Source organism: Pseudomonas sp. v388 (assembly GCF_003935425.1).
In the GTDB taxonomy this organism is placed as follows: domain Bacteria; phylum Pseudomonadota; class Gammaproteobacteria; order Pseudomonadales; family Pseudomonadaceae; genus Aquipseudomonas.
The window spans coordinates 173,014-287,663 of the sequence record NZ_RHQN01000007.1 but is presented as its reverse complement, the minus strand read 5'-3'; the positions used below and the strand labels follow the sequence as shown (position 1 = coordinate 287,663).

Annotated in this window: 105 protein-coding genes (2 of these 105 only partly in view); 71 read left to right on the top strand and 34 right to left on the bottom strand. The window is 60.3% G+C overall.

Annotated features, from left to right (window positions below):
* Together clsB and EGJ27_RS18125 are read right to left on the bottom strand one after the other, a co-directional pair.
* On the bottom strand, positions 1-166 hold the 5' end (the start) of the coding sequence (gene clsB, locus EGJ27_RS18130; protein ID WP_125832114.1) for a cardiolipin synthase ClsB. It extends 1,100 nt beyond the left edge of the window; the window shows 166 of its 1,266 coding nt (coding positions 1-166); its start codon is at positions 164-166; its stop codon lies off the left edge, out of view.
* Positions 163-948 carry an endonuclease/exonuclease/phosphatase family protein gene (locus tag EGJ27_RS18125; RefSeq protein ID WP_177523054.1) on the bottom strand — a complete coding sequence of 262 codons (786 nt, stop codon included), beginning with the start codon at positions 946-948 and terminating at the stop codon, positions 163-165. The genes clsB and EGJ27_RS18125 overlap by 4 nt, the downstream gene beginning before the upstream one ends.
* 173 nt (positions 949-1,121) lie before the next feature.
* Between EGJ27_RS18125 and EGJ27_RS18120 the strand changes: the two genes are divergently transcribed.
* From EGJ27_RS18120 to EGJ27_RS18110, 3 genes are all read left to right on the top strand, one after another.
* On the top strand, positions 1,122-1,556 hold the full coding sequence (locus EGJ27_RS18120; protein WP_125832113.1) for a hypothetical protein: 435 nt from the start codon (positions 1,122-1,124) through the stop codon (positions 1,554-1,556).
* Positions 1,557-1,609: 53 nt separating this feature from the next.
* Positions 1,610-2,113 (top strand): DUF4142 domain-containing protein, encoded by a 504-nt coding sequence (locus tag EGJ27_RS18115; protein WP_125832112.1) that lies wholly within the window; start codon positions 1,610-1,612, stop codon positions 2,111-2,113.
* Between the two features lie 141 nt (positions 2,114-2,254).
* Positions 2,255-2,794 carry a cytochrome b gene (locus EGJ27_RS18110; protein ID WP_125832111.1) on the top strand — a complete coding sequence of 180 codons (540 nt, stop codon included), beginning with the start codon at positions 2,255-2,257 and terminating at the stop codon, positions 2,792-2,794.
* 27 nt (positions 2,795-2,821) lie between these two features.
* Here the strand turns inward: EGJ27_RS18110 and nagZ are convergent, their stop codons facing one another.
* Positions 2,822-3,820, bottom strand: a complete 999-nt coding sequence (gene nagZ / locus EGJ27_RS18105) for a beta-N-acetylhexosaminidase (protein ID WP_177523057.1) — start codon at positions 3,818-3,820, stop codon at positions 2,822-2,824.
* A gap of 101 nt (positions 3,821-3,921) precedes the next feature.
* Complete coding sequence (locus tag EGJ27_RS18100; protein ID WP_125832109.1) at positions 3,922-4,638, bottom strand: TetR/AcrR family transcriptional regulator; 717 nt, start codon at positions 4,636-4,638, stop codon at positions 3,922-3,924.
* A gap of 249 nt (positions 4,639-4,887) precedes the next feature.
* Here EGJ27_RS18100 and lexA point away from each other — a divergent pair, with 249 nt between their 5' ends.
* Both lexA and sulA read left to right on the top strand, forming a co-directional pair.
* Positions 4,888-5,496: a transcriptional repressor LexA gene (lexA, locus tag EGJ27_RS18095; RefSeq protein ID WP_125832108.1), complete on the top strand. Its 609-nt coding sequence runs from the start codon at positions 4,888-4,890 to the stop codon at positions 5,494-5,496.
* Between the two features lie 10 nt (positions 5,497-5,506).
* Positions 5,507-5,977, top strand: coding sequence for an SOS-induced cell division inhibitor SulA (sulA, locus tag EGJ27_RS18090; RefSeq protein ID WP_125832107.1), 471 nt, complete (start codon positions 5,507-5,509; stop codon positions 5,975-5,977).
* 29 nt (positions 5,978-6,006) lie between these two features.
* On the opposite strand, the gene EGJ27_RS18085 is transcribed toward sulA, so the two are convergent.
* The 7 genes from EGJ27_RS18085 to EGJ27_RS18055 all read right to left on the bottom strand — a co-directional run bounded on the left by EGJ27_RS18085 (position 6,007) and on the right by EGJ27_RS18055 (position 14,480).
* Positions 6,007-6,246 carry a hypothetical protein gene (locus EGJ27_RS18085; protein ID WP_125832106.1) on the bottom strand — a complete coding sequence of 80 codons (240 nt, stop codon included), beginning with the start codon at positions 6,244-6,246 and terminating at the stop codon, positions 6,007-6,009.
* Positions 6,247-6,351: 105 nt separating this feature from the next.
* Positions 6,352-6,873 (bottom strand): DUF6586 family protein, encoded by a 522-nt coding sequence (locus EGJ27_RS18080; RefSeq protein ID WP_125832105.1) that lies wholly within the window; start codon positions 6,871-6,873, stop codon positions 6,352-6,354.
* A 95-nt stretch (positions 6,874-6,968) separates the two neighbouring features.
* Positions 6,969-9,581, bottom strand: a complete 2,613-nt coding sequence (gene topA, locus EGJ27_RS18075) for a type I DNA topoisomerase (RefSeq protein ID WP_125832104.1) — start codon at positions 9,579-9,581, stop codon at positions 6,969-6,971.
* Positions 9,582-9,694: 113 nt separating this feature from the next.
* The gene (locus EGJ27_RS18070; RefSeq protein ID WP_125832103.1) at positions 9,695-9,931 is read right to left on the bottom strand and encodes a DUF1653 domain-containing protein; all 237 of its coding nucleotides are present in this window, start codon (positions 9,929-9,931) and stop codon (positions 9,695-9,697) included.
* A gap of 106 nt (positions 9,932-10,037) precedes the next feature.
* Positions 10,038-11,213 (bottom strand): acetyl-CoA C-acyltransferase FadA, encoded by a 1,176-nt coding sequence (gene fadA, locus EGJ27_RS18065; RefSeq protein WP_125832102.1) that lies wholly within the window; start codon positions 11,211-11,213, stop codon positions 10,038-10,040.
* A gap of 22 nt (positions 11,214-11,235) precedes the next feature.
* Positions 11,236-13,383, bottom strand: coding sequence for a fatty acid oxidation complex subunit alpha FadB (gene fadB / locus EGJ27_RS18060; protein WP_125832101.1), 2,148 nt, complete (start codon positions 13,381-13,383; stop codon positions 11,236-11,238).
* A 659-nt stretch (positions 13,384-14,042) separates the two neighbouring features.
* Positions 14,043-14,480, bottom strand: a complete 438-nt coding sequence (locus EGJ27_RS18055; protein WP_125832100.1) for a hypothetical protein — start codon at positions 14,478-14,480, stop codon at positions 14,043-14,045.
* A 128-nt stretch (positions 14,481-14,608) separates the two neighbouring features.
* Between EGJ27_RS18055 and EGJ27_RS18050 the strand changes: the two genes are divergently transcribed.
* Complete coding sequence (locus EGJ27_RS18050) at positions 14,609-15,049, top strand: universal stress protein (RefSeq protein WP_125832099.1); 441 nt, start codon at positions 14,609-14,611, stop codon at positions 15,047-15,049.
* 75 nt (positions 15,050-15,124) lie between these two features.
* Here EGJ27_RS18050 and EGJ27_RS18045 read toward each other — a convergent pair whose 3' ends face one another.
* Positions 15,125-17,035, bottom strand: a complete 1,911-nt coding sequence (locus tag EGJ27_RS18045) for an ATP-binding cassette domain-containing protein (protein WP_125832098.1) — start codon at positions 17,033-17,035, stop codon at positions 15,125-15,127.
* A 205-nt stretch (positions 17,036-17,240) separates the two neighbouring features.
* Here EGJ27_RS18045 and EGJ27_RS18040 point away from each other — a divergent pair, with 205 nt between their 5' ends.
* Positions 17,241-19,169: a transglycosylase SLT domain-containing protein gene (locus EGJ27_RS18040; protein WP_125832097.1), complete on the top strand. Its 1,929-nt coding sequence runs from the start codon at positions 17,241-17,243 to the stop codon at positions 19,167-19,169.
* A 136-nt stretch (positions 19,170-19,305) separates the two neighbouring features.
* On the opposite strand, the gene EGJ27_RS18035 is transcribed toward EGJ27_RS18040, so the two are convergent.
* Positions 19,306-20,115, bottom strand: a complete 810-nt coding sequence (locus tag EGJ27_RS18035) for an MOSC domain-containing protein (protein WP_125832096.1) — start codon at positions 20,113-20,115, stop codon at positions 19,306-19,308.
* 86 nt (positions 20,116-20,201) lie between these two features.
* Complete coding sequence (locus EGJ27_RS18030) at positions 20,202-21,131, bottom strand: chemotaxis protein CheV (protein ID WP_125832095.1); 930 nt, start codon at positions 21,129-21,131, stop codon at positions 20,202-20,204.
* Between the two features lie 560 nt (positions 21,132-21,691).
* Here EGJ27_RS18030 and EGJ27_RS18025 point away from each other — a divergent pair.
* The 3 genes from EGJ27_RS18025 (at position 21,692) to EGJ27_RS18015 (ending at position 24,004) form a co-directional block, all read left to right on the top strand.
* On the top strand, positions 21,692-22,114 hold the full coding sequence (locus tag EGJ27_RS18025) for a hypothetical protein (RefSeq protein WP_125832094.1): 423 nt from the start codon (positions 21,692-21,694) through the stop codon (positions 22,112-22,114).
* A 340-nt stretch (positions 22,115-22,454) separates the two neighbouring features.
* On the top strand, positions 22,455-23,348 hold the full coding sequence (locus EGJ27_RS18020) for a sensor histidine kinase (protein WP_125832093.1): 894 nt from the start codon (positions 22,455-22,457) through the stop codon (positions 23,346-23,348).
* Positions 23,345-24,004: a response regulator transcription factor gene (locus tag EGJ27_RS18015; protein WP_125832092.1), complete on the top strand. Its 660-nt coding sequence runs from the start codon at positions 23,345-23,347 to the stop codon at positions 24,002-24,004. Before EGJ27_RS18020 ends, EGJ27_RS18015 begins: the two co-directional genes overlap by 4 nt.
* Here EGJ27_RS18015 and yegS read toward each other — a convergent pair.
* Positions 23,988-24,905: a lipid kinase YegS gene (gene yegS, locus EGJ27_RS18010; protein ID WP_125832091.1), complete on the bottom strand. Its 918-nt coding sequence runs from the start codon at positions 24,903-24,905 to the stop codon at positions 23,988-23,990. The two genes, EGJ27_RS18015 and yegS, sit on opposite strands and share 17 nt — an antisense overlap.
* A gap of 540 nt (positions 24,906-25,445) precedes the next feature.
* Here yegS and EGJ27_RS18005 point away from each other — a divergent pair.
* From EGJ27_RS18005 to EGJ27_RS17955, 11 genes are all read left to right on the top strand, one after another.
* Positions 25,446-26,882 (top strand): undecaprenyl-phosphate glucose phosphotransferase, encoded by a 1,437-nt coding sequence (locus EGJ27_RS18005; RefSeq protein WP_125832090.1) that lies wholly within the window; start codon positions 25,446-25,448, stop codon positions 26,880-26,882.
* The gene (locus tag EGJ27_RS18000) at positions 26,882-28,336 is read left to right on the top strand and encodes a mannose-1-phosphate guanylyltransferase/mannose-6-phosphate isomerase (RefSeq protein WP_125832089.1); all 1,455 of its coding nucleotides are present in this window, start codon (positions 26,882-26,884) and stop codon (positions 28,334-28,336) included. The genes EGJ27_RS18005 and EGJ27_RS18000 overlap by 1 nt, the downstream gene beginning before the upstream one ends.
* A 150-nt stretch (positions 28,337-28,486) precedes the next feature.
* Positions 28,487-29,266, top strand: coding sequence for a polysaccharide biosynthesis/export family protein (locus tag EGJ27_RS17995; RefSeq protein WP_125832088.1), 780 nt, complete (start codon positions 28,487-28,489; stop codon positions 29,264-29,266).
* 17 nt (positions 29,267-29,283) lie between these two features.
* On the top strand, positions 29,284-31,275 hold the full coding sequence (locus tag EGJ27_RS17990) for a lipopolysaccharide biosynthesis protein (protein WP_125832087.1): 1,992 nt from the start codon (positions 29,284-29,286) through the stop codon (positions 31,273-31,275).
* Complete coding sequence (locus EGJ27_RS17985) at positions 31,275-32,453, top strand: glycosyltransferase (RefSeq protein WP_125832086.1); 1,179 nt, start codon at positions 31,275-31,277, stop codon at positions 32,451-32,453. The genes EGJ27_RS17990 and EGJ27_RS17985 overlap by 1 nt, the downstream gene beginning before the upstream one ends.
* Positions 32,453-33,766, top strand: a complete 1,314-nt coding sequence (locus EGJ27_RS17980) for a cellulase family glycosylhydrolase (protein ID WP_125832085.1) — start codon at positions 32,453-32,455, stop codon at positions 33,764-33,766. Before EGJ27_RS17985 ends, EGJ27_RS17980 begins: the two co-directional genes overlap by 1 nt.
* Before the next feature lie 3 nt (positions 33,767-33,769).
* Positions 33,770-34,987 (top strand): glycosyltransferase family 4 protein, encoded by a 1,218-nt coding sequence (locus tag EGJ27_RS17975; protein WP_125832084.1) that lies wholly within the window; start codon positions 33,770-33,772, stop codon positions 34,985-34,987.
* On the top strand, positions 34,978-36,078 hold the full coding sequence (locus EGJ27_RS17970; RefSeq protein ID WP_125832083.1) for a glycosyltransferase family 1 protein: 1,101 nt from the start codon (positions 34,978-34,980) through the stop codon (positions 36,076-36,078). Before EGJ27_RS17975 ends, EGJ27_RS17970 begins: the two co-directional genes overlap by 10 nt.
* A complete protein-coding gene (locus EGJ27_RS17965; protein ID WP_125832082.1) occupies positions 36,078-37,493 on the top strand; it encodes an O-antigen ligase in 1,416 nt (471 codons plus the stop codon). Before EGJ27_RS17970 ends, EGJ27_RS17965 begins: the two co-directional genes overlap by 1 nt.
* The gene (locus EGJ27_RS17960) at positions 37,490-38,311 is read left to right on the top strand and encodes an acyltransferase (protein WP_125832081.1); all 822 of its coding nucleotides are present in this window, start codon (positions 37,490-37,492) and stop codon (positions 38,309-38,311) included. Before EGJ27_RS17965 ends, EGJ27_RS17960 begins: the two co-directional genes overlap by 4 nt.
* 15 nt (positions 38,312-38,326) lie before the next feature.
* The gene (locus EGJ27_RS17955; protein WP_125832080.1) at positions 38,327-39,748 is read left to right on the top strand and encodes a lipid II flippase MurJ; all 1,422 of its coding nucleotides are present in this window, start codon (positions 38,327-38,329) and stop codon (positions 39,746-39,748) included.
* A gap of 54 nt (positions 39,749-39,802) precedes the next feature.
* Here EGJ27_RS17955 and EGJ27_RS17950 read toward each other — a convergent pair whose 3' ends face one another.
* Together EGJ27_RS17950 and EGJ27_RS17945 are read right to left on the bottom strand one after the other, a co-directional pair.
* Positions 39,803-40,744 carry a LysR family transcriptional regulator gene (locus EGJ27_RS17950; RefSeq protein WP_125832079.1) on the bottom strand — a complete coding sequence of 314 codons (942 nt, stop codon included), beginning with the start codon at positions 40,742-40,744 and terminating at the stop codon, positions 39,803-39,805.
* Between the two features lie 57 nt (positions 40,745-40,801).
* Positions 40,802-41,467, bottom strand: coding sequence for an ATPase (locus tag EGJ27_RS17945; RefSeq protein ID WP_125832078.1), 666 nt, complete (start codon positions 41,465-41,467; stop codon positions 40,802-40,804).
* Positions 41,468-41,904: 437 nt separating this feature from the next.
* Between EGJ27_RS17945 and EGJ27_RS17940 the strand changes: the two genes are divergently transcribed.
* Together EGJ27_RS17940 and EGJ27_RS17935 are read left to right on the top strand one after the other, a co-directional pair.
* A complete protein-coding gene (locus EGJ27_RS17940; protein ID WP_125832077.1) occupies positions 41,905-43,122 on the top strand; it encodes an aldose 1-epimerase family protein in 1,218 nt (405 codons plus the stop codon).
* 160 nt (positions 43,123-43,282) lie between these two features.
* Entirely contained in the window at positions 43,283-43,423 is a 141-nt protein-coding gene (locus EGJ27_RS17935) for a hypothetical protein (protein ID WP_125832076.1), read from the top strand.
* Positions 43,424-43,519: 96 nt separating this feature from the next.
* Here the strand turns inward: EGJ27_RS17935 and EGJ27_RS17930 are convergent, their stop codons facing one another.
* Complete coding sequence (locus EGJ27_RS17930) at positions 43,520-44,611, bottom strand: MBL fold metallo-hydrolase (protein WP_125832075.1); 1,092 nt, start codon at positions 44,609-44,611, stop codon at positions 43,520-43,522.
* Positions 44,612-44,814: 203 nt separating this feature from the next.
* Here EGJ27_RS17930 and EGJ27_RS17925 point away from each other — a divergent pair, with 203 nt between their 5' ends.
* The gene (locus EGJ27_RS17925; protein WP_125832074.1) at positions 44,815-45,444 is read left to right on the top strand and encodes a TetR/AcrR family transcriptional regulator; all 630 of its coding nucleotides are present in this window, start codon (positions 44,815-44,817) and stop codon (positions 45,442-45,444) included.
* On the opposite strand, the gene fahA is transcribed toward EGJ27_RS17925, so the two are convergent.
* Positions 45,445-46,761, bottom strand: coding sequence for a fumarylacetoacetase (fahA, locus tag EGJ27_RS17920; protein WP_125832073.1), 1,317 nt, complete (start codon positions 46,759-46,761; stop codon positions 45,445-45,447).
* A complete protein-coding gene (gene hmgA, locus EGJ27_RS17915) occupies positions 46,758-48,062 on the bottom strand; it encodes a homogentisate 1,2-dioxygenase (protein WP_125832072.1) in 1,305 nt (434 codons plus the stop codon). The genes fahA and hmgA overlap by 4 nt, the downstream gene beginning before the upstream one ends.
* A gap of 123 nt (positions 48,063-48,185) precedes the next feature.
* Between hmgA and EGJ27_RS17910 the strand changes: the two genes are divergently transcribed.
* On the top strand, positions 48,186-48,977 hold the full coding sequence (locus EGJ27_RS17910; protein WP_125832071.1) for an IclR family transcriptional regulator: 792 nt from the start codon (positions 48,186-48,188) through the stop codon (positions 48,975-48,977).
* A 21-nt stretch (positions 48,978-48,998) separates the two neighbouring features.
* On the opposite strand, the gene EGJ27_RS17905 is transcribed toward EGJ27_RS17910, so the two are convergent.
* Complete coding sequence (locus EGJ27_RS17905) at positions 48,999-49,934, bottom strand: LD-carboxypeptidase (protein WP_125832070.1); 936 nt, start codon at positions 49,932-49,934, stop codon at positions 48,999-49,001.
* 200 nt (positions 49,935-50,134) lie between these two features.
* On the opposite strand from EGJ27_RS17905, the gene EGJ27_RS17900 reads away from it, so the two are divergent.
* On the top strand, positions 50,135-51,139 hold the full coding sequence (locus tag EGJ27_RS17900) for an NADP-dependent oxidoreductase (RefSeq protein WP_125832069.1): 1,005 nt from the start codon (positions 50,135-50,137) through the stop codon (positions 51,137-51,139).
* A gap of 152 nt (positions 51,140-51,291) precedes the next feature.
* Here EGJ27_RS17900 and pyrF read toward each other — a convergent pair whose 3' ends face one another.
* On the bottom strand, positions 51,292-51,990 hold the full coding sequence (pyrF, locus tag EGJ27_RS17895; protein ID WP_177523056.1) for an orotidine-5'-phosphate decarboxylase: 699 nt from the start codon (positions 51,988-51,990) through the stop codon (positions 51,292-51,294).
* A gap of 289 nt (positions 51,991-52,279) precedes the next feature.
* On the opposite strand from pyrF, the gene eat reads away from it, so the two are divergent.
* Both eat and EGJ27_RS17885 read left to right on the top strand, forming a co-directional pair.
* Complete coding sequence (gene eat / locus EGJ27_RS17890; protein WP_125832067.1) at positions 52,280-53,644, top strand: ethanolamine permease; 1,365 nt, start codon at positions 52,280-52,282, stop codon at positions 53,642-53,644.
* A 92-nt stretch (positions 53,645-53,736) separates the two neighbouring features.
* Positions 53,737-53,904 carry a DUF2897 family protein gene (locus EGJ27_RS17885; RefSeq protein WP_125832066.1) on the top strand — a complete coding sequence of 56 codons (168 nt, stop codon included), beginning with the start codon at positions 53,737-53,739 and terminating at the stop codon, positions 53,902-53,904.
* 60 nt (positions 53,905-53,964) lie between these two features.
* On the opposite strand, the gene EGJ27_RS17880 is transcribed toward EGJ27_RS17885, so the two are convergent.
* Positions 53,965-54,780, bottom strand: coding sequence for an ABC transporter substrate-binding protein (locus tag EGJ27_RS17880; protein WP_125832065.1), 816 nt, complete (start codon positions 54,778-54,780; stop codon positions 53,965-53,967).
* 256 nt (positions 54,781-55,036) lie between these two features.
* Between EGJ27_RS17880 and EGJ27_RS17875 the strand changes: the two genes are divergently transcribed.
* Together EGJ27_RS17875 and EGJ27_RS17870 are read left to right on the top strand one after the other, a co-directional pair.
* Positions 55,037-55,579 (top strand): exonuclease domain-containing protein, encoded by a 543-nt coding sequence (locus EGJ27_RS17875; RefSeq protein ID WP_125832064.1) that lies wholly within the window; start codon positions 55,037-55,039, stop codon positions 55,577-55,579.
* Between the two features lie 91 nt (positions 55,580-55,670).
* Complete coding sequence (locus tag EGJ27_RS17870; protein WP_125832063.1) at positions 55,671-55,952, top strand: pyrimidine/purine nucleoside phosphorylase; 282 nt, start codon at positions 55,671-55,673, stop codon at positions 55,950-55,952.
* 57 nt (positions 55,953-56,009) lie between these two features.
* Here the strand turns inward: EGJ27_RS17870 and EGJ27_RS17865 are convergent, their stop codons facing one another.
* A complete protein-coding gene (locus EGJ27_RS17865) occupies positions 56,010-57,788 on the bottom strand; it encodes an ABC transporter transmembrane domain-containing protein (protein ID WP_125832062.1) in 1,779 nt (592 codons plus the stop codon).
* A 268-nt stretch (positions 57,789-58,056) separates the two neighbouring features.
* Between EGJ27_RS17865 and EGJ27_RS24915 the strand changes: the two genes are divergently transcribed.
* Positions 58,057-58,233, top strand: coding sequence for a PA1571 family protein (locus tag EGJ27_RS24915; RefSeq protein WP_177523053.1), 177 nt, complete (start codon positions 58,057-58,059; stop codon positions 58,231-58,233).
* 76 nt (positions 58,234-58,309) lie between these two features.
* Here EGJ27_RS24915 and pdxB read toward each other — a convergent pair whose 3' ends face one another.
* The 3 genes from pdxB to rlmM all read right to left on the bottom strand — a co-directional run bounded on the left by pdxB (position 58,310) and on the right by rlmM (position 60,947).
* The gene (gene pdxB / locus EGJ27_RS17860; protein ID WP_125832061.1) at positions 58,310-59,452 is read right to left on the bottom strand and encodes a 4-phosphoerythronate dehydrogenase PdxB; all 1,143 of its coding nucleotides are present in this window, start codon (positions 59,450-59,452) and stop codon (positions 58,310-58,312) included.
* 60 nt (positions 59,453-59,512) lie between these two features.
* Positions 59,513-59,767, bottom strand: coding sequence for a sulfurtransferase TusA (tusA, locus tag EGJ27_RS17855; RefSeq protein ID WP_125832060.1), 255 nt, complete (start codon positions 59,765-59,767; stop codon positions 59,513-59,515).
* A gap of 103 nt (positions 59,768-59,870) precedes the next feature.
* A complete protein-coding gene (rlmM, locus tag EGJ27_RS17850) occupies positions 59,871-60,947 on the bottom strand; it encodes a 23S rRNA (cytidine(2498)-2'-O)-methyltransferase RlmM (protein WP_125832059.1) in 1,077 nt (358 codons plus the stop codon).
* Positions 60,948-61,278: 331 nt separating this feature from the next.
* On the opposite strand from rlmM, the gene acnA reads away from it, so the two are divergent.
* From acnA to EGJ27_RS17825, 5 genes are all read left to right on the top strand, one after another.
* Positions 61,279-64,023, top strand: a complete 2,745-nt coding sequence (gene acnA / locus EGJ27_RS17845; protein WP_125832058.1) for an aconitate hydratase AcnA — start codon at positions 61,279-61,281, stop codon at positions 64,021-64,023.
* A 70-nt stretch (positions 64,024-64,093) separates the two neighbouring features.
* Entirely contained in the window at positions 64,094-64,885 is a 792-nt protein-coding gene (locus tag EGJ27_RS17840) for a CPBP family intramembrane glutamic endopeptidase (RefSeq protein WP_125832057.1), read from the top strand.
* A gap of 110 nt (positions 64,886-64,995) precedes the next feature.
* A complete protein-coding gene (locus tag EGJ27_RS17835; protein WP_125832056.1) occupies positions 64,996-66,561 on the top strand; it encodes a PAS domain-containing methyl-accepting chemotaxis protein in 1,566 nt (521 codons plus the stop codon).
* Between the two features lie 271 nt (positions 66,562-66,832).
* Entirely contained in the window at positions 66,833-67,507 is a 675-nt protein-coding gene (locus EGJ27_RS17830; RefSeq protein ID WP_125832055.1) for a hypothetical protein, read from the top strand.
* 417 nt (positions 67,508-67,924) lie between these two features.
* Positions 67,925-68,470, top strand: coding sequence for a hypothetical protein (locus EGJ27_RS17825; RefSeq protein ID WP_256672871.1), 546 nt, complete (start codon positions 67,925-67,927; stop codon positions 68,468-68,470).
* Between the two features lie 58 nt (positions 68,471-68,528).
* Here the strand turns inward: EGJ27_RS17825 and EGJ27_RS17820 are convergent, their stop codons facing one another.
* The gene (locus EGJ27_RS17820; protein WP_371920865.1) at positions 68,529-70,211 is read right to left on the bottom strand and encodes an autotransporter outer membrane beta-barrel domain-containing protein; all 1,683 of its coding nucleotides are present in this window, start codon (positions 70,209-70,211) and stop codon (positions 68,529-68,531) included.
* A gap of 1,003 nt (positions 70,212-71,214) precedes the next feature.
* Here EGJ27_RS17820 and EGJ27_RS17815 point away from each other — a divergent pair.
* From EGJ27_RS17815 to EGJ27_RS17805, 3 genes are all read left to right on the top strand, one after another.
* Complete coding sequence (locus EGJ27_RS17815; RefSeq protein WP_218568059.1) at positions 71,215-73,080, top strand: hypothetical protein; 1,866 nt, start codon at positions 71,215-71,217, stop codon at positions 73,078-73,080.
* Positions 73,081-73,154: 74 nt separating this feature from the next.
* Positions 73,155-75,083: an Ig-like domain-containing protein gene (locus tag EGJ27_RS17810; RefSeq protein WP_125832054.1), complete on the top strand. Its 1,929-nt coding sequence runs from the start codon at positions 73,155-73,157 to the stop codon at positions 75,081-75,083.
* Between the two features lie 111 nt (positions 75,084-75,194).
* Positions 75,195-75,653: a hypothetical protein gene (locus EGJ27_RS17805; RefSeq protein ID WP_125832053.1), complete on the top strand. Its 459-nt coding sequence runs from the start codon at positions 75,195-75,197 to the stop codon at positions 75,651-75,653.
* Here EGJ27_RS17805 and EGJ27_RS17800 read toward each other — a convergent pair whose 3' ends face one another.
* Positions 75,654-76,343: an alpha/beta family hydrolase gene (locus tag EGJ27_RS17800; RefSeq protein ID WP_125832052.1), complete on the bottom strand. Its 690-nt coding sequence runs from the start codon at positions 76,341-76,343 to the stop codon at positions 75,654-75,656.
* Positions 76,344-76,434: 91 nt separating this feature from the next.
* On the opposite strand from EGJ27_RS17800, the gene ccoN (EGJ27_RS17795) reads away from it, so the two are divergent.
* The 28 genes from ccoN (EGJ27_RS17795) to hemN all read left to right on the top strand — a co-directional run bounded on the left by ccoN (EGJ27_RS17795) (position 76,435) and on the right by hemN (position 106,967).
* Positions 76,435-77,856, top strand: a complete 1,422-nt coding sequence (gene ccoN / locus EGJ27_RS17795; RefSeq protein ID WP_125832051.1) for a cytochrome-c oxidase, cbb3-type subunit I — start codon at positions 76,435-76,437, stop codon at positions 77,854-77,856.
* Positions 77,857-77,866: 10 nt separating this feature from the next.
* Complete coding sequence (gene ccoO / locus EGJ27_RS17790; protein WP_125832050.1) at positions 77,867-78,475, top strand: cytochrome-c oxidase, cbb3-type subunit II; 609 nt, start codon at positions 77,867-77,869, stop codon at positions 78,473-78,475.
* 4 nt (positions 78,476-78,479) lie between these two features.
* The gene (locus EGJ27_RS17785; protein ID WP_125832049.1) at positions 78,480-78,695 is read left to right on the top strand and encodes a CcoQ/FixQ family Cbb3-type cytochrome c oxidase assembly chaperone; all 216 of its coding nucleotides are present in this window, start codon (positions 78,480-78,482) and stop codon (positions 78,693-78,695) included.
* Entirely contained in the window at positions 78,692-79,642 is a 951-nt protein-coding gene (ccoP, locus tag EGJ27_RS17780; protein ID WP_125832048.1) for a cytochrome-c oxidase, cbb3-type subunit III, read from the top strand. Before EGJ27_RS17785 ends, ccoP (EGJ27_RS17780) begins: the two co-directional genes overlap by 4 nt.
* A gap of 432 nt (positions 79,643-80,074) precedes the next feature.
* Entirely contained in the window at positions 80,075-81,517 is a 1,443-nt protein-coding gene (ccoN, locus tag EGJ27_RS17775; protein WP_125832047.1) for a cytochrome-c oxidase, cbb3-type subunit I, read from the top strand.
* Positions 81,517-82,125, top strand: coding sequence for a cytochrome-c oxidase, cbb3-type subunit II (gene ccoO / locus EGJ27_RS17770; RefSeq protein WP_125832046.1), 609 nt, complete (start codon positions 81,517-81,519; stop codon positions 82,123-82,125). Before ccoN (EGJ27_RS17775) ends, ccoO (EGJ27_RS17770) begins: the two co-directional genes overlap by 1 nt.
* Positions 82,126-82,130: 5 nt before the next feature.
* Positions 82,131-82,322 carry a cbb3-type cytochrome c oxidase subunit 3 gene (locus EGJ27_RS17765; RefSeq protein ID WP_125832045.1) on the top strand — a complete coding sequence of 64 codons (192 nt, stop codon included), beginning with the start codon at positions 82,131-82,133 and terminating at the stop codon, positions 82,320-82,322.
* Entirely contained in the window at positions 82,319-83,296 is a 978-nt protein-coding gene (gene ccoP / locus EGJ27_RS17760) for a cytochrome-c oxidase, cbb3-type subunit III (protein ID WP_125832044.1), read from the top strand. Before EGJ27_RS17765 ends, ccoP (EGJ27_RS17760) begins: the two co-directional genes overlap by 4 nt.
* A gap of 269 nt (positions 83,297-83,565) precedes the next feature.
* Positions 83,566-83,817 carry a type II toxin-antitoxin system Phd/YefM family antitoxin gene (locus tag EGJ27_RS17755; RefSeq protein ID WP_125832043.1) on the top strand — a complete coding sequence of 84 codons (252 nt, stop codon included), beginning with the start codon at positions 83,566-83,568 and terminating at the stop codon, positions 83,815-83,817.
* Positions 83,817-84,299, top strand: coding sequence for a type II toxin-antitoxin system VapC family toxin (locus EGJ27_RS17750; RefSeq protein ID WP_125832042.1), 483 nt, complete (start codon positions 83,817-83,819; stop codon positions 84,297-84,299). The genes EGJ27_RS17755 and EGJ27_RS17750 overlap by 1 nt, the downstream gene beginning before the upstream one ends.
* 160 nt (positions 84,300-84,459) lie before the next feature.
* Positions 84,460-85,875: a cytochrome c oxidase accessory protein CcoG gene (ccoG, locus tag EGJ27_RS17745; RefSeq protein WP_125832041.1), complete on the top strand. Its 1,416-nt coding sequence runs from the start codon at positions 84,460-84,462 to the stop codon at positions 85,873-85,875.
* A gap of 10 nt (positions 85,876-85,885) precedes the next feature.
* Entirely contained in the window at positions 85,886-86,425 is a 540-nt protein-coding gene (locus EGJ27_RS17740; RefSeq protein WP_125832040.1) for a FixH family protein, read from the top strand.
* 37 nt (positions 86,426-86,462) lie between these two features.
* Positions 86,463-88,934, top strand: coding sequence for a heavy metal translocating P-type ATPase (locus EGJ27_RS17735; RefSeq protein WP_125832039.1), 2,472 nt, complete (start codon positions 86,463-86,465; stop codon positions 88,932-88,934).
* Entirely contained in the window at positions 88,913-89,125 is a 213-nt protein-coding gene (gene ccoS / locus EGJ27_RS17730; protein ID WP_125832038.1) for a cbb3-type cytochrome oxidase assembly protein CcoS, read from the top strand. Before EGJ27_RS17735 ends, ccoS begins: the two co-directional genes overlap by 22 nt.
* Before the next feature lie 20 nt (positions 89,126-89,145).
* The gene (locus tag EGJ27_RS17725) at positions 89,146-89,829 is read left to right on the top strand and encodes a sulfite exporter TauE/SafE family protein (protein ID WP_125832037.1); all 684 of its coding nucleotides are present in this window, start codon (positions 89,146-89,148) and stop codon (positions 89,827-89,829) included.
* Between the two features lie 303 nt (positions 89,830-90,132).
* Positions 90,133-92,853 carry a type VI secretion system Vgr family protein gene (gene tssI, locus EGJ27_RS17720; protein WP_125832036.1) on the top strand — a complete coding sequence of 907 codons (2,721 nt, stop codon included), beginning with the start codon at positions 90,133-90,135 and terminating at the stop codon, positions 92,851-92,853.
* A gap of 8 nt (positions 92,854-92,861) precedes the next feature.
* Entirely contained in the window at positions 92,862-97,505 is a 4,644-nt protein-coding gene (locus tag EGJ27_RS17715; RefSeq protein ID WP_158619362.1) for an RHS repeat-associated core domain-containing protein, read from the top strand.
* Complete coding sequence (locus EGJ27_RS17710; RefSeq protein ID WP_125832034.1) at positions 97,502-97,909, top strand: hypothetical protein; 408 nt, start codon at positions 97,502-97,504, stop codon at positions 97,907-97,909. Before EGJ27_RS17715 ends, EGJ27_RS17710 begins: the two co-directional genes overlap by 4 nt.
* 1,039 nt (positions 97,910-98,948) lie before the next feature.
* Positions 98,949-99,296, top strand: a complete 348-nt coding sequence (locus EGJ27_RS17700; protein WP_125832033.1) for a hypothetical protein — start codon at positions 98,949-98,951, stop codon at positions 99,294-99,296.
* A 79-nt stretch (positions 99,297-99,375) separates the two neighbouring features.
* The gene (locus EGJ27_RS17695) at positions 99,376-99,999 is read left to right on the top strand and encodes a hypothetical protein (protein WP_125832032.1); all 624 of its coding nucleotides are present in this window, start codon (positions 99,376-99,378) and stop codon (positions 99,997-99,999) included.
* 321 nt (positions 100,000-100,320) lie between these two features.
* On the top strand, positions 100,321-100,944 hold the full coding sequence (locus EGJ27_RS17690) for a hypothetical protein (RefSeq protein ID WP_125832031.1): 624 nt from the start codon (positions 100,321-100,323) through the stop codon (positions 100,942-100,944).
* A 458-nt stretch (positions 100,945-101,402) separates the two neighbouring features.
* A complete protein-coding gene (locus EGJ27_RS17680) occupies positions 101,403-101,648 on the top strand; it encodes a hypothetical protein (protein ID WP_125832030.1) in 246 nt (81 codons plus the stop codon).
* 710 nt (positions 101,649-102,358) lie between these two features.
* Positions 102,359-102,817, top strand: coding sequence for a hypothetical protein (locus tag EGJ27_RS17670; protein WP_125832029.1), 459 nt, complete (start codon positions 102,359-102,361; stop codon positions 102,815-102,817).
* 309 nt (positions 102,818-103,126) lie between these two features.
* On the top strand, positions 103,127-103,489 hold the full coding sequence (locus EGJ27_RS25345; RefSeq protein WP_125832028.1) for an Imm15 family immunity protein: 363 nt from the start codon (positions 103,127-103,129) through the stop codon (positions 103,487-103,489).
* Between the two features lie 277 nt (positions 103,490-103,766).
* Entirely contained in the window at positions 103,767-104,180 is a 414-nt protein-coding gene (locus EGJ27_RS17660) for a hypothetical protein (RefSeq protein WP_125832027.1), read from the top strand.
* Between the two features lie 471 nt (positions 104,181-104,651).
* Positions 104,652-105,053: a hypothetical protein gene (locus EGJ27_RS17655; protein WP_125832026.1), complete on the top strand. Its 402-nt coding sequence runs from the start codon at positions 104,652-104,654 to the stop codon at positions 105,051-105,053.
* A gap of 150 nt (positions 105,054-105,203) precedes the next feature.
* The gene (locus EGJ27_RS17650) at positions 105,204-105,467 is read left to right on the top strand and encodes a PAAR domain-containing protein (RefSeq protein WP_125832025.1); all 264 of its coding nucleotides are present in this window, start codon (positions 105,204-105,206) and stop codon (positions 105,465-105,467) included.
* A 117-nt stretch (positions 105,468-105,584) separates the two neighbouring features.
* Complete coding sequence (gene hemN, locus EGJ27_RS17645) at positions 105,585-106,967, top strand: oxygen-independent coproporphyrinogen III oxidase (RefSeq protein ID WP_125832024.1); 1,383 nt, start codon at positions 105,585-105,587, stop codon at positions 106,965-106,967.
* 11 nt (positions 106,968-106,978) lie between these two features.
* Here the strand turns inward: hemN and EGJ27_RS17640 are convergent, their stop codons facing one another.
* On the bottom strand, positions 106,979-107,446 hold the full coding sequence (locus tag EGJ27_RS17640) for a chemotaxis protein (RefSeq protein WP_125832023.1): 468 nt from the start codon (positions 107,444-107,446) through the stop codon (positions 106,979-106,981).
* Between the two features lie 152 nt (positions 107,447-107,598).
* Between EGJ27_RS17640 and fnr the strand changes: the two genes are divergently transcribed.
* Positions 107,599-108,333: a fumarate/nitrate reduction transcriptional regulator Fnr gene (fnr, locus tag EGJ27_RS17635; RefSeq protein ID WP_125832022.1), complete on the top strand. Its 735-nt coding sequence runs from the start codon at positions 107,599-107,601 to the stop codon at positions 108,331-108,333.
* Between the two features lie 63 nt (positions 108,334-108,396).
* Positions 108,397-108,945 carry an adenine phosphoribosyltransferase gene (locus EGJ27_RS17630; RefSeq protein ID WP_125832021.1) on the top strand — a complete coding sequence of 183 codons (549 nt, stop codon included), beginning with the start codon at positions 108,397-108,399 and terminating at the stop codon, positions 108,943-108,945.
* 42 nt (positions 108,946-108,987) lie between these two features.
* Here the strand turns inward: EGJ27_RS17630 and recR are convergent, their stop codons facing one another.
* The 4 genes from recR to dnaX form a co-directional block, all read right to left on the bottom strand.
* Positions 108,988-109,590, bottom strand: a complete 603-nt coding sequence (gene recR / locus EGJ27_RS17625) for a recombination mediator RecR (RefSeq protein WP_125832020.1) — start codon at positions 109,588-109,590, stop codon at positions 108,988-108,990.
* 171 nt (positions 109,591-109,761) lie between these two features.
* Complete coding sequence (locus tag EGJ27_RS17620) at positions 109,762-110,796, bottom strand: NADP-dependent oxidoreductase (RefSeq protein WP_125832019.1); 1,035 nt, start codon at positions 110,794-110,796, stop codon at positions 109,762-109,764.
* A gap of 226 nt (positions 110,797-111,022) precedes the next feature.
* Entirely contained in the window at positions 111,023-111,349 is a 327-nt protein-coding gene (locus EGJ27_RS17615) for a YbaB/EbfC family nucleoid-associated protein (protein ID WP_125832018.1), read from the bottom strand.
* 61 nt (positions 111,350-111,410) lie between these two features.
* Positions 111,411-113,552, bottom strand: coding sequence for a DNA polymerase III subunit gamma/tau (gene dnaX / locus EGJ27_RS17610; RefSeq protein WP_125832017.1), 2,142 nt, complete (start codon positions 113,550-113,552; stop codon positions 111,411-111,413).
* Positions 113,553-113,709: 157 nt separating this feature from the next.
* On the opposite strand from dnaX, the gene EGJ27_RS17605 reads away from it, so the two are divergent.
* Together EGJ27_RS17605 and EGJ27_RS17600 are read left to right on the top strand one after the other, a co-directional pair.
* Positions 113,710-114,483, top strand: coding sequence for an ABC transporter substrate-binding protein (locus EGJ27_RS17605; RefSeq protein ID WP_125832016.1), 774 nt, complete (start codon positions 113,710-113,712; stop codon positions 114,481-114,483).
* Between the two features lie 150 nt (positions 114,484-114,633).
* Positions 114,634-114,650, top strand: partial view of an N-acetylmuramoyl-L-alanine amidase gene (locus EGJ27_RS17600; protein ID WP_125832015.1) — the beginning only. Its footprint extends 487 nt past the window's final position; only the first 17 of its 504 coding nucleotides appear in the window; the start codon lies at positions 114,634-114,636; its stop codon lies off the right edge, out of view.

Here is a 114,650-nt window from a genome sequence, read left to right as displayed (position 1 = left end):
CGACGCCGATGCGGTCCTCGAAAATGATGAACGTCTCGACCAGCACCTGCTTGCGTGCGGCGCGAATGCACTCGAATACGCGGGTATAGAAATCCTCGCCGTTGATCAGCAATTCGACGGAGTTGCCGTCGATCCATTTGCCCTGCCTGACTGTCTCCTGAGTCATAAGGTCACCTCCACCGCCAGCGGTGCATGATCGGAAAGATGGGACCACGGACGATTGGACAGCACTTTCGGCCGATGGGTTGTGGCATTGCGCACATAGATGCGGTCGAGCCGCAGCAACGGCCAGCGCGCCGGAAAGCTCTTGGCCGGCGCGCCGAAACGCTGCACGAAGACTTCGTGCAGGCCGGTACCCTGCAGCAGCGCATCGGCCCGCAGGCGCCAGTCGTTGAAGTCGCCGGCCACAATGACCGGTGCGCCCTCCGGCAGGCGGGCCATCAGCTCGGCCAGCAACTTGAGCTGGGCCCGGCGGTGGCTCTCCATCAGGCCCAGATGGACACAGACGGCATGCACTTCACCGAAGTGCGGCACGTCGAGCACGCAGTGCAACAAGCCGCGCTCCTCGGTGCCATGGATGGAAATGTCCAGGTTCTCGTGACGCAGGATCGGGTACTTGGACAGCAACGCGTTGCCATGGTCGCCTTCCGGATACACCGCATTGCGTCCATAAGCGAAATCGCTCCACATGCTGTCGGCCAGGAATTCGTACTGGGAAATCGTCGGCCAGTCCTTCACCCGAGCGGCATGGCTCTGGTGCTCGCCGTGCACTTCCTGGAGGAACACAACGTCGGCCGATACGCTGCGCACCGCTTCGCGCAGCTCTGGCAGAATGAAGCGCCGATTGAAGATGCCAAAGCCCATATGCATATTCATGGTCAGCACATTCATCGAAATGCTCGCCGATACCGGTTTGATATCGCCGACAGGCGTGTTGGCACTGGTCAAGTCTCGCTCCTCGATCATGGTTCACGTCATATGAAGCCTGCCGCGCGCACAGGTTCCATGCGCTGCCCACGCCAGACGCGTCCGGCCACCCGCACCGCCGTTCGTCATGTGCGCCGGAACTTCGCCCCGGCCGCCCGATTCCGACTAATCAAGAGCCGTGAGAGATAACCACCATGAGCCTCAAGTTCTGCATCCCCGTGGCCAGCTGCCTGGTCTGCGGCCTGGCGTTCGGCGAAGCCTGCGAGGTAACCACACGGCCGGCCAGCCCTGAGGTACCCGTGGTGCAGACGCATATCTGTTACGAATACAAGGGGATGCCGACAGGCGCCATCGACTGGTCGTGCAGCAATGAGGACAAGAGCACCGCACCCACCGAAAAACGCAAGGTGCAGAGCTGCCCTTCGGGCGCCATGGCGTCGTGCAGCGCCACCCTGACTCCAGAAACGCTCGCCAATGAGCGCTCCGCCAGTCGTGAACCTGGAGCCAACACCGTGCAGGTCCCGGACGACGCACAGCGCATCACCTGGTATTACCAGGTGCAGGAACAAGCCCAGGCGCGAATCGACTGCGAACAGGCAGGCGGGCGGTTCAGCTACCCGTTGAAATGACCCTGACACCCCACGGCACACTCATTCAACCGACCTGATGGAGATTGCGAACCATGAAACAGTTCACCCGCGTACTGCGCTCCAGCGCACTGGCATTGGTCGTCGGCATGGCGGCCGGCCAAGCCTTTGCGGCATCCCCCAGGGCATTCGTCGAAGACGCTTCTGCCAGCGGCCTGGCAGAGATCCAGAATGGCGAGCTTGCCGTACAAAAAAGCCAATCGGCTGACGTGAAGAAGTTCGCCCAGATGATGATCGACGACCACCGGGCCGCCAATCAGGAACTGATGGAACTGGCCGACAAGCTCAAACTTCCGCCTTCCGATGATGCGGCCATCACCGATCGGGTCAAGAAACTGATTCTCGAATATCGAGAGGGATCGTTCGACAAGGCGTATGCCAATAACCAGGTTGACGCCCATGAAGAAGCCGTCGAACTGTTCCGCGAACAAAGCGAGAACAACGACGTGCCGGATTTACAGGACTACGCAAGGAAAACCCTGCCCAAGCTCGAAGCCCATCTTGAGCAAGCCAAGCTGCTGCAGGCCGCTCACCCCTAACATAATCAGACGGGTGCATCAGCTGACGCTGATACCGACAGTCGGGCATGAGCTTTGCTTAAAGCCAGTCATGGCGGGTATCGCGTCAGTAAACCGATACTCGCGCCGCTACTCCGCCCGCCGGCGACAAGGAGCATGACTGTGGATGCACCGGTTTCACTTCGCTACACGGCCAAGGCCCGCTGGTTCCACTGGGCGATGGCGCTGCTGGTCGTTCTTGCATACACGTTGATTCTCAGCCGTACCCAATTCAGCCGCGGCTCGGAATACCGGCTACTGGTGGTACAGAGTCACTTTTGGGTAGGCATCCTGATCCTGCTGATGGCGTTCTTTCGTGTCGCCGAGCGGCGACGTCATCCACCGCCGGATATCCTGCCGCCGCTGGAAGGCGCACTGCGCCTGGCCGCTACACTCTCCCACTACGCCCTGTATGCGTTTCTGTTCGTTCAGCCGGTGCTTGGCGTGCTTACCGTGATGGTGGAGAAAGGCGCACTGCCTATTCCCCTGACCACACTGCAGATCCCCTGGCCCTTGCCGACATCAGGCCGCACTGCGGAATACTTCGAGGATCTGCACAAGCTGCTGGCTTCGATCTTTTATTACGTCATCGGCCTGCATGTAGTGGCCGCGCTCTGGCATCACCTGGTGCGCAAGGACAACACGCTCAAGCGCATGCTGTGAGCCAATACCCGCTGGCCAACGTCCACGTCAGCCGATCAGTTGCGCGCTGCGCAGTGCCGCCAGTGCCGCCAGCCAGCGCGGTTGCTGGCGGTACTCGACGCAGGCGTGAGCCTGGCCGCGCATGCGGGCGATGCGCGCCGACGGCTTGACCTTCAGGCGTTGCGCGGCGCCAAGCGCCAGTTCGGCGGCACCCCGGTCGTTGCACACCAGGCCCATATCGCAACCTGCCGACAGTGCCGCCTCGATGCGGCTGGCGGCGTCGCCCACCACATGGGCGCCGGCCATGGACAGGTCATCGCTGAAGATAACGCCATCGAATTGCAACTCGGTGCGCAGGATGTCCTGCAACCAGCGACGCGAGAAGCCGGCCGGCTGGGGATCAACCTTGGGATAGATAACGTGGGCCGGCATGACCGCTGCCAGCTGGGCGCTCAGGCGCGCGAACGGCACCAGATCATGGGCGCGGATCTCATCAAGGCTGCGCTCATCGGTGGGAATCGCCACGTGCGAATCCGCCTCGGCCCAACCGTGCCCCGGAAAGTGTTTGCCGGTGGCAGCCATTCCCGCCATGTTCATCCCGCGAATGAATGCACCCGCCAATTGCGCGGCCCGCTCCGGATCGCCTTCGAAGGCGCGGGTGCCAACCACGGCGCTGCGTTCATGATCCAGATCCAGCACCGGCGCAAAGCTCAGGTCAAGCCCGACCGCCAGTACTTCGGTTGCCATCAGCCAGCCGCAATGCTCGGCCAGCAGCTCGGCATTCGGGCAGGCGGCAATTGCACGCATCGCCGGCAACCGGACGAAACCCTGGCGCAGACGCTGCACGCGACCACCTTCCTGATCCACCGCCAACAGCAGGTCCGGGCGAATGGCGCGAATCGAAGCGCTCAGCTCCCGCACCTGGCGAGGATGTTCGATATTACGAGCAAAAATGATCAGGCCGCCCACTTCGGGCTGGCGCAGAAATTGACGGTCTTCGGCGGTCAGCCAGGTACCGGCGACATCGACCATCAGTGAGCCTTGCAGGCCAGAACTCATAAAATCACCCTTGCACCAGTGCCGTAATCAAATGCGCGCATGGTGCTTGATCGTGACGCCGGGTGCAATCGCCTGCTCGGCGCCAGGCGTCAGGCCTTGACGGCCTGGGGTGCGACGGCGCTGGCTTTGCTGCGCGGCTTGAGCTGCGCGGCGATCATGGCCGTGTCGGTGACGCCGGTCTCGGCGCGCATCCCGGCGGCCAGGAACGGCACCATCAGGCGCATGACCTGCTCGATGGAGGTATGAACGCCGAAATCATTCTCGGCAATGGCACGCAGCGCCTTGATGCCGGACATGCTGAACGCGGCGGCACCTAGCATGAAGTGCACGCGCCAGAACAGCTCTATGGGCGGAATGTTCGGAGCGGCCTCGTTGACCAGGGTCATGTAGCGGCGGAACACTTTGCCGTACATGTCTTCCAGGTAACGCCGCAAGTGGCCCTGACTCTGGCTGAACGCCAGACCCAGCAGGCGCATGAAGATCGACAGGTCGTTGCCGCTGCGCGGCTGCACCACCAACGCCTGTTCGACGAGGATTTCCAGCAGTTCTTCAAGAGTCGGCTTGTGATCCGGCTTGCCCTGGCGGCGCTCAAGCTCGCGATCGAGGCTGGCGCAGAAAGGTCCGAGGAACCGCGAGAACACGGCCTGGATGAGCGCCTTCTTGGAGCCGAAGTGATAGTTCACGGCAGCCAGGTTCACCGACGCCTTGCTGGTGATCAGCCGCAGCGAAGTTTCGGCAAAGCCCTTCTCGGCGAACAACTGCTCGGCGGCATCAAGAATGCGTTCAACGGTTTCCGACTGTGCCATGGCTCTCTGCCTAACAAACGAACGTTTGAAACATACGTATCAGGCGGGATGGTTGTCAAGCTTACCTGTTCATTTTATGGCCGCACGGTCACTGTTTCACCTGCTGAACGATGGAATGCAACGTCAGCTCGTCATGCCGTTCGACTCCTCCCAGTCGACCGACGGGCAGTGAAAATGAAATGGACGATTGCCAATGCGCTTCCACTGTATATAATCCCAGTCACTGTATAAAAAGACAGAGCGCTCATCATGATCAAACTGACGCCACGCCAGGCTGAAATCCTGGGCTTCATCAAACGTTGCCTTGAAGACAACGGCTACCCGCCCACCCGTGCGGAAATCGCTCAGGAGCTGGGTTTCAAGTCGCCCAACGCCGCCGAGGAGCACCTCAAGGCACTGGCCCGCAAAGGCGCCATCGAGATGACTCCCGGTGCGTCGCGAGGTATACGCATTCCCGGCTTCGAAGCCAAGCCCGATGACAGCAGCCTGCCGATCATCGGCCGCGTCGCCGCCGGTGCGCCGATCCTGGCCCAGCAGCATATCGAAGAATCCTGCAACATCAACCCGAGCTTCTTTCATCCCAATGCCGACTACCTGCTGCGCGTGCACGGCATGAGCATGAAGGACATCGGCATTCTCGATGGCGACCTGCTCGCGGTGCACACCACCCGCGAAGCCCGCAACGGCCAGATCGTGGTGGCCCGGATCGGCGACGAAGTCACGGTCAAGCGCTTCAAGCGTGAAGGCAGCAAGGTCTGGCTGCTGGCGGAAAACCCTGACTTCGCCCCCATTGAAGTCGACCTGAAGGATCAGGAACTGGTGATCGAAGGTTTGAGCGTCGGCGTGATACGCCGCTGAGGAGACGTTTATGCAGTTCCATCAAGCATCGCAAGCGCAACTTCCCTTGTTCGAGGCGTTTTTGGCCCAGCCAATCGCCCCGATACTTCCCGAGGTCGTCGATACGCCCTGGAGCACCCAGCCGGATGTGTTCAGTGAGTTGTCATTACGCGGTGCGGCCGGGAACTGCCTGAGCCTGCTGGCGCCAGTCCTGCGGGAATTGAGCGAAGAAGCCAACGAACGCTGGCTGACGCTGATTGCCCCACCCGCCAGCCTTACACAAGCGTGGTTACGGGACGCCGGCCTGAACCGTGAGCGAATTCTCCTGTTGCAGCCACGCGGCACGCAAAGCGCGCTGGAGCTGACACGGGAAGCACTCAGGTTGGGACGCAGTCATACGGTGGTCAGCTGGATCAACCCGCTCGCTTCGGCGGCGCGTCAACAGTTGGTCAGTGCGGCAAGAATCGGTGATGCACAAAGCCTGAATATCCGGCTGGGCTAACAGCCCGCCGGGCGATCACTCCGGCAGCATCAGTGCAGGACGCGCGGCCCGGACTCGTCGTCCTTGTCGATTTCGCCATCCGCCAGTCGCCCGGCCATCTGCACGCCCACGCTCAACATGGCCTTGGCCACTTCGACATGCTGGCCCTGCATGAAGGCCTTGGCGTCATCGGAGAAATCAAGCGTCACCAGCGACCCTTCATCATCCGCGCGACGCAGCTCGATACGGCCATCGGGTAATTCGACAATTTCAAGAAAAGACGTAGGCATCAGGACAAGTACTCCGCGAAAGGCGAGCATTGTACCAGCCTGTACACAAGTTGATCATGGCTTTTAAGCCTATGAACGCTACGTTTAATGTCTTTCAGACGAACTCTAGCACTCACTCAGACCCTCACGAAAACGGATAGCCAGCGTCTTCAGCTGCTGACGCCAGTCTTCCAGTTGCTCACGGGTCAGTTCGGCCTCCGGCTCGGCGTCCAGGTTGACCGCCACGATCATCGGCTGGGTGACGTCACCCTTGGGCTTGAGCGGCGCACGCGGCGGCTCGAACAGAGCGTTGTATGCGGCCAGCAATTGTGCCAGCCAGGTTTCCCGGTGCTGCGCCAGCTCGACAAGCTCTCCAAGTTCCGGAATCGCCAACGCGTCGAGCACTTGCTGATTGAGCAATAACTCGGCACGCGGCGCTCCAGCCTGCGGCAAGCGATAGTACCCGGCAATTTCGTGACACAGTCCCAGCAGCGCGCCATACAGATGGAACAGTGCCGACTCCCGCTCGGCCTGTAACAGCGCCTGGGCATTCATCGCCTGCCCCTTTTCCGCCCGGCCCAGGGCTTCGAGCGCCAGTCCCGCGAAATAGATCTTCTGATTGGTACGGGTATAGAGCTCATGAGCCATGAGAAGTCCCTCCAAGGCGAACGGATACAACGAGCATAGAAGCTGGGAACCGCCACGCAACCGTGGCGTCCGGCACGCATGCCGGACGCCCGCGGTCAGCGCTTGTCTTCGACCTTCCAGGTGCCGCCGTCGTAGAACGCCTTCCAGCCGGTCGGCTTGCCTTCCACTTCGGTCTGTACGTACTGCTCCTTGGTCTTGCGGCTGTAGCGAATGACTGCCGGCCGACCGTCCGGATCCCTTGCAGGCGCTTCACAGAGGAAGTGGTACTTAGGATCGATCTCGGCCTTGTGCGGCAGGATCTCGATAACCAGCGGGGCACGGGTTTCGCGGTTTTTCGGGAACTGGCTGGCGGCCAGGAACAGACCCGACGCGCCATCGCGCAGGATATAGGTGTCGTCGACCTTGTCGCACTTGAGCTCCGGCATTTTCACCGGGTCCATTTTCGGCGGCGCCGCGTCGCCGCTCTTGAGCAGCTTGCGGGTGTTCTTGCATTCAGGGTTGGTACAGCCGAAGAACTTGCCGAAGCGGCCGGTCTTGAGCTGCATCTCGCTGCCGCACTTGTCGCACTCCAGGCTCGGACCTTCATAGCCCTTGATGCGATAGGTGCCCTCTTCGATTTCGTAGCCAGTGCAATCCGGGTTGTTGCCACAGATGTGCAGCTTGTGCTTTTCGTCCAGCAGGTAGGCATCCATCGCCGTGCTGCAGATCGGGCAACGATGCTTGCCGCGCAGAACCCGCGACTCGGACTCACCTTCGTCATCGTCAGCGATTTCGTCGCCGGGCGTGAGGTTGATAGTGGCCTTGCAGCGCTCTTTCGGCGGCAGGCTGTAGCCCGAGCAACCCAGGAACACGCCGGTGGAAGCCGTGCGGATCTGCATCGGACGGCCGCAGGTCTTGCACGGAATATCGGTCATGACCGGCTGGTTGGCACGCATGCCGCTGTCGGGCGCCGAGGCTACCTCCAGCTTTTTGCTGAAATCGCCGTAGAACTCGTCCAGCACGTTCTTCCAGTCACGCTGGCCCTGAGCCACATCATCGAGGTTCTCTTCCATTCCGGCGGTGAAGCCGTAGTCCATCAGGTTGGAGAAGCTCTCGGACAGACGTCCGGTGACGATATCGCCCATCTTTTCCGAGTAGAAACGGCGGTTATGCAACGCCACGTAGCCACGGTCTTGAATGGTCGAGATGATTGCCGCATACGTCGACGGACGGCCGATCCCGCGTTTTTCCATTTCCTTGACCAGGCTGGCTTCGGAGTAGCGGGCCGGTGGCTTGGTGAAGTGCTGGCTCGGGTCGAGCTTGACCAGCTTCAGGTTTTCGCCCTGGACCATGTCCGGCAGCACGCCGTCATCACCCGGCTTGGTCATTTGCGGCAGGACGCGGGTGTAACCATCGAATTTCAGAATGCGGCCCTTGGCGCGCAGTTCGAAACTGCCGGCAGCAACGCTGACCGTGGTCGAGAGATATTGCGCCGGCGGCATCTGGCAGGCCACGAACTGGCGCCAGATCAACTCGTACAGACGCTCTGCATCACGTTCCATGCCCGACAGCTTGGCCGGATCGGTGTTGACGTCGGACGGACGAATCGCTTCGTGGGCCTCCTGCGCGCCTTCCTTGCTGCTGTAGACGATCGGCGCTTCCGGCAGGTACTTCTTGCCGAACTGGGACTCGATGTAGTCCCGCGCCATGCTCACCGCGTCGGCGGACAGGTTGGTGGAGTCGGTACGCATGTAAGTGATGTAGCCCGCCTCATACAGTCGCTGGGCCATCATCATGGTCTTCTTCACCCCGAAGCCCAGACGATTGCTCGCGGCCTGTTGCAGAGTGGAGGTAATGAACGGCGCCGACGGCTTGCTGCTGGTGGGCTTGTCTTCACGCTTGACGATGCTGTAGCTGGACGCCTTGAGCTTTTCCAGGGCAGCCATGGCCTGCGCTTCATTGAGCGGCTTGAACGCCTCGCCGTTTTCACGGGCCACTTCGAAGCGCACGTTGGCGCCCTTGGCGGTGCCCAGGTCGGCGTGGATTTCCCAGTATTCTTCAGGGTTGAAGGCACGGATCTCACGCTCGCGCTCGACCACCAGCTTCACCGCAACCGACTGCACACGGCCGGCGGACAAACCACGCGCAACCTTCTGCCACAGCAACGGCGAAACCATGTAGCCCACGACGCGGTCAAGGAAGCGGCGCGCCTGCTGGGCGTTGACCCGCGCGATGTCCAGCTCGCCCGGCTTGGAGAAGGCTTCCTGGATGGCTTTCTTGGTGATCTCGTTGAACACCACGCGCTTGTAGCGGCTGTCATCGCCACCGATGGCTTCGCGCAGGTGCCAGGCAATGGCTTCCCCTTCGCGGTCCAAGTCCGTCGCGAGATAGATGGTGTCGGCATCCTTGGCGAGCTTGCGCAGCTCTTCGATCACCTTCTCCTTGCCGGGAAGGATTTCGTACTTGGCTTTCCAGCCGTGTTCCGGATCGACCCCCATGCGCGACACGAGCTGACGCTGCGCCTTTTCTTTCGGCGTCAGCACCGGACCTTCACCGGCAGCGGCCTTGCCACGCTTGGCGGCAGGCTCTTTGGCAGCGCTTGCCGAACCGCTGGTGGGCAGGTCTCGGATATGGCCGATACTCGACTTCACCACGTACTGGTTGCCCAAATACTTGTTGATGGTCTTGGCCTTAGCCGGGGATTCCACGATGACCAGCGATTTGCCCATGGATCAGAAAATTCCTGAATACTAGATGAAAGACAGAGTGGAGCATGTAAAGGCCACGCTATATATAGTGGCTACAAGGTGAGGTCAAGCACAGGCTGTTGTGCCATCCCTACTTACGGACGCGAAAACAGGCTGGCCTCGGCCTGGACCAAAGCAAAGCGCGGGACCTGTTCGCCGTCAACCTCGACGGACTCCAGGAACATGCTCAACGGACGGACCCACATGCCGAATTCACCGTAAAGCGCCTGATAGAACACGACTTCTTCCTCGGTTTCGGAATGCCGGGCGACACTGAACACCCGGTATTGCGGGCCTTTGTAGTGACGGTAGACGCCTGGTTGCAATTGCATGGGGGACAACCTCAAGACACAATTTCAAAACAAATGGTAAAAATTACCGTTTTCCCAAAATACAAAAGCCGGGGCTTCAAGCCCCGGCCTGCATCACCACGACGTGTCAGATCCGTTCGAAAACGGTGGCAATGCCCTGACCCAGCCCGATGCACATGGTGGAAACCCCGAGAGTCCCGCCATTTTGCTTCATGACGTTGAGCAAGGTACCCGAGATCCGCGCTCCGGAACACCCGAATGGATGACCCAGGGCGATCGCGCCGCCATGCAGGTTAACCTTCTCGTTCATCTTGTCGAGTACTTTCAGATCCTTGAGCACCGGCAGCGCCTGTGCAGCGAAGGCTTCATTGAGCTCGAAGAAGTCGATATCGCTGATCGCAAGACCGGCACGCTTGAGTGCTTTCTGGGTCGCCGGAACCGGGCCGTAACCCATGATCGCCGGGTCCACGCCGGCCACCGCCATCGAGCGGATCACCGCCAGTGGCTGGATGCCGAGGTCCTGGGCGCGCTGTGCAGACATCACGATCATGCACGACGCACCGTCGGTGATCTGCGATGAGGTGCCCGCGGTCACGGTACCACCTTTTGGATTGAAGGCAGGCTTGAGTGCAGCCAGGCTTTCAAGGGTGGTATCCGGACGAATGGTCTCGTCGAAGTCGAAGACTTTCAGGAAACCGTCCTCGTCATAGCCCTGCATCGGGATGATCTCGTCCTTGAACTTGCCTTCCAGGGTCGCCTTGTGGGCGAGCTGATGGGAGCGCAGGCCGAACGCGTCCTGCTGCTCGCGGGTGATGCCGTGCATCTTGCCCAGCATTTCGGCGGTCAGGCCCATCATGCCCGAAGCCTTGGCCGCATACAGCGACATGTGCGGATTCGGATCCACTCCATGCATCATGCCCACATGCCCCATGTGCTCGACGCCGCCGATGACGAACACATCGCCGTTGCCGGTCATGATCGCCTGGGCGGCGGTGTGCAAGGCACTCATCGACGAGCCGCACAGGCGACTGACGGTCTGGGCGGCCGAGGTGTGCGGGATCTGGGTCAGCAGCGACGCCATGCGAGCGATGTTCCAGCCCTGCTCCAGGGTCTGGTTGACGCAGCCCCAGATCACGTCTTCGACTTCCGCCGGGTCAACCTTGGGGTTGCGCTCCAGCAGCTTGCTGATCAGGTGCGCCGACATGTCTTCGGCGCGGGTGTTGCGGTGCATGCCGCCCTTGGAGCGGCCCATCGGGGTCCGACCGAAGTCGACGATCACGACGTCTCTTGGATTCAAGCTCATACGTTCATTCCTCAGAAGGCGCTTAACCGAAGAAGCTCTGGCCGTTTTCAGCCATCTGGCGCAGCTTCGCGGTCGGTTGGTACAAGGCACCCAGCTCGGCATATTGGTCAGCGAGGGCAACGAATTCGGCAACGCCGATGGAATCGATGTAACGCAGCGCACCGCCACGGAACGGAGGGAATCCGATGCCGTAGATCAGGCCCATGTCGGCTTCGGCGGCGGTTTCGACGATCCCGTCCTCCAGGCAACGCACGGTTTCAAGGCACAGCGGGATCATCATCCAGTTGATGATGTCTTCGTCGGTGACTTCACGCTGCTCGTAGACCACCGGCTTGAGCACGTCCAATACCGCCGGGTCGTTGACCTTCTTCGGCTTGCCCTTCTTGTCCAGCTCGTAGGCGTAGAAGCCCTTGCCGTTCTTCTGACCCAGGCGCTTGGCTTCGTAGAGCACGTCGATGGCCGAACGCCGGTCATCCTTCATGCGGTCCGGGAAACCTTCGGCCATCACGTCACGGCCATGGTGGCCGGTATCGATACCCACGACGTCCATCAGGTACGCCGGGCCCATCGGCCAACCGAAACGTTCCATGACCTTGTCGATGCGCACGAAGTCCACGCCGGCGCTGACCAGTCGGGCGAACCCGCCGAAATACGGGAACAGCACGCGGTTGACCAGGAAGCCCGGGCAGTCGTTGACCACGATCGGGTTCTTGCCCATCTTTTTGGCGTAGGCCACGGTGGTCGCCACCGCCGCTTCGCTGGACTTCTCGCCGCGAATCACTTCCACCAGGGGCATCATGTGCACCGGGTTGAAGAAGTGCATGCCGACGAAGTTTTCCGGGCGCTTGAGGGCCTGGGCCAGCAGGCTGATGGAAATGGTCGAGGTGTTGGAGGCCAGGATGGTGCTCTCACCGACCTGCGCTTCCACTTCGGCCAGTACCGACTGCTTGATCTTGGGGTTCTCGACCACCGCTTCAACCACCAGGTCGACGTGACCGAAGTCGCCGTAGGACAAGGTCGGACGAATCGCGTTAAGCGCCTCGGCCATCTTCGCAGGTGTCAGGCGACCTTTCTCGACGCGATTGCCCAGCAACTTGGACGCTTCGTTGAGGCCCAACTGAATGGCTTCCTCGCGGATATCCTTCATCAGGATCGGCGTGCCCTTGACTGCCGACTGGTAGGCAATGCCACCACCCATGATCCCGGCGCCCAGTACAGCGGCCTGTTTCACGTCTGCAGCCACTTCGTCATAGCCCTTGGCTTTGCGCTTGAGCTCCTGATCGTTGAGGAACAAGCCGATCAGGCTCTGGGCAGCAGAGGTCTTGGCCATTTTCACGAAACCGGCGGCTTCGATTTCCAGCGCTTTGTCACGGCCGAAGTTGGCGGCTTTCTGGATGGTCTTGATGGCTTCGACCGGCGCCGGATAGTTCGGCCCGGCCTGACCGGCGACGAAACCCTTGGCGGTTTCGAAGGCCATCATCTGTTCGATGGGGTTGAGCTTGAGCTTGTCCAGCTTGGGCTGGCGCTTGGCCTTGTAGTCGAATTCGCCGGAGATGGCGCGCTTGACCAGGTCCAGCGCAGCGGCAGCGAGCTTTTCAGGAACGACCACCGCGTCGACCGCACCAACCTTGAGGGCGTCTTCGGCACTGTTTTCCTTGCCCGAGGCGATCCACTCGATCGCATTGTCGGCGCCGATCAGGCGCGGCAGGCGCACGGTGCCACCGAAACCGGGATACAGACCCAGTTTCACTTCCGGCAGACCGATCTTCGCCGTGCTGGCCATGACGCGGTAATCCGCTGCCAGGCACATCTCCAGGCCGCCACCGAGTGCGATGCCGTTGATGGCCACGACGGTTGGAACGCCGAGGTCTTCGAAATCGCTGAAAATCCGGTTGGCTTCCAGGTTGCCGGCCGTCAGTTCGGCTTCCGGCAGCTTGAAATTATCGACGAACTCAGTGATGTCGGCGCCGACAATGAAGGCTTCTTTGCCGCTGGTGACAATCACGCCCTTGACCGACGCATCGGCTTTGAGGGTGTCCACAGCCTGGCGCAATTCGTTGAGAGTGAGGCGATTGAACTTGTTGACGGACTCACCCTTGAGGTCGAAATTCAATTCGACGATGCCACTTTCAAGAGTCTTAACCGTGATGGCTTTACCTTCGTAAATCATCAACTGATCTCCACAGTATGGAAGCTGAACAATACTCACCCGGCTTAACGTCCGGTGAGACTACGACGTCGCCGTCGATGAACACGCCAAATCACCAGCACACCCGCCGACGTGGTAGCCAGGATTCTGTCAGAGCCGTCTGACGACCAAACACTTGATTCATACGGCCGTTTGATTTGGTCTGCACACCATCCGGCAAAATCGGATGATTGTCAATTCGCGCAAAGATCAATAAACACGGTCGATCATGGTTATGACCAGACAAATCGAACAGCTGCGGGTGCGGCTGATTCGTCTTCATTCAAGCGGGTGATAATGCAAAGCCTGAGGAAAACTCTGCACGGCCGTGGCAGCGTCGGGCCCGTGGGAGCAAGCTCAACGCAGCCCTACAGACAGCATTCCGCCACAGCCTCAGAGACAGGTTTTGCACCGCTGCGGTTCATGATGGAAATAAGTAAGGGAAAAACGCGACAAAACGGAGCAGAACCGCTAGAGTCAGCGCACTGCGCTCGACAATGCCTGCCCCGGCACGCATGGCCGCCGATTCGGCGTTGCACCGTCCAGCGACAATCGTTATCGGCCTGCCTGGCCAACCCCGGCCCGATGTTGTTATCGGGCTTTTTAATGCCTGCGATTTGCTGCAGGTCCAGCTAATGGCCTCAAGCCAGCGCCTTGAGCAATCCATTAATACGCTGCAACACTTCTGCTTCCCCCTTTTCCCCCCAGTACAGGGCAATCATCTGCGCGTCGGCTTCGACCTTGAAGACATCCGTCGGCAAGGTGGCGAACTGTGCCAGCAACGCCGCGTCCTCACACGGCTCACGCCAGCGGTTCAGCCAAAGCCCAGGTTCACTTTGCCAGTAGGCCCAACACGTGGGCTCGCTGCCGCGACGAGGGCGATGATATTGCGCGCAGGGGCTCGGCGGCTGCCTGGACAGCCAGTGCGGCCAGTCCTGAGGCGCCAGTTGCATGGCCAGCCCCATGCGTCGGGCTTCCATGCGCAAGGCCATTCTGCCGCTCGAACCTCGCGAGGGTCGAAGCCAGACCAAAGGGCTCAACATCACACAAATGATTGACAGAACTATCCAGACCGTCATATTTCTTGCCCCCACTCGCTCTCTGGAAAACAACAATCAATAAAACAAGGGCTTGCATCAGGCTTTGCCCAGATGCACGCGAAAGAGCCATACTCATTCCCATCGCAATCCTCCTGGAGGACATCCTCATGTCGTATCAACACATTCTGGTAGCCATAGACCTCACCGAAGAGTGCGACCCGGTCATCCGCCGCGCCCGTGAGTTGGCGCAAGCCAGCGACGCGACGCTGTCGATGGTGCATATCGTCGAACCGATGGCCATGGCCTTCGGCGGTGACGTCCCCATGGATCTGTCGCAGCTGCAACAACAGCAGTTCGACCAGGCCAAGGAGAAGCTGGAGAAACTGAAAATCAAGTACCCGGACATCAAGGCCGGCGAGAGCCACCTGGTTTACGGCCAGCCGCGCCAGGAAATCCACCAGTTGGCCAAGAACCAGCACTGCGACCTGATCGTGGTCGGCAGCCATGGTCGCCACGGCCTGGCCCTGCTGCTGGGCTCGACCGCCAACGACGTGCTGCACGGCGCGCCATGCGATGTACTGGCGGTACGCCTGAAAAAGCCTGAGTGACCTGAGCAGTCAACAGCGAAAAGCCCGGGCTTCCACCTATCTGGAAGCCCGGGCTTTTTTTGCCGCGCCTGAACCTTACTCGTCCAGCTCGGCCCAGCGCTCAAGCAAGCCATCCAGCTCGCCCTGCAGGCTTTCGACCTGCGCCAGCACGGCAGTGGTCTGCTCGGCAGGACGCTGATAGAAGCCCGGCTCGGCCATTTCCGCAGTCAGGGCCGCCATTTGCGACTCGACGGCGTCGATCTGCCCGGGAAGCGCTTCCAGCTCACGTTGCAGCTTGTAGCTGAGCTTCTTCTTGGCAACCGGCATTTCCTGAGCCGCAACCGGCGCCGCCTCAACCACCGCACTGGCCAGCTCGGCCTTGCCCGACTTGGTGTCGGTGACACCCAGCAGGCGCGGCGAGCCGCCCTGACGCAACCAGTCCTGGTAACCGCCGACGTATTCGCGGACCTTGCCTTCGCCTTCGAAGACCAAGGTGCTGGTCACCACGTTATCGAGGAATGCCCGGTCGTGGCTGACCATCAGCACGGTGCCCTTGAAGGTCAACAGCACTTCTTCCAGCAGCTCCAGCGTTTCCACGTCCAGATCGTTGGTTGGTTCGTCCAGGACCAGCAGGTTGGCCGGTTTGCTGAACAGCTTGGCCAGCAGCAGGCGCGCACGCTCGCCACCGGACAGGGCCTTGACCGGCGTGCGGGCACGCTGCGGGCTGAACAGGAAGTCACCCAGATAGCTCAAGACATGACGGCTCTGACCGTCGATTTCGATGAAATCGCGACCTTCGGCCACGTTGTCGATCACGGTCTTTTCCAGGTCGAGCTGGTGACGCAACTGGTCGAAGTAAGCGACGTCCAGGCGAGTTCCGACTTCGACCTTGCCCTGAGTCGGCTGCAGGTTGTCGAGCATCAGCTTGAGCAGCGTGGTCTTGCCGGTACCGTTGGCACCCAGCAGGCCGATACGATCCTCGCGCTGCAGGACCATGGAGAAATCCTTGATCAGCGTCGGGCCACCCGGATGAGCGAAGCTGACGTTTTCCAGGGTCATGACCTGCTTGCCCGATTTCTCGGCGGTATCGAGCTGGATGTTGGCCTTGCCGGTGCGCTCGCGACGCTCGCTGCGCTCGACGCGCAATGCCTTGAGAGCACGCACGCGGCCTTCGTTACGGGTACGGCGGGCCTTGATGCCCTGGCGGATCCAGACTTCTTCCTGGGCCAGGCGCTTGTCGAACAGCGCGTTGGCGGTTTCTTCGGCGGCCAGCGCAGCTTCCTTGTGGACCAGGAAGCTGGCGTAGTCGCCGTTCCAGTCGATCAGGCCGCCACGATCCAGCTCCAGAATGCGGGTCGCCAGGCTTTGCAGGAAGGCCCGGTCGTGGGTGATGAACAACACGGCACCCTGGAAATCCTTGAGGGCTTCTTCAAGCCAGGCGATGGCGCCGATGTCCAGGTGGTTGGTCGGTTCGTCGAGCAGCAGCAGGTCGGGTTCGGAAACCAGCGCCTGGGCCAGCAGGACGCGACGGCGCCAGCCACCGGACAGTTCGGCCAGGGTCTTGTCGGCCGGCAACTGAAGACGGCTCAGGGTGCTTTCGACCAGCTGCTGCAGGCGCCAGCCGTCCCGTGCTTCGAGATCCTGCTGCACGTGCATCAGCTTGTTGAGGTCTTCCTCGGTGACACAGTTCTGCGCCAGATGATGATACTGGGCCAGCAACTCGCCAACACCGTCCAGGCCTTCGGCGACCACATCGAAGACGCTCCGTCCGTCGGCCACCGGCAATTCCTGGGGCAATTCGCCGATCTTGAGCCCCGGCGCACGCCAGACGGCGCCGTCATCGGGCTTCTGAACACCCTTGACCAGCTTCAACATGCTGGATTTGCCAGTGCCGTTGCGGCCGATGATGCACACCCGCTCACCACGGGCGATCTGCCAGGACACCTTGTCCAACAACGGCATGGCGCCGAACGCAAGGGACACATCGCTGAATTTGAGCAGGGTCATGAGCTTCTCCAAAAACCGGGCGCGCATTCTACCTGAGATAGCCGACGGATGTCGGCATTCGTGCCGGGCCGTCGGGCGCATGGGCTTTCCTTTATAACCCGCAATTATTTCTGCATGCGTCCCGGTGATCGCGAGTGCTTTCACCCCGCACTGGCAAAAGGCTAAGCTAGCGACACTTTTCACGACCCATCTGCCCGGAAGTCTCATGCGCAGTCGTTTGTTCAGCCTCGTTTCATGCCTGCTCCTCTCCGCTTCCGCCGTCCAGTACGCCCATGCGGTCGACATCAGCCAACAGCGCCAGTATTACGATGAAGCCAAGCGCGCCCTGGCCAAGGGCGATACCGGGCCATACCGGACGTACAGTGCAGCGCTGGCCGACTACCCGCTGGAACCCTATCTGCAATACGACGAACTGACTGCACGCCTCAAGACCGCGAGCAACGCCGAGATCGAGCGCTTCCTGGCGGCCCACGGCGACCTGCCCCAGGCCAACTGGATGAAACTGCGCTGGTTGCGCTGGCTGGCCGAACGCGGCGATTGGGCGACCTTCGAGCGCTACTACGACCCGAAGATGAACTTCGTGGAACTCGACTGCCTGCACGGTCAGTACCTGCTGAACAACGACAAGCGCAGTGAAGGCTATGCCAGTGCAGAAAAGCTATGGATGACGAGCAAGACCTTGCCTGCGTCCTGCGACGTGTTTTTCGCCCAATGGGCCAAGGCCGGCCAGCTGACCGAAGAAAAACGCTGGCAGCGCGCCAAGCTTGCCGCCCAGGCGCGCAATTTCACCCTGGCCAATACGCTGGTCAACAGCCTCAATTCCCTGGCACCCCAAGGCAAACTGCTGCTGGCGGTGGCGCAGAAGCCGGAAATGATCAATAACCCGGCACAGTTCGCGCCGGTCGATGAGGCCATGTCCGACGTGGTCGGCCTCGGCCTGCGTCGCCTGGCCCGTCAGGACCCGCAGAAAGCGCTTTCGATGCTCGACGGCTATTCCGCGACCATGCACTTCTCTCGGGAAGAACAGGTAGAAATCGCCAAGGAAATCGGCCTGACCCTGGCGCGCCGCTATGACAGCCGCGCCCTGGAAGTCATGACCCGGTACGACCCGGAACTGCGCGACAACACGGTGACCGAATGGCGCCTGCGCCTGTTGCTGCGTCTGGGCCGCTGGCAGGACGCCTACGAGCTGGCGCGTCGCCTGCCTGCGGACCTGGCCGGGACCAACCGCTGGAAATACTGGGAAGCCCGGGCGCTGGAGCTTGCCCAGCCCAGCAACCCGCTGATCCCTGCACTGTATAAGGACGTCGCCAAGGAACGCGATTTCTACGGATTCCTGGCCGCGGATCGCACCAAGACCGCGTATTCCCTCAATAACAAACCGCTGGTGCTCAGCAATGCGCTGATCAACAAGGTGCGCAACACGCCGGGCGTGAAGCGGGCGCTGGAGTTTCACAATCGCGGAGAAATCGTCGACGGCCGCCGTGAGTGGTATCACGTCAGCCGCCAGTTCAACCGCGACGAAATGGTCGCCCAGGCCAAGCTGGCCTATGACCTGAAATGGTATTTCCCGGCGATCCGCACCATCAGCCAGGCGCAATATTGGGACGACCTGGACATCCGTTTCCCGATGGCCCATCGCGAAACGCTGGTGCGCGAGGCCAACGTCCGCGGCCTGCATTCGAGCTGGGTATTCGCGATCACCCGCCAGGAAAGCGCGTTCATGGACGACGCACGTTCAGGTGTGGGTGCCAGCGGCCTGATGCAGTTGATGCCGGCCACCGCCAAGGAAACCGCGCGAAAATTCAGCATTCCGCTGGCCTCGCCGCAGCAGGTGCTGGACCCGGACACCAACATCCAGCTGGGCGCCGCGTACCTGAGTTCGGTGCACGGCCAGTTCAATGGCAATCGGGTGCTGGCCTCGGCTGCCTACAACGCAGGCCCCGGCCGCGTGCGTCAGTGGCTCAAGGGCGCGAACCATCTGGCCTTCGATGTCTGGGTCGAGAGCATTCCGTTTGACGAAACCCGTCAGTACGTGCAGAACGTGCTGTCGTATTCGGTAATCTATGGCCAGAAATTGAACTCACCGCAGCCGTTGGTGGACTGGCACGAGCGGTTTTTCGACGATCTTTAAGCGGTAGCTTTGCGCCGCCCTAAAAGGCCTCTTCGCCAGCAAGGCGGATCGCCGCCCGCTGGTTCCCAGGATTTCAGCGGGCGCCGCAACATCTGCAGGAGCTTGCTGGCGAAGGCTTGACCGCCGTTACCTGCAACTACTCCAGCACTTCGACCGGCATCCCCACTTCCAGCTCCCCTACCCCGTCGCTGACCACGTTCTGGCCGAACATGACGCCGCCTTCGACCTCGCGAAAGGTCTTGAGAGTGGTGAAGGGTTCGCGGTCGGCGCTGCGCTCGCCGGTCGCAGGATCGACGGTGGTGAGGATGCAGCGGGCGCAGGATTTGACCAGACGGAATTCGATTTCGCCGATCCGGATGCGCTTCCAGCCGTCCTCGGCGAACGCTTCGGCGCCTTCAACCACCAGATTGGGCCGGAAACGGAGCATTTCCATGGGCCGGCCGATGCGCGTATTCAGCTCATTCAGCGAACCCTGCCCAATCAGCAGCAGCGGGAAGCCATCGGCGAACGCCACCTTGTCATGCACCGCGCCGACTTCATCAGCCAGCAGACGCGCTCGCTCGAACGGAGCATGAACCACACGGGTAGGCTTGCCGATGAATTCAGAGGCCCACTGCGCAGCGGCTTCGCCAGCATCAGGCACCTGAAAGGTATCGCGCCACAGGGTAATGCCGCGCAGATTGGCTTCGATGTCGGCCGGTACGGGCACGTCCAGCGGCGTCATGCCCGGCGCCGAGAACGTGACCCCGCCGCCGGCATTCCACAGTACCGACAACTGAGACATCTGGGGCAGCACGCGCTGGGTCAGGAAGCGCCCACTGGTCGCATCGACCAGCATCCAGCGACGATCCCCCGCCAGCCCCAGCTCGTCGAACGCCGCGCGATGCAGGGTTTCGGCCTTGCAGGATTTGAGGGGAAAACGATAGAGGGCGCTGAGACGTAACATGAGCTATTCCTTGAGCGGCGCGTGCAGCCGAGACATGAGAGTCAAAGCTTATACGAGCCGCCTTCGGCGAGCCATCAGGCCGGCGGTCAGTCCTGAATCATCATCAGGCGCTCACGCACCACTTCGACCAGTTTGTCGGGCTGGAACTTGGACAGGAAGTTGTCGCAACCGACCTTCTTGACCATCGATTCGTTGAAGCTGCCCGACAACGAGGTGTGCAGCACGATATACAGCGCACGCAAGCGCGGATCGTTGCGGATTTCGGTGGTCAGACGATAGCCATCCATCTCCGGCATCTCGGCATCGGTGAACACCATCAGCAGTTTCTGGTGCACATCTTCACCGGCGTCGGCCCAGGACTTGAGCAACGTGAGCGCCTTGAGACCGTCACTGGCTACATGCAACTTCAGGCCCAGCTGGGACAGCGTGTCGCGCAACTGCGCCAGGGCGACCTTGGAGTCATCCACCAGCAGAACCTCGCGGCCGCGGGCGCGTTCCAGCACCGGGTCTTCGAGCTTTTCACGGGATACCTTGGCGTTGTACGGCACGATTTCGGCCAGGACCTTCTCGACGTCGATGATTTCCACCAACTGATCATCGACCTTGCTGATCGCAGTCAGGTAATGCTGGCGACCGGCGCTGGCCGGCGGCGGCATGATGGCGTCCCAGTTCATGTTGACGATGCGATCGACACCACCGACCAAGAACGCCTGCACCGAGCGGTTGTACTCGGTAACGATGATGGTGCTGCCGGGGCCCGGCACCAGCGGACGCATGCCGATTGCCTGGGAAAGGTCGATTACCGGCAGCGTCTGGCCACGCAGGTTGACCACCCCGCAGACGTAGGAATGGCGCTGAGGCATCAGGGTGAGCTTGGGGAGCTGCAGCACTTCCTGGACCTTGAACACGTTGATCGCGAACAGCTGCCGACCCGCGAGGCGAAACATGAGGATTTCCAGGCGATTCTCGCCCACCAGCTGTGTGCGTTGGTCTACCGTGTCGAGAATGCCAGCCATTTTAGCTCCTGAAGCGTTGATCGATGAGTCAGCCTTTGTTGTATCGGCTGGAACAGGCCGGACCTTAATCTGGAAATACGCCGACCGCCGGCATTTGATATCAGATTAACATCATGCTTTACTGAAGTCCCCTGTCACCCATCGCCCAGCGCGGTGCGGCCTGCAAAATAAAAACGAACTTTTCGTTTCTAAGGGTGTCCCTGAGCAGCCATCGGGGCGGACCTGATATTCTCCCCATCTATTTGCCACTATTGTGACGCCTTTCTCATTTGCATGAATGGAGTCACGCTCGTGTCCGCTTTTCAACCCTCGCTGTCAGGTGGTCCGTCGAGGCGACCTGCCTCAGGCCGCCGACCTGCCGAAATCCGCGGAACTGACTCGAGCCAGGGTTGCAAAACCCGAGTTGCAAGTGCCAAGTGGCTGGCTCTAATACATCAAAGTGCCACTACCCAGTTAAATTCAGAAACACCCTACAGACTTTCATTCCAAATCAACGTTAACTGTCAGCCGTTCGCTGCAAGTGGAACTAACTCGCTGCCCAAGATGTGTGGAGAGACAGGATGCTGAACAGTAACGATTGGCACGACACTTACGGACGATTCCTGGCCGAGTCCCAGGCGCTGCTCTATAAGTCGGAAGAATGCATATCGCATCTGGAGCTGATTGGCGACGACGAGGACGCCATCGTGTGCCTGCTGGCAACGCTCGATACCCTGACCATCCAGGCCGAGCAGGCGTCCGTGGCGTGCATCGCGGACTTCTCGCGCCAGCTCGGCTGCCTGCTCAAGGCCAACGGCACCGGTAGTGCCGACGCCCTGCCGACCCTCAAAAGCTGCCTGACCCTGATGTCATGGCAAATCGAACTCATCGACCCACGCACCGGCGAGTTGCCGATGGACAGCGATGAACAGCAGGAACTGTTGGAGCGACTGGCCGGCGTCTGCCGTGCGTCGACCTCGACGGCGGACTGCGTCCTGAAATAATCCACGACTCCTCGGCGCCTGCCGAGGCAATGGGCGCCGTCACGCATCGCCACTCCGTGGAATCAGGCCGGTAATGCCCGGCATGCAGAGTCGGTCATTGCGACCGATTCAAACTGAAGTTTCATTAATATCGAAAGTTGTGCACGGATGCGCAGCGTCAATAAGGTACGATTGCGAGTCGGCCGGGACAATTCCGGTTTTCCTTGACTCCTTAGATGCAGTCCTTAATTGTCTGGCTGTTTACACGCAACGAAGCAGGCATCTAAGTTGATCACTGCTACGCGGCCGGCGTTGATACCGTCCGGTCATTGACAAAGACTTTCGGTGATTCGATTCATTTATGCGCCCCAGCCCTCCATCTCCCACGCCCGGGCGCTTCGACAGCCGGCGGGCCCAATGGCTCACGGCAGCCATGTGCACCGTGGCAGGGCTGGCCAATCTCGCGCTGTTATTGACCGCAGAGCCAGTGTCCATACCACTGCTGACGTTCAACATGGTGACGTTCGCCAGCGTCTGCGCCGTGCAGCTGTATCTGCGCCGCCTGATTCAGTTGCGCCCCATCGAGCTGGCCGAACGCATGCTGGAAGTCCAGGAAACCGAGCGTCATCGTCTCAGCCGTGAACTGCATGATGACATCGGACAGATGCTGACCGCCGCCCGGTTGCAGAACGACTGGCTGCAACGCCGCCTGCCCGCCGAACTTCAAGCTCATGGCGAACAGTTGGGCAGTGTTCTGGAAGAAACCTTGAACAAGGTGCGCGACCTGTCGGCCATCCTCAACCCGCGCCAGCTGTCGAGCCTGGGGCTGGAAGCGAGCCTGCGGGCTCATCTGCTGACCACCCTGGCCGACAGTCAGGTGCGCTGGAGCCTGGAATGCCCACAACGGCTGACCGGACTGCCCGATGACATGAGCATTGCGGCGTTCCGGATCACCCAGGAAGCGGTCACCAACATGTTGCGTCACGCACATGCCCGCAATCTGCTGGTGCGCCTGCAACGCCTGCCCGCCGGCCTGTCATTATTCATCTGCGATGATGGCGCAGGCTTCGAACCGGCCATCGATCCAGGGCGTCACGGCCAGCGCGGCCTGGCGGGGATGATTGAGCGGGTCGCCTTGCTCGGCGGCTCCTGGTCGTTCTACAGCAGCCCCGGCGAAGGCACGCGCATCGACATAGTGTTCCCCTGGCCTGCTCGCGAACACGAGCGCGCCACTTCCATTAAGAAACCTCAATGACCTGCAATCTACTGCTGATCGATGACCACTCACTGATCAGGGCCGGCGTGCGCGCCATGGTATTGGATATCCCAGGCTATGCGGTGGTCGGCGAAGCCGCCGATGCCACCCGCTTGCCCTCCCTTGTCATGGAATTGAACCCGGACATCATTCTGCTGGACATCAGCATGAAGGAAACCAACGGCCTGGACGCGCTGGCAAGCCTGCTCAAGGTCCAGCCCTTGAGCAAAGTGCTGATCCTGTCGATGCATACCGATCCGGACATCATCATGCGTGCCTTGGAAATGGGCGCCCACGGCTACCTGCTCAAGGATGCCACCGCCACCGAACTGGAGCAGGCGCTGAACGCCCTGCGCAACGACGAGCGTTACCTGAGCCCTGCCATCGCCCATACCGTCATCAACCGTGCACTGCGCGGCAACCAGCCGGCCCGCGCGACGCCGCTGGCACATTACAACCTCACGGCCCGGCAGCTGGAAATCCTGCGCCTGATCGTGCGCGGCAAATCAACCCGGGAAATCGCCAGCGGCCTGAACCTGAGCATCAAGACCGTGGAAACCCACCGGGCTCAGATCATGAAACGCCTGCAGATCTTCGATGTGGCCGGGCTGGTGCTGTTCTGCGTGCGCGAACGCATCATCAGCCTGGATGACTGAGCGCTCGGGGCCGGCCCAGCACCGCTGAGTCGGTCGGCAGGTGCAGCAGGATCGCCGCCGGCCGGGCGACGAAGCGCAGGTCTTCACCCGACAGCGGTTCGCCGTCCAGATTGATGTCCAGCCCCTGGGCGGACTTGAGTTCCACCCATGGCAGGCGCGCCCGGACGAACATGTTGTCGATGCCAAGGCCACCTTCGAGCAGGCTTTTCAGGGTGCCGACCACTTCCTGAGGCGCCGGCAGGATGCTGATATCCAGCAAGCCGTCATCGGCCATGGCCTGTGGACACAACAGGTGACCGCCACCGGCTTGTCGGCCATTGCCGATACCCAGCGCCAGCAGATCGCCGCGCCAGTGAAAATCCGGCCCGGTCAGTTCGCCGTGGGCGGCATGCAATTCGCTGAACCGGGTCAGGCCGGTGAACAGATAAGCGGCACCGCCCAGCACTTTCTTCAGGTCTTCGGAGGTGTTGGCCGTGACCTGGCTGCCGAAGCCGCCGGTGGCCATGTTCAGAAACAGCTTGCCGCCTACTTCCCCCAGGTCGACCGGGGTGGGCGCAACGTCCAGCAGCGCCAGTGCCTGGGCCACATCCAGCGGCACACCGGCAGCCCGTGCAAAGTCATTGGCCGTGCCCAGTGGCAGAATGGTCAGGCTGGCCTGCTCCTCGGCCAGCGCGATGGCTTCGGCGATATCGCGCAACGTCCCGTCGCCCCCACCGGCTACGATTTGCGTGTGCCCTGCGGCCAGCGCCTCGCGGACCAGACGCTGTGCGTCTCCGCCTTCCCAGGTCAGGCGCACGTCCAGTTCCCAGCCCTGCTCGCGTTTTTCCTTGACGGCCGTTCGTACTTCTTCGTTGAGCGATTGCTTGCCGTGCAGTATCAGAATTGCCCTGCGTTGAGTCATGACCCCCTCCAAAAATGATCTGTAAGAAAAGCCTGATGAGCGACGTTCGTCCATGCCAGTGCTGAAGAGTGATTTCCTACTGATCGCAGCCACTTTTCATACAGCGCCTGAATGTGACCCCCCACGGACGAAAAAGGCCCCAGCCCGCGAAGATTTTTTTTCAGAACCGCAGTCGAGTCGTTCACCCCCGTGGATAAAGGGCCACGCGGCTCCACGCAGATATTTACCGCCTGTCGGCTCCGGAAAAATCACGGCAACGGCGCTGCAAGGCTCGTTTCATGAGCTTTACTGTTCGGCACACCCTCGTTCGGATGTATTTACTATTAAATCGATGAATTACCTTCAATAAGTTCCTCATTCGGACGACATACAGATATGAGCAGCAGGTTTGGACCGTTTCAAAAAAACGGTCGCGGTGACAAGTTCCTGACTACGCTCTGAAACATTCTGATTAAAAGCTGTTTTTTTGACAGCTCGCCTACTTTTTCTGGAACAGCTTGAGTCGCTGCCTCGGTAGCCGACCTGCAGTGAGGGAGCTTTATGCGGTTGCAACCAGTGGACAGTCTTTCGCTGACACGTACCAGTCTCATCGAGTATTTCCTGTTCGGCATCCGCCTCGCTCACGGTATCGCCGGCATATTGCCCGGGGTGGTGATTTTGCTGTTCCTGCAGGACCAGACGCCGGAAGGCTTTAGGAGTTTTCTGGCCACGCTGGTGTTCTTCGGCGTCGTCTGCGTGCTGATTTTCCAGGCGCTGGGCGTCTACTCCGAAGCGCTGTTCAGCAATTCCATGCGCCTGCGCCTGATCGTCTTCGCCTGGTCGTCGGCCTTCGGCCTGTTGCTGTTCATGCAGCAGACCTTGGGCCTGTTCGATGACCTGGCCGCCGATCAACTGGTGATCTGGTACGTATCGAGCCTGGCGCTGTTCTCGATGCTTCGCCTGATACTGCTGCTGGTGTTCCGGCAGCAGATGCTCAAGGGCACTTTCCTGCAGAACTCGGTCATTCTCGGTGCAACCGAAAACGGCCTGCGCCTGGCCGAATACCTGCTTGCCAACCAGGACATCCGCTCCGGCGTGATGGGCTTCATCGACGACCGTATCGGGCGCATGCCCAAGACGGTCGCCAACCTCCCGCTGCTGGGCAACACCAGCGATCTGGAGCGCCTGATTCGCGAGGAAAAGGTCACCCAGGTGCTGGTCGCCCTGCCGTGGACGGCCGAAAACCGCATGGACTACATCATCCGCGAGCTGCGCCGCTTGCCGGTGAACGTGCTGCTGGTGCCGGACATGATCGCCTTCCGGCACGCCCACAACCGCATCACCGAAGTCGCCAGGCTGCCGATGTTCAACGCCTCGGACATGCCGCTCAGCGGCTGGTCGCCCTTTTTCAAGCGGGCCGAGGACATCGTGCTGTCGACGCTGGCGATCCTGGTCCTGTCGCCATTCATGCTGCTGATCGCCCTGGCGATCAAACTCGATTCGCCGGGGCCGGTGCTGTTTCGTCAGAAACGCTACGGCTACAACAACCGGCTGATCGAGGTGTTCAAGTTTCGCTCCATGCATCAGCACCAGGCCGATGCTACAGCGGAAACACAGACCATCCGGGGCGACGCCAGGGTCACTCGGGTCGGGCGTTTCATCCGCAAAACCAGCCTGGATGAGTTGCCACAGCTGTTCAACGTGGTACTGGGCACCATGTCCATGGTGGGTCCTCGCCCCCATGCGACCGCAACGAAAGCGGCCGGCATTCTCTTCGAGCAAGCGGTGAAGGAGTACACGTCACGTCATCGCGTCAAACCGGGCATCACGGGGTTGGCGCAGATCAATGGCTATCGTGGTGAGACAGACACCGTGGAAAAAATCGAAAAGCGCGTCGAATTCGATCTTGAGTACATAGAAAACTGGTCCGTCTGGTTCGACCTCTACATCCTTATGCGCACTGTTCCGGCAGTGCTCTTCACTCGTGAGGCTTACTGATGAGCAATCTCATCCCCTGCATCATCGCCGGCGGTTCCGGCACCCGGCTCTGGCCGGTCTCTCGTGAAGCCATGCCCAAGCCTTTCATGCGCCTTCCCGACGGCGAAAGCCTGCTGCAAAAAACCTTCAAGCGTGCCACCGGCCTGCCGGCGGTGGATCGCCTGCTCACCGTCACCAACCGGGAAGTGTATTTCCGTACCGTCGACGACTACCGCCAGCTGAACAAAGGCCGGGTCAAGCTCGACTTCCTGCTTGAGCCGTTCGGCCGCAACACTGCCGCCGCCGTTGCCGCTGCGGCGCTGCATGTCAGCAAGCTGTACGGCGAAGACACTCAGCTGTTGATTCTTCCCGCCGACCACCTGATTGAAGACGTGCAGGCGTTCTCTTACGCGGTCGCCCAGGCTCAGCAACTGGCCGAGCAAGGCTGGCTGGTGACCTTTGGCATCCTGCCAACCAAGCCGGAAACCGGTTTCGGCTACATCGAAAAGGGCAAGGCGCTGAACGAGCAGAGTTATCAGGTGGCGCGTTTCGTGGAAAAGCCCGACGCGGCCAGCGCCCAGGCGTATGTGGACGGTGGTTCCCACCTGTGGAACGCCGGCATGTTCTGCATGCGCGCCGACAGCGTGCTGCGCGAGTTCGAAACCTACGCACCGGACCTGTTGAACGCGGTCCGGGCGTGCCTGGCGCTGAGTCAGAGCAAAGAAGGCAGTCAGGAATTGCAGATCGAGCTGGACAGCGAGACCTTCGAAGCCGTGCAGGACATCTCCATCGACTACGCGTTGATGGAGCGTTCGGAGAAAGTCGCCGTAGTGCCCTGCGACCTGGGCTGGAGCGATATCGGGTCCTGGCAGGCCCTGCGCGAACTGACCAAGGCCGATCCTCAGGGCAACCAGTGCAATGGCCAGACCGTGCTGCACGACGTGACCAACTGCTACATCGATTCCAAGCGGCTGGTCGGGGCCGTGGGCCTGGACAACCTGATCATCATCGACACCCCCGACGCTTTGCTGGTGGCCGATGGCACACGCACCCAGGACGTGAAGCTCATCGCCCAGGAACTCAAGCGCCAGGGCCACGACGCCTACCGCCTGCACCGCACCGTCACCCGGCCATGGGGCACGTACACGGTGCTTGAGGAAGGCAAGCGCTTCAAGATCAAGCGCATCGTGGTGCGCCCCAAGGCGTCGCTGTCGCTGCAGATGCATCACCACCGCAGCGAACACTGGATCGTGGTCAGCGGCATGGCGGAGGTCACCAACGGCGAGCGCGAATTCAAGCTCGACACCAATGAGTCGACCTTCATCAAGCCGGGGCACACGCACCGGCTGGTCAATCCGGGGGTGATCGACCTGGTGATGATCGAGGTGCAGAGCGGCGAGTATCTGGGCGAGGACGACATCGTGCGCTTCACCGACATTTACGGACGAGTGCCCGCGCAAGCGGTAAAGAGCTGACGGCAACACGGGGCAAGGTCGCAGCTCGTGACCTTGCCCATCAGATTGGGACACGCTGAACCGATACGCATTGGACCAGGCAGTACCAGCCAACATGATTGATTTACCCGCAAGGGCGCCGTATTCGTGCATGACAGGAGTTTTGGACCAATGAAAAGCTTGAGCGTGTTGCTCATCGCCAGCGTAATGCTGCTGAGCGCCTGCAATACCCCGTCGCGGGTCGGCCTGCCCGACGACCGCGCCCAGATCGAAGCGGCCGAAGCCGCCGGTCGCGAGCTGGCCGGCAAGCCGCTGCCCGCCGACCGGATTCGCCCCGGCGATACCCTGCGTATCGTGCGCAACACTGGCGAGGCGCCGTCGATCTCGGCGTTCACCGCCAACTCCATCTACGAGCTGACGCTGTTTCAGGTGCTCAACGACGGAACGTTTTCCTACCCCTACATCGGCACTGTCAAGGCGTCCGGCCTGACCGTGCAGCAGCTCAACGACGTACTGGAAGACAAGCTCAAGGACGTCTACCGCGAAACGGCGCTGACCATCAACATCTCCCAGTCGCCGGGCAACACGGTGTTCGTCGGCGGCTCGGTGCGTAACGCGGTGACCCTGCCGGTCACGGTGGCCGGCAGCCTGGCCCAGGCACTGATCGGCGCCGGTGGCGTCTCGCTGGACGCCGACGCGACCAAGGTTGCGTTGCTGCGCCAGGAAGACAACGGCCTCTACAAGACCTACTTCTTCGATTACAGCCAGTTGCTCTCGGCCGGCGCCGGCGGCCCGACCGCTCCGGTGCTACTCAAGCGCGGCGATGTCGTGTTCGTTCCCAAGTCCACCGTCGGCAACAAGGTGGATAGCGTCAACCTGTACTTCACCCAGCTGCTGCCGTTCGCGAAATCGTTCGGGCTGGGCATGAACTACGAGTTGAACAGCAACTAACTGTCAGGGAATCAGACATGATCAATATTCGTTCTTTTCGTGACCTGCTGCGTCTGTTCTTCATTTTCAGGCGCGAAGTCCAGACCACGGTGCTGGTGACCTTCATCATCATCCTGCTGGGTGCGTTCCTGCTGCCCAACCGCTACGAGTCCACGGCACTGTTGCTGGTCAAGCCCGGTCGCGACAGCAGCACCGTGCCCATCGAGCTGTCGGACCGCCAGGCCATCGTTATCCCCAGCGGCCTGCGCGACCCGTTGCTGGACGAAGAGCGCATGCTCACCGGCCGGCCGATCATGCGCACGGTGGCCGAGAAGTACCTGGCCGAACTGTCCCTGGCCCAACCACAGGCGGGCTTCGTCGCGTCCCTGAAGACCGCGCTCAAGAGCGCCGTGGGCGCGGTGCTGGATGTCGTCCACAGCGCCCTGCAGTTTGTGGGCCTGGCGGAAAAACGCACCCAGGCGGAGATGCTTTCCGAGAAGCTGGAAAGCAATTTCAAGGTGCGTCACGAGCCGGGTTCGTCGGTGATGGAGCTGACCTTCACCTGGAATGATCCGGCGACTGCCCAGAGCGTGCTCAAGACCTGGATCGAGGAGTACCAGATCCAGCGCACGCGGACCCTGGGCCGCGTCAGCCTCTATGCATTCTATGAAGGCGAGGTGAAGACCACCGCTGCCAATATCATTTCCTACAAGAAACAGATCCAGAACTACCTCAACCAGTTGGGCGCGGTCAGTATCTCCCAGCGGCTGGCCGACACCTCCCAGGGCCTGAACGACCTGCGCACCGAGCGCAATAACACGGTGCGCGCCATTGCTTCCACCAAGGCCGGGCTCGATCTGCTGCAAAAGCAACTGGCCTCGCAACCCAAGACCGTCTCGGCCGGTCGTGAGCTGGCCTTGAACCCCAATCGCCAGGACCTGCAGAACCGCATCAACGGCAAGGAAGTGGAACGCCAGGAGCTGCTGCGTTCGTTCAAGGAACAGGCGCCGCCGATCCGCGCCGTCAATGAAGAAATCAATAACCTCAAGAAACTGCTCAATGAACAGGACGCCACCGTCCAGCGTTCCGAAAGCATCACGCCCAACCCGATCTACAACCGCATGCAGAACGTCAATGCCGACCAGCAGACCAGCTATGCGCGTCTGCAAAGCCAGCTTGCCCAGCAGAACGCGCAGCTGACCCAGCTGGAAAGCGACCGTCAGCTGGCCTTGAACCTGGAACCGGAACTGTCACGCCTGCAGAACGAACTGGACGCGGCCGAGAAAAGCTATGCGCTGTACACCAGCAGTCTGGAAAAGGCGCGAATCGACCGGGAGCTGGACAACAGCCAGATCAGCAACATCGCCACCATCGAAGAAGCCACCTACAACCCCAGCCGCGTATTCCCGAAAAGCCTGGCGATGCTGCTGCTTGCGTTGCCGTTGAGCATGCTGGTGGGATTCCTGGCGTTGTACTTCTTCTACCTGCTGGACCAGCGTGTCCACGACGGTGACAAGATCGAAGGCCGCTTCGGTGTGCCGGTCTGGACCAGCCTGCCGGATCTGGAACGCGCCCAGGAACGCAGCGGCGCGTTCACCGCCAACCTGCACCGGGTCTACGGCATCCTGCCGCTGCGTCAGGTCGAGGAAAAAGGTCTCGCCGTGGGCTTCACCGCCGGGCGTGCGGGTGAAGGCGTGAAGTTCGTGATCTCGCGCCTGAGCACCCTTCTGGTGGAACAGGGCCACAAGGTACGCACCGAAGGCCGCGGCCCGGCGCGTCCCGGCGAGATTCTGCTGCTCAACGCCTCCAGTCTGTCGGGCAACCAGGAAGCCTATGTCTTGCTGCGCGATGCCGACATGATCGTACTGGTGGTGCGCGCCGAAGAAACCACCGTACCGATGCTCGAAGATTCACTGGCCAACCTGACCACCGCGTTCAAGCACGTTGACGGCATCATCCTCAACCGCCGCCGATTCGAAGTCCCGGAGCGCGTGCTGCACTTCATGAAGCGGATCGGGAGCCGTAGCTGATGCGGATCGCCCTGCTTGCGCCGCTGCCGCCGGAGCAGAACGGCATCGCCGACTACGCCGGGCATCTCAAGCATGCTCTGGAAAACCTAGGCGTGCAGATCGTCACCCCGCTGCAAGGCGTGGGCAACGATCCGCGTCGGGCTGTCGAGCGGGTGGCCGCCACCGACTGGACCGGCGTAGACCTGGTGCATGCCGAGCTGGGCGGCGGCCGACTGGCCGAGTTCCAGGCTTTGCAGACCTTGCGCAAACGCTTTCCCAGGCTGCCGCTGACCGCCACTGTGCATGATCCGGAGCGTTTGGTCTGGCGTCGGGAAAAACTGCCGTGGCCCTTGTCGATGGCCGCCGGGATGCGTTCGCCGCTGCCGGAAGCGGCCACGGTGCTCGCCGACCCTTTGTGCCTGCACGAAGAACGCCAGCTGGCGCGGCACATGACGCGGCTGATCACCTTGACCCAGGCCGGCGGCCAGGCCCTGCGCACGCGGATGAAACTGAGCCCGGCACAGATGGCGGTAATTCACCATGGCAACCTGCCCATCGCACCTGCGCCGCTGCCGCCGCTTGCGCCTTTGCGGCTGCTGTACTTCGGCTTCATCTATCGCGGCAAGGGCATCGAGGATCTGCTCGACGCCCTGGCCGGCATGTTCGTCGCCCAGCCCGGCCTGCGCCCCAAAGTGCGCCTGACCCTGGCCGGCGGCAGCGAGCCGGAGATGGCCTTCGGGCCGTCCGGCAGTTACCTGGAGCAGCTGCGGCGGCGAATTCGTGAACTGGGCCTGGTCGACCTGATCGACTGGCAGCTGGACCTGCCCGCCGAGCGGATCGCCGAGGTCATCCAGGCTCACCATGTGATGGTCCTGCCGTATCGGGAGTCCAGCAAACTGAAGATCCTCGGCAAGCTGCGCGGCACCAGCGGCGCACTGTCCTGGGCGGTGGCGTGCGGACGTGGCGTGATCACTTCGGACGCCAGGTCGTTCGCTGAAGAGGTTTCCCACGGCAACGGCATGATTTACCCACAAGGCGATGTCCGGGCACTGGCCAGCGTGCTGAGCGAGGTCTGCTCCAGCCCCGACCGCGCCGCGCTCTGGGCGCAACAGGCTTCGCAAATGGGCCAGGCGCGCGTCTGGAGCCTGACCGCCGAACGTTTTCGCGATGTGTTTCAGCAGGCATGTGAGGTCAAGTGATGCTCGATTCCCTAAGAACAACATTTCCATGGCGCGCTGCATGCCTTGGCGCACTGTTGTCATGCAGCGCACAGGCCGAGACCGTCCTCAAGTCACGACAGCCGGTGGTCTGGCAGGACTTTCTCGGCGTCAACGTGCAGTTCCAGTATTTCGAACCGCAGATCTACCAGCAGCAGATGGCTCGCCTCGACGAACTGGGCCTGAAGTGGGTACGACTGACCATTCACTGGCCGATCATCGAGCCGGTCAAGGATCAATACAGCCTCAAGGAACTGGACGGCGCCATGGCGGCGATCAAGGACCACCACTACAACACGCTGGCGTACATGGTCGGTTCGGCGCCGTTCGCCAGCAGTGCTCCGGCCAAGGCCCAGGGTCGGGACCAATACCCGCCCAAAGACTTCAACGTGTTCGCCGCGCGCATGACCAGCCTGGCCAAGCGCTACCCGCAGGTCAGCGCCTGGCAGGTGTGGAACGAACCGAACATCGTCTGGCTGCCCAAGGAAGATCCGGCGGCCTATGGGCGCCTGCTGACCACCACAGCCGACGCGATCCGCGCCGCGCTGCCGGACAAGACCATCGTCACCGCCGGCATGGCTTATTACAGCCAGATGCACAGCACGCCGGGCTACATGCTGCAGACACTGGTCGACAACGGCCTGGGTACCCAGAACATCGTCGCTGCCTACCACCCGTATTCCGAATACCCGGAAGGCGACTCGCCGCCGGACCGGGATTTCCTGGTACGCGCCAATGCCATGAATCAGCTGCTGCACAGCAATGGCGTGAAGGACGTCTGGGCCACCGAATGGGGCTGGTCGAGCTACGACGGCCCGGTGGAAATGCAGGCCGTGATCGGCGAGCAGGGCCAGGCCGACTACACCCTGCGCCGTCTGGCGCTGATGAGTGCGCTGGATTTCCAGCGGATCTTTTTGTTCAACCTCAGCGATCTGGACGCCCGCGCCACCGCCCGCGACCAGGCCTATGGCCTGCTCGACCTGCAAGCCAACCCCAAGCCGGTCTACACAGCGCTCAAGCGGTTCCTCGACGTCACCGGACCGCGTCTGACGCCCGCCGACCCGCCGGCGGTAAGCAGCGTGCCCGGTGACCTGTACGCCGTCAGCTGGGACCGTGACGACGGCAAGCGCCTGCTGATGTTCTGGAGCGTGACCGGCAGCACCATGACCTTCCCGACCATCAGCGACGCGGTGTTGCACAACCCGCTGACCGGCAGCCGCATTGCGCTGAGCAGTGAAAAAGGCATCACCCTGGGCCTTAAGCCGACCTTGCAAATCCTGGAATGGAAGCCCTGACCCATGCGTATTCTCTGGACCCTTCCCTATCTGCCCTGGCCGACCACCAGCGGCGGCAAAACGCGGGAATATCATCTGCTGCGCAATCTCGCCGCGCGGGGCCACCGGATCACCTTGCTGGTGCAGTCCAAGACCGAGCTGGACGACAGCGCCCAGTCGGCGCTCGAGCCGTGGCTCGAACGTCTGATCGTGGTGCCCAGAAGATCGCGCAGCAGCCTGCGCACTTTGCTGGCAGTGGCCCTGGCGCCGGTGCCGATGCTGGCCAGCATCAACGGCTACGCGCCGCAACTGGAGCAAGTCTTCGAGGAGCTGCTCCAGGAAGACTGGGACGTGATCCAGTTGCAGCACACCTATGCGTTCCAGCCGTTCGAACGCGCCCTGCAGCGTTCGGGTAAACCGTTCGTGCTCACCGAGCACAACGTCGAGTCGGCACTGGGAGCGGCCAGTTACAGCACCCTGCCACGCTGGGCCGCAGCCTTCGCCGCGTTCGACCGCTGGCGCTACCGGCGCTGGGAATCCCATGTATTCGAGCAGGTCAGCGAGCTGATTTCGGTGACCGAAGCCGATGCCAAGGCACTGTCGCGTCTGAGCGGCAAGGCCACCTCGATCGTGGTCAACAGTGTCGATACTCAGCATTACGCCAGCGTGATTCCGGATCGCTACAACCAGCGCCTGCTGTTCATCGGCAACTATGAGTACGGGCCGAACGTGGATGCCATCGAATGGGCGCTGGATGACATCATGCCCAGGGTCTGGGCCTTGTCGCCCACGGTGCGTTTCGCCATCGGCGGCTTCGGCTTGCCTGAATCCTGGCGTGAACGCTGGCCGGACCCGCGCATCGAGTGGGTGGGTTTCGTGCCTGACCTGCGCGCCCTGCAAACCAGCGCCTCAATGTTCTTCGCCCCTTTGCGTCAGGGTGGCGGCTCCAAGCTGAAGATTCTCGAAGCGCTGGCGGCCGGCCTGCCTATCGTGACCACCGCCCAAGGCGTTTCCGGCCTGACGGTCACCAACGGCGAACACTATCTGGGCAGCGAAGACCCCCAGGAACTGGCGCAGTTGATCGCCGCCAATATCCAGTGCCCGGCCAGCCTGGCAAAAATCGGCGAAGCCGGCCGCGCCTATGTGCGCAATACCCACGACTGGTCGGTCTCGGCGACTCAGCTCGAAGGCATCTACAACCGGCTCTCGCCCGTCAAAGAAGGATCGCGTGCATGCGTATAGGACTCGACTACCGCGCAGCCGCCGGTTATCCCACCAGCGGCATCGGTCGCCAGAACCTTGCCCTGGAAGACGCCTTTCGCGCCCATCCGGACATTCAGCTGCAGCTGTTCGGAGTGGCGCCCTTCGATCACCCGATCCGCCGCCATGTTCACGTGCCGCGCTGGTCGACGCCCATCGATGCGGTGCACCGGCTGCCTGACCGGCTGCGCTTCGAGGGCCTGTTCCTGCCCAAGGCGCTGCGTGATGCCGAGGTGCAGATCTACGTAGCCAACATCAACATGGGCCTGCCACTGGGCCGCAAGCCTGCCGGGCTGCGCTACGTGCTGCAACTGCATGACCTGTTCCAGCTGACCCAGCACAACCATCATGGCTCACGCCTGAAGGCCAGGGTGTACCGCTGCACCGATCACCTGTCGATTGCCCATTCCCTGCGCGTCGCCGACCGGGTCTGGACGCCCTCGCAGTTCACCGCCGATGAAACGCGCCGGCTGTTTCCCTGGGCCAGCGACAAGTTGCGGGTCGTGCCGCACCTGGTCGAAGGGTTCAAGGGCGAGCCTGCCGACATTGCCGACCTGCAACTGCCGGACGGCTACTGGCTGTGCGTCGGTACCCGCGAACCGCGCAAGAACATCGCCTGGTTCGTCGAAGCCTGGCAGACCGCGCGGATGCAGTTCGGCAACATTCCCGACCTGGTGCTGGTCGGCGGCGACGAATGCCTGCGTGAAGCCCAGCGGTTGCTGCCCGGCCTGCACGTATTGCGCGGCCTGAGCGATGCCCGGTTGCAGGCGCTGTACCGCAACGCCGACCGTTTGTGGCAACCGTCCAAGGCAGAAGGTTTCGGCTTGCCGGTGATCGAAGCGCTGAGCGTCGGCACGCCGGTGGCCGTGGCGACCGGCTCGTCGCTGGATGAGATATCTCCGCCGGACAGCCCGCATTTTTCCCCCATCGACAGCGGCGCCCTGATCCGCCTGATGGGCAGCCTGGCCGAGGCACAGCGGGAAGATCCGCAGACGTCCAAAGCCTGGGCGGCACGCTACGGCGTCGACGCCTTTCGGCAAGGTTTGTACGCCGCCCTCGAGGAGTTGCGCTGATGCCGATGGCGATGCCCGTGGGGCTGCTGTTCAGCCTGATGTTCGGGGTACTGATCTGGCTGCTGCCGGTCTCCAAAGTGCTTTTGGTGCTGGCGGGCGTGGCCTCCATCGTCACCGTGGTTCGGCGGCCGGTGCGCGGCCTGCTGCTGTTCTGTTTCATCGGCACGTTCATTCCATATTCCACTGTCCAGATCGGCATCCGCACCACGGTGTCCGAAGCCTTGATCATGCTGACCTGGGGCAGCTACCTGCTGCAGTCGATGTACTTCGAGCAGGCGCCGGTGCCGAAAATGCTGCGCGCCGAGCGCTGGCTGGTGGCGCTGATGCTGTTCAGTGCCTTCCCGTTCCTGGTCGGCCAGGTATCGGTGCCCATCGAAGGCAACGGGCCGATCAACTGGGTGCGCTGGCTGTTCAACCTGTCGGTGCTGTTCCTGGTGCCGCGCCTGCTCACCGAACGCAAGACCCTGGACCATCTGATCATGGCGATCATGGCCGGCACGCTGCTGCTACTGCTGCTGTCGATTCCGATCTTCATGGTCAACAAGACCGCCACGGCCATCACGCCGATCCTCGCCACGCTGGGTTACGGCGGCATCGACGTGCTCGGCGACAGCCTGCTGGCACTGGCCGATCGCATGGGCTCGCCGTGGATGCACCCCAACGTGGCGGGCGGTGCGCTGGCGATGATCCTGCCGGTGGCGTTCTGTTTCGGCATTACCCGCAGCGGCGGCCCGCGCTCGCTGGCCTTGATGGTCGCGGCGGTAGGCTCGGTCGGCCTGCTGCTGACCGGCTCGCGCGGCGCCTTGCTGAGCCTGGTCGCCGTGATGCTGTGGATGGCGCGTCGACGTATTCCGCACCTGGGTCGCCTGTTGGTCGCCGGCGGCCTGGCCGCCGTGGCGCTGCTGATGTTCTACCCGCCGCTGCAGGATCGCCTGATGAGCCTGTTCTCGGACGACGACACCAGCACCGCGATCCGCTTCCTGGAGTACACACACTTTCCCGATGCGGTCGCCACCTTCCCGTTCGGCATCGGCTTCAAGGTCGACCCGCCGGTGCAGGGCTACACCGAATTCGGCATCTCCAACCTGTGGCTCAATTTCGTCTACAAGATGGGACTGCCGGGCATGGTGCTGTTCATCGGCGCGACCATGAGTTGGTGGAAATACGTGCGCCCGGCTTCCGGGACCCTCGAACTGACCCACGATAACGCGATTGGCGTGGGCTGCATGATCGGTGTAATGGCCGCGCTGTTCAGCGGTCTCTTCGACCATTACTTCAGTTTTACCAGCGTGCTGGTCGCGTTGTTCTGGCTGTTCGTCGGTATCAGCCTGCACGAGATCCGCCGCATCCGCGCCGCAGTGCCCGGCCCAATCAAACCGTCTACCGCTCCAGCCGTACAGGGAACCCGTTTATGAAACACCGCATGATGCATTCCCATGACTTGCGCGAGGCACTGCCCGATTACGCCCTGAAAATGGGCGTGCCCCTTGAAGAATTGCAGGCGGCCTATGAATGGATGCTGGCCAACGACGTGTGTTTCGAAACCCGTATCAAGGACCGCACGCTGTCGTTCATTTCTTACCTGAACATCGAACCGCGTATCGAGCATCCGCTGGCGCGGCGTTTCTATCGCCTGCTGGCCAGCGAAACCCTGGGCGCGCTGATTCCACTGTACGGCATCAACTGGCCGACATTGCGCGACCGAATGCTGCGCACCTGGGAGCAGATGTACAACATCCTGATCTGCAAGATACCCAGCCACACGCTGCGCCTGCTCTGGCTGCGAATGGGCGGAGCGAAGATCGGCAAGGGTTCGACGGTCTGGCGCAACACCGAAGTGCTGGGCGTCGACAGCCTGCGCATCGGCAGCGACACCACCGTAGGCTGGCATTGCCAGATCGACGCGCGGGGCGGGCTGGTGATCGGCGATCATGTGACCATCGCTTCCCATGTTTTAGTGATTGCCGGTGGTCACGATCTCCAGGCGCCGGAGTTCTGGGCGGTGGGCGGCCCGGTGTATATCCGCGACTACGCGTGGATCTGCAGCCGCGCCCTGCTCTCGTTCGGTGCCGACATCGGCGAAGGCGCGGTGGTGGGCGGCGCCTGCGTGGTGTCCAAGCCGATTGCGCCGTATGCCATCGTCAGCGGTCCCAACGCCGAAATCAAAGGCGAACGCGCCCGCAACCTCAATTACAAAGTGGGCGGCAAAGGCCTGTTCACTTTGTTCCACTAAGCGAGGCGTACCAGCATGCTGGGTTCGACCCTGTGGCTGACGCTGGCCACGCTGACCGGACTGGCCGCAGGCTTCGCCCGGGAATGGCTGCTGGTGGCGGCCTGGGGCGCTGGCGGGCGCAGCGATGCGTTTCTGGTGGCGATGTTTCTGCCTGAAGCGCTGCGCATGTCCCTCGCGGCGGGTTTGTTGAGCGCCGCCGCACTGCCCCTCTATCAACAGCGTTCGACCGAGTTGCGAACGCGGTGGCTCGGCGGGATGGCGCCTTGCTTGCTATTTATTGGGGTGGTATTAAGCCTGATCCTGAACCTCGGATCGGGGCTTTGGGTTCGCTTGATCGGGCCGGGCCTGGATATGGATGGCTTGAGTCAGGCCGTCGGCGGACTGCAATGGCTGGCCTGGTGCGCCCCGGGTTTTCTGCTGCACGGGCTGCTGTGCATCCCATTGCAGGCGCAATCGCGCTTTGTGCTGGCAGGTCTTGGTTCGCTGCTGTTCAACCTGCCGCCCGTGCTGTATCTCGCATTGCTCGGCCAGGCGGCCACGCCCAGCGGGGTGGCGGCGGCCTGCGTACTCGGCAGCCTGTTGATGCCAGGCGTGTTGCTCCCCACGCTGTACCGCAGCGGCTGGCGACCATGGCACTGGTCGGCAGAACCCGGTGCCATGGCCGAGCTGCTCAAGCGCATCGGCCCGTTGCTCAACAGCAATCTGGCCAGCCAGGGCCTGGCCTTGCTGGAACGGATGGTTGCGTCGCTGCTGGGCGAAGGCGCCGTAACCTGGGTCAATCTGGCCCGCAAACTGGTCAATCTCCCGCTGATTGCGCTGATGAGCCTCAATCAGGTGTTGCTGGGATTGATGAGCGGCAGCCACGCCGGGGACCAGCGCCTGTCTCTGCTGCGGCGCGGGCTGGGCAGCGCCACCTTGCTGACATTGCCGGCCGTCGCCGGACTGATCGGCGCTGCGGGGGCGCTGGTGGTGCTGTTATTGCCCGGCCAGAGCCACGACGGTCCGTTGCCGCAGGTGCTTGCCTGGTTTGCCGCATCGCTGATGTTCGGTGCCTGGAACGCCTTACTGGCGCGCTATGCCTACGCCGCCGGCGATACGCGCCTGCCGCTCAACTGCGAGTTGCTCGGCAGCCTGTGCAATGCCGTGCTGTTGGGCGTTTTGCCATTTTGGCTGGGCCTCGACGGGATCGCCATTGCGGCGCTGGCTGGGGCCATGATGACAGGCGTTCTGCTGATGCGGCGCCAGGCGCTTCTGCATGAGGTGCCGTGGCGCACGCACTGGACGCTGGCCGCGCTGGCAATGCTCGGCGCTGCTCTGGTCCTGCATCCCATGGAAGGTATCTGGATGCAGTTGGGATTGAGCACACTCTACGGTGCGGTGTTGCTGGCTGGTCTGGCGTTCTGGCTGAGGCCGTGGCGGTCGCAGGTTCAGCGATAAGGATAGCTATGGTCTTGCTTTGACCTGTGGAAGCGAGCGCGGCAGTCATCGAATCTAAACGGCTGCGGTAGTGGAGCCCTGCTTGAAACTCAGCGGCTGCCCCACCGAACAGATCTCCTTGAGGGTCTGGCGCAGCCAGCGATGGGCCGGGTCCTTGTCGAAGCGCGGGTGCCAGGCTTGCGTGACGATGACCGGTTCCAGCGTCAACGGGATCTCGAAAGCCCGCATGCGCAAGCCAAGGCTGGCCATCCCCCACAACACCGGTTCGGGCAAGGTCAGCAGCAGGTCGGAGCCCGCGACACCGAAAATTGCCGAATGGAAATGGGGCGTGATCAGCGCGATCCGCCGCTCCAGCCCCAGCTCCGCCAGCGCGGGGTCGATAGGACCGCGCGCTCGTCCACGGCGTGACACGCTGACCTGATCGTAAGCGGCAAAACGCTGGGCAGTAATGGGAGCGTCGAACAGCGGATGCCCTTCCCGGGCCAGGCCGCAGAAGCGCGTGGTGAATAAGGTCTGGACCTTGATCTCGGGGCCGAAGTCGCGTCGCGAGGCGACGTACAGGTCGATGTGGCCTTCGCGCAGGGCATCGTCATCACCCGGCCCTTCGGGCACGAAGCGCAGCGTGCATCCCGGCGCCTGCAGGCGAATGGCTTCCAGCACCCTGGCGCCGAACGAGCCGAAGAACACATCATTGGAGCGCACGTTGAAACAACGCTCCAGGGTGCTCATGTCCACATCGTCCCGTGCCTGAAACACCTGGGCCGCCTGCTCCACCAGCGCCCGAACCTGCGCCTGCATCGCCAGCGCACGAGGTGTCGGCACCAGCCCGCGCCCGGCGCGCACCAGCACCGGGTCGTCCATCGCTTCACGGATACGGGTCAGGGTGCGGCTCATGGCGGCCGGGCTCAAGTGCATGCGCCGCGCCGCGCCCACCACGCTGCCCTCGTCGAGCAAGGCATCAAGGGCGATCAGGAGATTCAAATCCGGCAGTTGCATGAGAGTACGTCCATGGGCTCGGGCGCAGAATCATACCGTGACTGACCGGCGGGAGTATCAATTGGCGGCAATGCGACCTGCGTGTTCGGCGCCCAGCAGCGCATCCAGCGAGGCGTCGAAGCGGTCCAGCGCGTCCAGCTGCACACCGCGCTGGCGGTCGATCTGCGCCGCGATCTGCTCGGCGGCCTTGCCCTTCAGCCAGGCCGACGTCATATCCTCGTCCCGCACGCCCTCGGCCTTGCCGATGTATTGCAGTTCGGCGTCGTAGAAGGTGGCGGCAAATCGAGCTTCGACTTCCGAGTTACGTTGGGTCAGCAACCGGTTATACAGGTCAAGCATGACCACCACGTCCGGACGGGCCTGCAAGGCTGCGTCGAGGTTGTCGTAGACCGTGACGCTGGCAAAGCGTGCCTGCAACGCGCCCTGAATCCGGTCGATGGCCAGCGTGGGATCGGCACTGCCGATGAACGCCTGACGAATCCGCCCGTCGAGCTGGCTGTCCTGCGCACCGTTGGATGCCATCGCCCGGTAGTGCTGCAGGTACTGCAGGGTGCCGATAGTGTTCTCGCTGTAGAGGACCGCCACTTTTTGCGATGCCTGAAGGTTTGCGCTGCTGTCGGCGATCGGCAACAAGCGCGAGTCCTGTGCGGCATAGCCGGGTGCTGCGATCATGATGCCGCCGATCAATACGGCGGCCAGGGCCAGCAGGTTGGAAATTTTCATCGCTTGGTGTCCTTCAGCAGCTTCAGAGGCATGGCGCTATCCTCCGCTTTTCCGAAAAAAACAGAACTTGCATTCCTTGATGGTGACTATCAATTCAAGCAATGGGTTCAGATTAATTGGCTGGACGGCTCGCATGTCCGTGGAAACTGCCCGTCTGCTCAGGCATGGCTGTGAATCTTTTTGCAGGAGCGCCGGGGCTGCGGTCTACCTGACAATGGATATGCCCCATCCAGCAAGCCTCCCCGCGCTACCAGGACGGACCGCCGCCACTGTCCCTACGGAAAGCTGCGCGAAGCGGCCAGGACACCCCCGCGATTTTTTACCCCGACCGATAAACACCTGCTCGAGATCCCTAACCTTGGCTAGACTGACGGACAGCTGAATCGATTAACTTGTTTCAGCGGCTACCCATAATTCCAATAAGGATCGTCTTCCAAATGAAAACCCTGCCCCTGCTGTTCGGCCTTGGTTTCCTGGCCGCCGCCACTCAGGTATCGGCCTGGGATTACGTGTTGCTCGACACCGACAAACCCGCGCAGAACCACACGATCACCAGCGACCAACTCGGCATCAAGAGCGGCAAACCTTTCTCCATCACCCTGCGCACCTTGCACGGCGGTCGTCAGGAAGGCGTGAGCATTGTCGAGATCGACAACGGCACGATGAAACTGTCAGTGGTGCCGACCCGCGGCATGAACGTGTTGCAGGCTTCGGTGGGCGAGGTGCGCATGGGTTGGGATTCTCCCGTCAAGGACGTGGTCAACCCGGCCTTCATCGAACTCAACGGGCGCGGCGGCCTCGGCTGGCTGGAGGGCTTCAATGAATTGGTGACACGCTGCGGGTATGAATGGGTCGGTCATCCAGGCATCGACAACGGCGAACTGCTGACCCTGCACGGCCGGGCCGCAAACATTCCGGCAAGCAAGGTGACGTTGCAGATTGACGAAAAGCCGCCGTATGCCATCCGCCTCAAGGGCGAACTGAAGGAACAGGCGTTCAAGAAGGTCGATTTCACGGTGCAGACGGAGCTGGTCACCGAGCCCGGCAGCGCGAGCTTTACCCTCAACGATACGCTGACCAACAACGGCGATTACCCCAAGGAATATCAGGCGCTGTACCACAGCAATTTCAGCACACCGTTTCTGGAACAGGGCGCCCGGTTCGAAGCACCGGTCAAGCAGGTGTCACCTTTCAACGAAAAAGCCAGGGGTGATCTGGGCGACTGGCAGACCTACCGCGGACCGACCCGCGATTACGATGAAACCGTCTATAACGTCGTGCCGTACGCCGACGATCAGGGTGACACCCTGACAGTGCTGCATAACCAGGCCGGCAGCCTTGGCGTGGCAGTGGGCTTCAACACCCGGCAATTGCCGGTATTTTCCTTGTGGAAAAACACCGACACCCAAGGCCAGGGCTACGTGACCGGGCTCGAGCCCGGCACCAGTTTCTCTTACAACCGCAGGTTCCAGAGGCCGCTGGGCCTGGTGCCGACCATCGCGCCCAAGGAGCAGCGCCAGTTCCAGATCAGCTACAGCCTGCTGGCCGACAAAACTGCGGTCGACCAGTCTCTCGGCCGGATCAAGGCGATACAAGCCGCTCGTCCAACGGAGGTGCGTGAACAGCCGCTGGTGGACCTGACCAAGGAACCTTGAGCACTTCCCGTTAGCCGTCAGGCGGCGCCTGATCCGACCGGGCGCCGCTATTTCACCAGACCACGGTAGCCGCGGCCCGGACGGAGCAAAACATTGATCGAATCTTGGCCGCGCCGCGCTGACCAATAACAAGAGAGCCTGTTAACCCTGGAGAATGGTCATGGCCGATGAATCCAAACGCGAAGATCTCGATCACAAACCGGAAAACGCCGGCAAAGTGGGCGAGAAGAACAAGCAACTGAACGAGAAAGGTGAGCAACCGCGCCCCAGGACGGCGCCGGAACCTGATCAGCCGACTTGATTCGGCGTTGTTCCGGATGAATTCGCCGGCACGCTGGCGCCTGCAGGCTCCGTGTCTATCACGCGCCTGCAGGCGCCCGCTTGCTGGCGAAAAACCTCAGGCATTTTCCCGACCACGCGGGCAGAACAGAGAGCGACCGCGCGGCTTGTCAGCCGGCTGCGGCGCTTCATCGACCTCCAGCCACCATGTCATGCCGCGACTGGGATATTGCAGGTAGAACGGCTGACCCATCATTGGCGTGGTGATCGGCACATTGCGTTCCCAGGCCAGAGCCAGGATCCGGTCGAACGGCTCATGCCAGGCATGCATCGCCAGGTCGAACGTACCGTTGTGAATCGGCAACAGCCAACGACCGCGCAGGTCGAGATGCGCCTGCAAGGTTTGCTCCGGCTGCATATGCACATGGGGCCACTGCACGTTATAGGCGCCGGTTTCCATCAGCGTCAGGTCAAACGGCCCGTACTGCTCGCCAATGGTCTTGAAGCCTTCGAAATAGCCACTGTCGCCGCTGAAGAACACCCGCTGCTCATCATCGATCATCACCCATGACGCCCACAGCGTACGGTTGCTGTCGCTCAGTGTGCGGCCGGAAAAATGCTGCGACGGCGTCGCTACGAACTGCATGCCCTGCACTTGCGTGGACTGCCACCAGTCCAGCTGCCGGACCTTGCTCGCCGGAACGCCCCATTCGATCAGCGTGTCACCCACGCCAAGCGGCGCCAGGAAATACTCGGTCTTGTGCATCAGGTGCTTGATCGCCATATGATCGAGGTGATCGTAATGGTTGTGCGACAGGATCACTGCGGTGATCGGTGGCAATTCATCCAGGCTGATGGGCGGCTGATGAAAGCGCTGTGGGCCGGCCCATTGCACCGGCGACGCACGCTGGGCGAACACCGGATCGGTCAGCCAGAAACGGTTGCGCATTTTCAGCAGTACGGTCGAGTGACCCAGCCGATACACCGTATTGTTCGGCGCGGCCAGCAGTTGCTGGCGCGAAAGCGGCTGCACCGGAACTTCCCCTGCCGGCCGGGTGTTACTGGGCTTGTTGAATACCTGATCCCAGAACACCCCAAGGGTGCGCAACAGGCTCGGGGGACGCATCGGTGCACGGTTACGGTAGCGGCCCTCGTGGCGGGACAAGGTGGGCAATGAGGAAAGATCCGATTGTGATTTTGTCGTGGCCATGAGGTGCTGCCTCCTGATATCAGGTAGAAGTGACTGCCCGGCTGGATAAAGCCTGAGCCCACCGCGTCAGCCAGTTCCGCCTTCACGCGACAGTGGTGAAGGCACACTTACACTACACGGTGTAGTTTTTAGCTTGCATCATCTGTGGCGACAAGTAAACTACCGAGTGTAATTTTTCTCTAAACGTCTGTTTGAAGTGACCCATGAACGCACCCATGCGCCTTACCGACCAGAAACGCGAGTCCATCGTGACGGCCGCCATTGCCGAATTTCGCGACCGGGGCTTCGAGGTCACCAGCATGGATCGCATCGCCGCGCGCGCCGAGGTGTCAAAACGCACGGTCTACAACCACTTCCCCAGCAAGGAAGAACTGTTCGCGGAAATTCTTCAGCGCTTGTGGAACTGCTCTCCACCGCTGGCCGATGCGCCCTATCAGCCCGACCGCACCTTGCGCGAACAGCTGCGCGAGTTGCTCTGGCAGAAGATGCGCACACTCAATAACAGCAACTTTCTGGACCTTGCCCGGGTACTGGTGGGTGCCACGGTACACTCCCCGGAACGGGCATCGGTGTGGATGACCCGCCTGAACGAGCGTGAGGAAACCTTCTCGGTGTGGATTCGCGCGGCTCAGAAGGATGGCCGCCTCAAACCGGTAGAACCTGGCTTTGCAGCCACACAGATGCATGCCTTGCTCAAATCGTTCGCGTTCTGGCCGCAGGTCACGTTCAACGCCGAGCTGCTGAGCGCCCAGGAACAGGAGCAGGTGGTGGAGTCGACGCTGGACATGTTCCTGGGCTGGTATGAGATAGCGGCTGACACCTCTCCCGCCTGATCAGGCGGTCGGACGGGCTGGCAAGACCCTGCCCCGGCACTCGCCAAAACCGATCGACACCTGCCCTTGCCGACGACACCGGGCGCGCAGGATCACTTCATCGCCGTCTTCGAGAAAGCGTCTCTGCTCACCGCCGGGCAATGTAATGCTCTGTTTGCCGCCCTCGGTCATTTCCAGCAGGCTGCCATGCTGACCGGATTGCGGCCCGGACAAGGTGCCGGTGCCGAACAGGTCACCGGCCTGCAAGGCACAGCCGTTGACGCTGTGATGGGCGACCATCTGGGCAACGGTCCAGTACATGTGCATCGAATTGCTCAGGGCCAGGCGATGGGGCGCCAGGTCGGCGCGGCGCATTTGTTCAGTCTGCAACAACACTTCCAGCTCGATATCCAGGGCTCCGGCGCGTTGGTCGGCTTCGTCGAGCAGATACGCCATTGGCTGCGGATCACCGGCAGGTCGCGGCGGCTGAGGGCTACGGAACGGCTGCAACGCCTCGGCCGTGATCACCCAGGGCGACACTGTGGTGGCGAAACTCTTGGACAGGAACGGTCCCAGCGGCTGGTATTCCCAGGCCTGGATATCCCGCGCCGACCAGTCGTTGAGCAGGCAAAACCCGGCGATATGCTGCTCGGCATCGGCAATATCGATGGCCTCGCCTCGCTGGTTGCCCGGCCCGATCCACACCCCCATTTCCAGTTCGTAATCCAGTCGCCTACAAGGGCCGAATACGGGTTCGGGTTGCCCTGCCGGTAAAGTCTGCCCGTTGGGGCGTGCCAGGCTCGCCCCTGATACGCACAAGGTTGAAGCCCGGCCGTGGTAACCGATGGGCACATGCTTGTAGTTGGGCAGCAGCGGATTGTCCGGGCGAAACAGTTTGCCAACATTGGTCGCATGATGGATGCCGACGTAGAAATCGGTGTAATCCCCGACTCGCGCCGGCAGATGCATCCGGCATTCGCCCATGGGATGCAGTACCTCATCGGCAGCGTCCTGTAGGCGAGTGCGCTGCGGATTGTCCTCATCCAGCAGTTCCAGCAACGCATCACGCAGCGTCCGGCGTGCCGTGGCACCAAGGGCGAAGAATTCGTTGAGCTGTTCGCCGCAGGCCACTCTCGCAACTTCCTCTGCCGGCGCCTGAAGCCAGCCGTGCCGGACGGCGGCCTGAAGGTCGAGAATCAGGTCGCCGATCGCCACACCGCCTCGCGGCCCGCTCTCGCCACGACTGAACACCCCGAACGGCAGGTTCTGCAGCGGAAAATCCGGGTGGCCGTTGGCGGATGCTACCCAGCTACGGCGGCTCGACATCGATTGGTTCATTGGGCTTCCTCGTTGAACAGCCGGGCCATGCCATTCCAGCAGGCGTCGTAGTCGGCCTGCAGCTGCGGGCAGGCCAGCGCATGCATACCAGGGCGCAGTACCTTGCCGGTCTCGAACATGAACGCCATGGTGTTGTCGATTTTCTGCGGTTTCAGGTCAGCCGCCATGGCCTTGACGGCGGTGGCGTTGTCGGGGCCGTGGGCGCTCATGCAGTTGTGCAACGACGCGCCGCCCGGCATGAAGCCTTCAGCCTTGGCGTCGTATTCGCCTGCGATCAAGCCCATGAACTCGTTCATCACGTTGCGATGGAACCAGGGCGGCCGAAAAGTGTTTTCCGCCACCATCCAGCGCGGCGGGAAAATCACAAAGTCCACGTTCGCCTGGCCATTTACCAGGCCCGGCGCAGTGAGCACGGTGAAGATTGACGGATCAGGGTGATCGAAACTGACCGTGCCCATGGCGTTGAACCGGCGCAGGTCATACTTGTACGGCACGTTGTTGCCGTGCCACGCCACCACGTCGAAGGGTGAATGCTCCAGGCGGGTGACCCACAGCTCGCCGAGAAACTTCTGCACCAGCTCCACAGGTCTGTCGCTGTTCTCGAACCAGGCCACCGGTGCGAGGAAGTCCCGTGGGTTGGCCAGCCCATTGCTGCCGATCGGCCCCAACTCCGGCAAGCGCAATGCGCAGCCATGATTCTCGCAGACATAACCGCGGGCGTCGGGGTCGAGCAGTTCGATGCGGCATTTCAGGCCACGGGGCAGCACGGCGATTTCCTGTGGCGCCACGTCCAGCAGGCCCAGTTCAGTGACGATACGCAGACGCCCTCGCTGAGGCACCAGCAGCCACTCGCCATCGGCGTTGAAAAACGCCCGTTGCATGGAGGCATTGGCGGTGTAGATGTAGACGCTGACGCCGTCGGCCTGATCCGCCGGGGAAGTGCTGGCCAGTGCGGTCAGGCCTTCCAGAAAGTCGGTAGGTTGCGACGGGATATCGAACGCGTTCCAGCGCAAGCGGTTGGGGGTGATCGCGCCCTGCTCCAGACCTACGATCTGCCGTGGGGCAGGCTGATATCGTGGGTGGGCCGCCGAGGGCTGGATACGATACAGCCAGGTGCGCCGCGCTTCAGCGCGGGGAACCGTGAAAGCAGTGCCGGACAGCTGCTCGGCGTACAACCCCAACGGGTGCTGCTGCGGGGAGTTGCGTCCTGCCGGCAACGCGCCCGGCCGGGCCTCGCTGCTGAACTGGTTGCCGAACCCCGATTGATAGGCCAGCGGCTCGTCACGAGATTGAGTAGGCATCTGCACCTCTTGTTGTTATCGGATGCGGTTTTTTCGTAATCTGGTTACGGATAACGTAATTTGAGTTTGAAATCCGGTCAAGCTATAAAGCTTGGCTTTCCCGACAGGCGCACTGGCCCTCACATGACCGACGAAATCGAAAGCCCCGCCGGCGCACGCCAGCAGAAGGTACAAGCGGCCGAAGTGGGCCTGGGCGTGCTCAAGGCGCTGGCAGAACTGGCGCCATCGACCTCGCTGTCCAGGCTCGCCGAGCACCTGGGCATGCCGGCCAGCAAGGCGCACCGTTATTTGCAGGCGCTCATCGCCAGCGGCTTTGCGGAACAGGACACCACGACCAATCACTATGGCCTGGGGCGCGAGGCGTTGCAGGTCGGGCTGGCGTCACTGGGCAAGCTCGATGTGCTGAAAGTCGCGGCGCCCTTCCTTGCGCAGTTGCGCGACGAGCTTGACCAGACCTGTTTTCTTGCGGTCTGGGGCAATAAAGGGCCGACGGTGGTGTATGTCGAGCCTTCCCTGGGCGCGGTGACGCTGGTCACCCAGATCGGCTCGGTGCTGCCACTGCTCAGTTCCTCCACGGGCCTGGTGTTCGAAAGTTTTCTCGGTGCCGTGGAAACGGCGAGCCTGCATGCTCTGGAGTTGCCCTTGCTCGACGATGCTCGGCGCAGCAACGTGGCGCAGCACGTCCAGCAGATTCGCGAAACTGGCGTGCATCAGATTCAGGGTTTACTGATGCCGGGCATCAATGCCGCGTCCGCGCCACTGTTCGCCATGGGCAGCAAGCTGATGGGCGTGGTGACCGTGGTCGGCTCGGGATCTGTCCTGACCGAGCAGGTCCAGGCGCTGGCAGCTCGTCGTCTGCATGCCACGGCCAGGTTGATCAGCGAGCGCATGGGCGGCTCGATGCCGGGCGTCTGACCGTTCGATCGCCCTCCGGATTCACAACCGTGCGGCAGCCGCCACCATCAACGTGCCTTCATCGGCATCGAGCGTAGCCTGGCTGCCCAGCGGCACCGCCTGATTGAGCTGGCCGTGCCCGACCGGAAGCCCGCCCAATACCGGAATACCCAACCCTTCCAGGCGCTCGGACAGTACGTTCGCCGGCGTGATCGAGCCGGCGGCGCTGGCCGGCGTGCTGAAATCGCCCAGGGCGATGCCGGCCAACTGCTGGAGAATGCCGCAGTTGAGCAGATGGGTGAGCATACGGTCGACCCGATACGCCGGTTCGTTCACTTCTTCGAGCAACAGGATGGCGCCGGTGAGATCCGGCATGAAGGGGGTGCCGATGCTGCTGCTCAGCATGCACAGGTTGCCTCCGAGCAGAGTGCCGTGGGCGCGGCCTGCGGTACGGACCCCAAGCGTTGCCACGCCGGCCTGGGCCGCGAGCACCACCGGCTCGGCGCTCATCAGCACCTGACGCAGGCCGCTGGCGAACAGGTCGCCCTGCCCCAACTGCGTGGCAACCGGGCCATGTACGGTGGCCAGCCGGGCATGGCGCCACAAAGCGCCATGCAGCGCGGTCACGTCCGAGAAACCGCTGACCAGTTTGGGGTCGCGCCGCACTGCCGCGATATCCACGCCCTGAACGATCCGCTGCAAGCCATAGCCGCCGCGATTGCAGAGCACGGCGCGGATTTCCGGATCGGCAAGCGCCTGATTGAGGTCGGCGAGGCGGCCTTCGTCCCTGCCTGCGAAGAACGAGTCCCTGCCCAATGCATGCGCGGACACCCGAGGCTTCAATCCCCAGCCCTTGAGCACTGCCACGGCAGCATCGAGTTTGCCTGCGTCGATGGGACCGGCAGGCGAGACCAGCGCCACGGCATCGCCCGCACGCAGAACCTGGGGATGAAGAGTGGGCACAGCGTTGGCAGACATGAGAGAACCCGAATTTCAGAGATGGGCCAATGTAGAGCACCGACGAGGGTGACTCAAGCCGCAATGCCCACAGACGCCCTCGGACGTTTCAGCAGTCATCATCGGACCCGATGCACAGGCATTCGCCGGACATGCCTGACTTGCCGATGTGCTGCCCGACGGCTTCAATCAATGCTCCCGCCCAGTACAGAGGACCCGCCATGACCCATCAATCGAACCGTCGCTTTCTGCTTGCCAGGCGTCCGGTCGGACACGTGACCCGCGAAGATTTCACCTTCGAGCAGGTGCCGGTGCCGGAGCTGGCCGAGGGCCAGGTTCTGGTCAGGAACCAATACCTGTCCCTCGACCCGGCCATGCGTGGCTGGATGAACGAAGGCAAGTCCTACATCGCCCCGGTGCAACTGGGCGAGGTGATGCGCGCTCTGGGGGTTGGCGAGGTGCTGGCGTCGAACCATCCCAAGTTCGCCGTGGGCGACCAGGTTCAAGGGGCGCTGGGTGTGCAGGATTATTTCGCCGGCGAACCCAAAGGCTTCTACAAGGTGGACACGAACCTGGCGCCGCTGCCGGTGTACCTGTCGGCGCTGGGCATGACCGGCATGACCGCCTATTTCGCCCTGCTGGACATCGGTGCCCCGAAAAGCGGCGAAACCGTGGTGATTTCCGGCGCTGCCGGGGCGGTCGGCAGCGTGGCCGGGCAGATCGCCAGGCTCAAGGGCTGTCGGGTGATCGGCATTGCCGGCGGCGAGCGTAAGTGCCGACTGCTCACCGACGAGCTGGGCTTCGACGCCGTGATCGACTACAAAAGTGAAAATGTGCTGGAAGGCTTGAAGCGCACCTGCCCGGATGGCGTCGATGTGTATTTCGACAACGTCGGCGGCGATATCCTCGACGCGGTATTAAGCCGCCTGGCACTGCACGCGCGGGTGGTGATCTGCGGCGCCATCAGCCAGTACAACAACACCACACCGGTCAAAGGCCCGGCCAATTACCTGTCGCTGCTGGTCAATCGCGCCCGCATGGAAGGTTTCGTGGTGCTGGACCACGCCTCGCGCTTTGCCGAAGCAGGCCGGGAAATGGCCGGCTGGATCGCCGAAGGCAAGCTCCAGAGCAAGGAGGATATCGTGGAGGGCCTGGAGACATTCCCGGAAACCCTGCAACGGCTGTTCACCGGGGAGAATTTCGGGAAGTTGATATTGAAGGTGTAGGCGCGGCCCGGACGGCGCTCCGCTTGTCCGCGAAGAGGCCAGTGCAATCGCAGCACAGGCGTTGACTGAAGATCCGCTTCGCGGACAAGTCCGCTCCCCAAGGATGGCTACAAGGGCTGCTCCTCGGGAGTCAGCGTTCACAAGAGAGCTGTCTACGCCAGATCGGCGACCACTGCAGCCAATGCCTTGGCAGGATCGGCGGCCTGGCTGATCGGGCGACCGATGACCAGATAGTCGGACCCGGCGTCCAGCGCCTGGCGCGGGGTCAGGATGCGGCGCTGATCGTCCTGGGCGCTACCGGCCGGGCGAATGCCTGGGGTGACCAGTTGCAGCGAAGGATGGGCGGCTTTCAAGGCACGTGCTTCAAGCGCCGAGCACACCAGGCCGTCCATGCCGGCCTTTTCGGCCAGCGCCGCCAGACGCAGGACTTGCTCCTGCGGGTCAATGTCCAGACCGATACCGGCCAGGTCGTCCCGCTCCATGCTGGTCAGTACGGTGACGCCGATCAACAAGGGCTGCGGACCGCTGCGCTGGTCAAGCACGTCACGGCAGGCCGCCATCATGCGCAGACCACCGGAGCAATGCACGTTGACCATCCACACGCCCATTTCCGCCGCCGCCTTGACCGCCATCGCGGTGGTGTTGGGGATGTCGTGGAATTTGAGGTCCAGGAACACTTCGAAGCCCTTGTCGCGCAGGGTCTCGACGATGTCCGAGGCGCAACTGGTGAACAGCTCCTTGCCGACCTTCACCCGGCACAGCTTGGGGTCGAGCTGGTCGGCCAAACGGAGGGCGGCGTCACGGGTCGGGAAATCCAGGGCGACGATGACAGGAGTCTGGCAGGCGGACATGAGCGGGTTCTCAGGTAAGTCGAAATCGGCGCGCATTGTAGCCGAACCTTGGCCCCGACGGGACCCGGTGATCGTTATTTGCTTGCGCCGCGCCTGTGCCCGCAGCCCGAACATTGCGCACCAAAACCGAACAGCTCCGGGCGAGAACCTGGGCGAGCGTTCTGTCCACGACCCTATTACCGACAATACGACCGACCTCACAGCACTGGCATGCCGCCTGCAAGCCGATGCAACAAGATATTTCAACGCGATCTAGACTCACACCATCCATGGACTCAGGGAGAACACGATGAGCACGCAACTCAAGCCGACATTGGGCACGCTTCATCTTTGGGGGATTGCAGTGGGGCTGGTGATCTCCGGCGAATATTTCGGCTGGAGCTACGGCTGGGGCGTGGCCGGTACCTTGGGATTCATGGTCACCGCCCTGATGGTGGCGACGATGTACACCTGCTTCATTTTCAGCTTTACCGAACTGACTACGGCGATTCCCCACGCAGGCGGGCCGTTTGCCTATAGCCGACGGGCATTCGGTGAAAAAGGCGGATTGATCGCCGGCCTGGCGACGCTGATCGAGTTCGTTTTCGCCCCACCGGCCATCGCGCTGGCGATCGGCGCCTATCTCAACGTGCAGTTTCCCACCCTGGACCCCAAGCTGGCGGCAGTGGGCGCCTATGTAGTGTTCATGACCCTGAACATTCTGGGTGTGAAACTGGCGGCCACTTTCGAGCTGGTGGTCTGTGTGCTGGCAGTGGGCGAATTGCTGGTGTTCATGGGCGTCGTCGCACCGGCCTTCAGCTTCAGCAACTTTGCGCTCAATGGCTGGGCCGGTTCGCAGACCTTCGGTCCCGAAGCCATCGCCGGGATGTTTGCTGCGATCCCGTTCGCGATCTGGTTCTTCCTTGCCATCGAAGGCGCGGCCATGGCCGCTGAAGAAGCCAAGGACCCCAAGCGCACGATTCCCAAGGCTTACATCAGCGGCATTCTGACCCTGGTGGTGCTGGCGCTGGGCGTGATGCTGTTCGCCGGTGGCGTGGGTGACTGGCGCACTCTGTCCAACATCAACGACCCGCTGCCGCAAGCCATGAAAGCGGTGGTCGGTGACAACTCGGGCTGGCTGCACATGCTGGTCTGGATCGGCCTGTTCGGCCTGGTGGCCAGTTTCCATGGCATTATCCTGGGCTACTCGCGGCAGTTCTTCGCGTTGGCCCGCGCCGGTTACCTGCCCGCTTCGCTGGCAAAGCTCTCACGTTTCCAGACCCCACACCGGGCCGTCATCGCCGGCGGCCTGATCGGCATTGCTGCGATCTACAGTGACGGGCTGGTCAACCTGGGCGGCATGAGCCTGACCGCCGCGATGATCACCATGGCCGTGTTCGGCGCCATCGTGATGTACATCATGAGCATGTTGAGCCTGTTCAAGCTGCGCAAGACTGAACCTAGCCTGGAACGCACCTTCCGCGCGCCGGGCTATCCGATCGTGCCGGCCATTGCGTTGTTTCTCGCAGTGATCTGCCTGGTGGCGATGGTCTGGTTCAACCTGCTGATCTGCGGGATTTTCCTGGTGTTAATGGCCGTCGGGTTCGTGTATTTCACCCTCACCGCCCGCTCACGGGCACAAGCGCCGGCCGACGCCATGCTCACCGGCGTCTGAAGACAGTGCAACCGGGATCGGGCACCAGGGCCTAGACTTGAACCATCGAGCAGCGCCGCTGCTCCAACCGGTATCACAACAAGGAGAGCACTATGCCCTGGTATGCCTGGTTAATTCTGCTGGTAGCAATCGGCTCGATCGTCGGCGGCTTGATGATGCTGCGCGATACCGCAAAAAAACTGCCCCTGACCGACGAGCAACTCAAACGCATCCATGAGCGCAATGCCGAGATGGATGCCAAGGAAGCCAAGGATCGCTGAACGGAATGAGGCGGCACCCGCAAGGGGCCGCCTGTTCTTCACCGGTCGCTTTGCACCGCGTCAGCGCTCAGGTACGGGCACGACCTTGATCTGCAGGGGCTCGAAGATGGTCGCCAGTGTCCCGTTGGTGCGTAACGTCCCCAGCAAGCGGCTCAAGTGCGCCGCGTCGATAGCGGCGCCCGGGCGCAGCAGTGCGAATTGCCGATAGACCTGATCGACGCGCTCGGACACCAGCAGCTGCGGGGCGTCGCTGCGGTAACGGGCCATGAAATCGATCAGGTAGGAGCGCGTGACGGGCGCAATATCGGCGCGTCCGCGCACCACCATCAGCAGGTTGCTGTCGTGGGAGTAGGTCGAGGTGAGCCTGAAGTGCTCCGCCAGATACTTGGGGTCGGTGTTGAAGCCGGCAAACGCATAGTGATAGCCGCTGAACACGGCCAGGCGCTTGTCGGACAGATCATCGAAGTAATCCTGCCCGCGCCCGTTGATCCGCCGGGTGACGAATACTTCGGCATCTTCCAGGCCCATGTCGACTTTTTCATGGGCAATCCCTGCCCAGCCCCAATCGGGGTTTTCGAAGATGGCGATATCGATCCTGCCCTGAACGAAATCGCGGTATCGACGCGGCACGGAGGTCGGGACCATAACGAACTCATAGTCACGCTGTGTGGCATTGAGGGCCTCCACCAGTTTGACCAGCAGCCCGCCGTTATCGCCTTTTTCCGGGCGTACCACATAAGGCGGAAAATGCACTGCCGCTATGCGCACTACCTGCGCTGCGAGCGTTTGCGTGCCTGGGACCAGCGCCACGGCCAACAACATTCCCAGGGCAGCGAGACGCAACGAACCATGGGCATTGAAACGGGACTTTTTCATAAAACGGCATCGCTTAAAACGTTACACGCCCAGCAATCTACATGGGTTGTCCAGGCTGCGATACGCCCAACAGCCATTAAATTGCCATCTTCCAGGCACACCCCTGAACCAGCTTGCGATCAAGGCACCCATGCAATAATCGGCGGTCAATGCAGTTGCAGCCGCCGTTTGCCGGGGCCGGCCGAACGGTTGGCAGGCATGGCGCAGCTAAAGTGGCTACGCTGATCCCATCGAAACGCGCAAAGGAAGCTTGAGAATGCCGCATTGGCTGGTGATTGACCTTGAAGCCACCACTGAAGAAGGTGGTTGGCCGGTCGCGGAAATGGAAGTCATTGAAATCGGCGCGACGCTGGTCAATCAGGACGGGCGAGAGCTGGATCACTTCGAACGTTTCGTGCGGCCCGTGCGCCGGCCGTTGCTGACTCAGTTCTGCCGCGAGCTGACGCATATAGGCCAGAACAACATCGATTCCGCCGCACCGATGACCACCGTCTGGCCGCAATTCGAGCGCTGGTTGAGCCATCATCGGGCGCGGGTGGTCGGCTGGGCCAGTTGGGGCGATTACGATCGTCGCCAGCTGGAGGAAGAATGGCGTCAGCACGGGCTTGAAAGCGCGCTGGCAAGCATGCCTTACGTCAACCTCAAGCAGCGCTTTGCCCAGGCCCGCCAGCTGCAAAAGCCCCTGGGCCTGAACAGCGCCTTGCAACTGGCCGGCATGCAGTTCAGCGGACAGCAACATCGTGCGCTGGTGGATGCACGTAACACGGCCCGCCTGCTGCCGTTGATTCTCCCCAACTGACGCCGGTTCATCGGGCGCGATGCGGGTGACGACGCAGGGCGCCTTGGGCATACTGAGCGACCTTTTTCAGCCCCTCACCAAGGAATCGCCCATGTTCAAGGTCAACGAGTACTTCGACGGAACCGTCAAATCCATCGCGTTCAACCAGACTGAAGGTCAAGCCACCATCGGCGTGATGGCAGCGGGCGAGTATGAGTTCGGCACGGCCCAGAGCGAGATCATGCATGTGATCTCCGGCGAACTGATCGTCAAGCTGCCCGGCAGCGAGCAGTGGGAAACCTATGCCACCGGCACTCGCTTCAACGTACCGGCCAACAGCAAGTTTCAGCTGAAGGTCAGTGTCGACACCGCTTATCTGTGCGAATACCGCTAAGCATCGGCGATGCGGTCCCGACGGCTGCCTCGCGGCCGCCGGGACAACAGCCGCGCCCTAGCCGACCGTGTCCTTTCCGGCATTGAATTGCAGCGCCGCCAGCCGTGCATACAGCGGATTGCCGGCGATCAGCTGTGCGTGGGTGCCAATCGCGACGAGCCGTCCCTGATCGATCACCGCGATGCGGTCGGCGTTCTGCACGGTGGCCAGGCGGTGGGCAATCACCAGGGTCGTACGGCCTTTCATCAGATCGGGCAACGCCTGCTGGATCAGGTATTCGCTCTGCGCATCCAGCGCGCTGGTCGCTTCATCGAGCAACAGAATCGGCGCATCCACCAACAGTGCCCTGGCAATGGCCAGACGCTGGCGCTGGCCTCCGGACAGTCCGATTCCGCCCTCCCCCAGCCGCGTCTGATACCCGTCGGCCATCTCCAGAATGAACTCATGGGCGTGGGCGATGCGCGCGGCCGCCTCGACCTGTTCGAAGGTGGCGTCGGGGTTGCCGTAACGGATATTGTCCTCGACGCTGCCGATGAACAGTGCCGGGCTTTGCGCGACCTGGGCGAAGCAACGGCGCAGGTCCCGTGGGTCGAGTTGATTGATGGGCACATGGTCCACCAGGATGCGACCTTGCTGCGGGTCATAGAAGCGCAGCAGCAGATCGAACAGGGTTGACTTGCCCGCCCCTGAAGGCCCGACCAGCGCCACGGTCTCACCGGCCTCGACGGTCAGGGTCAGGTTATCCAGCGCATTGCGCTCCGGGCGCGAGGCGTAGGCGAAGCTGACCCCTTCCAGCGCCAGATGGCCGGTCACCCGCGGCGGCAGCCTCAGACAGCCTTCGGACGGCGCGGTGATTTCATTGCGCGCGGCCAGCAATTCGCCGATCCGCTCGGCCGCACCAGCGGCGCGCTGCAGTTCGCCGATCACCTCGCTCAGGGTGCCGAACGCCATGCCCACGATCAGCGCGTAGAACACGAACGCCGCCAGTTCACCGCTGGAAATGGTGCCGTTGATCACGTCCATCCCGCCGACCCAGAGCATGACTGCCACAGCGCCCAGCACCAGCACGATGACCAGGGTGATCAGCCAGGAGCGTTGCAGGATACGCTTGCGCGCAGTGTCGAATGCCTGCTCGGCAGTCTGTGCGAAGCGCGCCTTGTCCTGCTGTTGGTGGTTGTAGGCCTGGACCGTCTTGATCTGCCCCAGTGCCTCGGCCACATAACTGCCGACGTCGGCGATGCGATCCTGACTCTCCCGGGACAGCGTACGCACCCGACGCCCGAACATCAGGATCGGCGCGAGGATCAGCGGCAACGCCACCACCACGATGCTGGTGAGCTTGGGGTTGGTGATGAACAGCAGCACGATGCCGCCGATGACCATCAAGGCATTGCGCAGGAACATCGACAACGACGAGCCGATCACCGACTGCAGCAACGTGGTGTCGGCAGTCAACCGCGACTGGATCTCGGAGCTGCGGTTGCTCTCGTAGAAACCGGGGTGCAGTTCGACAAGGTGATCGAAGACTTGCCGGCGCAGATCGGCGACCACCCGCTCGCCAATCCAAGACACCAGATAAAAGCGCATGAAGGTTCCGACCGCCAGGCCCAGGATCAACAGCATGAAAAAGCCGATGGATCGTTCCAGAAGCGCGGCCGATTGCGTCATGAATCCCTGATCGACCATCATCTTGATGCCTTGCCCGATGGACAATGTAATACCGGCGGTCACCACCAGCGCCAGCAGGGCACCGGCCACCTGCCAGCGATAAGGAGAAACGAAGCTTGCGGCCAGACGAATGGCCTGCCGCTGACGGCGGGAAAACAGCGAATTCATCAAAACCTTACCTGCCTGTCCGAAAATGCTTGAGTCGCAAAGCCTACACCTGTACTCATCAGGAATCTGCGCGCCGATGTTCTGCCCTGGCGATGAACTTTTCGAAGCGCAGTCGGGTCATGTGTTATGGCCGTATGACAGCAGCGCGAACCGAGCCATCATCGCTGTCTTGTCTGGCTGACTTGCGTACGAACGGTTGAAAAATGTCACGGCACATTCATCGAGCGCGGGTAATTTTTAAAGTGCACCTGATGAAAGGAGAGAGACCATGAGCCTGCAAGAGCCTAGCAATGCCGTCGAAATCGTTCGGGCCACGCCCAATCTGCCGGTAGGCGGCGCGGTACTGGATCAGGAAGGACGTGAAATCCTGATCACCGAAGAGATGGTGCAGACTGCCTGCCAGGAGTGCGACAAGCAGTGGGTCACCCCGGAAAAACAAAACTGAGTGACGACACCAGAATTGAGTCACACCCGTGATTGAAACCCGACCCTGGTGTCGGGTTTTTTATGCCTGCCTCTTTTCAGATCAGCTCTGCGCCCAAGGCCAGAACCAGCTCGCGCAACGATGAGGCGTCCCCCTCGACCTTGACCTTCAGACCTTCGATCTCCCGGCGCGGCGGGTAATGCTTGCGCAGCGCGTCGAACGCCAGACGCTGTTGCGCGGCATCGCCCACCAGGCTGCGCCGAAAATCCGCGTCGTCACGGCGCGGATCGTACACGCCCCGACAGAGCATGTTGAGCGCCCAGGTCGGGTCGGTGCCGGCATCGAGGCTGACCTGCGCCAGCCACGGCCGGGGCAGCAGGTCATCGAGCCGGATCGAAGCCGGTTGATCGAGCAATGCGCACAGCGCCTGATAGATCTGCGCGGTGCCGCGCTGGCGGCCGTCCAGGCTGTAGCCGGCGATGTGCGGCGTGGCGATCACGCACAGGTCCGCCAATGGAACGTTGACCCGCGGTTCGCCTTCCCACACGTCGAGCACGGCCTGAAGGTCTTCACGGTCCAGCAGCACATCGTGCAGGGCGCTGTTGTCGACCACGGCACCACGGCTGGCATTGATCAGCCACGCGCCGTGCTTGAGCTGGCCGAGGCGCGCGGCATCGAACAGATGGTGGGTCGGTTGCTCGCCTGTACGCGTCAGCGGCGTGTGCAGGCTGATCACATCGCAACGCCGGATGATCTCCTCAAGGCTGACGAACTCTCCACCCTCGGCTGCCTGGCGCGGCGGATCGCAGACCAGCACGTTCCAGCCCAACGCCTTGAGCACGGCGAGCAGACGCCCACCGACCTGGCCGGCGCCGACGATGCCGTAAGTGCGCTCGCGCAACTCCACGCCTTCGATCTCGGCCAGGGTCAGCAGGCTGCCCAGCACGTAGTCCACCACGCCACGGGCGTTACAGCCCGGCGCGCTTGACCAGCGGATTCCGGCCTGATTCAGGTAGTCCAGATCCAGATGGTCGGTGCCGATGGTGCAGGTGCCGACAAAGCGCACCGGGCTGCCTTCGAGCATGGCGGCGGTCACCGGGGTCACCGAGCGCACCAGCAGGATATCGGCGTCGGCGATGGCCTCGCGGTCGATGGAGCGGCCCGGCAGGCGGCGGATCTCGCCGAAGCCGGAAAAGAAGGCGTCGAGCAGCGGAATATTTTCGTCGGCAACGATTCGCATGGGAGGTACTCGGTAATGCTGCGTGGAGTTTCGTGAGGTCCCGCGCCCGCCGGGCCGAATTCAGTCGGCCTTCTTGCGGATCCAGTAGAGGTAAGTCGTATCGTCGACCTGTTGCTCGATCAGCTCGTGGCCCAGGAACACACAGAACTTGGGAATGTCCCGCTGCGTAGAAGGGTCGGTGGCGATCACCTTGAGCAAACCACCGCCGTGCAGGTCGCGCACCTTCTGGTGCAGCATCATCACCGGTTCCGGGCAATTGAGCCCGCTGGCATCGAGGACGGCATCAACGGGTGGTATTTCGATGGGTTCAGACATGAGGGCACTCCAGAAAGCAGGCGGGCATTGTTACCCAAATCAGTCGGGCAGGCCAAGAAGGTGCTTATGAGAGGCACGGCGGCTGGCGCCGCTTCCACGGCTTCTATCCCTTGCGCGCGGGTTTTGCCACGTCCAGCCGCCGCAAATGACACGTCACTTCCTCGCGGTCGTGGTACAGCTGCTTGCAACCGATGGACACCCGCACCCCGCGCGCCTTGAAGCCTTCTTCGATCCGGTCCAGCAACCTGCGCACTTCGGCGTAGCGCTGTTTCATCGGCAGCTTGAGGTTGACCACCGCTTCCCGGCACAGCCCTTCTCCCAGCCAGGTTTCCAGCAGCGCGGCGTTACGGGCCGGTTTTTCGACGATGTCGCAGACCATCCAGTCCACCGGCTGACGCGGCTTGTAGGTAAAACCATCAGCCATCAGATGCTGAACCAGACCGGTATCCATCAGGCTTTCGGCCATCGGGCCATTATCGATGGCGGTCACCAGCATGCCACGGCGCACCAGTTGATACGTCCAGCCACCGGGTGCGGCGCCCAGGTCGACGCCGGTCATGTCGCCCGACAGGCGCTCATCCCACTGGCCACGAGGAATGAAATGGTGCCATGCCTCTTCGAGCTTGAGCGTCGAACGGCTCGGCGCTTCTCGGGGAAACTTCAGGCGCGGAATGCCCATTGGCCACATCGCGCTGTTGCCGGCATCAGCCAGCCCCAGAAACACTTCCCGGCCGCTTTTGAAGGTCAACAGCAAACGCGGCTTGTGCGGATCGTCCACCAGCTTGCCGGCCTGAGTCAGTGCCTTGCGCAGTGGCGCTTCGAACTTCTTGCAGAAATTCGACAGTTCTTTGCCGTCATTGGTATCCACCACCTCAAGCCACAGGCTGCCGCAGGTCGGGAAGCCTGCCAGCTGCCCAAGGATGACGCTGATGCGATCGGTTTCCGGCAGGTTGACGAACAGCCCGCGCGCCCACTGGCGGGGAAAGATCAGCCGTTCGAAGCGCTGACCGCTCATCAGGCGCTCGGCGCCGTCCGGCTCGCTGCAGATGAACTCGGCACAGGCCGTGTCGGGCCGGGCCTTGGCGTAACCGGCAATGTCCAGGCGCGCGGCAAGATCGGAGATCTCTGAGCAGACCTCGCTTTCAAAACCGGGCCGGCAATGCATAAACAGCGTATTCATGGTGACTCCTGGACGACGGGGACGCAGGCTTGACCCCGCAGACACGAAAGGCGCGCATGATACCGAAATCAGGAACCACGGGCGCGGGCCTACAGTCCACTAGGCTAGAGGGTGCCTCTAACAACGTAGGCGAGGCAGCCAACGCAAGGCAAAACAGGCGAAGAAGCGCAGTTTACGAGTTGTAAATGAGCAACTTGAGCCTGTTTTAACGCAGCGATGGCAACGCAAGCAGTTTTTAGAGGTGCCCTGAAGAACAGAAGCGGCGCCACCGACCTGATGCAACCGGCGCCCGCTGCATGAAACCATGCACCCCACTTCAAAGGAGTCGTTCATGCCCTCCCTCGATAGCCTGAAAAGCCTGAAAACCCTGCAGGTCGATGACACGACCTATCACTATTTCAGTTTGCCCGAAGCCGCCAAGAGCCTTGGTGAACTGGATCGTCTGCCGATGTCGCTCAAGGTGCTGCTGGAAAACCTGCTGCGCTGGGAAGACGACAAGACCGTCACCGGTGCCGACCTGCGCGCCCTGGCTGACTGGCTGAAAGAACGCCGTTCGGACCGGGAAATCCAGTATCGACCCGCACGGGTGTTGATGCAGGACTTCACCGGCGTACCGGCGGTGGTCGATCTGGCAGCGATGCGCGCAGCCGTGGCCAAGGCCGGTGGCGACCCGCAACGCATCAACCCGCTGTCGCCGGTAGACTTGGTGATCGACCACTCGGTGATGGTGGACCGCTTCGGCGACCAGGCCGCGTTTGGCGAGAACGTGGATATCGAGATGCAACGCAACGGTGAGCGCTACGCGTTCCTGCGTTGGGGCCAGAGCGCCTTCGACAATTTCAGCGTGGTGCCACCGGGGACCGGCATCTGCCACCAGGTGAACCTGGAATACCTGGGCCGCACGGTCTGGACCAAGGACGAGGACGGCCGCACCTACGCCTTCCCGGACACCTTGGTGGGCACCGACTCGCACACCACCATGATCAACGGCCTGGGCGTTCTGGGTTGGGGTGTAGGCGGGATCGAAGCCGAAGCGGCCATGCTTGGCCAGCCGGTGTCAATGCTGATTCCCGAAGTGATCGGCTTCAAACTGACCGGCAAGCTGCGCGAAGGCATCACTGCCACCGATCTGGTGCTGACCGTGACCCAGATGCTGCGCAGGAAAGGTGTGGTCGGCAAGTTCGTGGAGTTCTATGGCGACGGTTTGGCGCAGCTGCCGCTGGCGGACCGCGCTACCATCGCCAACATGGCCCCGGAATACGGCGCGACCTGCGGCTTCTTCCCGGTTGATGAAGTCACTTTGCAATACCTGCGTCTTTCCGGGCGCCCGGATGAAACGGTGAAACTGGTCGAAGCCTATTGCAAGGCGCAAGGCCTGTGGCGCCTGCCGGGCCAGGAACCGCTCTTCACCGACAGCCTGGAACTGGACATGGGTTCGGTGGAATCCAGCCTCGCCGGGCCGAAACGGCCACAGGACCGTGTGGCACTGCCGGCGGTCGCCCAGGCGTTCGAGGATTTTCTCGGCCTGCAGGTCAAGCCCGCCAGGATCGAAGAAGGCCGCCTGGAGAGTGAAGGCGGTGGCGGTGTGGCTGTGGGTAATGAAGCGCAGGTCAGCGGCCAGGCGACCTATGAATACAATGGCCAGACCTATCATCTGAACGACGGCGCGGTGGTCATCGCCGCTATTACCTCCTGCACCAACACGTCCAATCCCAGCGTGATGATGGCGGCCGGGCTGGTAGCCAAGAAAGCGGTGGAAAAAGGCCTGACCCGCAAGCCTTGGGTAAAAAGTTCACTGGCGCCTGGCTCCAAAGTCGTCACCGATTACTATCAGGCAGCGGGCCTGACGCAGTACCTCGACGCTCTGGGTTTCGACTTGGTGGGCTACGGCTGCACCACCTGCATCGGCAACTCAGGGCCGTTGCTGGAACCCATCGAAAAAGCCATCCAGAAGTCGGACCTGACGGTGGCTTCGGTATTGTCGGGCAACCGCAATTTCGAAGGCCGGGTGCATCCGCTGGTCAAGACCAACTGGCTGGCGTCACCACCGCTGGTAGTTGCCTACGCGCTGGCAGGTTCGGTCCGCATCGACATCAGCAGCGAACCGCTGGGCCAGGGTTCGGATGGTCAGCCGGTGTACCTGCGCGACATCTGGCCCAGCCAGCAGGAAATCGCCGAGGCGGTGGAAAAGGTCAACACCAGCATGTTCCACAAGGAATACGCCGAAGTGTTCGCCGGGGATGAAAAGTGGCAATCCATCGCCGTTCCCCAGGCCGCCACCTACGTCTGGCAGGACGATTCCACTTACATCCAGCATCCGCCGTTCTTCGACGATATCGCCGGACCGTTGCCGGTGGTCGAGGACATCCATCAGGCACGGGTGCTGGCGCTGTTAGGCGACTCGGTGACCACCGACCATATCTCCCCGGCCGGCAATATCAAGTCGGACAGCCCGGCCGGTCGTTACCTGCGGGAAAAGGGTGTGGAACCCAAGGACTTCAATTCATACGGCTCGCGTCGCGGCAACCATGAAGTGATGATGCGCGGCACTTTTGCCAATATCCGCATCCGCAATGAAATGCTCGGTGGCGAAGAAGGCGGCAACACGCTGCATGTGCCCAGCGGCGAGAAACTGCCGATCTATGACGCTGCCATGCGCTATCAGACCGAGGGCACGCCGCTGGTGATCGTCGCCGGCCAGGAATACGGCACCGGTTCGAGCCGCGACTGGGCAGCCAAAGGCACCAATCTGCTGGGTGTGAAAGCGGTGATTGCCGAGAGCTTCGAGCGGATTCACCGCTCCAATCTGGTGGGCATGGGCGTGTTGCCGTTGCAGTTCACCAGCGGCCAGAGCCGCAAGACCCTGGGTTTCACCGGCCGGGAAACCCTCGCGATCAGCGGGCTGACCGGCAGCGAACTGCATCCGGGCATGACCCTGGCGCTGCACATCAGCCGCGAAGACGGAACGCAGGAAACGGTTGAAGTGCTGTGTCGGATCGATACCCTCAACGAGGTGGAATACTTCAAGTCCGGCGGCATCCTGCACTACGTGTTGCGCCAACTGATCGCTGCCTGATCCACGGCATGTGGGCCAGTGTTGACCTGCTCGGATAGAATCCCCTGCCCTTGACGGCCCGGAGATTCGCATGGCAGCTCAGCACTGGTTTTTTCTCGGCCTGCTCACTCTGGGTTACGGCGTGGCGCTGGCCGCCGGCAGTCTCGACTGGCCGGCAGCCGGCGCGGTATTCCTGCTGGCGATCGCCGCAGCAGGTGTAATGCCGCATCGGCAACCGAACCTGCGCCGATCGGGCCACGGGCTGTTCATTCTGACCGGCCTCGCCTTGGCCTGTCATCTGCTGCCCGGCTTCGACAATGCCAACGTCATTGACAGCGCTCGCTTCAGCGCCGATGCCGCACCCTTCTCCATGGCCCTGAATCTGGACAAGCCTTTGATCGGGTTCTGGATTCTATTGGCCTGTCCGTGGTTGTTGCCGAACATTCCGTGGCGACGCTCATTGCGCGTCGCAGGCGTGCTGCTGGCCGTTACATCAGCCGCGTGCCTGGGCGCGGCACTGATCGCCGGCGTGATCGACTGGGCACCAAAATGGCCGCAGCCAGGGCTGCTGTGGCTGCTCAACAACCTGCTGCTGGTGAGCGTGACTGAAGAGCTGTTCTTCCGCGCTTACCTGCAAGGCCAGCTTGAAGCAGCGTTCCGGCATCGTAAGTCAGCGGCGACCCTGGCCATAGGCATCAGCGCGGCACTGTTCGGCCTGGCGCACTTTTCAGCCGGTTGGGAAATGATGCTGCTGGCTGCGGTGGCAGGCGTGGGTTACGGCGTTGCCTACCGGATGGGCGGCCTGGGTGCGGCCGTGCTCTGCCATGGAGGCCTGAATCTGCTGCATTTTGCAGTGTTCACCTACCCCATGGTGGCACGTTAAGCGTCGCCGACCGCAGGCCAGGTACCAGGCAATGCGGCTGCAATGCTCAACATCTGGCATTGGCGGCCGATAACCGGCCAAAGCCTCCTGCCTCGAAGGACCGATTACCCATGCGCAACAACCAGCCCATCACCCAGCGTGAGCGAACGTTTCCTGCTCAACAGCGCCTGATCTCGACCACCGACACCCGTGGCGTGATCAGCTATTGCAACGACGCGTTCCAGGAAATCAGCGGTTACGCCCACGATGAACTGGTCGGCGCAGCGCATAACCTGGTGCGCCACCCGGACGTGCCGTCGGCCGTGTTCGAGCACATGTGGACCACCCTGAAAACCGGTCGGCCATGGATGGGCATCGTCAAGAACCGCTGCAAGAACGGCGACCATTACTGGGTCAACGCCTACGTCACGCCGATGCTGGACAACGGCAAGGTGGTGGGTTTCGAGTCCGTGCGGGTCAAGCCGACGGCCGAACAGATCCGCCGCGCCGAAGCCTTGTACTCGCGCTTGAACAAAGGCCAGGCGGCAGTGCCAGGCCGCGACAAGTGGCTGCCGGTGCTGCAGGACTGGCTGCCGTTCATTCTGGTGAGCCAGCTCAGTTTCCTGATCGGTGTCTGGCTCAACACGTCCTGGGGCTTTGCCCTGGCGGCGGTGCTGTCGGTGCCTCTCGGCCTGCTGGGCCTGAGCTGGCAGCAGCGCGGCACCAAGCGCCTGTTGCGCCTTGCCGAACAGACCACGTCCGACCCGCTGATCGCGCAGATGTACACCGACAGCCGCGGCCCGCAGGCTCGTCTGGAGATGTCGATCCTCAGCCAGGAAGCGCGCCTGAAAACCTGCCTGACCCGTTTGCAGGATACCGCCGAGCATCTCAACAGCCAGGCGCGTCAGTCCAACTCCCTGGCCAACGCCAGCTCCAACGGCCTGGAGCGCCAGCGAGTGGAGACCGAGCAGGTCGCCGCCGCCATCAACGAAATGGCCGCCACCACCCAGGAAGTTGCCAGCCATGTCCAACGCGCAGCCGATGCCACCCAGCAAGCCAACGAGCTGACCCGTCGCGGCCGCAATATTGCCGGCGAAACCCGAGCGGCCATCGAGTTGCTGTCCACGTCCGTAGGTGAAACCGGGGTGACCGTCACCCAGTTGGCCAAGGACAGCGATGAGATCGGCGGCGTGGTTGACGTGATCAAGGGCATCGCCGACCAGACCAACCTGCTGGCCCTCAACGCCGCCATCGAAGCGGCACGCGCCGGGGAAATGGGCCGCGGCTTCGCCGTCGTCGCCGATGAAGTCCGCCAGCTGGCGCAGCGTACCACCGAGTCCACCGGGCAGATCCACGGCTTGATCGCCAAGCTGCAACAGACCGCCACCACCGCAGTGCAGGCCATGAACAACGGCCGCCGTCAGGCCGAAGAAGGCGTTGCGCAGGTCATGCAGGCCGATGAAGCGCTGGCAGGCATCAGCGAAGCCGTTGCCCACATCACCGACATGACCACCCAGATCGCCACCGCCACCGAAGAACAAAGCTCCGTGGCCGAAGAGATCAACCGGAACATCGCCAACATTGCAGACCTGGCAGACAAGACCTCCGACCAGGCCAATCGCTCGGCGGTGCTGAGTGCGGAACTGACGGATACGGCCAATTCGCAGTATTCGTTGGTGGAGCGGTTTAATCGGTAGTTTTTATTGGTTGTAGAAGAACCCCAATGAGCTTTGGTTTGTTGGGGTTTTTTGTTGGGTGGCATTTAATCAACGCCCAGCACCTCCTACAACAACGTCCTATTACAGCGTAAGAATCCTCTTCAAACTGCTAGTAGCAATTGACGAACTGCAGCACCTTCTATTAGTTGACTTTTAAGCGACCACTACGTCGCCCAACCAAAAACATTTAACCAGCCATCGTTTCAAACAACAAAACCACACTATTCTTTAAATATCACGGAACAACAACATGACCCATTCACACAAAATCCAGCCAAGCGCACCATCGGTCCCTGTCGCCGACGATGATGGACTTATTAAGAACAGCGATCTCTTTACAGAGATCGCTGTTCTTATCCTTCCCGATAACAATGTCAATCCGGGCGACAGTTACGAGCTGACAGTCAACAACCTACCAACGGGCATCTCGTATACCGTCCCCGCGTCCGGCTTAGACGACAACCCTATAAGACTCACAATCCAGCCTGATTATTTCCTGTCAGGAGGGTGTTACGCGATAGGTTATCGGTGGAAAACTTTTCCAGGTGGAGTCCATATTGAGTCGAAGCCGTTCATTGTTAGAACAGATCGCAACGCGCCAGGCGCTACACTTCTCGCCCCTATCGGTTTTGCGCAAATAAACTTCGGGGAAACCCTCAGAGGCACAGTCCCCGGCTATGCCGGCATGGAACCCGGTGACGTGATCCAGACCGTGTGCAATGGGACAGAAGGCCCGAAGGTGGTCGTCACCACCGAGGATCTTACGGAACGCCCGGTTCGAATTTCCTTCGAACGCGCCTTCCTGGAAAGCCTGGACAGCGAAAACATCCGCATCTCCTACCACGTCACCGACCGCGCGGGTAACCGATCCATCGAGTCGCAGGCGGTAGACCTGACGTACCAAGGCCACGCCGTCATCAACTAACACCCAGTTGAATAGCAACATGAACATCCGTCACGCATATGAGTGACGGATGTTCATTAGAGTTTTGAGTGAATAGTCTGATGCCTGAGTGGGAACTTTCTCAGAGCACCGAAAACATGAAGGAATTTTCCTAGCGTGTAGTCCACCTCCTACATACAACTTCACTATGTTCGATTCATACCGTCAGCTTCTCAAGATGACAAAACCCTGTATTTACCGAAGCGAGAACACAATTAAAGCCCGATCAGGGACTACAGACCGAAATACTCTGAAATATCTGACCGCCTCTTTTGCGCAATTAATCTCCCGCTTGACGCCAACAACTTTCCTCTTTGTAATGTTTTCCGTGAAATGCATGCAGCCACTCGCAAAGTGACGATGAATTCACAAACCTCAACTACCTCACAAGAGAAAACGATGGATAAACAACCTCCAAAAAAACCATCCACACGCACTCGCAACTCTGAAAACAAAGCTGAATCGATTAAGAACAAACAAACACCGACAACCAGAAGACCCCGCAACAATCAGGGCGCCGTTGTCGCACCCGGTGGTTTACCGCTGAATATCTCGGAAAATTTGAAGCCACCGATGCTACCCAATGTAAACCCGGACGCAATCAGCTATGACCAGGCTCATGCGGGTGTCACCGTGCATATTCCGGGTTCCCCGCAAATGCGCTGCGATGACGTTATCGTGTTTTATTGGGGCTTGCATAAGTCAGTGTCCAGTTTGTACCAGGACGCTACTGAAAACAGCGTGGTTCGCGTACTGTGCATTACCTATCACTTTCTCCCCCACGCCCAATATGGGCTCGTGGATCTGCACTATCAGGTCCAGCGCTGCGGAATCGTGATCGGGACATCACCGGTACTGCGAGTGATGGTCAACTACGCCCCTCCGACCACGCCAAAACAACGACAGCGTAAACGTTCCGTCAACCGCCGGCTCAAGGAAAGCTAAGCCAAAAGCCCCCGATGATTGCTCATCGGGGGCTCTGTTCAGCTACAGCATTCAGGTGTCAGAACGCGAAACGCAATCCGACATTAGCGCCCCACGGCTGCTCGACACGCTTGCCTTTCATGTAGTCGAAATCGGCATGCACCTGCACCCGTTCCGACAATGAAACCGACACCCCGGCGCCCAACTCGGCTCGGGTTCCGAACAGGCTGTTGTCGAACTTCGCATCATTCACTTCCACGTCATTACTACGGGAAAACTCCTGAGCCACCGCCACTCGAACATAAGGCTGCATCACCCCGCCGTCCTTGAGCGCAAAGTTGCGCCCCGCCGACGTCCCGACCTTACCCACTACCGACTGGGTACGCTGGTTCTTCGCTTTCAGGCCGTTGTTCAACCGGTAATCGTCCCCCTGAATGACCACGGTGGACAACTGGGCGAAGGGTTCCAGAAAGTAGTCGTCCGCCAGCTTGATATGGCGGCCGAATTCCAGCGAACCACCAATGCCGTTGTTGGCATAGTCGCCTTTGGCCTTCGTCGCATCGCTCATGGCCACGTCTGCCTTGTTGCGGAACCGGTTGAACTTCAGCACGCCGTCCAGGTAGTAACCGTCATCCAGCAACCAAGTGCCGTAGCCGCCGACATAGTAGCTATCGACCTTGCCTTTGGTGCCATGGCTCAGGTCCAGGTTGGACTTGCTGTAACCGCCCATCACACCCACCAGCAACTGGCCATTGCTTACCTCAATCGGCGCGTCAGCCCCCAGCGACAGGCCGCTGGTCTGCTGCCGGTAATTGACGCCGTCACTGGTGCTGGCGTTGAGCCGGTTGCCAGAAGCGCGCATCCAGCTACCGCCTCCGGTTCCCCCATTACGGATTTCACCCATCCGGGTACGCAATGTCGACAGCTCACTCTTCCAGATTGAAGGTGCCGCGTTGTACAGCGCCAACGCAGTGTTGGTAGACGGACTGGTGGTCTTGCCGTCGCCAACGATGAACCAGTCATTGCCTTTTTGCTCCAGCAGATAGGAATAAGCGCCGAGGTCCACCCGCCCGCCAAGCAGGTTGAACTGCGCATCGCCGCCTTCGGTGTGGACGATCATCAGTGGTTGCATGCCCGGTGAGACCACCTCAACGCCGGTGTTGCGCACTCGTAAACCAAAATTGCCGTTGGCCTGCCCCTCGACGTTGAGCAGGTCACCAATGCCCTTATCCAGGTCGACACGCATGCCGAAGGTGCCATTGCCGGACAACTCGTCCAGCGACAGCTTGTGAAAGCCGTCGTCACCGAAGCTGACACCGCCGCCGTCCAGGGAAAGCGACTTGACCGTGTTGTCGCCTGCCATCTGCCATCGCGCTCCGGAGTTGATGGCCAGAGTGTTGCTGTTGACTATGTTGCCCGTTAGCTGAGCGCCGTTCTGCAAGGTGACGTCCAACGTGCTGACTGTCTCGGCAACAAGGTCTCCCTCCAAGATGCTGTCGTCTACCTTGAACAGAGTCTTTCCTGCCCCGGTAACCTCCAGCAAGTTACCATTCCCGGACAACAGGGTTGAGCCACCGGCGATCTCGATGTCTGCCAATTCTCCCTTGGTGTCTACCCGAATCGCTGCACCTGCTTGCCCCTTGACTACAGAATCATGAATAACCACCTTGTGGGTCAACGTGAGAGTATCCGGGAGGCTTCCTCTCACTTCGACAATACGGATCCCATGATTCTCGCCCTCGATGAGACTGTCGTCACTCACGAATAACGCCCCTCCTGACACCCTAACTCCTTCGCCCTGACCGTTGGTGTTGTAAGCGCCAAATACCTCAGAGCTTTTGAAAGAGAGTTTGCTGTTAGGGCCGACAAGCCCACCGGCGCCCACGCCATTTACGACGCTGTCTTCCAATTCTACAACTGATCCAAGCAAGTACTCTTGGCCCGGACCTCTCCACGTAGAAGATGAGACAGCAGGGCCATCCAGATTAATAATACGAGTATTACTGACGATTGCCCTACCATCTAAGACCCTGAGACCATCTCGAATAGTCGCACTATTAGCATTGACAACTGACTCAGTCACAAATACGTTATCGACTATCGCCCCCTCCAACAGATTCAGGGTCCCTTTCGTTCTAACCTCATAATTTGCCGGATCACGTGTACCATCCACGTCTTCGACCCTGTTATCCACCACAATTGTTTCACCTAAAACCTCCGTATCCATTTCAGTTTCGACGCCAGAACGCACAGACGCATCGATATCATATGCCTCCACAAATGAAACCGGAATGACCAGCCCGGCACAGACTGCCATTGTGTTCAATATTAGTCCTAACCTTGATTTCGCAGATATTTCCACCACGTCATTACACATAGGTTCACCATACAAATGTAGAACCTGAATTCTCCAAACAACTCAATCAAGCTTGAGAACCCATACATCTTGCAGAAAGCCGGACTTATCCTACTTTCTCGTAAGAAATATACTACGGACTACTGACATCTCTAAAGGGCTTCAAAGCATCACTTATCACGCAACTTCGCCAACAAAATCCTTCCTCAAAAAATATTCTTCTACCACCCCAAATCCTGTTGACAGCCAACCCCAAAAGCTATTACGTGCAAAACGCAAATCGGGAAAGCCATTTGCACACACCCTATTTATGTCGCCTTGGTTAGACGAGCGCCAGTAGACCGTCACGCCTTGAATTTACCGGCATCGGCTAACAGTGCCTTGGCGCGCATGCTTAAAGGATTAAGTTATGAACAATCTGCAAAAGAAACCCAGCATCAACTACCGGCGCAGTGCGCGTAATCTTTCTCTGGAATTGGTGCCGCCTTTTGTCGAGGCCGCGTTCCATGACGAAGACAACGAAGGCTTGCTGCCTATCGGCGCACTCACGCAGCCTGTGAAAGTGGATCTGGTTGTCTGGGACACTGCCAATATTGGCGATTTGTATCAGGTCCGCTGGAACAAGAACGGAGTTGGAGAACTGAAGACCATTGAGGACACCGATGCGCCCGGCAAGCCGCTATTCCTGGAAATCCCGACAGATGTACTTGTCGAAGGCATACATGACCTGTCGTACTTCACCATCAACAAGGAAAACGGTGTCGAAGAATGGTCTAGCTCCGTACCAATCGTGGTCGACTTGACAGCTCCCGGCCGCCCGCAACTGGGCCCAATGAAATTCCCGCCCGAGATCGACAGCGGCCTGACCTCTGACGAACTCACCCAACTGGGCGACAAGCTGGAAGTCGAGATCGGCAGCTATACCGGAATGGCCAAGCACGACGTAATCCGCACGTACTGGGGCAATGTCGAAGGCCCGGGCGCAACGGTCAGCGCAGATGACATGGGCCTCAAACGAGTCATGATTACCTACAGCCGCGCCTTTCTGGAAGGGCTGGGGAAATTCAATGGCGTGGTGAGCTACGACGTTACCGACCGCGCCGGCAATACCTCAACTCGTTCTCTTGGCGTGTTTGTACTGCTCGACCTTGAAGAGTTGCCGGCTGATTATCCGGCGCCGATCATTGATCCTGCCGTAGGCAACTTGATCGATTACGCAGAGGCGCAGGCCGGGGTCGCAGTCGATATTCCTAAATATCCCGGCGCCGCAGCACTGGATCTGATCACACTCCATTGGGGTAACCAGTCTTCACCTCCGCTGCCGCTACCGGCGGGGAATGAAGGCGAGGATATCGTTCTGTCGATTGACGTGCCTTACGACACTATCGCAGCCAATCCCATTGGCCAGGTACAAGTCACTTACGACGTGCAGCGTTCGGGTTCCCGTGTAGGCAGTTCACTTGCCAGCACAATAGATGTGTTCGTCACATTACCAGGTCCAGACGTACTGGACGCGCCCATCATTCAGGGCACCAGCATCACCAACCCCAACATCGATGACAACTTTATCGATGAAGATGATTACGAGTTGAACGGGCGCGCAATCATTACTTGGAAAGACGGTTTTGAGGTCAGCGATGACTTGGGGCTGCATTGGGGGCAAGAGTTTATCCCGCAGTGGTATCAGATCAAGGCAAGTGACGTAGTGAATCAGAAGGATCTGGTATTGCCTGTACCCAATAACATTATGAAATCAGAAGGCACAGGTGCGGCTATTCCCGTGCGTTTTGCGCTGACCCGCTTTGGCAACCCCAACCCTGCAACTTCACCCGTTCAGACCGTGACGGTCCGATCCAAGGCTGAAACGCCAGGCGGCGAAGATGGGTTGGATGGTCCGACTTTTACTACCAACGATAATGGTGTTGTAGGCCCGATCGAGAATCCGGACGGTGCAGAAGTAGCGATTGCACCGTACCTCAATATTTTGAAAGACCAACTCATCGAATTTTCCTTCAAAGCGTTCGACAATAACAATCAGCCAATCCCTGCCGCCGACTTTAAGGATGAGCGCGAGCTGGACCAAATCGATGTCATCAATGGCTACACATTCAAGGTTCCCGCAACCAACTTGAAGCGTATTTGCATAGGTTATGGCGAAGCGAGCTTCAAAGTCACACCACCGGAAGAAAGCAATCAGAGCCCGGCAACATCCCGTGTAACTCGGGTCAGAATCAACATGAGCAAGCCTTCCTCGGGCTGTGCCTGGGTTGCCTGAAATAATTAATACTGAACTATGAATGACCGCCATTCCTGATAAAGGGATGGCGGCTTGAAAAAGGATTAACTTACATGCTTAAAATCAATAACAGCCTGCATTCTAAGTTGACTAAATTCATTGATGAGAATTTGACTCCAGCCAAAGTGGATGTGGCACTCAATGCAGACGGCCTGCTGCCGGTGAGTTCGCTGACAAGCCCCATCAGGGTTACTTTCCCGGCCTGGGCCGCAGTTATGGCGGGAATCCGTTATCAACTCCTGTGGGACGACACCTTGGTGGGCGAAGAAAAAGTGGTCGCACCCGGAACTCGACCCGGCGATACCCTATTCCTGCATATCCCAGTGGAAGTGTTGTCGGAGGGTAAGCACAGCTTGTCCTACCAATTGACCAACCCTGAAAATGGATCGACCAGCGAAGCACCTCCCTCGCCAATCGAAGTCGACCTGACCCCGCCTGGGTCGCCGATTCTCGCTCCTGTTCTGTTTCCTGACCTGATCCGGGACGGGCTGACATCCGATGAGCTGGACGGCCTGAATAACGTACTGCCCGGCACCATCGCCAGTTACCAGGGCATGAAAGAAGGAGACACGATTCGCACATACTGGAACAGAATTCCAGGGCCTACAGCAGTGGTGTCCAGAGACGACATGGGCCTCAGGCGTGTCGTGATCGGCTTCCAACGAACTTTTCTTGAAGGGATCGGTGATATCGAGGCACCGGTGCATTACACAGTGGCAGACCTTGCAGGCAACTTGTCCATGGTTTCCGAGCCGGTCAGCGTGAAGCTTCAACTCTCGGTAGTGCCCCCCCTCCCTGCCCCCCGCATCAAGGAAGCCAACGGCGACATCCTCGATCCAGTGAACGCCCCCGACGGCGCGACGGTGGTGGTCGACGCCAGCGCCGCATTACGTGTGGGCGACCGGGTGTTCGTGGTCTGGCAAGGGCCCAAAGGGTATGGCGATAAGGATCTGATCATCACCGAGGCGCAAGCCGGCAAGGCACTGGCGGTGGTGTTTGCACCCAACCTGGTAACCGACAATGCCGGTGAGTCAGTGCAGGTGGTGTATGGCGTCTACCGGGTGAACGGGGTGGTGCAGCGCTCGCCGACGGTGATTGTGAAGATCCTCGCAAGCCTGACCGAGCTGCCGGCTCCGCGCATGGATACCGTCGGTGCGGACGGAGTGGTGAATCTCTCGCTGATCCCGGATTCCGGTGCGACGATTCGGGTCAGGTATCCGGACCTGGGCGCCCAGGACCGTGTCGTGGTCAATTGGCGTGGCGCTTCGAGCTACGACACGCCGGAACAGGTCGGCGGCGCGGGCGAATTGTCGTTCAACCTGCCCAAGGCACTGCTCGTAGCAACCGCGAATGCGGCCGCCATCGTCACTTACACGGTGACCCGCGGCGGCACAGCCAGGGTCTCGGCGCCGCTGGGCCTGACGGTCAGGTCGGGGCTGCAACTGGATACCTCGCCGGTCACTCTGGGCGGCAAAGTCTATCTACTGCCGGGCACGCCGGACCTGCTCCCCGATTTCCCGACCGGCACCAGCATCCAGCGGGTCGCCAGCGGCGGGCAGGCGCCCTATACCTATGCTTCCAGCAATACGCTGATCGCCAAGGTCGACGCCAACGGCCTCACCACCGTGCGTGGCAACGGCAAGGCGACCATCTCGGTGACCGACGCGGCGGGCGACCACAAGAGTTTCGAAGTCACCGTTACCGGCGTGATCCATTGCCTGGGCGTCGGCAAAGGCAGCCTGGCGCAGATGACAGCGGCGGCCGCAGGCCAGGGCGGACGCATCCCGTCCATCACCGAACTCAAGGAGATCTACATCACCTACGGCAGCCGCTGGCCGATGGGCAACGGCAACTACTGGTCTTCGACCGTGGCGGCTGAAAGCCTGGTGGGCATGAAGTGGTACTTCGTGAAAAATCTGGTCACAGGCATGGACTTCAAATTGCTGCATCACAATGCCAGTCTTGGCGTCGCCATTCGCTAGCAGTGGAATGATCGAGGGGGGGCGTTACCCGTCAGGCGTAACGCCCTCTTTTGCATGCGCCTTGCGCCAGGGCGCACAGCCAACTGTTTCAAAAGCCTCAAGAGCCAGACCATGCGCCACCCTGTCATTCCCAGTAAACGCTTCGTCCGTCCGCCGCCGTGCGAGGGCACCTTCCAGGCGCAGGTCAATCGCCAGCCGCTGCTCGTCTCCTCGCTAGTGGCCAAGCTGACACTGCGACCGGAACTGGCCCACGCTCCGAACCACTGGATCTGGAAAATCATCGCCGACGGCAAGGTCGGCCATAAACGCACCAGTATCGGCCTGTTTTTCGACCACGACCTGCGGCCCGGCACTCACAACCTGATCGGACATGACCGTATCAAGGTCGTCTACAACGAAACCCCGCACTGGCAGAGCGTCATCTACCACTCGGCGCATTTTCAGAGCGGGATCTTCACCCTGATAGAGGCCAACCCCAAGACCCAACGGCTGCGGGGCCAGTTCAGTTTCAGCATTTCGGCCATGGAGTTCGAGGTCACCGAAGGCGTGTTCGACGTGCAGTGCCGGTGATCACCGCGCCAGGAAGTCGGCAATCTTGCGAGCTGACGCTTGCAGGCATTCGGCATGGCTCACGCCTGCGGATTTGAGCGGCTTCAAGTCGTGATTGGCGGTGGGCAACCAGTGCAGTTCGATCCGGCTGGACAGCCCGTACCCACCGACCTCCTCCCGAGTCCCCAGTGCATCGCGCTCACCCTGAACGATCAGGGTCGGCGTCTTCAGGGCGGCCAGATGCTCCACTCGGGTCTTCTCGGGTTTGCCCACCGGATGAAACGGATAACCCAGGCATACCAGCGCGTCGACGTTGAGTTCATCGGCAATCAGGCTTGCCATACGCCCGCCCATTGATTTGCCGCCCACCGCCAGCCGCCCAGCGACACAGGGTCGCAGCTGTGCATGGGCCTGGCGCCAGCACTCCAGCAGTTGCGGCTGCTGGTTGGGCGGCCGTTTGCTACCGCCAGTGCGACGCTGGGCCATATAGGGAAACTCGAAGCGCATCACGCTCACCCCTTCTGCGGCAAGGTATCGGGCCATGTCGTTCATGAACCCGCTGTCCATCGGCGCGCCCGCGCCATGGGCCAGCAGCAGCGTCAGTGGCGCTCGGCCTTCGATAACGCGCCCTTGCGACCACAGCCAGCCGCTGTCCCGAGCCAGCTGTACGCATTGACCCTCGTCAATACCGGCCTGTTGACCATTGCTCATGCTTGCCTCGCTTTTGATGAATCCGCCACGAACCCGGAGCTATAACCGCGCGCAGTGGCCCCCGACCAAGCTGGATGGGAAACACACTTGAATGAACACAACTCATAGCCCCGCCTATAACTATCAGGTGGTCCGCCAGTTCGTCATTATGACGGTGATCTGGGGGATTGTCGGGATGGGACTGGGCGTTTTCCTGGCCGCGCAGCTGGTATGGCCGCAACTCAACTTCGACCTGCCCTGGACAAGCTTCGGCCGCCTGCGCCCGTTGCACACCAACGCGGTGATCTTTGCCTTCGGCGGTTGTGCGCTGTTCGCCAGTTCTTATTATTCGGTGCAGCGCACCTGCCAGACCCGCCTGTTCCTGCCCAGGCTGGCGGCGTTCACGTTCTGGGGCTGGCAACTGGTGATCGTGCTGGCGGCCATCACCCTGCCGCTGGGCTACACCACATCCAAGGAATACGCCGAACTGGAATGGCCCATCGACATCCTGATCGCCGTGGTCTGGGTCGCGTATGCCGTGGTGTTCTTCGGCACCGTGGCCCGCCGCACGACCAAGCATATTTACGTGGGGAACTGGTTCTTCGGTGCGTTCATCCTGACCGTGGCACTGCTGCACATCGTCAACAATCTGGAATTGCCGGTCAGCCTGACCAAGTCCTATTCGCTGTACGCAGGCGCGACCGATGCGATGGTGCAATGGTGGTACGGCCACAACGCAGTAGGTTTTTTCCTGACCGCAGGCTTTCTGGGGATGATGTATTACTTCGTGCCCAAGCAGGCCGAACGGCCGGTGTACTCGTACCGACTGTCCATCGTCCACTTCTGGGCGCTGATCACCCTGTACATCTGGGCCGGTCCGCACCATTTGCATTACACCGCGCTGCCGGACTGGGCGCAGTCGCTGGGGATGGTGATGTCGCTGGTGTTGCTGGCGCCCAGCTGGGGCGGGATGATCAACGGCATGATGACCCTCTCGGGCGCCTGGCATAAATTGCGCAGCGACCCGATCCTGCGCTTCCTGGTGGTGTCGCTGGCGTTCTATGGCATGTCGACCTTCGAAGGGCCGATGATGGCGATCAAGACCGTCAACTCGCTGTCCCACTACACCGACTGGACCATCGGCCACGTGCACGCCGGCGCCTTGGGCTGGGTGGCGATGATTTCCATCGGCGCGCTGTACCACATGATCCCCAACGTCTTCGGTCGCCCGCAGATGCACAGCATCGGGTTGATCAACGCCCACTTCTGGCTGGCCACCATCGGCACCGTGCTGTACATCGCCTCGATGTGGGTCAACGGCATCACCCAAGGCTTGATGTGGCGAGCCATCAACGATGACGGCACGCTCACTTATTCCTTCGTCGAAGCGCTGCAGGCCAGCCATCCTGGTTTCATCGTGCGCCTGATCGGCGGCGCGATTTTCCTGCTGGGCATGTTGCTGATGGCCTGGAATACCTGGCGCACCGTGCGGGCTTGCAGTCCTGCTGAAATCGCCGCCGCGCAGATGGCTTGAGGACCTGACCATGAACCATGAAGTCATCGAGAAAAACGTCACCCTGCTGATGATCCTGATGGTGCTGGCCGTCAGCATCGGCGGCCTGACCCAGATCGTTCCACTGTTCTTTCAGGACGTCACCCACACGCCGGTCGAAGGCATGAAGCCGTACACCGCGCTGCAACTGGAAGGTCGCGACATTTATATCCGCGAAGGCTGCGTGGGTTGCCACTCGCAGATGATCCGCCCGTTCCGCGCCGAAACCGAACGCTACGGTCACTACTCGGTGGCCGGGGAAAGCGTCTGGGACCACCCGTTCCTCTGGGGTTCCAAGCGTACCGGCCCGGACCTGGCCCGGGTTGGCGCACGCTACTCGGACGACTGGCACCGCGCCCACCTGTACAACCCGCGCAACGTGGTTCCCGAGTCGAAAATGCCTGCTTATCCGTGGCTGGTGACCGCCCAGGTGGACAGCCGCTTCACCGAAGCCAAGCTGCGCGCCCTGCGCACCCTCGGCGTGCCGTACACCGACGCCGACCTCGAAGGCGCCGTCGCCAGCCTCAAGGGCAAGACCGAAATGGACGCGCTGGTCGCCTACCTGCAAGTGCTCGGCACTTCCATCAAGAGCAAGAGGTAACGCCATGGATATTGGAGACTTGCGCGGCCTCGGCACCTTGATCGTGGCGATCGCCTTCATCGGGATGTCCCTCTGGGTATCCAGCAGCAAACGCCATTCGGACTTCGCCGAGGCGCGCATGGCACCTTTCGCGGACGAACCGCAGGCGCCTGCCGACGAGCCGAAAGCCGAAGCGAACCCTGAAACAGAGCAACCCGGCGTGCGGAGCAGCCAGCCATGACCACCTTCTGGAGTATTTACATCAGTGTGCTGACCCTGGGCAGCCTGATCGGCCTGGCGTGGTTGCTGGTTGCCACCCGCAAGGGCGAAACCAGGGGCAGCACCGACCAGACCATGGGCCACAGCTTCGACGGCATCGAGGAGTACGACAACCCGCTGCCGCAGTGGTGGTTCATGCTGTTCGCCGGGACGCTGGTGTTCGCCGTCGGTTACCTGGTCCTCTATCCGGGCCTGGGCAACTGGAAAGGCCTGCTTCCCGGCTACGAAGAGGGCTGGACCGGCGCCCATGAGTGGGAAAAGGAAATGGCCAAGGCCAACGCCAGATTCGGCCCGATCTTCGCCCGGTTCGCCGCCATGCCGGTGGAGCAAGTGGCTCAGGACCCGCAGGCGCTGAAGATGGGCGCCCGGCTGTTCGCTTCCAACTGCTCGGTGTGCCATGGCTCCGACGCCAAGGGTGGCTACGGTTTCCCCAACCTCACCGATACCAACTGGCGTTGGGGCGGCCATGCCGACACTATCAAGGCCACCCTCATGACTGGCCGCGTCGCGGCCATGCCGGCATGGGGCGCGGTGATCGGCGAGGCAGGCGTAAAGAATGTCGCCGCTTATGTCCGCTACCATCTGGCCGGCCTGCCACTGCCGGCTGACAACACCGCGGACCTGGCCGCCGGACAGCAAGTGTTCAGTTCGACTTGCGTAGCCTGTCATGGCTCTACCGGTACCGGTGTCGAGGCGATGGGCGCCCCTAACCTCACACAACCGGGTGGTTACATCTACGGCACCAGCCTTGCACAGCTGCAACAGACCATTCGTCTTGGTCGCCAGGGTCATATGCCTGCTCAGGCCGATTTGCTGGGCAATGACAAAGTGCAAGTGCTGGCCGCCTATGTGTACAGCCTTTCCAGGAGTCCTGATCAACTCCACAAAGAGGAAAAGCCGTCGCAGTAACGCCTTGACCCGGTGGTACTTCCAAATGCCGCACCCCGCAACAGGGTGCGGCATTTTCCCGAGCCTGCGACCAAGTGTCGCACCCGCATTCCCGACGTCTTCCCACACCCCTGTTTCGGGACTAAGCTTCGCGTCAGTGGACTGGCTATCGCTGGTCACAGGTCGAACGAAAAGAATGTGTCCGATGCGCGTGCCCAGCCCTCTTCAACAGGCTTGATTCGCCTGTTCGATCACCCCGCAGGCCGCCGCCGACACGCTGGTGCCCTGGTTCCGTCGACCTGCCCCCGCTTTTTCGGTCCGCTCTGACACCGGCCGGCTGTAGCAGCCGACCTGCAAACGTGTCCGAGGGCCGCAGCATCAAGACCGGCAACACCGTATGCCGGTGCCTGCGTCCGGGTTTACCACAAGAATGACCTGACCGTGGGATCTGAAATGAGCACTGTAACCAGCCCGACCGCCTACAACTACAAGGTTGTCCGCCAGTTCGCCATCATGACCGTCGTCTGGGGAATCCTGGGCATGGTGCTGGGCGTCTTCATTGCCTGCCAGCTGGTCTGGCCGGAGCTGAACTTCGATCTGGAATGGACCACCTTCGGCCGCCTGCGACCGCTGCATACCAACCTGGTGATCTTCGCCTTCGGCGGTTGCGCGCTGTTCGCCACGTCTTACTACGTGGTGCAACGGACCTGTCAGGCGCGGCTGATTTCCGATGGCCTGGCGGCGTTCTCGTTCTGGGGATGGCAGGCGGTGATCGTCAGCGCAATCATCACTCTGCCGATGGGCTACACCACCACCAAGGAATACGCCGAACTGGAATGGCCCATCGCGATCCTGCTGGCCATCGTCTGGATCACCTACGGTGCAGTGTTCTTCGGCACCATCGTCAAGCGCAAGACCAAGCACATCTATGTCGGAAACTGGTTCTACGGCGCGTTCATCGTCGTGACCGCCATGCTGCACATCGTCAACCACATGTCGTTGCCGGTCAGCCTGTTCAAATCCTATTCGGCCTATTCCGGGGCCACCGACGCCATGATCCAGTGGTGGTACGGCCACAACGCCGTAGGTTTTTTCCTGACGACCGGCTTTCTGGGGATGATGTACTACTTCGTGCCCAAGCAGGCCGAACGGCCGATCTATTCGTACCGATTATCCATCGTCCACTTCTGGGCGCTGATCACCCTGTACATCTGGGCCGGTCCGCACCATCTGCATTACACCGCGCTGCCGGACTGGGCGCAGTCGTTGGGCATGGTCATGTCGATCATCCTGCTGGCGCCCAGCTGGGGCGGGATGATCAACGGCATGATGACCCTGTCGGGCGCCTGGCATAAGTTGCGTACCGACCCGATCCTGCGCTTTCTGGTGGTGTCGCTGGCGTTCTACGGCATGTCGACGTTCGAAGGCCCGATGATGGCGATCAAGACCGTCAACTCGCTGTCCCACTACACCGACTGGACCATCGGCCACGTCCACGCCGGTGCCTTGGGCTGGGTGGCGATGATCTCCATCGGCGCGGTGTACCACATGATTCCGAAAGTCTTCGGGCGTGCGCAGATGCATAGCATCGGCCTGATCAACGCGCACTTCTGGCTGGCCACCATCGGCACCGTGCTGTACATCGCCTCGATGTGGGTCAACGGCATTACCCAAGGCTTGATGTGGCGGGCGATCAACGATGACGGCACGCTCACCTACTCCTTCGTCGAAGCGCTGCAGGCCAGTCACCCAGGCTACATCGTGCGCGCCATCGGCGGTGCGTTCTTCGCCAGCGGCATGCTGCTGATGGCCTACAACGTCTGGCGCACCGTGCAGGCGTCCGATCCCAAGGAAGCCGAAGACGCGGCACAGATTGTCGGGGCAGGAGCGCATTGATGAAGCACGAAACGCTGGAGCGCAACATCGGACTGCTGGCTTTTTTCATGGTCATCGCAGTCAGCATTGGAGGCCTGACGCAGATCGTGCCGCTGTTCTTCCAGGACGTGACCACGCGGCCCATCGAGGGCATGAAGCCACGCACCGCCCTGGAAGTGGAAGGCCGCGACGTCTATATCGCCAACGGCTGCGTCGGGTGCCACTCGCAGATGATCCGCCCGTTCCGCGCCGAAACCGAGCGTTACGGCCATTATTCGGTGGCTGGCGAAAGCGTCTGGGATCACCCGTTCCTCTGGGGCTCCAAGCGCACCGGGCCGGATCTGGCGCGGGTCGGCGGGCGTTACTCGGACGACTGGCACCGCGCCCACCTGTATAACCCGCGCAACGTAGTGCCGGAGTCGAAAATGCCGGCCTATCCGTTCCTGGTCGAGAAGCTGCTGGACGGCAAACAGACGGCGAAGAAACTGGAAGTGCTGCGCACGCTGGGCACGCCCTACACCGACGAAGACATCGCCGGCGCTGCCGCCGCCGTGGCCGGCAAGACCGAGATGGATGCGCTGGTGGCCTACCTGCAAGGCCTGGGCACCCTGATCAAGAGCAAACGGTGACCGTCATGGATATCGGAATGATTCGAGGGCTGGGCACGCTGGTAGTGATGATTGCCTTCATCGGTCTGGCCCTGTGGGTGTTCAGCCCCAGGCGCAAGGCCGAGTTCGACGACGCGACCATGCTGCCGTTCGCCGACGACCCGGAAGCGGCGCGCAAGATGCAGCAGGCCGAGGACGCCGGGAGCAATAAGTCATGAGCATCTTCTGGAGCCTGTACGTCACAGTGCTGACGCTGGGCACGATCATCGCCCTGACCTGGCTGCTGCTGGCCACGCAAAAGGGCCAGCGCAAGGAAACCACCGAGGAAACCGTCGGCCACTCCTTCGACGGCATCGAGGAATACGACAACCCGCTGCCCCGCTGGTGGTTCATGCTGTTCATCGGCACCATCGTGTTTTCCCTGGGCTATCTGGCGCTGTATCCGGGCCTGGGCGACTGGCGCGGACTACTGCCGGGCTACGCCTACGTGGATAACGAAAAGCAGACGCAGTTTGCCGACGGCCGGACCGGCTGGACCGGCGTTCATGAGTGGGAAAAGGAAATGGCCCGCGCCGAATCCCGGTTCGGCCCGATCTATGCCCGCTACGCGGCCATGCCGATCGAAGAAGTCGCCCAGGACGCGCAAGCGCTGAAAATGGGCGGTCGTCTATTCGCTTCCAACTGCTCGGTGTGCCACGGTTCGGACGCCAAAGGCGCCTACGGCTTCCCCAACCTGACCGATGACTACTGGCGCTGGGGTGGCGAAGCGCAGGCCATCAAGACCACCATCCTGGGCGGCCGCCATGCGGTCATGCCTGCCTGGGGCGAAATACTGGGCGAGCAAGGCGTGCGGGATGTCTCGGCGTTTGTGATCAGCGGCATCAGCGGCCGGAAACTGCCCGAAGACGCCAAGGCCGACCCGGCCGCCGGGCAGAAGATCTTCGCCGCCAACTGCGTGGCCTGCCACGGCGCGGATGCCAAGGGCACCGTGGCCATGGGCGCGCCGGATCTGACCTTACCGGCCGCCTACATCTATGGCTCCAACTTCTCACAACTTCAGCAAACCATCCGCTACGGACGCCAGGGCCAGATGCCGGCTCAGGAAGCGATGCAAGGCAATGACAAAGTGCATCTGCTGGCGGCTTACGTTTATAGCCTGTCGCGCAAGGAACAACCGGCTCCCAGCGAATGAGGCGTAGCAACCACGTCTGGAACGCTGAAATCAGGACACTTCTGACATACCAAAGCGAATTGTCTTACTGATAGTCACATTGCTACGTAGCTAGACTTTCCTCGCTGTCACGCCCACAGAGGCGCTTGTTCAAGAACGGGCCTGGCCGCGACCGGGCCACTGCAGTCAAACCATCTGCATCGTCTGCACGCCAGTCTCCGCGGACAAGTGCGCCGTCACAGCCGCCAACGCTTTTGCAGCATATCCATCCACCCTGGGAGGTTCGTTCAATGACTACCACTCTCTCCAGCCGCGAGTTCAATCAGGACACCAGCGGCGCCAAGAAAGCCGCCCGAGAAGGCCCGGTTTTCATCACCGACCGCGGCCGCCCGGCCTTTGTGCTGATCAAAATCGAAGACTACCGGGCACTGACCGGCGGCCACTTGAATGTGGTGGACCTGCTGAGCATGCCGGAAACGCCCGACATCGACTTCGATACCCAACGGGTCAACATGACCTCGCGACCAGTGGAACTGAGCTGATGTTTCTACTCGACACCGACGTGATTTGCGAACTCAGGAAACGCAACGCCGACAGCCATGTCATCAGTTGGGCCAGATCGCACGCGCACTCTTGCCTGTTCATCTCGGCCATCACCCTCATGGAGCTGGAAACCGGCGTGCGGCGTGTCGAGCGTCAGGACCCGGCCCAGGGCGCGTTGCTAAGAACCTGGCTGGATCACCAGGTCTGCAAAGCGTTCGCGGGGCGAATCCTGGCAGTGGACACGGCCGTCGCCAAGCGCTGTGCCCAGTTGCCTGTTCCCGGTTTTCGCAGCGAAACCGACGCGCTGATCGCCGCTACCGCACTGGTTCACCGCATGACCGTCGTGACTCGCAACGTAGCGGATTTCGAACACTGTAAAGTGACGCTGCTCAACCCTTGGGTCAGCCAGGTGCATGAACAGCCTGGGCATTATCAACCCACGCCGCAGCTACAAGCGGGCCATAATCAACCTGTCCGTTGATCCAGATCATCCACACAGGCTGCGGCCGGTCCCGAAAGCGGCCAAAGGTCGCAGCCTGAGGTATAACGCCAGGCGTATCATGAGCCCTGCAAGCAACAGATTCTGACCCCGGTTGGCACGTACCGGCCGAGGCACATTTCCACTGCCGTGGGACGCACCGATGAGCAAGCAGATTCCGGTACACGACGTCACCCCGCCTTCGAAAAAGGACGGCGAGATCGTTGACCTCTATGCCTCGCGGGAAAAGATCTACACCCGTTCTTTCACGGGTCTGTTCCGCAACCTGCGGATGGTCGGCGGCGCGCTGCTGTTCCTGATCTACTTCGGCACGGTCTGGCTCAACTGGGGCGGGCATCAGGCCGTATGGTGGAACCTGCCGGAGCGCAAGTTCTACATCTTCGGCGCCACCTTCTGGCCGCAGGATTTCATCCTGCTGTCGGGCATCCTGATCGTCGCCGCCTTCGGGCTGTTCTTCATCACCGTCTACGCCGGGCGCGTCTGGTGCGGCTATACCTGCCCGCAGAGCGTCTGGACCTGGATCTTCATGTGGTGCGAGAAGATCACCGAAGGTGACCGCAACCAGCGCATCAGACTCGACAAGGCCCCGATGAGCGCCCACAAGCTGATCCGCAAGACCGCCAAGCACAGCCTCTGGCTGCTGATCGGCTTTCTCACCGGGCTGACCTTTGTCGGCTACTTCTCGCCGATCCGCGAACTGTGCATCGATCTGTTCACCGGTCAGGCCGACGGCTGGGCGTACTTCTGGGTCGGCTTCTTCACCCTGGCCACTTACGGCAATGCGGGCTGGCTGCGCGAACAAGTCTGCGTCTACATGTGCCCTTATGCACGGTTCCAGAGCGTCATGTTCGACAAGGACACACTGATCGTTTCCTACGACCCGCGTCGTGGAGAACGGCGGGGGCCGCGCAAGAAAGAGGCGGACTACAAAGCGCAGGGCCTGGGCGACTGCATCGATTGCACCCTGTGCGTTCAGGTCTGCCCGACCGGCATCGACATCCGCGACGGCCTGCAGGTGGAATGCATCGGCTGCGCGGCCTGCATCGACGCCTGCGACACCGTCATGGACAAGATGAATTACCCTCGCGGCCTGATCAGCTACACCACCGAACACAATCTGTCCGGCCAGGTTACTCATAAACTGCGTCCACGCCTGCTCGGCTATGCGGCGGTGTTACTGCTGATGATCGGCCTGCTGACAACGGCGTTCATGACCCGCTCGCTGGTGGGCTTCGACGTCAGCAAGGACCGCGTGCTGTACCGTGAGAACGCCGAGGGGCGGATCGAGAACGTCTACAGCCTCAAGATCATGAACAAGGATCAGGTGGATCACACTTATATTCTGGAAGCCACCGGGCTGTCCGACCTGAAGCTGCAAGGCCGGCGCGAAATCCGGGTGGCGGCCGGCGACATCGTCAGCATGCCGGTCGAGCTGTCCAGCGCGCCGGAAAAGTTGCCGTCCAGCACCAATGAAGTCACCTTCATCCTCAAGGATGTGGACGACGCCGATTCGCAGATACAAGCGCGCAGCCGATTCATCGGCCCGCAAATCCGTTAAGAGCACGACTATGAGTATCGCGACCGCTTCAAGCCCCTGGTACAAACATGTGTGGCCGTGGATCATTATTGGCATCCTGACCTGCTCGGTGACCCTGAGCCTGACCATGGTGACCATCGCCGTGAACAACCCGGACAACCTGGTCAACGACAACTATTACGAAGCCGGCAAGGGCATCAACCGTTCCCTGAACCGCGAGCTGCTGGCCCAGACCCTGCAACTGCGCGCCAGCATCCGTCTGGACGATCTGACTGGTGAAGCCGAACTGCGCCTGAGCGGCAACAGCCGGCCGGAGCGTCTGGAATTGAACCTGATCTCCCCGACCCAGCCGGACAAGGACCGCCGTGTGTTCCTTACCCGCAGCAGCTCTGACAACGAACGTTACATCGGTCAGTTGCAGGACAAGGTCGACGGTCGGCGCTTCGTCGAGCTGCTGGGTGTCGAAGGCGGCCAGACCTGGCGGCTGTTCGAGGAAGAACAGGTGCGTCACGACCGGGACCTGAAGCTGGGCGACGAGCCGCTGCAAGGTGCCCAGGATGGCAGTCGCTGACTGCGCCTTTTCCTACTGAAGAAGTTTCGATCCGCCCATGACCGTCCCCGTCCCCTGCTTTCACTGCGCCCTGCCCGTTCCGCATGGCAGTCGCTTTACGGCCGTCGTGCTGGGGGAAACCCGCGAGTTGTGTTGTCCCGGTTGCCAGGCGGTGGCGCAGGCCATCGTCGCCGGCGGGCTGGAAAGCTATTACCGCCACCGCAGCGAGAACTCGACCAACCCCGAGCAGCTGCCGGCGCAGTTGCTCGACGAACAGGCGCTGTACGACCGCCCGGATGTCCAGGCGCCGTTCATTCGTCAGCAGGGTGAACAGTCGGAAGTCACCTTGCTGGTCGAAGGCATCAGCTGCGCGGCCTGCAGCTGGCTGATCGAGCGCCATCTGCGTGGCTTGCCGGTCGTTACCGACGTTCAGTTGAATCTGTCCAATCATCGGCTGCATGTACGTTGGGACCAGAGCCGTTTGCCGCTCAGCCAGGTGTTGGCTGAACTGCGCAGAATCGGCTACGCCGCACATCCCTGGCAGGCGGATCGCGCCAGCGAGCAACTGGCCAGCGAGAACCGCCTGGCGCTGCGTCAACTGGGCGTGGCCGGCCTGCTGTGGTTTCAGGCCATGATGGCGACCATGGCGACGTGGCCGGAATTCAATATCGACCTCAGCGCCGAGATGCACACCATCCTGCGCTGGGTCGCGCTGTTTCTGACCACGCCTATCGTTTTCTACAGCTGCGCGCCGTTCTTTCGCGGCGCGGTGCGCGACTTGCGCAGTCGCCATCTGACCATGGACGTGTCGGTGTCCCTGGCTATCGGCCTGGCTTACCTGGCCGGGATCTGGACCGCCATCAGCGGCCAGGGCGAGCTGTATTTCGATGCCGTGGGCATGTTTGCGCTGTTCCTGCTGACCGGCCGCTATCTGGAACGCCGGGCGCGGGCGCGCACCGCTGCGGCGACGGCGCAACTGGTCAACCTGTTGCCTGCGTCCTGTCTGCGCTTGAACGCAGATGGACAGAGCGAACGCATCCTGCTGCGTGAGCTGCAACTGCAAGACCGGGTGCTGGTGCATCCCGGCACGGTCATTCCTGCCGACGGCCGAATTCTGGACGGCCGATCAAGCATCGATGAGTCCCTGCTGACGGGCGAGTACCTGCCGCAACCGCGCAAGGTCGGCGACCCGGTCACCGCCGGCACGCTGAATGTCGAAGGTCCACTGACCGTTGAGGTGCTGGCGCTGGGACACGAGACCCGGCTGTCGGCCATCGTCCGCCTGCTGGAGCGCGCTCAGACTCAGAAGCCGCGGATTGCGGAAATCGCCGACCGCGCCGCCCAGTGGTTTCTGCTTGCATCGTTGCTGGCGGCGGCATTGATCGGCGCGCTCTGGTGGCATCTGGATGCAAGCCGCGCATTCTGGATCGTACTGGCCATGCTGGTTGCCACCTGTCCCTGCGCGCTGTCGCTGGCCACGCCGACCGCGCTGACCGCCGCCACCGGCACGCTGCACCGGCTCGGGCTGCTACTGACTCGCGGTCATGTGCTCGAAGGCATGAACCATGTCGACACGGTGATTTTCGACAAGACCGGCACGCTCACCGAAGGCCGACTGACCTTGCGCAGTATTCTGCCGCTGGGCGAACTCGACAGCGATCAGTGCCTGGCGCTGGCCGCCGCTCTGGAAGACCGCTCTGAACACCCGATTGCGCGGGCCTTCGGTCGAGCACCCACGACGGCCGAGGGTGTCCATGCCATGCCTGGCCTGGGCCTGGAAGGCACGGTCGACAACCAGCGCCTGCGCATCGGCCAGCCGGCATTCGTCTGCGCACTGAGCGCCAGTGATATCCCGTCGCTGCCCGGCGATCACCTCGGCCAGTGGCTGCTGCTGGGCGACCGGCAGGGTCCTCTGGCCTGGCTGGTGCTGGATGACCGTTTGCGCGACGATGCCGCGTCTTTGGTGCACGCCTGCCGGGCGCGCGGCTGGAAGACACTGCTGCTGTCGGGTGACAGCTCGCCGATGGTCGGACGTGTTGCCGCACAGCTGGGTATCGACGAGGCCCACGGCGGCTTGCGGCCGGACGATAAACTGGCGTTCCTGCACCGTCTGCATCAGCAGGGCCGCAACGTGCTGATGCTGGGCGACGGCGTCAACGACGTTCCGCTGCTCGCCGCCGCCGACATCAGCGTGGCCATGGGTTCGGCCACGGACCTGGCCAAGACCAGCGCCGATGCCGTGCTGCTGTCCAATCGCCTCGATGCTTTGGTCGACGCCTTCGGTCTGGCGCGCCGCACGCGGCGGATCATTATCGAAAACCTGCTGTGGGCCGGGCTGTACAATGGCCTCATGTTGCCGTTCGCCGCGCTGGGCTGGGTCACACCGGTGTGGGCCGCGATCGGCATGTCCATCAGCTCGCTGGTCGTGGTGCTCAATGCCTTGCGCCTGACCCGCGCACCCGGTCACGTTGCCCCGCCCGGCAACCGAAACCTGATTGCGGAGGTCCCATGCCCGCGCTCTACATCATGATCCCGGCAGCGTTGCTGCTGGTCGCCGTGGCGATCTACCTATTTTTCTGGGCGGTGGACAGTGGTCAGTACGATGACCTCGAAGGACCGGCGCACAGCATTCTGTTCGATGATCAGGACCCTCGGCATCAGGCGGCGGTCGACGAAGCGGTCGGCAAACCCAAGCCAGATGAGACCCGTCCCGATGCCTGACACCGCCAGACTGTTCCCTCATGCTTGAGCTCGGTCCCCAACTGCTGTCGGCGTTCATTCTCGGCCTGCTGGGCGGCGGTCATTGCCTGGGCATGTGCGGCGGTCTGATGGGTGCGCTGACCCTGGCGATCCCCGCCGAGCAGCGCACTCGACGCTTTCGCCTCTTACTCGCCTACAACCTGGGACGCATCCTGAGCTACGCCGCCATCGGCCTGTTGGTCGGGCTTCTGGGCTGGGCGGTTGCCAGCAGTCCGGGCGCGACCGGCATGCGCGTCGCCGCCGCGCTGCTGCTGATCGTCATGGGCTTGTACCTGGCCGGCTGGTGGAGCGGCCTGACCCGTATCGAAAGCCTGGGCCGTGGTTTGTGGCGTTACATTCAGCCGCTTGCCAATCGCCTGCTGCCGGTGTCGACCCTGCCGCGCGCCTTGCTGCTCGGCGCGCTCTGGGGCTGGTTGCCGTGTGGGCTGGTCTACAGCACCTTGCTGTGGGCGGCCAGCCAGGGCAATGCGCTGCACAGTGCGCTGCTGATGCTGGCGTTCGGGCTTGGCACCTGGCCGGTGCTGCTGGCGACCGGCCTGGCCGCCGAACGCACTACGGCACTGTTGCGTCAACGCGGCATCCGCATGGCCGGCGGATTACTCGTGATTCTGTTCGGCATCTGGACCCTTCCCGGACCGCATCAGCACTGGCTGATGGGTCACTGAACCGCTTGACCCGGTGCGCAAGATCTTGCGCACCTTCCCCGCCGTTCTTATCCCTCCCATAGCGCTCAACCCCACGGATTTCAAAGCCTGTAGCCCGCTGCGCAAAAACTTGCACGGCGTGTGCAATAACTTGCGCGCTTTTCCGGGATTTATGGCCTCAAATCCACCAGAAAAACCCAATAAATACTTCTATCCAATTGATATACAAGCATTTTTATTTTCTGGCCCGCTATTTGTTAGGGAGCACGCCTCGGGCGGGCGCCGTCGCCCTGCATTACAGGCCAGTAAAGAACCTTGTGAATCATGGCTACAACACTGCATCAGCAAGCATTTCGTCTATTCATCGAAGGAAAGGAAAGCGAACTACGAGTCGTGGCATTCTCCGGCCGCGAAGCGCTCAACCGGCCATACGCCTTCGACGTGGAGCTGGTCACTGACCATGACTCGTTGGATCTGGACAGCCAGTTGCACAAGCTCGCCTTTCTGGAAATTTCCGACAACGGATGCGGTTTCCATGGGCAGATCTACCACTTCGCCTGTACGGAAACGAGCGAGACACTGACCCGCTACCGGCTGTCGCTGCGTCCGCGTCTTGCCTATCTGGCCCACCGCATCAATCAGCGGATCTTCCAGCACAGCACAGTGCCGCAGATCATCGCCCAGGTGCTCGAGGAACACGGCATCCTGGCCGGCGCCTATGCGTTCCATTTTCCCAAGCCATACCTGCCGCGGGACTATTGCGTTCAATACGGCGAGTCCGATTTGCACTTCATCCAGCGGCTGTGTGAAGAGGAAGGTATTCATTTCCACTTCCAGCACAGCGCACAGGCGCATGTGCTGGTGTTCGGGGATTCCGACACCGTATTTCGCAAGCTGACGCCCACCGCTTTTCACCTCGACAGCGGCCTGGTGCCGGATGCGCCCACCGTGAACCGGTTTGGCGTGCGTCTGGCGACCCGCACCAGCCGCGTGACCCGGCGCGACTATGACTTCGCCCATCCACGGTCTACGCCGGAAGCCGCAGACGCCAGCGATGCGAAGCCCGATCTGGAGGATTACCACTATCCCGGCCGCTTCGTGGACCGGCAGCGCGGTGACCGGTTTGCCCAGCGCGCCTTGCAAAGGCACCGCAGCGATTACCGGCTGGCAGAAGGTCGCAGCGATCAGCCGCAGCTGGCCAGCGGGCATCTGCTGCCCCTGGTCGACCACAGCGTGCAGGAATGGAACGTGCTGTGGCTGCTCACCGAAGTTCGCCATGAAGGCCGACAGCCACAGGCGCTGCACGTGTTTTCCCGCCAAGCGCTGAAGGGCGATCAGGATGGCTTTCTCCAGGGCTATCGCAATCGGTTTTACGCAACCATGCGGGATGTGCCTTTTCGGCCTGCGCTCAAGCACCCCAAGCCCAGGATGGCGGGCGCCCAGACCGCACGCGTCACCGGGCCTGAAGGTGAGGAAATCCACTGCGACCCGCATGGCCGGGTGAAGGTGCAGTTCTTCTGGGACCGCGACGGCCGGCAAAACGAGCACAGCAGTTGCTGGCTGCGCGTGGCGTCCACTTGGGCAGGCGAGCGGATGGGCGCGTGGTCGCTGCCCAGGGTCGGCATGGAGGTGCTGGTCACCTTTCTCGAAGGAGATCCCGACCAGCCTCTGATTACCGGCTGCCTGTACAACGGTCTGAACCTGCCGCCGTACAAGCTGCCGGACCTGAAAACGCTGTCGACCCTTAAGAGCAAGGAATACCGGGGAAGTCGCGGCAATGAATTGCGTATCGACGACACGTGCGAGCAGATCAGCATCGCGCTGCGCAGCGATCATGGTGCAAGCGCAATCAACCTGGGTTATCTCACCCAGCCACGCCCCTACGGCGGCAAGCCTCGCGGTGAAGGTTTCGAGCTGCGCACCGATCAGCATGGTGCCATCCGGGCCGCCGCCGGACTTTTGATCACCACCGAGCCGCGCTTCAACGAGGCCGGGCACCACAAGGACCTGCCGGAAGCCGCCGAGCGTCTGGCCACCGCTTGCGGACAACAGGAAGGCTTTGCCATGCAGGCTCGGCACTGCCTGGCGCAGGAAACCGGCGACCAGGATGAAGTCGCCGACGCGCTTGCCCGGCAGCAACAGGGCATCGCCGGAACCGACCCGGCTGGTTCTTCGGGTGGCCGGTTCCCGGAATTCAGTGAACGGCATCTGGTGATGTCCAGTCCTGCCGGCGCTGCCCTGACCACGGCCCGGTCCACTCATATCGCCACCGGCGAACACCTGGCGCTCAGCAGCACGGGCCACACCAGCCTGTCCATCGGCAAACGCCTGCTGGCCAGCGCCAGTCGCGGCATGCGCCTGTTCGTGCAGAGCATGGGCTGGCGACTGGTCGCGGCTTCCGGCGACATCGACATCCGGGCCCTGAAAGACAGCATCAACCTGCTGGCCAGACTCAATGTCACCGTCAGCGCAGAGCGCATCACCCTGTCCGCCAAAACCGAACTGGTCATTCAGGGCGGCGGCAGCGCCACCACCTGGAATGCAGGCGGAATCACCCACGCAACCACCGGCCCGTACACCGTTCATGGGGCCAACTTCGTCTGGACCGGCGCCAAAAGCTCCGCCGCGCCTTTCCCCCAATCGCCCAAACCCGGTCAGGGACATCTGGAACTGTACAACCGCTACGCCAACCTGAGCGGCGTCAACGGCAGTACCTACGAGGTACTCGACGCACTGGGCGCCCGCCACACGGGCGTGCTCGACCCCGCAGGCTTCGCCACGGTTTCCGGCGCTGCACCTGGCCCGGCTCAGGTGAAATTCGGCGCCGACCCGGCCGACAGCTGGGCCCCAGGCAGCCACGTGGCGACCGCCCGTTGGCCGGCGGAGCCGCCGCGCACCACTGCGCTTCCAGCCGTGATGCGCCCGCTGGTGGACAAGGCTCTGCAAAACGCCTCCATCGCCCAAAGCCTGGCGGGCCTGACACTGCCCTCCTCTCTGGGCGCCCTGAAAAACCTGGACCTGCCGCCTGGCGAGAAAGATCGATGAGTACTGGTGTGACTCCTGCAACCCCCTGTGAACCACAAGTCGCCGTCGTCCCGCTGAACCTGATCAGCATGGACGACGTGGGCGCCGGCGCCGCCCGCTTCGAAACCTGGCTCAACGAAGTCAGCGGCGGCTGGGTCGATCTGGAGCGCATCCAGCTGGTCGCCGGCACCCTGCCCGTGACGGGCAATATCATGGCGCTGGTCGATGCCTTGGGCGATCTCGCCAGCCTGGCCGAGGGCGATGCGCAGGACGCGTTGCTCTGGGCCAGTCTCGGCATCAACCTGATCGGTCTGCTGCCTGCCCCAGGCACTGCGGCGGCGCGCATGAGCCTGCGGCCGATGCTGGCGCTGGCGCGTCAGGAAATGCGGCGCAACCCCAAGGGTCTGCTCAGCGATGTGCTGATCGAAATCCTCATCGGCCATTTGAATGCCACTCAGGTCGGTACCCTCGACGATTTCATCGACACGGCCCGCAAACAGATCGGCCCGCTGCTGGACGAAGCGGGCAAGCTGGGCGTCGCGATGCTCAACGAAATCGCCGACGGGCTGGTCAACGCTGTCGACGGCCGGCTGGACGCCGGTGCTGACTTCAAAAAAGCCGGGCAGTTGGCCGGCAATGCCGCCGACCAGTTGCTGCACGACCCCAGGACCTCGATCAGCAACCTCTTCTCGGCGGTGGGCCAGGCATCCGCAGCTGCGGGCAAAGGCCTGGTCAATCAGGCCAGCCGGATGCTCCCGGACCAGGCCAGGCCGGCCATCGCCCGACAGGCCCAGGCTCTGCGGGATCTGGGGCCGCCGCTGCTGGCGCGGATGGAGGTGCTCAAGGATGTAAACGGCCCGCACTCGGTTGCCGGGCTGGTGCAGGCGATTGCCACGGCGCTCGAGGCGCGGCGACCGCGTGCTGCCAAGGGCCAGTCCACCCACGTCAAACCCGGCGCCACGACCCATGCCACCCAGGTGGGCCAGGACGGCCAGTTGGGTATGGTCAGCCGACAAGGCCCGGCCAGGCAGCGCGCCAGGGACGACAAGAACTGCGTGTGCCCCGACACCGGCAATCGCATCAGCTACGCCTTGGGCTCAGAATCCTTCAGCCACCAGGATTTCAGCCTGCCCGGCCCGTTCCCCCTGGACTGGAGCCGCACCTATGACTCGCGGCTGGACGCTTTCGATCAGGGCTGGCTGGGTGCGCGCTGGATCACGCCATTCACCACCCGTATCGAGCGGACCAAGGATGGCGTGCGCTTCCACGATGCCGACGGGCGCAGCCATGCCTGGCCGCTGCCCAAGGCGGGTGAATTTCATTTCGACGCCATTGAGTCCCTGACCCTGATTCATGTGGATGCCGAACAGTTGGTGCTGTGTCGCGGCCAGGCCAGTCGTGAGACCTATATGCGGCATGGCGAGCACTACCTGTTGAGCCAGGTCGTGCTGCGCAACGGCGCCGGTCTGCTCTTGCGTCACGCGCATCAGGCTTGCGACCGGCCGGTGCTGTCGGAACTGCTCACCTATCAGGACGACCCGACCCAGGTCCATCGCAGGCTCAGCACGACGATCGACGACCACGGCCGGATCACCGCCGTCTGGGAAGCGAGCGAAGCCGCCGCGCCCCGTCGATTGTGCACCTACCGCTACGACGCCGCGGGCGATCTGATTCACGCTGAAGATGAACATGAGGCGAGCCGCGAGTACCGCTATCAGCAGCATCGGGTCACCCGCTACACCGACCGCACCGGTCGTGGCCTGAATCTGGAATGGCAAGGCGACGGACCTGACGCAAAAGCGGTCCGCGAATGGGCCGACGACGGCAGCTTCGACACCCGACTGCGCTGGGACGTCAATATCCGCCTGACCATCGTCACCGATGCCTTGGGCCAGGACACCCGTCACTACTACGACGAGTTGGGTTACACCTACCGCACGGTTCATCCGGACGGCCGTTCGGAATGGCTGTTCCGCGACGCCGCCAAGAACGTGGTGCGTCACGTCCACCCCGATGGCAGCACTGACCGCTATCGCTACGACGAACGCAGCAATCTGGTGCAGCACATCCGCGCTGACCACAGCCAGGTGCATTACGCCTACGACGATCAGGACCGGCTGATCAAGACCCGAGACGCCGAAGGCGGCCTGTGGCTGCGCGACTACGACGCCCGCGGGCACTTGCAGGAAACCGTCGACCCGCTGGGCCACAAGACCCGCTACACCAACAATGCCGCCGGCTTGCCGGTCAGTGTTGAGGACGCCAAGGGCAACAAAACCCGCCTGGAATACAACGCGGCCGGGCAACTGCTGGCGTACACCGACTGCTCCGGCAAGCGCAGCCGTTGGGACTACAACGCACTGGGTCAGCCGGTGGCTTTCACCGACGCGCAGGGGCAGATTACCCGCTACGAGTATCAGGCCGGTCAACTGGCCAAAGTCCTGCACCCGGACCAGACCGAAGAGCTGTTTCGGCGTGACGCCGAGGGCCGGCTGCTGGCCCATGTCGATCCGCTTGGGCAGCGCACCCACTGGTCCTACAGCGAAGCAGGCCTGTTGACCGAGCGGATCGACGCCGCGCATCAATTGCTGCGTTACCACTGGGACCGGTTGGGCCGCCTGGTAGCGCTGGACAACGAAAACCATCGCCGCACAACTTTCCGCTACGACCCCGTGGGCCGTTTGCTGCGGGAAACCGGTTTCGACGATCGGCTCACCGAGTACCGCTACGAGGAACAGAGCGGAACACTGGCGAGCGTCGTCGACGGCCAGCGGGTCGTTGAGGTCCGCTTCGACCCGCTGGGTCGACTGACCGAGCGCCACGCAAAACTGGGAAGCCACACCCAAAGGGAAACGTTCGCCTACGACGGCAACGGTCGGCTGATCCAGGCCTGCAATCGCGAGAGCCGATTGCAGTGGTTCTTCGATGCCGCCGGCAACCTGCTGCGCGAGCATCAACACTATCTGCAGCTGAATCCGCCGCGCGTTGCAGCGTGGCGACATGAGTACGACGAACTCAACCAGCGTAGCGCCACCGTGCGCCCCGACGGCCATCGGGTCAGCTGGCTGACGTACGGCAGTGGTCATCTGCAAGCCTTGCGTCTGGACGAGCACGACCTGCTCGGCTATGAGCGCGACGACCTGCACCGGGAAATCGCCCGTCACCAAGGCAACCACCTGAGCCAGACCCAGCGCTGGGACCCGGCCGGGCGTCTTCAGGAACAATGGCTGGGTGGCAAAGATGCCACCGCCTTCAACGTGAAACGGGTCTACCACTACGACGCGGCCAGCCAGCTCACCGAGCTGGACGACAGCCGACGCGGTCACCTGAGTTATCAATACGATCCCGTGGGCCGGCTGCTCGCCGCCCACAGCCGACTGGGCCAGGAAACGTTCAAGTTCGACCCGGCCGGCAACCTGCTCCAACCTACTGCCTGGCAGCGGCGCCCGCTGGAACCGAGCAAGGACAGAGAAGCGCTGCTCGATAACGTGCTGCGCGACTATAACGGCCATCGCTACGAGTACGACGAGCGCGGCAACCAGATCCGGCGCTGGCACCAGCACCGGCGCAGCCAGCTGACCTGGGACTTGTTTGACCGGCTGGTCGGCTACAGCGACGAGCGCCTGAGCGTGATGTACGCCTACGATCCGCTGGGCCGCCGCCTGTACAAGCGAGCCCGTTCCCATTACCACCCCGACCCGGCCGCCACTGACGGCTGGAACCAGCTCAAGTACCAGCGCCAGCAGCGCGAAATGGGCTGCGACACCTACATCTATGGCTGGGATGGTGACCAACTGGCGTTCGAAGGCACCCGCGAGCGGGCCGGGTTCAGCGGCAGGATGGTGCATTACATTTACGAACCCGGCACCTTCATCCCCGTCGCCCAAGCCATCCGCCACCAAGGCATCGACCTGCAGCGGATGCCAGACCTCAGCCAGGGCCTGCGCTACCACATCGACCGCGACCCGGCCTGGCAAGACGCGCCCGAACCCCCGCCGTTCGATGCCCTGGCCTGGTACCACTGCGACGCCCTCGGCACCCCGCTGGAACTCACCGACGCCAACGGCCACCTGGCCTGGAGCGCGGAATACCACGCCTGGGGCCAGGTGAAACACCAACGCAGCGCCTGGGCCGAACGCCACAGCCTGAGCAACCCGCTGCGCTTTCAGGGCCAGTACCACGACCACGAAACCGGCCTGCACTACAACCGCCATCGGTACTATGATCCGCAGGTCGGCCGGTTCATCTCCAAGGACCCGATCGGGTTGCTGGGCGGGTTGAATCTGTATGCCTATGCGCCGAATCCGGTGGGGTGGGTTGATCCGTTTGGGTTGAGTGCTGCGGATGGGCATGCGGGGCGGAAACCTCTGTCCATTAAACCCAATCAGAATTACAAATGTCCCTGCAAGAAATGGGAGATAAGTGAGTACGACGAAGTTTGCGAAGGAAATGTCCCGGGAGTGGGGTACGCCAAGTATTTTTACAGTGCTCGGACTGAACAGTGGTGGTCGGTAGACAAAACAGGTCATGGCGGTAGCGCTTGGAAAGTATTTGACGAACATGGGAAATGGGAAAAAGATGCGGACGTTAACGGAAACTACATGGACAAGCACAAAAGCAATGTGGGCAAAGACATAAACTTCAAACAATTAAAATGCAGGAAATTTAAATGATCAATTCGGCTGAAGAATTTGTTCTGCTACGGAGCAGCGAGATTAAAATCGAATACGATCAGTCCACACATGACGAAGCACCCATTTGCGTTTGGCTGGACGTAATCAAAAGATATCCAGAATATCGAACCTGGGTGGCACATAACAAAACGGTTCCAATTGAAGTCCTAGAAGTACTCTGCGGATTTGACGAAAAGATCAGGAGGGATGTAGCAAGAAAACGAAAATTAAGCCTTGCACTTTTCGAACGCTTGGCTAATGATCCTAGCAGTACTGTGCGCGTAGCCGTTGCGGTAAATAAAAAAACCCCACTACACTTACTAGAAAAACTAATTCATGATAACGAAGCGCACGTCGCGGAAATTGCAAGACGCCATTATAAAAACAGAAGCAATACAAAATAACAGCCTGATACCGATGAAGAAATATCAAGGAGCGCCACCTCTAACCACCAAGATCGAATATCTAAAAAGCCACATAAACCTACGTGAAACCGGAACAGTTATGATTGGTTCAGTAGAAGAATTTACTAAGCTCCGCGACAGCACACAAAAAAGCGAATATGACCGACCGGCCCTAGAAGAAGCCCCCCGATCGGTCTGGCTAGACGTCGTTGACAGATATCCTGAGTACGGCAGATAGGTGGCACATAATAAAACAATGCCGCTTGAGACCCTTGATATTATTAGCAGGAAGGATTGCACAACGAGAATAACCGTCGCGGAAAAACGAAAACTCAGTCAAGAACTTTTCGAGCGACTTTTTATCGACGGGAACGCTTTAGTACGTCACGTCATAGCTGGTAACCGAAAAACTCCGATTCCGATTCTGGAGAAGCTGGTGTCGGATACTGACAAGAATGTAGCGAGACTCGCATGTAAAAACCTCGACAAGAGGCGAGTACCTAAAATGCAAAGAGCAGTTGGGGTGGAGCAAGTTTCTCCAGATCCAACATTTTGCAAATGCTGAACCCGCACACGCAGTGAAATCATAAATCTTGGCCAGATAAGAGGTTAGCTTGCACAATTCGACTGAAGCTGTAAAAAAAATCTTTGACGATTACGGCCGTTTCAATGATGGATTAGTAATCTCACTGGGGCACGTACGTAGACCGAATGAAAGGCTTTCCGCAGAAATGATATTCCACGCCAGAAACCAAAGTCTGGATGGGAATGTGTGGAAAAACGTGAAAATCATAGTTAAGGACGTCGAAGAGTTTCATGCTCATGTACGCGGCAATGAAAGTTACTCTATATGTTCAGGAGTAAAGCTTTTAAGGTTCGGGGATGTGTGGTGCATAGACATCGACGGCGATTATGGTAACAACATGGATCCCCAGACAATGGACGATATCAGAAGTTTCGGATGGTGTTACGTAACCGGGCGCACAGTTGAAGTGTACGAACTCGATGATTAGTTTTAGGGTAAGCACGAGGAAGTGAAATGGATGGAGTCCGCGGCTACAGCGAAGCTGAGCTGATTGAGCTATTGAATCATTCTGAAGAGGAAGCCGTTTCGGGCGCTCTGCTCTACATGACATTCAATGCTCAGGACGCCGGCTGGATTCAGGAGATGTTGCTGGAGTTCATAAGCTCCAATAAAAATGACAGTATGCGATGCTTGGCTATTACGTGCTTGGGACATACGGCCAGAATCCACGGCGCAATCAATGAAGAACTTACGATCCCTGCCTTGAAACGCTATCTTGAAAATGAATCCTTGGCCGGACGCGCACGGAGCGCGCTGGATGATATCGAAGTTTTTATATTCCGTAAAAATCGCAAGACCTGAGTGATCCCCATGAACGATAAACCATAATCCAAACCGATAGATCCAACAAAATATTATCCGTCAACCAATGGGAAAACTTTTGACTGGCTATAAAATACTCTGCTATAGAGATTCCTTTGAGTCCTATAAGAGAATAACAAACGATCGCATTCGTGAAATCCCTGCAAGCGCGCAAGATGACTTCGCTCTTCTAGTTTGCGTAAACAATGAGAGGCAAATAGGATTTGATAAATCCTCAAAGGCCCTAGATCTTTTAGGCCTACTATTCAAAGGGTGTTACAGCGCAAGCGGAGATAAGATGCTACACGTAGCACAAGCAGCTTCTCGCTACAGCGGCGGCTACACATTCAAACCTAGGTGCAGCTCTTTCGAAAACATGATTAGGGAACATGAGAAACTTGAGCTAGATGCCAAAAAATTTGAGGTAATGAGCCGGAATGGACGAAGCTGTCCGCAGCCCAATCCGAAAATTTTGACGCCTTTTTTGAAGAGCTCAAAACGACCTATAACCCTAGAGCTGTACCGAAAATTAATTGAGACCTGCCATTACGTCGTTATAGAAGTAGCATCTGGGGAGCATGGCTTCGGGGCATTCGAGGTATTTTCAGATGATCTTACCAATTTTTTTAGCGACCTAAAGTCACTAATGGATGATTCAGGTGAATTATTATTTGTTGAACACTACTTAATTCCCTACCACTGAGCGCACTTACCTCCACGCGAAAGTGCCCAGGGTTGGACGTGGAGGCGGAGGCGGAGTCACTGAGCATGGCGATCTCCATCCGAATTGCAGTGGGAAAAATCACGCTTGCCTCAAACGTAAAGGGACATCGGGATTAGGGCATCGATGCAAAAATTCTCCTCTCTCCAAAGTGAAAGTATCACCGGCAGAGGTATTTGATCATCCAGATGGCCACCCGGACCTCATCGGCCCCGGTCAACCGCCTCACCTCAATGGACCTCACGTTCACGCAACAAATCATAAAAATAGGGAGATAATATCTACCTACCCCTGGAGTGAAAAATGAGTGCATATAAAATACTGTGCTACAGAGATAAATTTGAGTTCTATAAACGGATTACATCTCCAAAAACAAGAGAAATACCTGCAAACGAACAAGATGAATTTGCATTATTAGTCTGCATAACTACAGAAGGGGATATTGGATTTGACGCCTCTGCAGACGCGGCACTGTTATTGGGCGCGCTAGCACAAGGGAGTTATGTGCTCGCAGGGGCTGAGTTGTTTTATGAATCAAATATTTTACCAGCTGAAAGTAGGGCGTATACATTCAGACCGAAAGACCAGTACTTCGGCAATATGATTAAGGCTTACGAAAAGTCAGAGCTCGATGCCAAGAAGTACAAAATAATGAGTCGGCATAGGCGCCCCTGTCCGATTCCAAAAACCACAAGTCTGACGGAGTTCTTAAAGCTTCAAGGGCATCCAATTAATGAGAGACTGTATAAAGAGATAATTGAAAATTGTCATTATGTGACAAAGGAAGTCGGATCCGGCGAGCATGGCCATGGAGCGTTAGAAGTGTTCTCCGATAATCTGGATTTTTTTTTCGATGATCTTAAACGTTTGATCAATGGAAAAGGCGAATTGATTTTTGTCGACCACTCTCAGCTTCCATACCACTGACTATGTCAAAATTTTGGTTATAAATCCCACTAGACTAGTAATCCCGTTTCGTAGATTCGACAGGTAAAATCTGTCGCAGATTCTTCAAAATCGAGATTGTTAGCACAGCTGCCATCGTGCTATGCCCCGTGGGGCGACCGATTCATTTTCCAAGGCCCCGATCGGATTGCTGGGCGGGTTGAATCTGTATGCCTATGCGCCGAATCCGGTGGGGGTGGGTTGATCCGTTTGGGTTGGCGAGTCCGGTCGATGGGAGAAAGTAGGCATTGGAAGGATACGGATCGACAACCGCATGTGATGAACACCAATCAGCAAGTCCATGCGCATTGCCAGTGCAAAAATAGAAAGAAGGAAATCGTCATCAACCAAGATGGCACTCCGAGCCATGAGTCACGTGGAGCTATTTCCGAACTCTCACGTAAAGAGAAAGATCACTTGAGAAATAAGGGGTTTGAGCTATGAAGAAATTTTCAGTTCACGGGACCGAAATCGGAAGTGAGATATCCAACCAGTTGGACGAAATTGTAGTGTACGGCAGCCCTGAAGCCATTCGTGAAATAGGCCTATTTTTGATTCATGCGGCCTACGAAATGTCTAGCAACGGAATAGACCACGTCCATTTACAAGACGAGATAGAAGGATTCACCTACAAAAAACATGCAGACATCATCGCCATGCAGCTGCCTGCCCCGATAAAGAAATAACCTTATTCTGCTGTCATAACTCTAGATGACTGCCAATCAGAAGCATGGACATACAAAACGCCGATTACAATCCAAAGAACAAAACCCAAATCAAAAACCAGAGTTTTCCTTAATCGAATGATAGAGTCCGCAGATGAATTCATTAGGCTACGCGATAGCAGAGAAAAAATGAATATGACCGCTCAGCCATGGATGAAGCACTACCTTCGGTCTTATATGAAGTGACCGAAAGTTTTCCTGAGTATAGTCGATGGGTAGCACATAACAAGACTGTACCCTTAGAAATTCTTGAACGACTAGCTGAAGCTGACGATATGACCAGACAAGTTTCGCGAAAAAACGAAAGCTCTCGAATTCATTATTTGAACGTTTAGCTGCCGATGTCAGCAGGACGGTACGCATAGCAATCGCCGCTAATAGGAAAGTTCCAATGTATATTCTTCAAAAGTTGCTTTACGACGAAGACGAATCTGTCTCAAACACTGCAAACTACAATTGCCTAAGGCGACAGCGTACGGGTGGGCTATAGATGCCGGGTGTGAGTGCCGGAGGATAGCTTGCTATTCAATTAGTGCAGGGCTAGGCAGTACCCCAGAAACATTTGGTTGAAATAACACTTAACTAGCTCTTTACTCTCTAGAGCAAGGACCAATACCAATACCAATGACAAGACCACGAAACCGGCTCGCACGATATGACAGAGTTATAAAATGACAAATAAAAAAGAAATGGACGACCTCGACACTCTTGAAAGAGATCTACTAGAGAACAATATCTCCCTAGAAAAAATCAGAGATCATTTTGCCTTACTAGTATTACACGTCATGGAAAAAACATTATCTCTCAACGCAGACTCGAATATAGCACTGCACTATCTAAAGGAAAACCTATCCACAATTAACACATTGAGAGCAACCGGAACCACTGGGGAAATTTCTACGCACGGATTTGAGGGGCTATGGGATATCGAAAGAAAATACCAAAACTCAAACCCTTTTACAGCAGGAATGGCCAGATGTGTTATCCACTGCCTAGCAGGCTACGAAAGTTGGGAGGAGCAAAATCAAGGTGACCCCACACCTCTAATTTATCTGTACCACGACATAAAAAAAACAAACCCAAATACTACAACAATATTTATTGATCACTTCTATAAGCTAATCAACTAAAACAGGTCGAATTTGAAACTCATGTTACCCCACCAATTATCAATTGCGGTGACTAGCAAGAGATTAATAGAAAAACACTTACAAAACAGAGTGGACAACCATTATAGAATCCGGCAAAGAACTCATGATACCGCCTTTCAGTCGCATCAAAAATGAGTAGGATCGCTCAGCGTTAGACGAGGTTCTCCTATAGCCCGGTACGAGTTGCGGATGTGGATCAGGCCTAAATTTAGATGGCTCGATTCCCGACAAAGGCAGAGGTAAACCCACGTTTTCCAAGAAAACGATTAACTGGCTCGTAGAGCATGGATGGAGCAAACCATTAGAATGAAAATTTCAGACATACAAAAAAAAAATTTTAAGGAGCCTTACAATAACACGGATATTTTCGTGACAGACTACGAAAGCTTCGAAGAGATACCGATAGTGTCTCGTTATAGCAGACTGAAATACTTTAAGCGGGAGCTAGGACTCAAGGGGGTTCGCGATCTTCTAATAAGCCTTTCTATTTTTGTTCTAAAAACCTCACTACTGGTATCAGGAAGAAAAAAAAGCACAAGGGATACTTTTTTTTGCGATCACCTTCACAAACATAGATCGCTACAAAGAAGACAAATTTATAATACCCAAAATATTTATATATCCAGAAGGGCGAGAACTCGGCTTTCCTGAGAAGCTTTACCAACGAAGCGCAAAATCATCTAGCGAGATGAATGCAGTCCGAGAGCTATTCTCAATAAGCGGATCGGAAGACGAGTTTGAATTCATCGAGAGCAGATTTTACGACCCTGCATGCAACGAAGAAATTGTAAGAGTTTACGTGATACCAAAACCAGCGGAGCCATATTGCGAGCCCTAAACACCTGACAATCTCACTCAGGTTTAGCGACATGATATGGCATAGCTTCTTCATGAAAGCGGAAAGCCCTGCAATACTTCTAGGATAAAAATGAGCTTCAATATAGCCTCAATTAAATGGCCCGAAAACGGCCGCGACGCGAACATTTTACTGAGAAAGCTATTCATTAAAGTGCTTGAAAGTGTTGGCATGGAATTCTCGTCACTCGAGCATAACCCTCGAAAAATTGTGGAGAATTATATAAATCTATCAAAAACCAGCTTTGAGTGCATCGAGTATGAAAAACATTACAAGCACCTCTTAGAAAATGAAGGATTCACACGAGATTTCAGAAACCAAAAAGCCATTGATCTCCGAATCGCAGCAATAATGGTTCATATCAATGAAGAAAACTTAGACAACCTAGGGGAGCAGCTGTCATGGTTTATCGAACTGCTCGGTTACAGAGGAGAAAATGAAGAGGCAATTGTGGACATAGTCATCGAATATTTCAGATTAATGTAACACCACATACCGAAACTGGTCAGCCTACAAGCCAGATACTAGACCCACTTTGAACCCACAACAAGCGCATCAAAAAGAAAAACCATGAAATACAAAATCTTATGCTATAGAGACCATTTCGAGAACTTCAGAAAAATAACTTATGCAAGCGTAGGGAGAATCCCTGCTAAACCCAATGATGACTTTGCACGACTGATATTTGTAAATTTGAGGTGTTTTCAGACAACCTGGATTTTTTCTTTGACGAGTTAAAAGATCTAATGGGACAGTCTGGAGAGTTGATTTACATGCATCACACTCAACTGCCTTATGAGGGGCCACTTTAAGCACCACTCAGCTGGGTGAGTCTGACAGTTATGAGCAGCAACCATGTAAATATAAGTTCTCACACAAAAACTCTTCACACTCCAGTGAACAGCATACAATTTTATACACAGAAAAAACCACGTGATAAACTCTGCCGAAGAATTCATGAGACTACGTTCCAGCCAAATCAAACTCGAATATGACCGTTCAGCTTTGGAAGAGGTGCCCATTGAGGTCTGGTATGAGTTGGTTAACGACCACCCGGACTATAGGCAATGGGTGATACACAACAAGATTGTCCCTCTGGAGATTCTCGAATATTTGTATAAGATCTATTCCTCATTGAAACTCCACATCGCACGAAAACGGAAGCTTTCCGTAGAACTATTCGAGCGCTTGTCTGATGACCCGGATAGGTATGTCAGATCCATCATAGCGATAAACAGGAAGACACCATTACCTTTATTGGAGCGTCTTATGCGCGATAAGGTAAAAGACGTAGCTAAAAGCGCGAGAAGAAGTCATGCAGAAAGAACCAAGCCTGCGGCGCCCGCAAATAATGCATGACCGATCCATAATTCTTATCAGAAAGTGGGCACATGTTCTGTCTGCAAAGGAGACATTATGCGTAATGTCCCCTCCAAACAAGAAGATCCTTCATGAGTAGGCGTAGCCTACTCAATCTACAAATAGCCCTTTCCCACAAAACAACTAACCATGAAAAAACTCATCCGCAAAAACGACACCACCACCCACGGCGGCAAAATACTTGGAGACTTCTCCCACACCGACTTCAACGGCGAGCCCTTGGTCGGTGTCGGTCATAGGGTGTTTTGCCCACTCTGCAAAGCCAGCTTTCCCATCCTTGAAGGCAGCGAAACCTTCACCATGAACGGCGTCCCCGTCGCTCTGGAAGGCATGAAAACCGCCTGCGGTGCCACGTTGATCGCAGGCGATCCAAAGGGCGAAGTCATCCGCTGACTCAAGCCGACGACCTGCCCTCCCCCATGTGCGCTCATTTGACACGCATCAACATGTGCAACGCGCAGCCGCCATAGACTGCCGGACATTGCCAGCCTATCCGGGGGGAACGCCCGCATGCTCGACGCCATCCGTTGGGATTCTGATCTGATCCGCCGCTACGATCTGGCCGGACCTCGTTATACGTCCTACCCGACTGCGGTCCAGTTCGACACCCAGGTGGGTGGATTCGACCTGTTGCATGCCTTGCGTGAAAGCCGCAAGGCGGTGCGCCCGTTGTCTTTGTATGTGCACATCCCGTTCTGCGCGAACATTTGTTACTACTGCGCCTGCAACAAGGTGATCACCAAGGATCGTGGGCGGGCGCAGGGTTATCTTCAGCGCCTGGAGCAGGAAATCCAGATGTTGGCCTGTCATCTCGATTCGGGTCAGGCGGTGGAGCAGTTGCACTTTGGCGGCGGGACACCGACGTTTCTCAGTCATGACGAGCTGCGTCAGTTGATGGCGCAGCTGCGCAGCCAGTTCAATCTGCTGGACGATGATTCCGGCGATTACGGCATCGAGATTGACCCGCGCGAAGCGGACTGGTCGACCATGGGCCTGCTGCGGGAATTGGGTTTCAACCGCGTCAGTCTGGGGGTTCAGGATCTGGACCCGGTGGTGCAGCGGGCCGTCAATCGCCTGCAGAGCCTCGATGAAACCCGGGCCATCGTCGAGGCAGCCCGCACTTTGCAGTTTCGCTCGGTGAACATCGACCTGATTTACGGCCTGCCCAGGCAGACGCCTGAAGGTTTTGCCCGCACGGTCGAGGAAATCATCAGCCTGCAGCCGGACCGGCTCTCGGTGTTCAACTATGCGCACTTGCCCGAGCGTTTCATGCCCCAGCGCCGGATCGAAGGTGCGGATCTGCCGGCGCCTGACGTCAAGCTGGCGATGCTCGAACACACGATCCAGCAGCTCACATCTGCGGGTTATCGCTACATCGGCATGGATCATTTCGCATTGCCGGACGATGACCTGGCGATTGCCCAGGAAGAATTGACCCTGCAGCGCAACTTCCAGGGTTACACCACCCACGGCCATTGCGACCTGATCGGGCTTGGGGTGTCGGCAATCAGTCAGATCGGCGATGTATACAGCCAGAACAGCAGCGATCTGAGCGATTACCAGGCACTGCTGTCCAGCGATCAGCTGGCGACCAAGCAAGGCCTGGTGTGCAATGAAGATGACCGGATCCGCCGCGCGGTGATCCAGCAGCTGATCTGCCACTTCGAGCTGAATTTCGAGCAAATCGAAAAGGTGTTCGCCATCGACTTCAGGCGCTACTTTGCCGACGACTGGACCGCGCTCAAGCGCATGGCCAAGGACGGGCTCATCACCCTGAGCGACACTGGCATTGCAGTGCTGCCCGCCGGGCGCCTGTTGGTGCGGTCGGTATGCATGATATTTGACGCGCACCTGACTCAACAGAATCGGCAGCGCTTTTCGCGGGTCATCTGACCGACGTCGGCCTACATCTTGGCCATGACCAGAATCCCGGCCTTGATCTTGTCGCTGTCGCTCGATTGCAACTGGTTCATCAGGATCGACAGGTCAGCGGTGGAGTTGCTGATCTGCCGCTGCAACATGCCCAGCACTGTCTGCAACGCGGTGGCTTTGGTTTGACGCTCATCGTAGGTCAGGCTTTTGTCGCTGAGCACCTTTTGCAGCTGCTCCATGGTTTCCTGGATCTTGCGTTGCAGTTCGCGCACCGCCTTGAGGATCTTCTGCACCGACTCGGGCAACCCGCTCTGCTCGATGTCCGCGTTGCGCGACGAAGCCGACGAGGCTGCCTTGCCGGCGCTGGACAGGTCGACTTTCACCGCCGGCGTCTCCACTGGCGCGGTAACGTTGCGGGTGCTTTCGTCGGCATTCGCAGCGGTCTGGGCCACTGGCGTGCGCACGTTGATACCGTTGAAAACAGGGCCTGAGAGCGACATAAGAGGTGCATCCTGCAGGATTGGACAAGTAAGAGGCTATCGGCCAATACGCCGGTTCCTTGATGTCGCACCCGCCGTTTGAAGCTGGCCGAAGCCGTTGCGTGTGAGTTACCCTTACGACCTATGTGTGATTTCCCACAAGGAATTTAGTGATGTCCGAGCCAGCCAAGTTGCGTGCTCATACACAGGCCCATTGCAAAGACTGCAGCCTTGCACCGCTCTGCCTGCCCCTTTCCCTGAATCTGGAAGACATGGAAGCTCTCGACCAGATCGTCAAACGCGGCCGGCCGCTCAAGAAGGGCGAGTTTCTGTTCCGTCAGGGCGATACCTTCGAGTCGGTGTACGCCGTCCGCTCCGGCGCGTTGAAAACCTTCAACATCAGCGACAGCGGTGAAGAACAGCTCACCGGCTTCCACTTGCCAAGCGAGCTGGTAGGCATGTCCGGGATGGACGCCGAAGCCTACCCGGTGTCGGCCCAGGCACTGGAAACCACGTCAGTGTGTGAAATCCCCTTCGAGCGGCTGGACGAGCTGTCGGTGCAGTTGCCTCAGTTGCGCCGCCAGTTGATGCGGGTAATGAGCCGGGAAATCCGTGACGACCAGCAGATGATGCTGCTGCTGTCGAAGAAAACCGCCGACGAGCGCATCGCCACGTTCCTGGTCAACCTGTCGGCACGTTTCCGGGCACGCGGGTTCTCCGCCAATCAGTTCCGCCTGAGCATGTCGCGCAACGAAATCGGCAATCATCTCGGCCTTGCGGTGGAAACAGTGTCGCGGGTGTTCACCCGGTTCCAGCAGAGCGAGCTGATCGCCGCCGAAGGCAAGGAGATCCACATCCTTGACCCGATCCAGTTGTGCGCCCTGGCGGGCGGCGCAATGGACAGCTGAAAACGTGCGATCCAGGGCTGGTCGGCTTAAACTGTCGGCCAACCTTGCTCCGGATCACTCCAGATGACTGCTGATGAAATGAGTTTCAAATCCCTGATACGCCCGGTGGTGGACTTTCCCAAGCCAGGCGTCATCTTCCGAGACATCACGCCCCTGTTCCAGTCACCCAAGGCCACGCGCCAGGTGATCGACAGCTTCGTACAGCGTTACATCGAGGCTGACTTCAGCCATATCGGCGTGATGGATGCCCGCGGCTTCCTGATCGGCTCGGTCGTGGCCTACGAACTCAACAAACCGCTGGTGCTGTTTCGCAAGCAGGGCAAACTGCCGGCGGACGTCCTGTGCGAAGGCTATAAGACCGAGTACGGCGAGGCCTACCTGGAAGTTCACGCCGACAGCCTGTGCGACGGCGACTCTGTAGTGATGTTCGATGACCTGATTGCCACGGGGGGCACGTTGATCGCAGCGGCCAACCTGATCCGCCGCATGGGCGCTCACATCCACGAAGCCGCAGCGATCATCGACCTGCCGGAACTGGGCGGTTCACGGCGCCTGAACGACCTGAACATCCCGACCTTCTGCCTGACCGAGTTCGCGCTGGACGAGCAGTAATCTCCAACAAACGGCGCACTCCTTGCGCAGCCCGGCCGCCGATTACAGCGCGATGGGTTTGCGACCCGCGAACGAGTGCGCCAGTGTCCCGCCGTCGACCAGATCCAGCTCGCCGCCCAATGGCACGCCGTGGGCGATGCGCGACGCGATCAAGCCCTTCTCATTGAGCAACTGCGCGATGTAATGCGCAGTGGCCTCGCCTTCTACCGTCGGGTTGGTTGCCAGGATCACTTCGGTGAAGGTGCCCTGTTCGGCAACGCGTTCCATCAGTTGTGGAATGCCGATGGCCTCGGGGCCGAGTCCGTCGAGTGGCGAGAGATGGCCCTTGAGCACGAAGTAGCGGCCGCGATAACCGGTCTGCTCCACGGCATAGACATCGGTCGGACCTTCCACCACGCACAGCAGCGTGTCATCGCGCCGCGGATCGGCGCATTGCGGGCAGAGTTCTTCCTCGGTCAGAGTGCGGCAGGCGCGGCAGTGGCCGACACCTTCCATCGCCTGGCTCAGTGCCGACGCCAGACGCGAGCCCCCGCTGCGGTCGCGCTCCAGCAATTGCAAGGCCATGCGTTGCGCAGTTTTCTGACCGACGCCTGGCAGTACACGGAAGGCATCGATCAATTGGCGAATCAGGGGGCTGAAGCTCATTGGAGAAAAGTCCGACATAAACACAAGACGCGGTTTATACCCGCGCCTTGCGGTGAGCGTCAATGTGCGAGCCGGCAAGACGACACGGAACTTTGACAAACCCGGCGAGCCGGTTTCGCTGCCGCTACGCGCCAGATCGCCGCCACGGTGGCGCCTACAGGGTCTGCACCATCAAGGCTTGGAGACCTCGACCACCAGCTTGCCGAAGTTGTGGCCTTCCAGCAGTCCGATGAAGGCTTCGGGCGCGGCTTCCAGCCCGTGGACCACATCTTCCCGGAACTTGATCCGGCCTTCCTTGACCAGCGGCGTCATGGCGTCGATGAACTCGTTGCGGCGCGAGCCATAGGCCTCGAACACAATGAAGCCCTTCATGGTGGCGCGCTTGGTCAACAGCGTGCGCAACAGCAGCGGCAGCTTGTCCGGCCCTTCTGCTTCACCTTGGGCGTTGTACTGCGCAATCACGCCACACACCGGAATTCGAGCACCGGCATTAAGCAGTGGCAGCACGGCATCGAATACCTTGCCGCCCACCAGTTCAAAGTAGACGTCGATACCCTGCCCGCAAGCCTGCTTCAGTTCTTGCGCAAAGTTGTCACTCTTGTGGTCGATACAGGCGTCGAAGCCCAGTTCTTCCACGACGTAGCGGCATTTTTCGGCACCGCCCGCGACACCTACTACACGCAGGCCGTTGAGTTTGGCGACCTGGCCAACCACCGAACCCACCGCGCCGGAAGCTGCCGCCACCACCAGGGTTTCGCCGGCTTTGGGCTGGCCGATGTCCATCAGGCCCATGTAAGCCGTCATCCCGGGCATGCCCAGCACGCCCACCGCCATGGAAGGACTGGGCAAGCCTTCGGGGACTTTCAGCAGCGCAGCGCCATCCTGGATGCTGTGGGTCTGCCAACCGGTCTGACCGACGACCAGTTCGCCGACGTTGAATTTCGGGTTACGCGATTGCTCAACGACGCTGACCGCGCCGCCTTCCATGACCGCATCGATTTCTACAGGGTCTGCATAGGACGGCGCGTCGCTCATGCGACCGCGCATGTAGGGGTCCAGCGACAGATACAGCGTGCGCAGCTGCACCTGCCCGTCTTCAATTTCCGGCAGCGCCTCGCGCTCCAGCCGGAAGTTCTCGGGCGTCGGTCTGCCTTGTGGTCGGGAAGCCAGGACGATGCGCTGGTTGAGGATCAATTCCGGGGTCATAAGTCGGGCTCCTGAATGGTGGGCTATGCAAAGCAGACAGTGCACACCCATGAGCGTTCGCTCTATCGTCGGCAAGGCGGCGCTGACCGCCGGAAAACAGCCAAAAAAAAGCCAGGCACATGGCCTGGCATTTCGTACACAACCCAGACCCCGTGAAAACGTTGCGGCCGAAGGCAAGACAGGGCGAAAACAGGCAAGCGGCAGCTTTCACCCGGCCTTGGGCAGATCAGAACGGCAGCTTCATACCCGGCGGCAATTGCATGCCTGCGGTCATGCCGGCAGTCTTTTCCTGGCTGGTCTGCTCGATCTTGCGCACCGCGTCGTTAACGGCTGCGGCGATCAGGTCTTCCAGCACTTCCTTGTCTTCCTGCATCAGGCTGTCATCGAGGGTGATGCGCTTGACGTCGTGACGACCGGTCATCACCACGCTCACCAGGCCGGCGCCCGATTGACCGGTGACTTCCGCGTTGGCCAGTTCTTCCTGCATCTTGGCCATTTTTTCCTGCATTTGCTGGGCCTGCTTCATCAGGCCAGCCATGCCACCTTTCATCATGGGATATCTCCTCGAAAATGGATGGTTCGTGTGCGCGGCGCCATCAGCGCCGAGCCGTCAGTTAATGAGTCTGCGCCACAGGAGCGTCCACAGGCTTAATCGTATCCTCTCGGATCACCGCGCCAAACTGCTGCAACATCTGCTGGATGAACGGATCGGCGTGGATCGACGCTTCGGCCTGGCGCTGGCGTTCAGCCCTCAGGCGAGCCGCCGCCTGGGCCGGGGTTTCCTGCTCCGGCTTGATCAACTCGATACGCAGATGGATAGCGCGACCCTGCTGTTGGTTCAATGCATCGTTGAGACGACGCTGTTGGGTGGCGTTGAACAGGGCACTGTGCGCCGGGTCCAGGTGCAGCAGCCAGTTGTCGCCGTCGGCCTCGATCAGAGTGCAGTTGGCGGCAATACTGCCGGTCATGCCGGAGATAGGCAACTTCGGAAACAGTTCGAGCCATTCGGCCGCCAGCCCAGTGGCCGGCATCGCTGCAGGCAGGGGCTCGGGTTCGACCGGGTCTTCTTCACCGACGCTGTCGTGGGCCAGCTCATCCAGGTAGCTGTAGGAAGCCGGGTCGATATCAATGTCCGGCTCGACGTAATCATCGTCCAGCGGCGGCTCGTCATCCCGATCCATCGGCGCGGAAATATGCGCAGCATCGGGAACCGATTCAAGCATGGCCGGGGTAACCTGCTCGGCGGCAACCGGCGCACTGGCCTCGAGTTCCGGCGCATCCGGCACAGGGCTGGCGGGCGCCGGTGCAGGCATGGGCGTGAGATCAGGTTGTTCGGCGACGGTGTCGAGCACCGGCTCCGGCGCCTGAGGCACAACCGGTTCGGCGGTCTGCGGCCGTTCAGGCTCAGCGAGCGGCTGAGCCACAGGCGCCTTGGGCTCGTTCCACGGCAGGTCGATTTCTTCGGCCGGTGCAGCCTGGGCCAAGACCGGCGCTGCATGACCGGCAGGTGCCTGAACAGGCGCAGGCTCGATGGCCGGCGCAGGCGCCGCCGCCACCGCAGCAGGCTTGACCGATGCAACCGATGCCGCACCGGCCACCGCAGCCAGGGAATCAGCCGTGGCCTGGCTGATTCCCGCTGGCTTTAGCGGCTGTTTCGGTGCGCCGGCAGTGTCGGCAGGCCGGAACGCCAGCATGCGCAACAGCACCATCTCGAACCCGCCCCGCGGATCGGGTGCCAGTGGCAGGTCGCGACGACCGATCAGGCCCATCTGGTAATAGAACTGCACGTCTTCGGCCGGCAGGGCCTGAGCCAGCGCCAGCACGCGATCACGGTCACCATGGCCATTGTCGACGCCTTCGGGCATCGCCTGGGCAATCGCCACGCGGTGCAGCACGTTGAGCATTTCCGACAGCACGCCGTTCCAGTCCGGTCCCTGCTCGGCCAGATGGCGCACGGCCTCAAGTACGCCACGGGCGTCACCTTCGAGCAAGGCAGTCAGTACGTCGAACACCTGGCCGTGATCCAGCGTACCCAGCATGGCCCGCACATCGGCCGCCATGACCTTGCCTTCACCAAAGGCGATGGCCTGATCGGTCAGGCTCATGGCATCGCGCATCGAACCGTCGGCGGCGCGACCCAATAGCCAGAGCGCGTCGTCTTCGAACGGCACACGCTCGACCCCCAATACGTGGGTCAGGTGCTCTACCACGCGTTCGGGTGTCATGTTCTTGAGCGAGAACTGCAGGCAGCGCGACAGAATGGTTGCCGGCAGCTTTTGCGGATCGGTGGTTGCCAGGATGAACTTGACGTAGGGTGGCGGCTCTTCGAGGGTCTTGAGCAAGGCGTTGAACGAGTGGCTGGACAGCATGTGCACTTCGTCGATCAGGTAGACCTTGAAGCGTCCGCGGCTTGGCGCGTACTGCACGTTGTCCAGCAGCTCGCGGGTATCCTCGACCTTGGTCCGGCTCGCGGCGTCGATCTCGATCAGGTCGACGAAACGGCCCTCGTCGATCTCCTGGCACACTGAACAGGTGCCGCAGGGCGTCGAGGTGATGCCGGTTTCGCAGTTCAGGCACTTGGCGATGATTCGGGCGATGGTGGTCTTGCCGACGCCTCGGGTACCCGTGAAAAGGTAGGCGTGATGCAGGCGCTGGCTGTCCAGCGCATTGATCAGGGCCTTGAGCACATGGGTCTGGCCGACCATTTCGCGGAACGAGCGCGGACGCCATTTACGTGCAAGAACCTGATAACTCATTGAAAACCGTCGCGACTGGAATGCGGAAGACCGCTAATGCTAGCGGAGCAGGGGCAAAATTGCATCTGGTGTCCTGCTGTTATGTGGCTAAGCTATGCAAATGAATGGACCGGCACTCAGAAACAAGAGCTTTTGCCCATTGGAAGGCGTTCGTCCCATGTTTCGAATTGTGCTGTTGCTGTGCGCATTGCTTCTCTTGTCCCGGGCAGCCTTCGCTGCCGGTCCCCCGTTGAGATTTTCGGTCGCCGACAGCTGGTCGATGCCGTTGATTCAGATCGAGGACCACCAGCCGGTCTCCGGCATCCTCTACGACATCATGCAGAGCCTGGCCCGGCAGGTCGACATGACGCCTGAGTACCATGTCCTGCCGCGCCTGCGCGTGCAAACGGCACTGGCCCACGGCGAAGTGGATATCCGCTGCTACGCAGCCCAGGCCTGGGTGCCGGACATTTCCGGCGACTACCTGTGGAGCCTGCCCATCCTGTTCCAGCGCGACCTGCTGATCGCTTCGGCCCAGACGGCCGCCGGTCCCTATCCTGAGCAATTCGACAGTGAAACCATCGGCACCGTCCTGGGCTACAACTACCCTGCGCTGGCGCACCTGTTCGCCAATCATCAATTGATCCGGGAAGATGCGCGCAGCGAGGAACACGCCCTGCGCAAACTGATTGCCGGGCGCTACAACTACGCCGCTGTCAGCGAACGGGTGTTGAGCTGGATCAATCGGGGGCTGCCGAGCAGCCAGCGCCTCAAACCCATCGCCCTGATCAGCGAGCAGGCAGCGGGCTGCATCGTGCGTAACGACCCCGCCCTGCCGGCACAGGCAATTCTTCGCACGCTGGTGCGCATGCGAGTGTCGGGAGAGATCGATCGAATCGTCGAGCGCTATAGCGCGCCTGCCGACCACAGCATTGACGTGCTGCGAAGGTAATCGCCGCATTCTGAATGGCGAACGGGAAGTGTCTTACGAAGGTTACAAATGGATGAATTTATCAGCCGATCTGTAACGAAACCGAGTTGACCTGCCCTCGTTTTTTGTATTTCTTTCAAGGCTCCAATCACCTTGCAAGGAAGCAAGAACATGAGCACAACAACCTC

What these genes read in the sequence shown, in the direction of transcription:
- EGJ27_RS18120 (WP_125832113.1), top strand. Translation starts at nt 1,122, where the DNA reads ATGAGCCTCAAGTTCTGCATCCCCGTGGCCAGCTGCCTGGTCTGCGGC.
- EGJ27_RS18115 (WP_125832112.1), top strand. Translation starts at nt 1,610, where the DNA reads ATGAAACAGTTCACCCGCGTACTGCGCTCCAGCGCACTGGCATTGGTC.
- EGJ27_RS18100 (WP_125832109.1), bottom strand. Translation starts at nt 4,638, where the DNA reads ATGGCACAGTCGGAAACCGTTGAACGCATTCTTGATGCCGCCGAGCAG.
- lexA (WP_125832108.1), top strand. Translation starts at nt 4,888, where the DNA reads ATGATCAAACTGACGCCACGCCAGGCTGAAATCCTGGGCTTCATCAAA.
- sulA (WP_125832107.1), top strand. Translation starts at nt 5,507, where the DNA reads ATGCAGTTCCATCAAGCATCGCAAGCGCAACTTCCCTTGTTCGAGGCG.
- EGJ27_RS18085 (WP_125832106.1), bottom strand. Translation starts at nt 6,246, where the DNA reads ATGCCTACGTCTTTTCTTGAAATTGTCGAATTACCCGATGGCCGTATC.
- EGJ27_RS18080 (WP_125832105.1), bottom strand. Translation starts at nt 6,873, where the DNA reads ATGGCTCATGAGCTCTATACCCGTACCAATCAGAAGATCTATTTCGCG.
- topA (WP_125832104.1), bottom strand. Translation starts at nt 9,581, where the DNA reads ATGGGCAAATCGCTGGTCATCGTGGAATCCCCGGCTAAGGCCAAGACC.
- EGJ27_RS18070 (WP_125832103.1), bottom strand. Translation starts at nt 9,931, where the DNA reads ATGCAATTGCAACCAGGCGTCTACCGTCACTACAAAGGCCCGCAATAC.
- fadA (WP_125832102.1), bottom strand. Translation starts at nt 11,213, where the DNA reads ATGAGCTTGAATCCAAGAGACGTCGTGATCGTCGACTTCGGTCGGACC.
- fadB (WP_125832101.1), bottom strand. Translation starts at nt 13,383, where the DNA reads ATGATTTACGAAGGTAAAGCCATCACGGTTAAGACTCTTGAAAGTGGC.
- EGJ27_RS18055 (WP_125832100.1), bottom strand. Translation starts at nt 14,480, where the DNA reads ATGACGGTCTGGATAGTTCTGTCAATCATTTGTGTGATGTTGAGCCCT.
- EGJ27_RS18050 (WP_125832099.1), top strand. Translation starts at nt 14,609, where the DNA reads ATGTCGTATCAACACATTCTGGTAGCCATAGACCTCACCGAAGAGTGC.
- EGJ27_RS18045 (WP_125832098.1), bottom strand. Translation starts at nt 17,035, where the DNA reads ATGACCCTGCTCAAATTCAGCGATGTGTCCCTTGCGTTCGGCGCCATG.
- EGJ27_RS18040 (WP_125832097.1), top strand. Translation starts at nt 17,241, where the DNA reads ATGCGCAGTCGTTTGTTCAGCCTCGTTTCATGCCTGCTCCTCTCCGCT.
- EGJ27_RS18035 (WP_125832096.1), bottom strand. Translation starts at nt 20,115, where the DNA reads ATGTTACGTCTCAGCGCCCTCTATCGTTTTCCCCTCAAATCCTGCAAG.
- EGJ27_RS18030 (WP_125832095.1), bottom strand. Translation starts at nt 21,131, where the DNA reads ATGGCTGGCATTCTCGACACGGTAGACCAACGCACACAGCTGGTGGGC.
- EGJ27_RS18025 (WP_125832094.1), top strand. Translation starts at nt 21,692, where the DNA reads ATGCTGAACAGTAACGATTGGCACGACACTTACGGACGATTCCTGGCC.
- EGJ27_RS18020 (WP_125832093.1), top strand. Translation starts at nt 22,455, where the DNA reads ATGCGCCCCAGCCCTCCATCTCCCACGCCCGGGCGCTTCGACAGCCGG.
- EGJ27_RS18015 (WP_125832092.1), top strand. Translation starts at nt 23,345, where the DNA reads ATGACCTGCAATCTACTGCTGATCGATGACCACTCACTGATCAGGGCC.
- yegS (WP_125832091.1), bottom strand. Translation starts at nt 24,905, where the DNA reads ATGACTCAACGCAGGGCAATTCTGATACTGCACGGCAAGCAATCGCTC.
- EGJ27_RS18005 (WP_125832090.1), top strand. Translation starts at nt 25,446, where the DNA reads ATGCGGTTGCAACCAGTGGACAGTCTTTCGCTGACACGTACCAGTCTC.
- EGJ27_RS18000 (WP_125832089.1), top strand. Translation starts at nt 26,882, where the DNA reads ATGAGCAATCTCATCCCCTGCATCATCGCCGGCGGTTCCGGCACCCGG.
- EGJ27_RS17995 (WP_125832088.1), top strand. Translation starts at nt 28,487, where the DNA reads ATGAAAAGCTTGAGCGTGTTGCTCATCGCCAGCGTAATGCTGCTGAGC.
- EGJ27_RS17990 (WP_125832087.1), top strand. Translation starts at nt 29,284, where the DNA reads ATGATCAATATTCGTTCTTTTCGTGACCTGCTGCGTCTGTTCTTCATT.
- EGJ27_RS17985 (WP_125832086.1), top strand. Translation starts at nt 31,275, where the DNA reads ATGCGGATCGCCCTGCTTGCGCCGCTGCCGCCGGAGCAGAACGGCATC.
- EGJ27_RS17980 (WP_125832085.1), top strand. Translation starts at nt 32,453, where the DNA reads ATGCTCGATTCCCTAAGAACAACATTTCCATGGCGCGCTGCATGCCTT.
- EGJ27_RS17975 (WP_125832084.1), top strand. Translation starts at nt 33,770, where the DNA reads ATGCGTATTCTCTGGACCCTTCCCTATCTGCCCTGGCCGACCACCAGC.
- EGJ27_RS17970 (WP_125832083.1), top strand. Translation starts at nt 34,978, where the DNA reads ATGCGTATAGGACTCGACTACCGCGCAGCCGCCGGTTATCCCACCAGC.
- EGJ27_RS17965 (WP_125832082.1), top strand. Translation starts at nt 36,078, where the DNA reads ATGCCGATGGCGATGCCCGTGGGGCTGCTGTTCAGCCTGATGTTCGGG.
- EGJ27_RS17960 (WP_125832081.1), top strand. Translation starts at nt 37,490, where the DNA reads ATGAAACACCGCATGATGCATTCCCATGACTTGCGCGAGGCACTGCCC.
- EGJ27_RS17955 (WP_125832080.1), top strand. Translation starts at nt 38,327, where the DNA reads ATGCTGGGTTCGACCCTGTGGCTGACGCTGGCCACGCTGACCGGACTG.
- EGJ27_RS17950 (WP_125832079.1), bottom strand. Translation starts at nt 40,744, where the DNA reads ATGCAACTGCCGGATTTGAATCTCCTGATCGCCCTTGATGCCTTGCTC.
- EGJ27_RS17945 (WP_125832078.1), bottom strand. Translation starts at nt 41,467, where the DNA reads ATGAAAATTTCCAACCTGCTGGCCCTGGCCGCCGTATTGATCGGCGGC.
- EGJ27_RS17940 (WP_125832077.1), top strand. Translation starts at nt 41,905, where the DNA reads ATGAAAACCCTGCCCCTGCTGTTCGGCCTTGGTTTCCTGGCCGCCGCC.
- EGJ27_RS17935 (WP_125832076.1), top strand. Translation starts at nt 43,283, where the DNA reads ATGGCCGATGAATCCAAACGCGAAGATCTCGATCACAAACCGGAAAAC.
- EGJ27_RS17930 (WP_125832075.1), bottom strand. Translation starts at nt 44,611, where the DNA reads ATGGCCACGACAAAATCACAATCGGATCTTTCCTCATTGCCCACCTTG.
- EGJ27_RS17925 (WP_125832074.1), top strand. Translation starts at nt 44,815, where the DNA reads ATGAACGCACCCATGCGCCTTACCGACCAGAAACGCGAGTCCATCGTG.
- fahA (WP_125832073.1), bottom strand. Translation starts at nt 46,761, where the DNA reads ATGAACCAATCGATGTCGAGCCGCCGTAGCTGGGTAGCATCCGCCAAC.
- hmgA (WP_125832072.1), bottom strand. Translation starts at nt 48,062, where the DNA reads ATGCCTACTCAATCTCGTGACGAGCCGCTGGCCTATCAATCGGGGTTC.
- EGJ27_RS17910 (WP_125832071.1), top strand. Translation starts at nt 48,186, where the DNA reads ATGACCGACGAAATCGAAAGCCCCGCCGGCGCACGCCAGCAGAAGGTA.
- EGJ27_RS17905 (WP_125832070.1), bottom strand. Translation starts at nt 49,934, where the DNA reads ATGTCTGCCAACGCTGTGCCCACTCTTCATCCCCAGGTTCTGCGTGCG.
- EGJ27_RS17900 (WP_125832069.1), top strand. Translation starts at nt 50,135, where the DNA reads ATGACCCATCAATCGAACCGTCGCTTTCTGCTTGCCAGGCGTCCGGTC.
- pyrF (WP_177523056.1), bottom strand. Translation starts at nt 51,990, where the DNA reads ATGTCCGCCTGCCAGACTCCTGTCATCGTCGCCCTGGATTTCCCGACC.
- eat (WP_125832067.1), top strand. Translation starts at nt 52,280, where the DNA reads ATGAGCACGCAACTCAAGCCGACATTGGGCACGCTTCATCTTTGGGGG.
- EGJ27_RS17885 (WP_125832066.1), top strand. Translation starts at nt 53,737, where the DNA reads ATGCCCTGGTATGCCTGGTTAATTCTGCTGGTAGCAATCGGCTCGATC.
- EGJ27_RS17880 (WP_125832065.1), bottom strand. Translation starts at nt 54,780, where the DNA reads ATGAAAAAGTCCCGTTTCAATGCCCATGGTTCGTTGCGTCTCGCTGCC.
- EGJ27_RS17875 (WP_125832064.1), top strand. Translation starts at nt 55,037, where the DNA reads ATGCCGCATTGGCTGGTGATTGACCTTGAAGCCACCACTGAAGAAGGT.
- EGJ27_RS17870 (WP_125832063.1), top strand. Translation starts at nt 55,671, where the DNA reads ATGTTCAAGGTCAACGAGTACTTCGACGGAACCGTCAAATCCATCGCG.
- EGJ27_RS17865 (WP_125832062.1), bottom strand. Translation starts at nt 57,788, where the DNA reads ATGAATTCGCTGTTTTCCCGCCGTCAGCGGCAGGCCATTCGTCTGGCC.
- EGJ27_RS24915 (WP_177523053.1), top strand. Translation starts at nt 58,057, where the DNA reads ATGAGCCTGCAAGAGCCTAGCAATGCCGTCGAAATCGTTCGGGCCACG.
- pdxB (WP_125832061.1), bottom strand. Translation starts at nt 59,452, where the DNA reads ATGCGAATCGTTGCCGACGAAAATATTCCGCTGCTCGACGCCTTCTTT.
- tusA (WP_125832060.1), bottom strand. Translation starts at nt 59,767, where the DNA reads ATGTCTGAACCCATCGAAATACCACCCGTTGATGCCGTCCTCGATGCC.
- rlmM (WP_125832059.1), bottom strand. Translation starts at nt 60,947, where the DNA reads ATGAATACGCTGTTTATGCATTGCCGGCCCGGTTTTGAAAGCGAGGTC.
- acnA (WP_125832058.1), top strand. Translation starts at nt 61,279, where the DNA reads ATGCCCTCCCTCGATAGCCTGAAAAGCCTGAAAACCCTGCAGGTCGAT.
- EGJ27_RS17840 (WP_125832057.1), top strand. Translation starts at nt 64,094, where the DNA reads ATGGCAGCTCAGCACTGGTTTTTTCTCGGCCTGCTCACTCTGGGTTAC.
- EGJ27_RS17835 (WP_125832056.1), top strand. Translation starts at nt 64,996, where the DNA reads ATGCGCAACAACCAGCCCATCACCCAGCGTGAGCGAACGTTTCCTGCT.
- EGJ27_RS17830 (WP_125832055.1), top strand. Translation starts at nt 66,833, where the DNA reads ATGACCCATTCACACAAAATCCAGCCAAGCGCACCATCGGTCCCTGTC.
- EGJ27_RS17825 (WP_256672871.1), top strand. Translation starts at nt 67,925, where the DNA reads ATGGATAAACAACCTCCAAAAAAACCATCCACACGCACTCGCAACTCT.
- EGJ27_RS17815 (WP_218568059.1), top strand. Translation starts at nt 71,215, where the DNA reads ATGAACAATCTGCAAAAGAAACCCAGCATCAACTACCGGCGCAGTGCG.
- EGJ27_RS17810 (WP_125832054.1), top strand. Translation starts at nt 73,155, where the DNA reads ATGCTTAAAATCAATAACAGCCTGCATTCTAAGTTGACTAAATTCATT.
- EGJ27_RS17805 (WP_125832053.1), top strand. Translation starts at nt 75,195, where the DNA reads ATGCGCCACCCTGTCATTCCCAGTAAACGCTTCGTCCGTCCGCCGCCG.
- EGJ27_RS17800 (WP_125832052.1), bottom strand. Translation starts at nt 76,343, where the DNA reads ATGAGCAATGGTCAACAGGCCGGTATTGACGAGGGTCAATGCGTACAG.
- ccoN (WP_125832051.1), top strand. Translation starts at nt 76,435, where the DNA reads ATGAACACAACTCATAGCCCCGCCTATAACTATCAGGTGGTCCGCCAG.
- ccoO (WP_125832050.1), top strand. Translation starts at nt 77,867, where the DNA reads ATGAACCATGAAGTCATCGAGAAAAACGTCACCCTGCTGATGATCCTG.
- EGJ27_RS17785 (WP_125832049.1), top strand. Translation starts at nt 78,480, where the DNA reads ATGGATATTGGAGACTTGCGCGGCCTCGGCACCTTGATCGTGGCGATC.
- ccoP (WP_125832048.1), top strand. Translation starts at nt 78,692, where the DNA reads ATGACCACCTTCTGGAGTATTTACATCAGTGTGCTGACCCTGGGCAGC.
- ccoN (WP_125832047.1), top strand. Translation starts at nt 80,075, where the DNA reads ATGAGCACTGTAACCAGCCCGACCGCCTACAACTACAAGGTTGTCCGC.
- ccoO (WP_125832046.1), top strand. Translation starts at nt 81,517, where the DNA reads ATGAAGCACGAAACGCTGGAGCGCAACATCGGACTGCTGGCTTTTTTC.
- EGJ27_RS17765 (WP_125832045.1), top strand. Translation starts at nt 82,131, where the DNA reads ATGGATATCGGAATGATTCGAGGGCTGGGCACGCTGGTAGTGATGATT.
- ccoP (WP_125832044.1), top strand. Translation starts at nt 82,319, where the DNA reads ATGAGCATCTTCTGGAGCCTGTACGTCACAGTGCTGACGCTGGGCACG.
- EGJ27_RS17755 (WP_125832043.1), top strand. Translation starts at nt 83,566, where the DNA reads ATGACTACCACTCTCTCCAGCCGCGAGTTCAATCAGGACACCAGCGGC.
- EGJ27_RS17750 (WP_125832042.1), top strand. Translation starts at nt 83,817, where the DNA reads ATGTTTCTACTCGACACCGACGTGATTTGCGAACTCAGGAAACGCAAC.
- ccoG (WP_125832041.1), top strand. Translation starts at nt 84,460, where the DNA reads ATGAGCAAGCAGATTCCGGTACACGACGTCACCCCGCCTTCGAAAAAG.
- EGJ27_RS17740 (WP_125832040.1), top strand. Translation starts at nt 85,886, where the DNA reads ATGAGTATCGCGACCGCTTCAAGCCCCTGGTACAAACATGTGTGGCCG.
- EGJ27_RS17735 (WP_125832039.1), top strand. Translation starts at nt 86,463, where the DNA reads ATGACCGTCCCCGTCCCCTGCTTTCACTGCGCCCTGCCCGTTCCGCAT.
- ccoS (WP_125832038.1), top strand. Translation starts at nt 88,913, where the DNA reads ATGCCCGCGCTCTACATCATGATCCCGGCAGCGTTGCTGCTGGTCGCC.
- EGJ27_RS17725 (WP_125832037.1), top strand. Translation starts at nt 89,146, where the DNA reads ATGCTTGAGCTCGGTCCCCAACTGCTGTCGGCGTTCATTCTCGGCCTG.
- tssI (WP_125832036.1), top strand. Translation starts at nt 90,133, where the DNA reads ATGGCTACAACACTGCATCAGCAAGCATTTCGTCTATTCATCGAAGGA.
- EGJ27_RS17710 (WP_125832034.1), top strand. Translation starts at nt 97,502, where the DNA reads ATGATCAATTCGGCTGAAGAATTTGTTCTGCTACGGAGCAGCGAGATT.
- EGJ27_RS17700 (WP_125832033.1), top strand. Translation starts at nt 98,949, where the DNA reads ATGGATGGAGTCCGCGGCTACAGCGAAGCTGAGCTGATTGAGCTATTG.
- EGJ27_RS17690 (WP_125832031.1), top strand. Translation starts at nt 100,321, where the DNA reads ATGAGTGCATATAAAATACTGTGCTACAGAGATAAATTTGAGTTCTAT.
- EGJ27_RS17680 (WP_125832030.1), top strand. Translation starts at nt 101,403, where the DNA reads ATGAAGAAATTTTCAGTTCACGGGACCGAAATCGGAAGTGAGATATCC.
- EGJ27_RS17670 (WP_125832029.1), top strand. Translation starts at nt 102,359, where the DNA reads ATGACAAATAAAAAAGAAATGGACGACCTCGACACTCTTGAAAGAGAT.
- EGJ27_RS25345 (WP_125832028.1), top strand. Translation starts at nt 103,127, where the DNA reads ATGGAGCAAACCATTAGAATGAAAATTTCAGACATACAAAAAAAAAAT.
- EGJ27_RS17660 (WP_125832027.1), top strand. Translation starts at nt 103,767, where the DNA reads ATGAGCTTCAATATAGCCTCAATTAAATGGCCCGAAAACGGCCGCGAC.
- EGJ27_RS17655 (WP_125832026.1), top strand. Translation starts at nt 104,652, where the DNA reads ATGAGACTACGTTCCAGCCAAATCAAACTCGAATATGACCGTTCAGCT.
- EGJ27_RS17650 (WP_125832025.1), top strand. Translation starts at nt 105,204, where the DNA reads ATGAAAAAACTCATCCGCAAAAACGACACCACCACCCACGGCGGCAAA.
- hemN (WP_125832024.1), top strand. Translation starts at nt 105,585, where the DNA reads ATGCTCGACGCCATCCGTTGGGATTCTGATCTGATCCGCCGCTACGAT.
- EGJ27_RS17640 (WP_125832023.1), bottom strand. Translation starts at nt 107,446, where the DNA reads ATGTCGCTCTCAGGCCCTGTTTTCAACGGTATCAACGTGCGCACGCCA.
- fnr (WP_125832022.1), top strand. Translation starts at nt 107,599, where the DNA reads ATGTCCGAGCCAGCCAAGTTGCGTGCTCATACACAGGCCCATTGCAAA.
- EGJ27_RS17630 (WP_125832021.1), top strand. Translation starts at nt 108,397, where the DNA reads ATGACTGCTGATGAAATGAGTTTCAAATCCCTGATACGCCCGGTGGTG.
- recR (WP_125832020.1), bottom strand. Translation starts at nt 109,590, where the DNA reads ATGAGCTTCAGCCCCCTGATTCGCCAATTGATCGATGCCTTCCGTGTA.
- EGJ27_RS17620 (WP_125832019.1), bottom strand. Translation starts at nt 110,796, where the DNA reads ATGACCCCGGAATTGATCCTCAACCAGCGCATCGTCCTGGCTTCCCGA.
- EGJ27_RS17615 (WP_125832018.1), bottom strand. Translation starts at nt 111,349, where the DNA reads ATGATGAAAGGTGGCATGGCTGGCCTGATGAAGCAGGCCCAGCAAATG.
- dnaX (WP_125832017.1), bottom strand. Translation starts at nt 113,552, where the DNA reads ATGAGTTATCAGGTTCTTGCACGTAAATGGCGTCCGCGCTCGTTCCGC.
- EGJ27_RS17605 (WP_125832016.1), top strand. Translation starts at nt 113,710, where the DNA reads ATGTTTCGAATTGTGCTGTTGCTGTGCGCATTGCTTCTCTTGTCCCGG.